Raw genomic sequence first — 111,539 nt, forward strand, 5'->3', positions numbered from 1 at the left:
CGCGGGAAGATGGCGAAGATCTCGTCCATGCGCGCGTGCTGGTCGCGCTTGCCCTTGCGCCACTGGTAGAAGCCGCCGAGCAGCAGGTTGTCTTCGACCGACATCTCGCCGAACAGCTCGCGCCGTTCGGGCACCAGCGCGACGCCGCGCGCCACCATGGTCTCGACGCTGGGGCGCGCGACGCGCTCGCCGTCCAGCATCAGCTGGCCGGTGGATTGCAGCAGGCCCATGGCCGCGCACAGCAGCGTGGTCTTGCCGGCGCCGTTGGGGCCGATCACGGTGACGATCTCGCCTTCGTTCACCTGCAGGCGCACGCTGTGCACCGCTTCCACGGTGCGGTAGGCGACGCAGAAGTCTTCCAGTTGAAGAATGGGATGGCTCATCGTGCGTCTTCCAGCAGTTCGTCGTCGGCGCCACCGAGGTACGCCTCGAGCACGCGCGGGTTGGCCTGCACTTCGGCGGGCGTACCGGTGGCGATGACGGTGCCGAACTCCAGCACCGTGATGCGGTCGGCGAGGTTCATCACGAATTCCATGTCGTGCTCCACCACAAGAATGCCGAGACCCTCGGCGCGCAACTGGGCCAGCAGCTCGGAAAGAGCGCGCTTTTCCAGGTGGCGCAGGCCGGCGGCGGGCTCGTCGAGCAGCAGCACCGACGGTTGCCCGGCGAGCGCGCGGGCGATTTCCACCACGCGCTGCTGGCCGAGCGAGAGCGACGCGGCGGGCGTATCGGCATGCGCGCCGAGGCCGCAGCGTTCGATCTGCTTGCGGGCTTCGGCCATGAGCGCGGCCTCCTCGGCGCGATCGAGACGCAGCATGGCTGCCAGCCAGCCGCGCTTTGCGCGCAGATGGGCGCCGAGCGCGACGTTCTCCACCACGCTGCGCTGCCCGAGCAGGCGCACGTGCTGGAAGGTGCGGCCAAGGCCCAGCGAGGCAAAGGCGCGCGATGGCTTGCCCGACATGGCCTGGCCCACCAGACGCACCTCGCCGGTGGTCGGGTCGTCCACGCCCGAGATCATGTTGAAGAAGGTGCTCTTGCCGGCGCCGTTGGGGCCGATCAGCGCATGCACCTCGCCGGCCTTCAGCGTCATCGAGATGTCGTTGTTGGCCACCAGGCCGCCGAAGCGCTTGCTCACGCCGTCGGCCTGAAGCAGCAGCGTGCCGGCGGTCGGCACCGCGCGCTGCGCGAGTTGCACCGTGGTCGATGCGGCGGGGCCGGCACCGGCGGCGCGCGGCACTTCGCGCACCCAGCGGCGAGCGAGCCGTGCGATCGTGGGCCACAGGCCGTCGGCAAAACGCTGCAGCACGAACAACATGAGCAGGCCAAACACCACCACCTCGAAGTTGCCGCTGGTGCCCAGCAGCGCGGGCAGCACGTCCTGCAGTTTTTCCTTGAGCAGCGTGATCAGCGTGGCGCCGAGCACTGCACCCCAGAGGTGGCCTGCGCCGCCGACCACCGCCATGAACAGCATCTCGATGCCGATGTTGAGGTTGAAGGGCGTGGGGTTCACGAAGCGCTGCATGTGCGCATAGAGCCAGCCCGAGATGGCCGCGAGCAGGGCCGCCAGTACGAAGAGCTTGATGCGGTGGCGCGCGGTGTCCACGCCCATCGATTCGGCCATCAGCCGGCCGCCCTTGAGCGCGCGGATGGCGCGGCCTTCGCGCGAGTCGAGCAGGTTGTGCATGGCCCACAGCGCGAGCAGCAGCACGGCCCAGATCACCACGCCCAGCATGCGCGGCGTGGCGAAGGAAACACCTGCGACAACCAGCGGCGGAATGCCGGTGATTCCGGTCTGCCCGCCGAGGAACTCCATGTTGCCCAGCAGGAAGTACAGGCTCAGGCCCCAGGCGATGGTGCACAGCGGCAGGTAGTGGCCCGAGAGCTTGAGCGTGACCGCGCCGAGCGCCCAGGCCAGCGCGAAGGTCAGCACCAACCCCAGCAGCAGGCCCAGCCAGGGCACCAGCGCCGAGCCCGCGAGGCCGCCCAGCCAGCCGGCGGCCGTGGGCGAAGTGCAGATCCAGGCGGTGGCGTAGGCGCCCATGCCGACGAAGGCGGCCTGGCCGAAGGAGGTCATGCCGCCCACGCCGGTCAGCAGCACCAGGCCGACGGCCACCAGCGCGTACAGGCCGATGTTGCTGAGCACGCTGACTGTGAATTCGGGCAGCCAGCCCCAGGCCAGCGCGAGCGCGACGATGAAGACGAGGGTGAGCACGCGCGGCGTGACGAGCGGGCGGCCCTCGGGTGCCGCGTTGGCGGCGGTGGAAGCAGTTGCGGGTGAAGACGTGCTCATTCCTCGTCCTCCACGTGATGGCTGTTCAGCGAGCGCCACAGCAGCACAGGAATGATCAGGGTGAAGACCAGCACTTCCTTGTACGCGCTGGCCCAGAAGGAGGAGAAGGCCTCGAGCAGGCCGACCAGCAGCGCGCCCGCGAGCGCCAGCGGATAGCTCGCGAGCCCGCCGACGATGGCGGCCACGAAGCCCTTCAGGCCGATCAGGAAGCCGGTGTCGTAATAGACCGTGGTGATGGGAGCGATCAGCAGGCCCGAGATGGCGCCGATCACGGCGGCCAGCGCGAAGCTCAGGTCGCCCGAGAGTTCGGTGGGAATGCCCGACAGCCGCGCACCGACGCGGTTGATGGCGGTCGCGCGCAGGGCCTTGCCGATCATCGAGCGGCCGAAGAACCAGAACATCGCGATCACCAGCACCAGCGTGACGCCGACCACCACCAGCGACTGGCCGTTGACGGGAATGCCGCCGAGATCGAGGCGCAGCTCGGAGAACGCGCTGGTGCGCGAGCCCTCGGCGCCGAAGAAGAAGAGACCCAGGCCGACCAGAACGCCGTGAAGCGCCACCGAGACGATCAGCAGCATCAGCACGCTGGCATCGGCCAGCGGACGGTAGGCGACGCGGTAGAGCAGCGGGCCCAGCGGCGCGATCAGCACCAGCGTGGTGAGCGACTGCATCGCCAGCGACGTGGGCTTGAAGCCGAGCACCAGCACCGCGGCGATGGCCGGGAAGGCCACGCACCAGGTCAGCGCCGAGCGCCAGTCGACGGTGGCGCCGCGCTTCCAGCGCCAGGCTTCCACCACCAGCACGATCACAGCCAGCGCCAGCAGCAGCCACAGCGTGGAGGGCGCGCGGCCGCCCTGCAGCGCTGCCATCGACAGCGCGCCGAAGGCGACGAACTCGCCCTGCGGGATGAAGATCACGCGAGTGACCGAAAACACCAGCACCAGCGCGAGCGCCATCAGCCCGTAGACCGCGCCGTTCACGATGCCGTCCTGCCCGAGGAGCAGGGCGATCTGCAAATCCATACGACCAACTTTCGTTCAGAAAACCCCGGGGCGCGCAAAGCCGTGCCCCTTTTGCAGGAACACCGCGGAACCGGTCGCGCCGGGCCGCGGTGTCCGTCGTTCAAGCCCGTCCGATCAGGGCTGGTATTTCCAGGTGCCGTTCTCGATCTTGACCATCACGCGTGCGCGCTGGTCGAGGCCCAGGTGGTCGGCGGCGGTCATGTTGAATACGCCATGCGCGCCGGAGACTTCCTTGGTCTGCTCCAGGGCGTCGCGCAGCGCGGCGCGGAACTCGGGCGTGCCCGGTTGCGCCTTCTTCAGCGCGGCCGGCACGGCCGAGCTCATCAGCAGGCCGGCGTCCCAGGCGTGGGCGCCGAAGGTCGAGACCGAGCCCTTGCCGTAGGCGGCTTCGTATGCGGCCACGTAGGCGAGGGCGGACTTCTTCACCGGGTTGCTGGCAGGCAGCTGGTCGGCCACGAGCACGGGGCCGGCGGGCAGGAAGGTGCCTTCCACGTCCTTGCCGCCCACGCGCAGGAAGTCGGCGTTGGCCACGCCGTGGGTCTGGTACATCTTGCCGGTGTAGCCGCGTTCCTTCAGCGTCTTCTGCGGCAGCGCGGCCGGCGTGCCGGAGCCGGCGACCAGCACCGCGTCGGGCTTGGCGGCCATGATCTTCAGGGCCTGGCCGGTCACCGAGGTGTCGGTGCGGGCATAGCGCTCGTTGGCCACGACCTTGATCTTCTTCAGGTCGGCGGCCTTGGCGAACTCCTGCGACCAGCCTTCGCCATAAGCGTCGGAGAAGCCGATGAAGGCGACGGTCTTCACGCCGTTGGCGGCCATGTGCTCGGCGATGGCGAGCGACATCATGATGTCGTTCTGCGGCGTCTTGAACACCCACTTCTTCTTGGCGTCCATCGGCTCGATGATGCGGGCCGAGGCGGCCACCGAGATCATCGGCGTCTGCGCTTCGCTGGCCACGTCGATCATGGCGAGCGAGGCCGGCGTGGTGGTCGAGCCCAGGATCACGTCGACCTTGTTCTCGGCGATGAGCTTGCGCGTGTTGTTGACGGCCGCGGTGGTGTCGGAGGCGTCGTCCAGCACGATGTAGTTGATCTTCTGCCCGCCGATCGTCTTGGGCATCAGCGAGATGGTGTTCTTCTCGGGGATGCCCAGCGAGGCTGCCGGGCCCGTGGCCGAGATGGTCACACCGACGTTGACGTCGGCCCAGGCCGCGAGGGCCGAGGCGCAGAGGGCGGCGGTCAGCAGGGGCTTGAAGAATTTCATGGTTGGCTTGTCTCCGGTTGAAATGAAAAGTTGAGGCCTGAAGTATCTCAGCGCTCGTCGAACGACAGCGTGACTCGTTCGGTAAGGGGGTGCGCCTGGCAGGTCAATACGAAACCCGCGGCCACTTCATTCTTGTCGAGCGCGAAGTTTCTTTCCATGCGGACTTCCCCGTCCACGCACTTCGCGCGGCAGGTTCCGCACACGCCCGAGGTACACGAGAACGGCACTTCGAGACCGGCCGCCGATGCCGCGTCGAGGATGCTGGGCTGCCCTTCGGTGAAGGTGATGTCGCGTTGCAGGCCGTCGCGCACGATGGTGATGCGCGACTGCTTCGCGTCGCCCGGCTGGGCCTCGTGCACCACCGCGCCCACCTGCGTGGCCGAGGGCAGCGCGACGCCGAAGCGCTCGATGTGGATGCGGTCTTCCGGCACGCCCGCCGCCAGCAGCGCGGCCTCGGCCTCGTCGTTCATCTGGAAGGGGCCGCACACGTACACGTGGTCGATGTCCGCGGCGGGCACCACGCTCGCGAGGAACTCGCCGATCTTCTCGCGGTTCATCACGCCGAAGCCCAGGGGCGAATCGGTGTGCTCGTCGGAGAACACGTGCTGCAGCACGAGGCGCGTCATGTAGCGGTTCTTCAGGTCCTCGATCTCTTCCTTGAACATCGTGGACTGCAGCTGCCGGTTGCCGTAGATCAGCGTGAAGCGGCTTTGCGGCTCGCGCGCCAGCACCGTCTTCATGATCGACAGGATGGGCGTGATGCCGCTGCCGCCCGCGATGCCGACGTGGTGGCGCGCAGATGCCGGCTCGATGGGCACGAAGAAGCGGCCCTGCGGCGCCATCACCTGCAGGGTGTCGCCAGGCTTCAGGCTGGCGTTGATCCAGTTGGAGAACACGCCGCCGCGCACCTTGCGCACGCCGACGCGCAGCTCGCCGTCGTCGAGGCCGGCGCAGATCGAATAGGAGCGGCGCAGGTCCTGGCCGTCGATGTCGTGGCGCAGCGTGAGGTACTGGCCCTGCGTGAAGCCGAAGACCTGCTGCAGGTCGGCCGGCACCTCGAAGGAGACGATGACGGCCTCGTGCGTGTCGGGCTCGATGGCCTTCACGCGCAAGGGGTGGAAGAGGGTGCTCATGCCGGGAACTCCGGATTGCCAAGCGTTTTCCCGGGGTTGCCGTGGAACCGGCTTTGCCGGGCCACTGGCAACGCCCCCTTGAGGGGGGAGGAGAAGCGACACGAAGTGCGCGAAGCCTGGGGGTGTTTCTTCATATGGGCTTGAAATGTTCGAAGGGCTCGCGGCAGGCCATGCAGCGGTACAGGGCCTTGCAGGCGGTGGAGCCGAATGCGGAGAGGCGCTCGGTGCGCTCGCTCGCGCAGCGCGGGCACGCGATGCGTTCGCCGGCGATGCGGCCGAAGAGCTTGATCGGCATCGGTGTGTTGGCCGCGACTTCCGGCGTGAGGTGCGCGGGCGGCGCGATGCCGTAGGCCTTGAGCTTGGCTCTGCCTTCGTCGCTGATCCAGTCGCTGGTCCACGCGGGCGCGCGGCGCAGCGTGGCGCGTGCGCGGCCCAGGCCGGCCTGCTCGACGGCGGCCAGCACGTCGTGTTCGATGGCCTCGGTGGCGGGGCAGCCCGAGTAGGTCGGTGTGAGCACGATCTCCAGTCCGTCGTCATGCTCGATCACGTCGCGCACGATGCCGAGGTCGCAGACCGACACGGCCGGCACCTCGGGGTCGGGCACCGTGTTCAGCACGGCCCATGCCGCATCGACGCGCGAGGCCAGTGCGTTCATCACCACACGCCTCCGGGATAGGAGCGCTGCAGGTGCTGCATCTCCGCGAGGATGTAGCCCATGTGCTCGCTGTGCACGCCGTGCTTGCCGGTGCTGCGGAAGGCGGCTTCCTTCGGCATGGCGAGGCCGGCCGCCTCCAGCACCTGCTGCATCTCGGCGAGCCAGGGTTCGCGCAGTTCGCTCCACGCCGGGCCGAGGCCGCTGGCGCTGGCTGCGGCATCTACCTCGTCGCTGAAGAACAGTTCGGGCATGTAGAGCCACAGCTGCTTCAGCGCCTTTTCGGTGCGGCGGCGCGACTCGTCGGTGCCGTCGCCCAGGCGCACCACCCAGTCGCCCGAGTGCTGCTGGTGGTAGCGCGCTTCCTTCAGCGCCTTGCCGGCGATGGCCGCCACTTCGCTGTCGTTCGACGCCGCGAGGCGCTGCCACAGCAGCTTCAGCAGCGTCGACACCATCGTGTTGCGCACGACGGCGAAGGCGAAGTCGCCGCGCGGCAGCTCGGCGATGGTGAGGTTGAAGTAGTCGCGCTCATCGCGCAGGTAGGCGAGCTGGTCCTCGTCGTGCTCGCGGCCTTCGCCTTCGAGCTTGCCGGCGTGGGTGAGCAGCGCGCGGGCCTGGCCGACGAGGTCGAGCGCGATGTTGGCCATCGCGATGTCTTCCTCCAGCACGGGCGCGTGGCCGCACCATTCGCCCAGGCGCTGCGCGAGCACCAAGCAGGTGTCGCCGATGCGCAGCAGGTACTGCACGGCCGGCGTGCGGTTCAGTTCGATCGATGCTTGCATGACGTTCCGTCCGCTCACATGTGGTCGACCGACTTGGGCAGCGCGTAGAAGGTCGGGTGGCGGTACACCTTGTCTTCGGCCGGGTCGAAGAACATGTCCTTCTCGCCCGGATCGCTGGCCACGATCTGGTCGGAGCGCACCACCCAGATGCTGCTGCCTTCCTGGCGGCGGGTGTAGACGTCGCGCGCCATCTGGATGGCCATCTTCGGGTCGGCCGCGTGCAGGCTGCCGCAATGCTTGTGGTCGAGGCCGGCCTTGCTGCGCACGAACACCTCCCACAGAGGCCATTCCTGTTTCGTTTCGGTGCTCATGCTGCTTCCTTGATTGGTTGTTGCTTGTTGGCGTGGGCGAGTGCGGCTTCGCGCACCCATGCGCCGTCTTCCCAGGCGTCGACGCGGGCCTGCAGGCGTTCGCGGTTGCAAGGGCCGTCGCCGCCGATCACGCGCCAGAACTCGCTCCAGTCGATGGCGCCGAAGTCGTGCGCCTGGCGCTCTTCGTTCCACTTGAGGTCGGGGTCGGGCAGGGTCACGCCGAGGATGCGGGCCTGCTCCACGGTGGCGTCGACGAACTTCTGGCGCAGCTCGTCGTTGCTGAAGCGCTTGATGCCCCAGCGCATCGACTGCGCGCTGTTGGGCGACTGGTCGTCCGGTGGGCCGAACATCATGATCGAGGGCCACCACCAGCGGTTGACCGCGTCCTGCACCATCGCCTTCTGCGCGTCGGTGCCATGGGTCATCATGGTCAGCAGCGATTCGTAGCCCTGGCGCTGGTGGAAGCTCTCCTCGCGGCAGATGCGGATCATGGCGCGCGCATACGGCGCGTACGAGCAGCGGCAGATCGGCACCTGGTTCATGATGGCCGCGCCGTCCACCAGCCAGCCGATGGTGCCCATGTCTGCCCAGGTCAGCGTGGGGTAGTTGAAGATCGAGCTGTACTTGGCCTTGCCGCTGTGCAGCGCGTCGAACATCTGGTCGCGCGAGGTGCCCAGTGTTTCGGCGGCTGCATAAAGGTAGAGGCCGTGGCCGCCTTCGTCCTGCACCTTGGCCAGCAGGATGGCCTTGCGCTTGAGCGTGGGCGCGCGGCTGATCCAGTTGCCCTCGGGCAGCATGCCGACGATTTCCGAGTGCGCGTGCTGGCTGATCTGGCGCACCAGCGTCTTGCGGTAGTGCTCGGGCATCCAGTCTTTCGCCTCGATGAAGTCGCCGGCGTCGATGTGGGCGTCGAAGCGCTCTTCGAGCTGCATCTCCTCGGCGGAGCGGACGACTTTCTGCTTGCCGTCGCCCGCGTCCTTGCCCATGGTGTCCATTGCCTGGGTGTACATGTGCGTGTCCTTTCGGTGGATGTTGGAAGTGGCCTGGTCAGCGCGGGCGCGTGTCGATCACGCGGCGTGCCTTGCCGGTCTGGGTGCGTTCCATCTCGTCGGGCCCGTGGACCACCACGCGCGTCGAGATGCCGATGAGCGTCTTCACGCGGTGCTGCAGCCAGTCGCCGATGGCGGCGCGGTCGGCCGATGCGACGTCGGCGGGCTTGAGCTCGCAGTGGATCTCGACCTGGTCGAGCTTGTCGGCGCGGCTCACGTGCACCTGGTAGAGGCCCGAGAGCGCCTGGTGCGCGAGCACGATCTCCTCCACCTGCGTGGGGAAGACGTTGACGCCGCGGATGATCATCATGTCGTCGCTGCGCCCGACGATCTTGCCCATGCGGCGGAACGAGCGCGAGGTGGGCGGCAAGAGGCGCGTGAGGTCGCGCGTGCGGTAGCGCACGATCGGCATGGCCTCCTTGCTCAGCGATGTGAAGACGAGCTCGCCTTCCTCGCCGTCGGCCTTCAGCTCGCCGGTCTCGGGGTCGATGATCTCCGGGTAGAAGTGGTCTTCCCAGATGACGGGGCCGTCCTTGCTCTCGACGCATTCGCTGGCCACGCCGGGACCCATCACTTCGCTCAGGCCGTAGATGTCCACGGCGTCGATGCCGGCCCTGGCCTCGATGTCGCGGCGCATGGCTTCGGTCCACGGCTCGGCGCCGAAGATGCCGACCTTGAGCGAGCTGTCTTTCGCGTCGAGGCCCTGGCGCTCGAACTGCTCGATGATCACCTGCATGTAGCTGGGCGTGACCATGATGATGTTCGGCTTGAAGTCCTGGATGAGCTGCACCTGTTTCTCGGTCTGGCCGCCCGACATCGGGATGACGGTGCAGCCAGCGCGTTCGGCGCCGTAGTGCGCGCCCAGGCCGCCGGTGAAGAGGCCGTAGCCGTACGACACATGCACCATGTCGCCGGGACGGCCGCCCGCCGCGCGGATGGAGCGGGCGACGAGGTCGGCCCAGGTGTCGATGTCCTGCAGCGTGTAGCCCACCACGGTCGGCTTGCCGGTGGTGCCCGAGGAAGCGTGGATGCGCGCCACCTTCTCGCGCGGCACGGCGAACATGCCGAAGGGGTAGTTGTTGCGCAGGTCGCTCTTCACCGTGAACGGGAACTTCGACAGGTCGGCCAGCGACTTCAGATCGTCGGGGTGCACGCCCTTGGCATCGAAAGCCTTGCGGTAGTGGGGCACGTTCTCGTAGGCGCGCTGCAGCGTGGTGCGCAGGCGGGCGAGTTGCAGGGCCGCGATCTCGTCGCGGCTGGCGGTTTCGATGGGTTCGAGTTCGCCGGGGGCGGGGCGTTTGACTGTCATGGTGTGTTGTCTCCTCAGGCGGCTGCGGCGTTCGGAACGGCCGGGCGGCCCTTGGCCGTGTAGGAGCGGCCGCGGAAGATCGCGATGCGCTCGCCGCGCTGGTTGGTGATTTCGGTGTCGTACACGCCGGTGCGCCCGGCCTTCGACACCTCGTGGCAGCGCGCGGTGAGCACGTCGCCCTCGCGCGCCGGCGCGATGAAGTCGATGGCGAAGCCCGAGGCCACGGTCAGCTCGTCGTAGGAGTTGCAGGCGAAGGCGAAAGTCGAGTCGGCCAGCGTGGCCATGAAGCCGCCGTGGCAGATGGCGTGGCCGTTGAGCATGTCGGTGCGCACGCGCATCTCGATGGTGGCCTGGCCGGGGCCGACCTCCACGATGCGCATGCCCAGGCCCTTGCTGGCGTTGTCGTTGGCGAACATGCCGTCGCGGACGTACTCGGCCGTCTGCTGGGGCGTGCGGGAAGAAGAAGCGGTGTCGGGCATGGCTCAGCGGTCCTTGAAAACGGGGGCGCGCTTGGCGCGGAATGCCTCGACGCCTTCGCGGTAGTCGGCTGCGTTGCCCATGTCGCGCTGGATGCGGGCTTCCTCGGCGAGGGCTGCGTCCAGGTCCATGTCCTGCGCGGCGGCCATGGCCTCGCGGGTGGCGACGAGGGCGCGCGTGGGCATGCCGGCGAGCTTCGAGGCGAGGGCTGCGGTGGTTTCGGCGAGCGCTGCGTCGTCCACGCACTGCCAGATCAGGCCGATGCGCGCGGCTTCCTCGGCGGGCAGCTTGTCGCCGAGCATCGCGATGCCCAGCGCGCGCGCCGAACCCACGAGGCGCGGCAGCAGCCAGGTGCCGCCGGTGTCGGGCACGAGGCCGATCTTGGTGAAGGCCTGGATGAAGCTCGCCGAGCGGGCGGCCACCACGAGGTCGCAGCACAGCGCGAGATTGGCGCCGGCGCCCGCGGCCACGCCGTTGACGGCGGCGATCACCGGCACCGGCATCGAGCGCAGGCGCGCGACCAGCGGGGCGTACCAGGTGGAGATGACGTGGCCCAGGTCCTTGGGCGCGGCGCCGGGTGTCGGGTCGGGCGCGACCGACGGGTCGGCCAGGTCCTGGCCGGCGCAGAAGGCGCGGCCGGCACCGGTGAGCACCACGCAGCGCACGCTCGCATCGGCTGCCGCGGCTTCCAGCTCGGCCATCAGCGCTTCGTGCAATTGGGTCGTGAAGCTGTTGAGGGCCGCCGGCCTGTTGAGGCTCAGCGTGCGGACGGCGCCGGCGTTGCTGGTGAGTACCAAAGGCTCAGTCATCGAGTGTCTCTTTCATCCTTTGTGGGTACGGGCCGGTGTGCAAACACTATTGACCGACCGTTCGGTTGATTTTAGGATCGACCCAGACAACGACACAAGCGGGGTTGATTCAGGGCAAACCCTGATGCCCGCGACAAGTCGGTCAAACAAGGAGACAGAGCGAATGCCCAGCTATTCCATCGACGGCGTGATCCCGGTCGTCGACCCGAGCGCCTACGTGCATCCCAGCGCGGTGCTGATCGGCGACGTGATCGTCGGCCCGAACTGCTATGTGGGCCCCTGCGCCAGCCTGCGCGGCGACTTCGGCCGCATCGTGCTGGAAGAGGGCTCCAACGTGCAGGACCACTGCTGCATCCACGGCTTTCCCGACAACGACACGGTGGTGGAGGTCAACGGCCACATCGGCCATGGCGCGATCCTGCACAGCTGCATCGTGCGGCGCGACGCGCTGGTGGGCATGAACGCGGTGGTGATGGACGAGGCCGAGATCGGCGAGAAGGCCATCGTCGCGGCCTGCGCCTTCGTGCCGGCCGGCATGAAGGTGCCGGCGCGCTCGCTGGTGGCGGGAATTCCGGCGAAGGTGAAGCGCGAGCTGAGCGATGACGAGATCGCCTGGAAGCTAGAAGGCACGCAGACCTACCAGACACTCACGGTGCGCAGCCTCGCGAGCCTTCGCGAGGTGGAGCCGCTTTCCAGCGTGGAGAAGAACCGCCCGAGCCTGCCGGCCACCGAGGTGCGTTCGCTCATCGCCACCAAGCGGGGCTGACGACCGCCTTCGCGCTTCGTGCAAGATCGCCCGTTTCGTTTCCTTCAACCGAACAACAACCGAGGAACAGCAACCGATGCCGCGTGGAAGATCCGCCACCTACGAGGACCAGCGTGAATTCATCCTCGCGCAGGCCGCCCAGCTGTTCGCGCGCAGCGGCTATCCCGCCACCTCGATGAACCAGGTGGCCGAGGCCTGCGGCCTCTCGAAGGCCACGCTGTACCACTACTACAAGGACAAGAGCAGCCTGCTCATCAGCATCGCGGAGACGCACGTCTCCAAGCTCGCCGCGCTGGTGGCCGAGGAAGAGGCCTCGACGCACACCGACGAGGAGCGCCTGCGCCGCTTCATCTACCGCATCGTCGAGGAATACGCCGGCGCGCAGGACGCGCACCGCGTGCTGACGGACGACGTGCGCTTTCTCGAAGAGGCCGATCGCGAGCGCGTGCTCGACAAGGAACGCGAGGTGGTCGCGGGCTTCGCGCGCGCGGTGTCGGCGCTGCGCCCCGGCGCACCCAGCGACGACCTCGCCAAGCCGCTGACCATGCTGCTCTTCGGCATGATCAACTGGATGTTCACCTGGATGAAGCCCGACGGCCGGCTCGACCACGCGGCCATCGCGCCGATCGTGGCCGACCTGTTCCTGGGCGGGATCGGCGCGGTGAGGTCGCCCGAGGCGCCGGCGGCCGCCCAGCGGGGCGCTAGAGAATCCGGTTGAACCAGAGCAGCGAGAGCCCGGCCGACAGCAGCGTCAGCACCGCGGCGCCCAGCGCGAAGAGCGCGGAGATCTCGGTTTCCTTCTTCTCCACAGTGAGCTTGGAGCTCAGCGTCTCGTAGACCTTCTTCAGGTCGTTGGCAGTGCCTGCGTAGAAGTATTCGGCGTTGGTCTTGTTGGCGATGGCCTTGAGCGTGTCTTCGTCGAGCCGCACACGCATCGACCAGCCCTCGAAGCCGATGGTCTCGCCGTCGACCGTGCCCACGCCCACCGTGTAGATGCGCACGCCGCGGTCGGCCGCAGCCTTGGCCGCGTCCAGCGGGTCGACGCCGGTGGTGCGCTGGCCGTCGGTCAGCATGATGATCGCGGCCGAGGTGAACGAGCCCGGCGCTACCGGCGTGAATTCCTTGAGCTTCTTCTCGTTCTGGTCGATGGCCGCGCCGCGTTGGCGGCTGGGCGAACTGAACTGCTCGACGTCGATGCCCGCGTCGGGGAAGAGCGTGGCCAGCGACACCACGATGGCGTTGCCGGTGGCGGTGGCGCGCTGCAGCTGGAAGCTGTCGATCGCGGTCACCAGGTCTTCATGATTGGTGGTGGGCAACTGCGCCACCTGCGCACTGCCCGCGAAGGCGACGATGCCCACCTTCACGCTGCGCGGCAGGTCCTTGATGAAGCTCTTGGCCGCCTCCTGCGCCGCCACCAGCCGGTTGGGCTGCACGTCGGCCGCGCGCATGCTGCCCGAGACATCCATCGCCAGGATGATGGTCTGCTGGTTCGACGGCAGCACCACCACCGCCATCGGTCGCGCCGCCGCCACCAGCATCGCGGCCATGGCCAGCAGGAAGAGCAGGGGCGGCAGGTGCCGTCGCACACTTTGCCCGGCGCCCATGGCCTCGCGCACGATCGACAGGCTGGCGTAGCGCACCGCCAGCTTCTTCTTGCGCCGCAGCAGCCACACATAAAGCAGGATCAGCAGCGGCAGCGCCGCCAGCAGCCAGAGGAATTGGGGCCAGAGAAAGTTCATGCTGCCACCGCCTTCAGGCCAGCCTGACCGATGCGCGCGCGGCGCTTGCGCATATCGGCGAAACGGACGATGGCTTCCACCAGGTCGTCATTGGTCGAGAGTTCGAGCGCATCGACGCCGGCCCGCGCCAGCGTCTCGCGCAATGTGGTTTCGCGCTCGGCCGCCAGCCGGGCGAAGCGCTTGCGAAAGCCTGCGTCATGGGTGTCGACCCACAGCTGCTCGCCGGTCTCGGCGTCGCGCAGCGGCACCAGGCCGAGGTCGGGCAGCTCGAGTTCGAGCGGATCGAAGAGGCGCACCGCCACCACCTCATGGCGCTGCACCAGTTGGCCCAGCGGGCGTTCCCAGCCGGGCTCGCTCAGGAAGTCGGACACCACGAACACCGTGGAGCGCCGGGGCATCAGCGTGGCGGCCGACTTGAGCAGGTCGGCCAGCCGCGTCATGCCTTTCTGCGATGGCTCCGCTTCGGCCTTGCCGGCGCGCTTTTCCATCGCATGCAGCAGATGCAGCACGTGGCGCCGCCCGCTGCGAGGCGGAATCACCGCCTCGAGATCACTGCCGTAGACCAGTGCGCCCACCCGGTTGCCGTGCCGCGTGAGCAGTCGCGCCAGCACGCCGACGAAGCCCGCCGAGATCTCGCGCTTGGCCTTCAGGCCCGAGCCGAAGTCGACCGAACGGCTCAGGTCGAGCACGAACCATGCGGCCATCTCGCGGTCTTCGGTGAACACGCGTACGTGCGGCGTCTGCAGCCGCGCGGTGACGTTCCAGTCGATGTGGCGCACGTCGTCGTGGTGCTGGTATTCGCGCAGGTCGGCCAGGTCGAGCCCGGCGCCGCGCATCAGCGTGCGGTAGTCGCCCTGCAGCAGGCCGTCGAGGCGGCGGATCACGGTCCACTCGAGCCGGCGCAGCGCGCGCTCTGCCCCGCCGGCTTCGATGGCGAGCCGGTCGTCGTTCGCGGCCGCGGGGGCCTTACGCCACCAGCTTTTCATGTTCCAGAGGCTTCGGAGGAGCGGGGACTGCACGCATGATCTTCTCGACCAGGCTGTCCGGCGTCAGGCCCTCGGACAAGCCTTCGTAGGAAAGCGTCACGCGATGGCGCAGCACGTCGGGCACCAGCGCGGTCATGTCTTCGGGCAGCGCGTAGCTGCGGCCGCGCAGCAAGGCGAGGGCGCGCGCGCCCTCGGTCAGGCTGATGCTGGCGCGCGGGCTGGCGCCGAAGGTGATGAAGCGGCGCAGGTCCTTCAGCCCGTGCTTCTCGGGCGTGCGCGTGGCCGACACCAGCTTCACCGCGTATTGGATCAGCGAAGGGTCGACGTACACGCGCCGCGCCTCGGCCTGCAGCGCGGCGAGCTGTTCGGTGGTGGCGACTGGCGTGGCGTTGACCGCCGGGCCGATCACGCGCTGGACGATGACGAACTCTTCCTCGTCGCTCGGGTAGTCGACCAGCACCTTCATCATGAAGCGGTCGACCTGCGCCTCGGGCAGCGGATAGGTGCCCTCGGTCTCGATGGGGTTCTGCGTGGCCATCACGAGGAAGGGGCGAGGCACCTTGTGCGTCTCGCCGGCAATGGTGACCTGGCGTTCCTGCATCACCTCGAGCAGTGCGCTCTGCACCTTGGCCGGCGCGCGGTTGATTTCGTCGGCCAGCAGCAGGTTGGCGAACACCGGGCCCAGCGAGGTGCTGAAGTCGCCCGTCTTCTGGTTGTAGATGCGCGTGCCCACCAGGTCGGCGGGCACCAGGTCGGGCGTGAACTGGATGCGCTTGAACTGGCCGCGCACGGTGTCGGCCAGCGTCTTCACGGTGAGCGTCTTCGCCAGCCCCGGCACGCCTTCGACCAGCAGGTGCCCGCCCGCGAGCATGGCGACCATCACGCGCTCCAGGAAGCGGTCCTGGCCCACGACCACGCGCTTCACCTCGTAGAGGATCTGCTCCATCAGTTCGGCGGTACCGGCTGGCGTGGGGTTGACGGTCTCTGTGCTCATGCGAAGGACTTTCGAAGAAGGATCGATCAGAACGGTGGCGAGCCCGCGGCGGACGCGGCGTTCTCGATGGGCACCGCGAAGCCGATGCCGATGAAGGTGCGCTGCTGCGTCGGGTTGAGGATGGCGGTGACGATGCCCAGCACCTCGCCGTCCATGTTGATCAGCGGTCCGCCCGAATTGCCGGGATTGGCGGCCGCGTCGAACTGAATGAGATTGCCCAGTTCCTGCTTGCCCTCGGGCGAGCGGAAGGAGCGCTTCAGGCCCGACACCACGCCGGCCGAAACCGAAGGCCCGATGCCGAACGGAAAGCCCACGGCTGCCACCTGGTCGCCGGGGCGCAGGTCGGCGGTGGAGCGCATGGTGGCGGGAATCAGGTCATCGGGAATCTTCTGCGCCTGCAGCACCGCGAGGTCGTTCTCGGGCTGCACGCCTGTGATGGTGGCCGGAGCTTCCAGGCCGTCGTAGAAGGTGACCTTGATCTTGTCGGCGCCGGCGACCACGTGCAGGTTGGTGAGGATCACGCCCTTGTCGACGATCACCACGCCCGTGCCCACGCCGCGCTCGAACTCGCCCGGGGCAGCGCCGTCGTTGGGCGCCTCGGGCGGCTTGCCCTTGGCCATGTTGCGGCCGCGCTTCTGGGTCTTGGCCTCGGGCGTGTTCTTCTCCTCGCCGTAGCTCACCACGCGCACGACCGAGGGCCGGATGATGTCGGCGGCCTTGGCCGCGGGCGAGGGGAGGGTGTTGGTCTGCAGCGTGCGAAGCACGGCCGCGTCGATGTCCTTCTGCGTGAGGGCCTTGGTGCCAGGGCGGGGCATCCAGAGCGCGGCGCCCGTGACCATCGCGGCCGACAGCAGGATGAGCAGCGCGAAGCTGCGGCGGCCGGGCTGCCAGCCCGTTTTTCTTGCGGGGACTGCCGGCGGCGCGATGTTCGCATCCGCGGCGTCGGGAGATGCCGTGGCATCCGCCCGCTCGGCCGCCTCGTCCGCGGCCGACGGCAGCGCGCGGGGCGAACGGCTGTAGAAAGCTGGCCTGCGCATCGGAGTACCTCCGGCTAAAAGATCGGAAATCGCGTGTACAGGAGTTCACAGTAGCACGCTTTCCGCGCCGGCGCATCCCATCGGGCATCATCGCGCGATGGCTACCTTCGTCGATACCCACTGTCATCTCGATGCGCCCGAATTCGGTGCGGAGATGCCGGTCCTGCGAGCCCGCGCCGCCGAGCGGGGGGTGGCGATGTGCGTGATCCCGGCGGTGGCCGCCTTCAACTTCGCCACCGTGCGCGAGCTGGCCCATGCGCAGGGCGATGCCTACGCGCTGGGAATCCATCCGCTGTGTACCGGCGAGGCGAAGGACGAGGACCTCGAGGCCCTCGACGCAGAGCTGGCCGCGCGGCGCGACGACCCGAGGCTGGTGGCGGTAGGCGAGATCGGCCTGGACTACTTCGTCGAGGGGCTCGACGGCGAAAAGCAGGAGCGTTTTTTTCACACTCAGTTGCAACTGGCACGCAAGCACGGGTTACCCGTGCTCATCCACGTGCGGCGTTCGGTGGACAAGGTGCTCAAGCATCTGCGGCAGACGGCGGGCGGCCGGCCATGGCATGGCATCGCCCATGCCTTCAACGGCAGCGAGCAGCAGGCCGGCGCATGCATCGAGCTCGGGCTCAAGCTCGGCTTCGGCGGGGCCGTGACCTTCGAGCGCGCCCTGCAGCTTCGGCGCCTGGCCTCCACGCTGCCGATGGAGTCGATCGTGATGGAGACCGACGCGCCCGACATCCAGCCGCACTGGATCTACCGCACGCAGGCCCAGCGCGATGCGGGCGAGCCGCAGGGGCGCAACGAGCCGGCCGAGCTGCCGCGCATCGCCGGAGTGGTGGCGCAGCTGCGGGGCATCGGCATCGATGTGCTGGCCGAAGCGACCACTCGCAATGCGGTTGCGGCGCTTCCGAAGCTCCAAAGTCTGCTGTCCGCGTCGGATGGACGGAAGCCCCTCGCGTAGGCCGATTTCCCGAGTTGCGTCCGGGCGTGCCATCGGGCCTTTTTTGCTGTCATCCTTGAAGTTCGAAGTGGCGTTGGTTGTGCAGTGGCACATCCGTCACTCCCATACTTCACTCAAAAAAGGAGTCTTTCCATGACCAAGTCCTTTGTTCGTACCGTTCCCGTCGTTGTCGCCTTGGCGCTGGCATCCATCGGCATGTCGGCCGTCGCGCAGACAGCGGCCACCACCGAGCCATCCACCACCGAGAAGGTGAAGGAAGCCGGCAAGGACGCCGTGAACGCCACCGAGCGTGGAGCGGAGAAGGCCTGGGACGCTACCAAGAGCACCACCAAGAAGGCCGCGAACGCGACCGAGCGTGGCACCAAGAAGGCCTGGAACGCGACCAAGCGCACCACCAAGAAGGCGACCAACGCCACCAAGAACGCAGCCGCGAAGACCGGCGACGCCGTAGAGAACGCCGGCCACAAGACGGCCGACGGCATGCGCAGCACCGGCAAGGCCATCGGCGAGAAGATCCCCGGCACCGCCGAGAACGAAGCCGCCAAGAAGTAAGAGCAAGCAGCCAATCGGCAGCCGGCCGGTCCGGCATCCCGAGAAAACGGAAAAACCCGCTTCGGCGGGTTTTTTCATGGGTGGCGAAAGCGTGGGCGCGACGGTGGCACGATGCCGGCCATGAAGCTTTCCCTCGCATCCGATGCAGCCGCCGGCTCCGTGCTCACCGGCCTGCCGCCCATCGTCTCGCCGAAGACCGTCGTGCTCGTCCTCGGCAGCTTCCCCGGGGTGAAGTCGCTCGAGCGGCAGCAGTACTATGCACACCCCCAAAACCAGTTCTGGAAGATCCTGCAAGCCGTGTGGCCCGACATTCCCCTTCCCTCGGGCGCCGACAGCTACGGGCCGCGCTGCCGCTGGCTGCTCGACCGCGGCCTGGGCGTGTGGGACGTGTATGCGTCCTGCGAGCGTGAGGGCAGCCTCGACTCGGCCATCCGCGCGCCGGTGGCGAACGACATCGCCGGCCTGCACCTGCCGAAGCTCGCGGCCATCGCGCACAACGGAGGCGAGAGCTTCAAGCACGCGCGCCACACTCGCACGCTGGGCGTGCCGGTCTACCAGCTGCCTTCCACCAGCCCCGCCAACGCGTCGTGGAGCTTCGAGCGCAAGCTCGCGGCCTGGCGCGAAGTGCTGGCCGCCCACAAACTAGTCGTCTGACGGCATCGATGGCATCGAGCAAAACTCCTATTTCCCTTCCCGAAGTCAATTTCTCCGACTGGGGCGACATCCGCTACCTGCACCTGGGCACCGAGTGGGTCCAGGGCTCCATGAAGCTCGATGCGCCCTTCGAGATCGAGCTCGAGTACGTGCAGCGCATGATGGCCTGGCTGCTGTTCGTCGACGGCAAGACCGTCGCCAGCCGTCACGCGATGCAACTCGGCCTGGGCGCGGCCACGCTCACCAAGTTCAGCCGCAAGATCCTGCGCATGCGCACCACCGCGATCGAGCTCAATCCGCAGGTGGTGTCTGCCTGCCGCGGCTGGTTCAAGCTGCCGCCGGACGATCCGAAGCTGCGCGTGGTGATCGCCGATGCCGCCGCCGAGATCCGCAAGCCCGAATGGCACGGCACGGTCGATGCGCTGCAGGTCGACCTGTACGACCACGAGGCCGCCGCGCCCGTGCTCGACAGCGAAGACTTCTATGCCGACTGCCACGCGCTGCTCACCGAAGACGGCTGCATGGCGGTCAATCTCTTCGGCCGCTCGTCGAGCTACGAGCGCAGCCTCGAGAAGATTTCGTCCGCGTTCGGCGCCGATGCCGTCTGGGCCTTCAAGCCGACGCGCGAAGGCAACACGGTGGTGCTTGCGCAGCGCACGCCGAGCCGCCCGAAGCGCGAGGCGCTTGCCGAGCGCGCCCAAACGATCCAGACTCGCTGGGGCTTGCCCGCGCCGAAGTGGCTGCGGGTCTTCAAGCCACAGAATCCGACACTCACCCGAATGACCAACGGCTCATGAGCGCTGTACCCGCTGCTTCCGCCCCCGCCCCGCTGGCCACGCGCCACGAAGGCCCGCTCGACCTGCGGCGCCTGATCGAATGGCTCGCCGCCGACGGCGTGATTTCCCCGGTCGAGGCCAAGCGCACCATCGCCCGCTGCGCGCAGGCCGAGAGCCGCCAGGCCCCGCTGGTGCGTCTGGCCAACGTCGCCATGACGCGCGAGAGCGACAACAAGCCGCTCGATCTCGAAACCCTCACGCAATGGCTCGCGGGCCGCGCGGGGCTCTCCTATCTGCGCATCGATCCGCTGAAGGTCGATGTGGGCAAGGTGGCCGACACCATGAGCGCGGCCTACGCCGAGCGCCACAAGGTGCTGCCGGTGCAGGTGCTGCCCAACGAGGTGGTGGTGGCCACGGCCGAACCGTTCCTCACCGACTGGATCGCCGAAGTGGAGCGGCAGGCGCGCCGCTCGGTGCGGCGCGTGGTCGCCAACCCGGCGGACATCCAGCGCTACACGGCCGAGTTCTTCGCGCTCGCGAAGTCGGTGCGCGCCGCGCAGAAGGCCGGCGGCAACACCGCCAGCGCGAGCTTCGAGCAGCTGGTCGAGCTGGGCAAGAGCAACAAGCAGCTCGACGCCAACGACCAGAGCGTGGTGCAGGTGGTCGACTGGCTTTGGCAGTACGCCTTCGACCAGCGCGCGAGCGACATCCACCTGGAGCCGCGCCGCGAGCAGGGCGTGATCCGCTTCCGCATCGACGGCATCCTGCATCCGGCCTACCAGATGCCCATGGGCGTGATGAACGCGATGGTCGCGCGCATCAAGCTGCTGGGCCGCATGGACGTGGTCGAGAAGCGCCGTCCGCTGGACGGCCGCATCAAGACCCGCAACATGCGCGGCGACGAAGTCGAAATGCGGCTGTCGACGCTGCCCACCGCCTTCGGCGAGAAGATGGTGATGCGCATCTTCGACCCCGACACCGCTGTGAAGGACCTCGACGCGCTGGGCTTCGCGCAGCACGACGCGCAGCGCTGGGAGCAACTCGTCACTCGTCCCAACGGCATCATCCTGGTGACCGGGCCCACGGGCTCGGGCAAGACCACCACGCTGTACTCCACGCTCAAGCGCGTGGCGACCGAAGAAGTGAACGTGAGCACGGTGGAGGACCCGATCGAAATGATCGAGACCTCCTTCAACCAGACGCAGGTGCAGCCGCAACTCGACTTCGGCTTCACCGAAGGCCTGCGCGCGCTGATGCGGCAGGACCCGGACATCATCATGGTCGGCGAAATCCGCGACCTCGCCACCGCCGAGATGGCGGTGCAGGCCGCACTCACCGGCCACCTGGTGTTCAGCACGCTGCACACCAACGATGCGCCGAGCGCCATCACGCGGCTGATGGAACTGGGCGTGCCCTCGTACCTCATCAACGCCGTGATGCTGGGCGTGCTCGCGCAGCGCCTCGTGCGCACGCTGTGCCCCAACTGCAAGCAGCCCGACGACACCGTCACCCGCGAGAAGCTCGAGGCCATCGTCAAGCCGTGGCAGATCACGGGCTCGGTGCGCGCGTACAAGCCGGTGGGCTGCGTCGACTGCCGCATGACCGGCTACATGGGCCGCATGGGGCTCTATGAACTGCTGAGCGTCAGCGAGCCGTTCAAGAGCCAGGTCACGAAGGAGCCCAACCTCGCAGGGCTGCGCCGCCAGGCCGTGATCGACGGCATGCGGCCGCTGCGGCTGGCCGGCGCGCTGCGCGTGGCCGAGGGCGTGACGACCATCGAAGAAGTGCTGAGCGCCACGCCTCCGCTGGAGTGACCGGCGCTGCGCTCCAGCCAGCCCGGGAGCGATGAATACTCCCGGGTTATCCCTAAGACTTTGGTTAGTGGAATCCACATCGGCCTGACCGGAAGCTGACTCGACAATCCCGCATCGAAATTTGTTCGAGGAGACTGTTCGTGAAGATCAAGAGTCAGAAAGACTTTTTCTCGGGTCTGATGTTCACGGTGGTGGGTGTGGCGTTCGCATGGGGCGCCACCACCTACACCGTGGGCACCGGCGCCCGGATGGGACCGGGTTACTTCCCGTTGATGCTCGGCATCCTGATGGCCCTCATCGGCCTCGGGATCATGTTCAGCGGGCTCACCGTCGAGACCACCGACGGCGAGAAGATCGGCAAGTGGGCCTGGAAACAGGTGGTGTTCATCCTTGGCGCCAACCTCGCGTTCGGCATCCTGCTCGGCGGCCTGCCGAGCATGGGCATTCCGGCCATGGGCATGATCATCGCCATCTACGCGCTGGTGATCATCTCCAGCCTCGCGGGCCACGAGTTCAAGCTGCCCAGCGTGCTGATCCTGGCCTCCGTGCTGGCCGTCGGCAGCTACGTCGCGTTCATCTGGGCGCTCAAGCTCCAGATCCAGGTCTGGCCGACCTTCATCACCGGTTGAGACGAAAGCCGATTCCACCATGGACCTGATCCACAACCTTTCCGTCGGTTTTGGCGTCGCCTTTACCTTCACCAATCTGCTGTACTGCCTGATCGGCTGCATTCTGGGCACGCTGATCGGCGTGCTGCCGGGCATCGGCCCGGTCGCGACCATCGCGATGCTGCTGCCGGCCACGTACGCGCTGCCGCCCGTGTCGGCGCTGATCATGCTGGCCGGCATCTATTACGGCGCCCAGTACGGCGGCTCCACCACCGCGATTCTTGTGAACCTGCCCGGTGAATCCTCATCGGTGGTGACAGTGATCGACGGCTACCAGATGGCGCGCAAGGGCCGCGCAGGCCCGGCGCTCGCCGCTGCCGGCCTGGGCTCGTTCTTCGCCGGTTGCGTGGGCACGCTGATCCTGGCCGCCTTCGCTCCGCCGCTGACCGAGCTGGCCTTCAAGTTCGGCCCCGCCGAATACTTCTCGCTGATGATCCTGGGCCTGATCGGCGCCGTGGTGCTGGCTTCGGGCTCGCTGCTCAAGGCCATCGCGATGATCGTGCTGGGCCTGCTGCTGGGTCTGGTCGGTACCGACGTGAACTCGGGCGTGGCGCGCTACAGCTTCGACATTCCGGAGCTCACCGACGGCATCGGCTTCGTGGCCATCGCCATGGGCGTGTTCGGCTACGGCGAAATCATCGCGAATCTCTCGCGCCCCGACGACGAACGTGAAGTGTTCACCGCCAAGGTCTCGGGCCTGTTCCCGACCAAGGAAGACTTCAAGCGCATGACGCCCGCGGTGCTTCGCGGCACGGCGCTGGGTTCCGCACTGGGCATCCTGCCCGGCGGCGGCGCGCTGCTGGCTGCTTTCGCTGCCTACACGATCGAGAAGAAGACCAAGCTGAAGCCGGGCGAAGTGCCCTTCGGCAAGGGCAACATCCGCGGTGTGGCGGCTCCCGAGTCGGCCAACAACGCCGGTGCGCAGACCTCCTTCATCCCGCTGCTGACGCTGGGCATTCCGCCCAACGCCGTGATGGCGCTGATGGTGGGCGCGATGACCATCCACAACATCCAGCCGGGTCCGCAGGTGATGACCAGCAACCCCGAGCTGTTCTGGGGCCTGATCGCCTCGATGTGGCTGGGCAACGCGATGCTGATCATCCTGAACCTGCCGCTGATCGGCATGTGGATCAAGCTGCTGTCGGTGCCCTACAAGTACCTGTTCCCGGCGATCGTTCTGTTCTGCGCGATCGGCGTGTACTCGACCAACAACAACACCTTCGACATCTGGATGGTGGGCATCTTCGGTCTGGTGGGCTACACCTTCTTCAAGCTGGGTTGCGAGCCTGCGCCGCTGCTGCTGGGCTTCATCCTGGGCCCGATGATGGAAGAGAACCTGCGCCGTTCGCTGCTGCTGTCGCGCGGCGACTGGAGCGTGTTCGTCACGCGTCCGATCTCGGCGAGCCTGCTGGCCGCTGCAGCCCTGCTGCTGATCATCGTGCTGCTGCCGGCTGTGAAGTCGAAGCGCGAAGAGGCTTTCGTCGAGGACTGACCACCGGTCCCGGTTCTGCCTCCTTCCTTGAAAACGGCGCCTTCGGGCGCCGTTTTCCTTTTCTAGCTCTTGCCGGCCCGCGGCGGCTTCATGTGCTGCCGGGCCATCGCCAGGAAGGCCATCGCCGCCGGGCTCAGCGGATGCTTGGCCAGCCGGATGGCGACCACCGGGTACTCCAGCACGGGCCGCGTCACGCCCACGGCGCGCAGGTTGGCCGGCATCAGCACTTCGACATAGCGCGGCGCCAGCGCCACGCCTGCGCCGGCCTGGATGAGGCCGAAGGCCGTCGACAGCATCGACACGTGGTGCACCACCTGCGGATACACGTTGGCCACGCTCGCCAGCTGGCGGCTCACGGCACGCCACACGTTGGCGTCGGGGTTGACGTGGATGAAGGGCAGGCCTTCGAGGTGCCTGGCCTCGACCGAATCGTGCTGCGCCAGCGGATGGTCGTCGCGCACGAAGAGGGCCATGCGCTCGGTGAAGAGCGGCTCGGTCGCCAGTTCGGAATGCTTCTGGCCGATGTCGGAGCCGAAGCCCAGGTCCGCCTCCTGCGAGAGCACGCGCGAGATCATCTGCTCGGCGGTGCTGTCGAGCAGCGTCGCCGCGAGCGTGGGGTGCTTCTGCGAGAAGCGGCCCAGCAGCGGCGGCAGCAGGGCGCCCGCGGTCAGGTGGCCCACCGCCAGCACGATGCGGCCCTCGCGCAGCTGCGACTGCGAGCGGCAGGCGCCGACCGAATCGTCGATCAGCCGCAGCGCGCGCACGGCGGTGTCGACCATCATCTGGCCCGCGTTGGTCGTGCGGATGCGGCGCCCGCGCACCACCAGCGGCTGCGCCAGCTCTTCCTCGAGTCGCTTGATCAGGTGGCTGATGGCGGGCTGGGTGAGCTGCAATGCCTCGGCCGCCAGCGTGAAGCTGCCCGTTTCGGCCACCGCCGCCAGCGCCCGCAGCTGCTGCAGCGAGATTTCTTCGGCGGGGGCTCTGGTCATAAACGGCGTTGATAGTTGAATAAGCCGAATTATCTGGCTTGATGCGCCAGCGGTGCATAGCATGCTTGTCCCGTCCACAGGCACAGAATTCCCGCAAATGAAACGCCTCCAGTTCCTCCAGGCGCTCGCCGTCGCATTCGGCATGGTCGCCTCGTCCGCCAGCCTGGCGCAGGGCTACCCGAACAAGCCGATCCGGCTGATCGTGCCGTTCCCGGCGGCAGGCGCCACCGATCTCTTCGCCCGCACGCTGGGCCAGAAGATGGGCGACAAGCTGGGCACCACGCTGGTGGTCGACAACAAGCCCGGCGCCGGCGGCGCCATCGGCTCCGACCAGGCCGCCAAGGCCGCGCCCGACGGCTACACCATCCTGCTGGCCACCACGAGCACGCACTCCATCGGTCCGGCGATCAGCAAGCTGCCCTACGACACGGTGCGTGACTTCACGCCCATCGCGCACGTGGGCGATGCCGCCAGCATCATGCTGGTGCCGGTCAATTCGCCCGCGAAGACGGTGCGCGAGTGGATCGACTACGCGAAGAAGAACCCCGGCAAGCTCAACTACGCATCGAGCGGCAACGGCACCATCGTGCAGCTCACGGCGGAGCTCTTCAAGGCGCAGGCCGGCGTGTTCGTCACGCACATTCCCTACAAGGGCACGGCGCTGGCCATTCCCGACCTGATCAGCGGCAAGGTCGACGTGCTGTTCGACTCGCTGCCCACCGGCATGCCGCACGTGCGCGACGGCCGCCTGCGTGCGCTGGGCGTCACCTCGCTCAAGCGCAGCCCGCTGGCGCCCGAGCTGCCGGCCATCGCCGACACGCTGCCGGGCTACGAGTCGAACACCTGGTTCGGCTTCTACGGTCCGAAGAACCTGCCGGCGGACATCGTCGCGAAGATCAACAAGGCTGCCAACGAGGCGCTGGCCGATCCCGAGGTGAAGGAAAAGCTCGCGCGGCTGGGCATCGAGCCTGCCACGCCCGGCACGCCGGACCAGTTCGCGAAGATGGTCGCGACCGACGCCGCCAAGTGGAAGAAGATCGTCGTCGACCGCAAGATCACCAACGAATAAGGAAGAGCACGCCGAAATGAACTTCGACTTCAGCAACCCCTATCTCTCCACGCGCATCCCGATCTTCGCGCGCAACGTGGTCTCGACCTCGCACCCGCTGGCCTCGCAGGCCGGGCTGCGCATCCTGCAGCAGGGCGGCAACGCGGTCGATGCGGCCATCGCCACGGCAGCGGTGATGACGCTGGTCGAGCCGGTGAGCAACGGCCTGGGCAGCGATGCCTTCTGCATCCTGTGGGACGGCAAGGAACTGCACGGCCTCAATGCCTCGGGCCCCGCGCCCAAGGCCTGGACGCCCGAATACTTCAAGGCCAAGTACGGTGCCGACGCGGCCAATCCGCCGATGCGCGGCATCGATTCGGTCACGGTGCCGGGCGCGGTGCGCGGCTGGGTGGCGCTGAGCGAGCGCTTCGGCAAGCTGCCGTTCGCCGACCTGCTTGCGCCGGCCATCGACATCGCCGAGCGCGGCTACCTCGTGCCGCCGGTGGTGCAGGGCAAGTGGGCCGCGGCCACGCCGCTGCTGAAGTCGCAGCCGGGCTTCGCCCAGACCTTCCTGCCGTGGGGCCGCGCGCCCGAGGTGGGCGACATGTTCCGCTTCACGGCCGCGGCGCGCGCGCTCAAGGCCATTGCCCGCACCAAGGGCGAGGCCTACTACAACGGCGAGATCGCCGAGGCGCTGGCGAAGTTCTCCGCCGAACAGGGCGGCGCACTCACCGTGGCCGACCTCGCGGCCTACCAGCCCGAGTGGGTCAAGCCCATATCGCGCGACTACCGCGGCCATACGCTGCACGAGATTCCGCCGAACGGCCAGGGCATCGCGGCGCTGATCGCGCTGGGCATCCTCGAGAAGTTCGACATCGCTTCGCTGCCGGTCGATTCGGTGCAATCGCAGCACCTGCAGATCGAAGCCATGAAGCTGGCCTTCGCCGACGTGTACCGCTACGTGTCGGAACGCAAGACGATGGAAGTGACGACCGAGCAGATGCTCGACGACGCCTACCTCGCCTCGCGCGCCCGCCTCATCGACGTGAAGAAGGCGCAGGACTTCAAGGCCGGCAACCCGGTGAAGGGCGGCACCATCTACCTCACGGCCGCCGACGAGAGCGGCATGATGGTCAGCTTCATCCAGAGCAACTACATGGGCTTCGGCTCCGGCTGCGTGGAGCCCGAGTACGGCATCAGCCTGCAGAACCGCGGCCACGGCTTCAGCCTGAAGGCCGAGAGCCCGAACGTGGTGGCGCCGGGCAAGCGGCCGTTCCACACCATCATCCCGGCCTTCCTCACCAAGGACGGCCAGCCGGTGATGAGCTTCGGCGTGATGGGCGGCAACATGCAGCCGCAGGGCCACATGCAGACGCTGGTGCGCATGCTCGACTACAGGCAGAACCCGCAGGCCGCCTGCGACGCGCCGCGCTGGCGCTTCAACGCGGGGCTCGAAATCAACGTCGAGGCCGCGATGAACCCGGCCACGGTGCAGGGCCTGCGCGAGCTGGGCCATCACCTGGAAGTGATCAACGACTCGTACCAGGACTTCGGCGCCGGCCAGTTCATCTGGCGCGCGGGCGAGCCCTCGGTGGAAGGCTACGTGGCCGCCAGCGATCCGCGCCGCGACGGCGCGGCAGCGGGGTACTGAGCAGGCGCCCGGGCAAGGGTTTGCGGTTGCCGCGATGATCGGGGGATGAACAAGACAGCCGCGACGGCCGGCGATTCCCTCCAGCCTGCCCCGCAACCCTCCCGCGATGCCGCCAGGAAAGGCATCGCCACCGGCCTCGTCCTCGCCACGCTGGGCGCCATCGCGTTCAGCGGCAAGGCCATCATCGTCAAGCTGGCGTACCGCTACGGCGTGGACGCGGTGACGCTCATCATGCTGCGCATGCTGTTCGCGCTGCCGCTCTTCGCGCTCATGGCGTGGTGGGCGGGGCGCGGCAAGCCCGCGCTCACCGGGCGCGACTGGATCGGCGTGATCGGCCTGGGCTTCTCGGGCTACTACCTCGCGAGCTTCCTCGACTTCGCTGGGCTGGCCTACATCTCGGCCAGCTTCGAGCGGCTGATCCTCTATCTCAACCCGACTCTGGTGCTGTTCTTCGGCTGGCTGCTCTACCGGCGTCACCCGACGCGACCGCAGGTGCTGGGCATGATCGTGAGCTACGCCGGCGTGCTGCTGGTGTTCGGCCACGAGCTGTGGACCGGTGGCGGCGGCAAGGGCGGCGGGGCTGCGGCGTGGGGCGCGTTCCTGGTGTTCCTGAGCGCGGTGAGCTACGCGGGCTACCTCGTCTACAGCGGCGAGTTCGTCAAGCGGCTGGGGTCGCTGCGGCTCGTGGGGCTGGCCACCACCGTGGCCTGCGTGCTGTGCATATTGCAGTTCGTGCTGACGCGGCCGATGAGCGTGGCCATGGATGTCGCGCCCGAGGTGATCTGGCTGTCGGTGCTCAACGCCACGCTGTGCACGGCGGTGCCCGTGCTCATGGTGATGATGGCCATCGAGCGCATCGGCCCTGCCATGGCGGCGCAGACCGGCATGATCGGGCCGCTGTCGACCATCCTCATGGGGGTGGTCATACTTGGCGAGCCGTTCACGCCGTGGATCGCGGCGGGCACCGTGCTCGTGATCGCGGGCATTTTCGTTTTCACGCGCAAGGGGCGCTGAGCCCCTTGCCGATTGTTTGACTGGAGCAGGAACATGGATCTGGGTATTGCAGGCAAGACCGCGCTGGTGTGCGGCGCGAGCAAGGGGCTGGGCTACGGCTGCGCCGAGGCGCTGGTGCGCGAGGGCGTCAACGTGGTGATCGTGGCGCGCGGCGCAGAGGCGCTGGAAGCCGCCGCGAAGAAGCTGACGGAGGCGGCCGGTGCATCGGGTCCGTTCGTGAAGCACGTGGCCGCCGACATCACCACCGAGGCCGGCCGCGCCGCGGTGTTCGCGCTGGGCCATGACTTCGACATCGTCGTCACCAACGCAGGCGGCCCGCCGCCCGGCGACTTCCGCAACTGGGACCGCGAGGCGTGGATCAAGGCGGTCGACGCCAACATGCTCACCCCCATCGAGCTCATCAAGGCCACGGTGGACGGCATGGCCAAGCGCGGCTACGGCCGCATCGTGAACATCACCTCGAGCTCGGTGAAGTCGCCCATCGACATCCTGGGCCTGTCGAACGGCGCGCGCAGCGGCCTCACCGGCTTCGTGGCCGGCGTTGCACGCACGGCAGTCGCGGCGCAGGGCGTGACCATCAACAACCTGCTGCCGGGCTCCTTCGACACCGACCGCCTCAAGGGCACGATGGCCGGTGCCGCGCAGAAGTCGGGCCAGGACTTCGACACCGTGTGGGAAGCCCGCAAGAAAAACATTCCGGCCAAGCGCTTCGGCACGCCGGCCGAGTTCGGCGCCATCTGCGCCTTCCTGTGCAGCATGCAGGCCGGCTACATGACCGGCCAGAACATCCTGGCCGACGGCGGCGCCTACCCGGGCACCTACTGAGCGCGGTTCACGAGAGCGACGGGAGGCGCATCGTGAGCAGGGAGTCATTCGAAAAGATAACGCTGGTCTCGGTCACGGGGCTGCCCGATGCGCGCGGCGCGGCGCTGGCCCTGCAGCACAGCCAGGCGCAGATGCCCGGCGCGCGAGCCCTGCTGTGCAGCCCGCAGGCGCCCGGCGAACTGGCACCCGGCCTCGAACATCTGCCGATCGCACCGCTGAACTACCACGAGTACAGCTGGTTCATGATGTTCGCGCTCTGGCGCGTGGTGCAGACCGAGTTCGCGCTGGTCGTCCAGGAAGACGGCTGGGTCGTCAACGCGGCCAACTGGAGCGACGAATTCCTGGGCTGCGACTACATCGGCGCACCCATCCATCTCGCGAAGATCGACGCCCCGCAGGGCACGTACTGGCGCAACAGCTTCGATTGGGCCGACGAACTGGGCAAGCCCGGCCACGTCGTCACGCCGATCCAGAACGGCGGCTTCAGCCTGCGCAGCAGGCGCTTCATGCGCGCGCTGGTCGACCATCCGCACATTCGCGTGGAGATTCCGCCGCCCGATGCAGTGGGCGGCGATCCTCTGCGGATGCACTGGGACCACAACGCGCTGCTCGAAGACGTGCAGCTCAGCGGCGTGCTGCGCCCCGCGCTGGAGGCCGTCGGCATGCGCTTCGCGCCGCTGGAGCTGGCGCGCAGCTTCGCCATCGAGCATGCGGGGCCGCAGCTGCATCATGGCTACGACGCGATGCTGCTGTTCGGCCATCACGCGAAGGTGCGGCGGCTGGAGAGCCTGTCGCCGCTCACGCTGCGCTCGCTGATTCCGCTGTCGCAGCTCGATGCCTGGTATGGCGAGCGCGACATCCTGCAGATGTTCGAGCGCAACGGCTACCGGATCGAGTTCGCGCCGGAGCCGGAAGCAAGGAGTGCCTTGCCGACGCGCAAGGTCTACGACTGCATCACCTACAACGGCGAGGCCGACATTCTCGCGACGCGCCTGCACGAGCTGTCCGACGTGGTCGATTGCTTCGTCGTCGTCGAGGCCGACCGCACCTTCAGCGGCGAGCCGAAGGCGCTCCGTTTCGATGCCGCCGACCCGCGTATCGCGCCGTTCCTGCCGCGCATCCGCTACGTCGCCGTGCACGACATGCCGGTGGTCGAGGAGGCGGCCGATGCCGCAGCGGTGGTGGGCGACTGGCACTCCGACACGCCGAAGTCCGGCTTCTGGATACGAGAGAAATTCCAGCGCAACCAGGTCATGCGCGGGCTGCACGATGCGGCGCCGCACGACCTCGTGATGATCTCAGACGCCGACGAGATCCCGCGCGCAGAGGTGGTCCGCGCGATGCGCGACGACCATCGCCACGAGGTCTGCGGCCTCTGCCTGGCCTTCTATTACTTCTACGCGAACTACCGCAATGTCGAGGGGCCCGAGGCGTCCTCGGTGTGGACGGTGGCCGCCACGCGGGCCCGGCTCGACGACCTCACGCCCGACCAGCTGCGCATGCGCGTGCGCAGCGGCGCGCAGCCCGCGCTGATCCTGGCCGATGCCGGCTGGCACTTCTCGTACCTCGCGATGGACGAGGGCGCGGTGCGCGCCAAGATCCGTGGCTTCGCGCACCAGGAATACAACTCGCAGGCCTTCCTCGACGCCATCGACATCCCCGCGCTGCTGGCTTCGGGGCGCGACCTGTACAGCCGCCCGGGCTACGTCTGGCGGCTGGTGGACAAGGCCGAGGCGCCGCGCTGGATGCGCGAGAGGCCCGAGCTGGCCAGGCTCTTCGCCTGAGAGACGTCAGCGCCTCGACGCCACCACGATCCCGCCCACGATCAGCAGGAACGCCGCGCCGTGGTACCAGTGCGGCGGCTCCCGCAGGAAGGCCGCCGACAGCACCGCCGCGAAGAGCGGCGTGAGGTTCATGAAGATGCTCGCCGCCTGCGGCCCCGCGCGCTGCACGCCGGTGCCCCAGCAGCGGTAGGCCGCCACGGCCGGGCCGATGCCGATGAACAGCATCGCCGCGATGAGCGGCCAGCCGAGGTCGATGCGGGCAGGCGTCAGCGTCCATTCGCCCGCAGCCAGCGCGCCCGACCATGCGATGCCGAACACCAGCTGCGCCATCAGGAACGAGGCCCAGTCCTGCCGCACCGCGCGGGGCTCGTGCGTGCGCGCCAGCAGCCAGCTGTAGAAGGCCCAGGCGATGGTGCCCGCGATCATGTACAGGTCGCCCGGCACCAGCCGCAGGCCGAGCAATTGCTGCCATTCGCCGCGGCTGAGCACCAGCAGCACGCCCACCATCGACAGCAGCGCGCCGCCGATCTCGCGGCCGCTGACGCGCGCGCCAAAGAAGAGGGCGCCCACCGCGAGCATCCAAAGCGGCAGGCTGGAGCCGACCAGCGTCACGTTGATGGGCGTGGAGGTCTGAAGCGCCAGGTACTGGAAGGCGTTGTACAGGCCGATGCCCAGCAGCCCGAGCACCGCGTAGCGCTTCCAGTGCGCCCACAGCGGGCTGCCGCGCCGCAGCACCGGGGCGGCCAGCGGCAGCAGGAGCGCGAAGGCGATGACCCAGCGCACGAAGTTCAGCGTGAGCGGCGAGACCAGCTCGCGCACCAGCCGGCCGACCACGGCGTTGCCGGCCCAGAGCAGCGGAGGAACGATGAGCAGGAAGACGGTGAGGGGAGCGAGGCGCTGCGGCTGTGTCTGCATGGCCGCCGACTCTACCGGGCAATGATTGCCGGCGCCGTCGCCGGAAGCTCAAACATGGCAGGATGCCTTCCCCTTCCTTTCCAGAGCGTGGAGACCGCACCGATGAAGAGCAAAGCCGTCCGTATCGACCGCCATGGCGGTCCCGAAGAACTGAAGATCGTCGAGGTGGAGGTCGGAGAGCCCGGCCCGGGCGAAATCCGCATCCGCCACAAGGCCGTGGGCCTGAACTTCATCGACACCTACCAGCGCAGCGGGCTCTATCCGTTCCAGATGCCGCTGCAGCTCGGCATGGAGGCCTCGGGCGTGGTCGAGGCGGTGGGCGAGGGTGTCACCCACCTGAAGGCCGGCGACCGCGCGGCCTATGCGAGCCAGCCGCCCGGCGCCTACAGCGAGCTGCGCGTGATGCCGGCCAAGAACGTGTGCAAGCTGCCCGACGACATCTCCTTCGAGACCGGCGCGGCCATGATGCTCAAGGGCCTGACCACGCAGTACCTGCTGAAGAAGACGCTGCCGGCCGAAGGCCTGCAGGCCGGCGACTTCATCCTGTTCCACGCGGCCGCCGGCGGCGTCGGCCTGATCGCCTGCCAGTGGGCCAAGGCGCTGGGCCTGCAGCTGATCGGCACGGCCGGCAGCGACGCCAAGTGCAAGCTCGCGCTGGAGCACGGCGCGGCGCACGCCATCAACTACAGCACCGAGAATTTCGCGGCCCGCGTGAAGGAGATCACCGGCGGCAAGGGCGTGAAGGTGGTGTACGACTCGGTGGGCAAGGACACCTTCGAGGGCTCCATCGACTGCCTGCGCCCGTTCGGCCTGCTGGCCATCTTCGGCAACGGCTCGGGCCCGGTGCCGCCGCTCAACCTCGGGCTGCTGGCCTCGAAGGGCTCGCTCTACGTCACCCGGCCCACGCTCTTCACCCACATGGCCACGCGCGAAAGCACGCAGGCGATGGCCGACGACCTGTTCGCGGTGGTGCGAAGCGGCGCGGTGAAGATCCCCATCGAGCAGCGCTATCCGCTGGCCGACGTGCAGCAGGCGCATCGCGACCTGGAAGCGCGCAAGACCACGGGCTGCACGATCCTCACGCTCTGAACGGGCCGGGCCGGTCTTGTCCTACCGGCGCAGGGGTGTCATGCCTTCGACTTGTGCCACGCGCACTTTGTAGCCTGTGGACACAACCAGAGGCAGACACCCCCAATGACCACCGTTCGCACCTTCATCGTCGAAGACAACCCCACCATCCGCCGCAACCTCGCGGGCACCCTGCGGGAGGTGGCGAGGGTCGAGCCTGTCGGCGAGGCGGAAACGGAGGCCGAAGGTTCGCGCTGGCTCTCGGGCAACCTGTCGCAGTGGGACCTGGCCATCGTCGACCTGTTCCTGAAGGATGGCACCGGCTTCCGCGTGCTGGAGGCCTGCCGCAACCGCAGCCCGTGGCAGAAGATCGTGGTGCTCAGCAACTACGCCACGCCCGACATGCGGCGCAAGTGCGTTCACCTGGGCGCCGACGCCGTGTTCGACAAGGCCACCGAGATCGACGACCTGATCGACTACTGCCTGCGCCACCGTCAGGCGCAGTTCAGTTCGACCGCGGCACACTGAAGCGCTGTGGTGGGGCATTTCCCGGCCGCCGGCAGCGATGCCGGAATTGGCCGAAAATCACCCCCTTGAAGGCGCGAGGAGCACGCGCCGGGCTCCGCAAAGTGGCGACCAGATTCATGCGCGGAAATCACATATTCCCCTGCTGAGTCGGCCTGCGCGCCTGCAACGCGCGTGGCGTTCGTCCCTTGTTGCAAATGTCCCGCCCCCGTTTTCTTCCCGACAACTTCACCCTCGCGCTTCTCTCGGTCGTGACCCTCGCCAGCCTGCTGCCGGCCAGCGGGCAGCTCGCGCATTTCTTCGAGGGGCTGACCACGGTCGCCATCGGGCTGCTGTTCTTCCTGCACGGGGCCAAGCTCTCGCGCGAGGCGATCGTGAACGGGCTCATGCACTGGCGGCTGCACCTGCTGGTGTTCGGCAGCACCTTCGTGCTGTTCCCGGTGCTCGGGCTGGTGCTCAAGCCCTTCCTGCTGCCGCTGGTGACGCCCGAGCTCTACACCGGCGTGCTGTACCTGTGCGTGCTGCCGGCCACGGTGCAGTCGGCCATCGCCTTCACCGCGATGGCCCGGGGCAACATGCCGGCGGCCATCTGCAGCGCCTCGGCCTCCACCCTGCTGGGCGTGTTCATCACGCCGGTGCTGGTCAACCTGGTGGTGCTGCCCAGCGGCGGCCATGCGGCTTCTTCGTCGCTGGACTCCATCGGCCGCATCCTGCTGCAGCTGATGGTGCCCTTCGCGGCGGGCCACCTGCTGCGGCCGCTGGTCGGCAAGTGGATCCAGCGCCGCGCGGCGGTGCTGAAGTTCGTGGACCAGGGCTCGATCCTGCTGGTGGTCTACACCGCCTTCAGCGCGGCCGTGATCGAGGGACTGTGGAAGCAGGTGCCCGCGCATGCGCTGGTCGGCCTGCTGGTTGTGTGCGCGGTGGTGCTGGGGCTGGCGCTGAGCCTCACGACCCTGTTGGCGCGCAAGCTGGGCTTCGATACCGAGGACGAGATCACCATCGTCTTCTGCGGCTCCAAGAAGAGCCTGGCCAGCGGCATCCCGATGGCCAAGGTGCTTTTTGCATCGCATGCGGTCGGTGCGATCGTGCTGCCGCTGATGCTGTTCCACCAGATGCAGCTCATGGTCTGCGCTGTGCTGGCCCAGCGCTATGCGCGGCGCGGGCGTGAAGCCTCGGTGCTGAAGACGGCCGAGCAGGCCAAGTAGCCGGCGGACCGTTTCGGAGGGCGCTCAGCCCTCGATCTTCCCCAGCCGCGATTCCCTCAGCCGGCTGGGCGCCAGCGCCCCGGCCGACTCCAGGATCGGATACGCGATCGAGCAGATGTGCGAGTTGATGCGCTTCAGGTCGCTGATCAGGTCGATGTGCAGCGAGCTGGTTTCGATGCTCAGCGTGGTGCGGTCCGACAGCCGGTCGAGGTGGGTGGTCGCGTAGGCCCGCTCCAGGTCGCGAAAGCGCGCCTTTTCCTCCAGCAGCTTCTGCGCGTCGCGCACGTTGCCGTTGAGGAACACGCTCATGCTCAGCCGCAGGTTGGCCACCAGCCGCCCGTGCAGCTCGACGATCTCGGCCATGCCGGCCTCGGAGAAGTTGCGCTGCGGTTTGATCTTCTTGTCTTCCACGTCGATGATCACGCGCTCGATGATGTCGCCGATCTGCTCCATGTTGATCGTGAAGCTGATGATGTCGGTCCAGCGGCGGCTTTCCTCCTCGCCCAGCGCCTCGCGCGAGATGCGCGTCATGTAGTACTTGATGGCCGAGTAGAGCTCGTCCACCGTGTCGTCGAGCTGCCGCAGCTCCTGCGCCAGCCGCAGGTCGTTGTTGCGGATCACGTCCAGCGTGCCGATCAGCATGGTTTCCACGATGTCGGCCTGGTGCAGCGCCTCGCGCGCGGCGTTCGAGATGGCAAGCGAGGGCGTCGACAGCGCCGAGGGGTCCAGGTGATGCGGCCGGGTGGTGCCGGCCGGCTGCTGCGGCTCTGGCAGCATGTGCGTCACCAGCCTTGCGACCAGCTGGGTGAGGCCGATGAAGCCCACGCTGATCACCACGTTGAATGCCAGGTGGAACAGCACCACGCCGTGCGTCTGGTTCGGCAGCTCGGGCTGAACGTAGCGGATCCACAGGCCGACGAAGGGCGCCACGATGGCCACGCCCAGCGCCTTGAAGAGCAGGTTGCCGATCGTCACCTGCCGCACCGCCACCGCCGACTTGGCCGTGGTCAGCACCGCCAGCAGGCCGCTGCCGAGGTTGGCGCCGAGCACGAGGCCGAGCGCCACGTCCAGCGGCACCACGTTCGAGGTGGCCATGGCCGCCACCAGCAGTACCACCGCCAGGCTCGAATAGGCCACGATGGCCAGCACCGAGCCGATGGTGATCTCCAGCAGCACGTCGCTGTTGATCGACGCCAGCAGCGCGCGGATGGCCGGCGAGGAGAACAGGGGCTCGGTCGCCTCCACCACCAGCTGCAGCGCCAGCAGCATGAGGCCGAGCCCGATCAGCACCCGGCCGACGCGCCCTGCCACGGTGGCCGAGCGCGTGATGAAGAGCACCACCCCCACGAAGATGAACATCGGCGAGAGCCAGGAGAGGTCCGCCGAGAACAGCACAGAGATCAGCGCCGTGCCGATGTCGGCGCCCCGCATCACCGCCAGCGCCGCCGGCAGCGTGACCAGGCCCTGCCCGACGAAGGACGAGGTCATGAGCGAGGTGGCGGTGCTCGATTGCACCAGCGCCGTCACGCCGATGCCCGAGAGGGCGGCCGTGAACCGGTTGCGCATGCTCTGCACGAGGATCTTGCGCAGGTTGGCGCCGAACACGCGCAGCACGCCGGTGCGGACAAGGTGCGTGCCCCACACCAGAAGGGCCACCGCCGCCAGCAGATTCAGGAGATGCTTCATGGAGGTCGGGTTCTATCCTTTCTTTTCGTTTTGGTTCGTTTCGACCCCATTTTCCACAAGTGAGCGCTCAGGGCTAGTCGATCAGCGCTCCGTTGTCATGGAATGGGTAGGGCCCCTCGAAGCTGCCCGATGCAGCCAGATGGGTGACGAGCCTGCGCCCGCGCGCGGACCAAGCGTGCACCCGGAACGAGGGCGGCTCCAGCGTCCAGGCCGAGTCGGCATCGGGTGAGAGGTCGAGGCAGACCTGATGGGCCTGCGCCGGCGAGGTCGAGGCGATGGTGCCGCCGAAGCGCACGTCGATGGCGCGGTGCAGGTGTCCGCAGATGATGCGCTCGACGTTCGGGTACCGTGAGACCAGCGCCTCCAGCGCGTCGGCGCCTTCCAGCAGGCCGATCTCGTCCATGTGGCCGATCAGCGTCTCGAAGGGCGGGTGGTGCATGGCGATGACGACGGGCTCGTCGCGGCAGGCGTCGAGCTGTGCCTCGAGCCAGGCCAGGCGTTTCTCGCACAGCGCGCCGTGGCTGGCGTGCGGCACGCAGGTATCGAGCGTGAGCAGCCGCAGGGCGCCGATGCGCACCGAATACTGGACGAAGCCGTCGGCGTTCGTGCCCAGGTAGGCGTGGCCGGGGAAGCTGCGGCGCAGCTGGTCGCGGTCGTCGTGGTTGCCGGGCATCAGGTAGACCGGCATGGTCAGCGGGGCCAGCAGGCGGGCGAGGTGCTCGTATTCGGCGGCGCGGCCGAAGTCGGTCAGGTCGCCGGTGACGACCACCGCGTCGGGCTGTTGGCGCAGGGCGAGCACCGACTGCACCGCGCGCTCCAGGTACGGAGCCGTGTCGATACGGCCATAGGCCAGCCGGCCCGGCTCGCGGATGTGCAGGTCGGTGAGCTGGACCAGGATGGTGTTGTGGGTTTGCGTTGTCGTCATGCGCTGGTTTCCTGCGACGTCATCAGGCGCTCCGGCTGGATGCGAAGCCCCACCGTGTCGCCCGGTCCGAAAGGATTGTCGCGCCCCACGTCGGCCACCAGCATGGGCTGGTCCTGGGCGCGCAGGTGAAGCTGCACGCGGTCGCCGAGGAAGGTGCGGCGCTCGACAACGGCGGCGCCCCAATCCAGTTGGGGCGTGCCGACCTCGATGTCTTCGGGCCGCACCAGCAGGGTCGCATGGCCCTGCCAGGCCTGCGGGCAGGGCATGGTCGTTCCTCCGAGTCGGACAACGCCCTGCGCGATGGCCTCCTGCCCGCGCTCCAGCCGGTTGACCCGGCCCAGGAACTCGGCCACGAAGGGATGCGAAGGCGCGCGGTAAAGGTCTTCACCGTGGCCCACCTGGACGATGCGGCCGGCGCGCATCACGGCGAGCCGGTCGGCGATGGCCAGTGCCTCCTGCTGGTCGTGCGTGACGTGGATGGCCGTGATGTGCAGCCGGCGCAGCAGTTCGGCCAGCTCGTCGCGCAGCGATTCCTTGAGCTTGGCGTCGAGCGCGGCCAGCGGCTCGTCGAGCAGCAGCACGCGCGGGCGCACCGCCACGGCGCGCGCCAGGGCCACGCGCTGGCGCTGGCCGCCGGAGAGCTCCGAGGGACGCTTGTTCTCCAGGCCGCCCAGGCGCACCAGGTCGACCAGCTCGCCGACGCTGCGTTTTTCTTCCTCGGGCGACACGCCGCGGATGCGCAGGCCGTAGCCGATGTTGGCCGCCACCGTCATCTGCGGAAAGAGCGCGTAGCTCTGGAACACCATGCCCACGCCGCGCTGTTCCACCGGGCGCTGCGTGACGTCCTGGTCGCCGAACACGATGCGGCTGCCCGCGTCGGGCGATTCCAGCCCGGCGATCAGCCGCAGCAGCGTGGTCTTGCCGCAGCCCGAGGGGCCCAGCAGCGCCAGCACCTCGCCGGCCTCCACGCGCAGGCTGGTGGGCTGCAGGCCGCGCGTGCCGTCGGCATAAGTCTTCGCGCAGTTCGAGATATCGACGGGGATGCGTTCAAGTTCCATGGCGCTTCTGAATCAGGTTGGCAAGGTACTGCAGGCCCCACAGCACCGGAAGGATGACGGCGAAGAAGACCAGCGTGTAGGCAGAGCCGATCTCGATGCGCATCGAGGCATAGCTGTCGGCCAGGCCCACGGGCAGCGTGCGCGTGAGCGGCGTGTGCAGCATCCAGGTGAGGTTGAACTCGCCCACCGAGAGCGTGAACACCATCAGGCTGCCCGCCACGATGGCCGGGAACACCGCGGGCACCAGGATGCCCATGAAGCGCTGGCGGAAGTTGGCGCCCAGCGAGCGGGCGGCCTCCTCGAGCGCGAGCAGTTCGTCGCGCTGGAAGGCCGAACTCACGGTGCGCACCATGAAGGGCAGCGTGAAGACGATGTGCCCCACGAGGATGAAGGCGAAGCTCTGGCGGAAGGCCGTGAGCTGGCCATAGGCGAGGATCAGCGCGAGCGCCGTGGCGAGGCCCGGCACCGCGACCGGCAGCGTCAGCAGCTCCTCGAAGATGCGCGCCGCGCGCGAGTGGCTGCGCGCCAGCGCATAGGCGCAGGGCACGCCCAACAGCACGGTGCCGGCGACGCAGGCCACGGCCAGCGCGAGCGACCAGCCCACGGTGCCGCCGTAGTTCTCCCACACCTCGCCGAGCCAGCGCAGCGTGAGGCCGCTCTTCAGGCCGGTGCTGTAGTTGTTGACGAGGCCCGCCATCACCGACAGCAGCATCGGCGCGATCATGAAGAGGCTCACGATCACCGTGACGGCGAGCAGGAAGGGGGCCTTGGCCTGTGTGTTCTTTCGCATGGTGTGTGCCTCAGCGCGCGACGGGGCTCGCGCCGAAGCGGCGCGCGACGAACAGCACCAGCCAGGTCACGACGCCCAGCGCGATCGACAGCGAAGCGGCCAACGCGAAGTTGGCGTAGTTGGTGAACTCGTTGTAGATGGTGATCGGGATCACCTCGAACTTGCTGGCCAGCGTGAAGGCGGTGCCGAAGGCGCCCATCGAAGTGGCGAACAGGATGGCGCCGCAGGCCAGCGTGGTGGGGGCCAGCTCGGGTAGCCACACATCGCGCGCCACGCGCAGCCGCGAAGCTCCGAGCGAACGCGCGGCTTCCTCGAGCTGCGTGTTCATCGACTCGGCTGCGGCGGCGTAGGTGGCGATGGCGCGCGGCAGCGAGAAATACAGGTACGCCAGGAACAGCCCGAGCAGGCCGTAGGCGAAGGTGATGCGCTCGCCGAACAGGCTGTCGCCGATGCTGGCCACAACGCCTTGCCGACCGCCGAGCAGGATCACGAAGAAGCCGATGATCACGCCCGGAAAGGACAGCGGCAGCGTGAGCAGCGACAGCAGCATGCGCTTGCCCATGAAGGAGTGGCGCGCGAGGTAGATGCCCACCGCCGCGCCCAGCACCAGCGTGGCCAGCGTCACCGCCACCGAGAGCGCGACGGTGTTGGCCATGCTCGTCAGGTAGCGCGAATCCGTCAGCACGGCGAAGTAGGTGGCCCAGCCCTTGTCCGCCGGCAGCGCGAGCAGTCGCACCACCGGCAGCAGCCAGAAGGCCGCGAAGAAGGCGGCCGCGGGCGCGACGCAGGCCAGCAGGCGCCAGCGCGGATTCCAGGCGCTGGCGGCGTTGGATGAATTGGCTTGCGTCATCGCGCGCGGCGTCCGCTCAGCGGACTTCCTTCAGGTACTCGTCGGAAAAGGCCTTCTGAGCGGCGGCCATGCGGCCATAGTCCACGCTCTTGGCGCGGGCGTATTCGCTGGCGGGCAGGAACTGCGCCTCGATCTCCTTGGGCATGGCGCTCGCGCGCACCGGGCGCAGGTAGGCCTTGGCCCAGATCGCCTGGCCCTCGTCGGACAGCGTGAAGTCGAGCACCTTCTTCGCGTCGGCCGCGTGCGGGGCCTTGGCGACCAGGCTCATCACGTAGGGCACCGCGAGCGTGCCTTCGCTCGGGATGACGAAGGCGACGTTGGCCTTGTCCTTGTACTTGGCGCGGTAGGCATTGAAGTCGTAGTCGAGCAGGATCGCGATTTCGCCCGAGAGCACGCGCGCGTACGAGGTCTGCTTCGGCACGATCGGCTCGTTCTTCTGCAGCGCTTTGAAGTAGTCGATGGCCGGCTTGAAGTTGTCGAGCGTGCCGCCGCGTGCTTCGTTCACGGCGACCGCGCCGACGTAGCCGACGAAGGCCGAGGCGGGGTCGAGGTAGCCGATCAGGCCCTTGTACTCGGGCTTGAGCAGGTCGGCCCACGACTTCGGAACCGGCTTGCCCTTGAGCGCGTCGACGTTGACCATGAAGCCGAGCGTGCCCGAGTGGATGGTGAACCAGTTGCCGGCAGGGTCCTTCAGGCCATCGGGAATGTCTTTCCACGCGGCGGGCTTGTAGGGCTCGACCAGGCCGTCCTTGGCGGCCTGCACCGCGAAGGTCACGCCGAGATAGGTGACGTCGGCCACGGGGCTGGCCTTCTCGGCCGCCATCTGCGCGAGAGACTGGCCCGAGTTCTTGTTGTCGGGCGGCACGGTGACGCCGGTCTTGGCCTTGATGGCCTTGAGCTGCGTGCCCCAGTCGGCCCATTCGGTCGGGCAGTTGTAGCAGATGGCGGTCTGGGCCATGGCGCTGCCGGCGACGAGCGTGGCGGCGATCAGCCCGAGGCGGGCCAGGCGGTGGAAGCGGAGAGACATGATGAGGAAGCTCCTTGGATGGAAGTAGGCAAAGAACAGGAAAAACTCAGGTGCGGGAAATCGCGGCGTTGTTGTCGTCTTCTTTGTGCGCCGAGGCGCACGACTCGCCGTCTCGGAAGGAATGCGGGAGCAGCAGGCTCGCGTCGGCCTGCAGCGTGGCGCCGCTGGCCATGGCCTGGATCAGCAGTTCGACGCTGTGGCGGCCGATGTCGCTGTTGGGCTGGGCGATGGTGGTGAGCGCGGGCGTGAGGTCTTCGCCGAGCGCGATGCCGTCGAAGCCGACCACGCTCAGGTCTTCGGGCACCGAGAGCCCGCTCAGGTGCGCGGCGCGGACGCTGCGGATGGCCAGCAGGTCGTTGGAGCAGATCAGCGCCGTGGGCCGGTTGCGCGCCTGCAGCTGGCGGGCCAGTGCATCGACGGCCGTTTCGACGAAAGGCACCTCGACGAGCGCGGGCGCCGACAGGCCGGCCTCTGCCATGCCCTTGCGGTAGCCGCGGTAGCGCTGCTGCGCGCGGTCGGACGCTGCGAGCGTGCCGCTGACCATCGCGATGCGGCGGTGGCCCAGCAGCACGAGCCGCGCCACCGCGTCGGCCACCGCGCCTTCGCTGTCGACCGATACGCAGGGATGTTCGGGATGCCGGTTGTAGGCCAGCACGTAGGGCACGCCGGCCGCCTGCAGGCGGGGCAGGGCGGCCGAGGTCGAGGGGTTCGACACCACGAGGATCAGGCCGTCGACGTTGCCCGCCAGCAGCAGGTGGACGGCGCGCTCTTCCTCGTCGAGCCGGTAGCCGGTGGTGACCGGGATGATCGCGTAGCCCCCCGCGATGGCCGCGCGGGCGATGCCTTGCAGGCACTCGGCGAAGGTCGGGTTCAGCAGCGTGGGCAGCACCACGCCGAGCACGCGGCTGCGCTGGGTGCGCAGGGTGCGGGCACTGGCGTTGGGCACGTAGTTGAGCTCCCGCGCCACGCGCTCCACCAGCTCGCGCGTGGCAGGCGTCACCTTGTCCGGGAAGTTGAAGGCGCGCGAGACGGTGGCCACCGAGACCCCGGCTTTGGCTGCAACGGCTTGGATGCTCATCGTGTGCTGTTCATGTAATCGATTACATTGAACCGCGGCAGTATGACTTTGTTATGACATCGGGAGAAAGCGGGAAAAACCCTCGGCTCCGGCGGGGAGCGAGGGCCAAAAGAAAAGGGGCCCGACGGGCCCCTTTTTCTGGATTGCTGGATTTCTGGGTTGCTGGATTGCGAGGGGCCTTACTTGCCCCGGCGAACCCGCCGGATCTCGTCGACGATCAGGCAGATCGCCCCGAGAGTGATGGCGCTGTCCGCCGCGTTGAAGGCCGGGAAGTACCAGTTGCCCGCGTGGAAGCTCAGGAAGTCCACCACATAGCCGTGCATCATCCGGTCGACCACGTTGCCGACGGCGCCGCCCAGGATGCAGGCCATGGAGAACGAGAAGAGCTTCTGCCCCGCGTGCGACTTCAGCATCCACACGATGAACACCGCCGCGCCCACGCCGATGGCGGTGAACAGCCAGCGCTGCCAGCCCGAGTGGTCCGCGAGGAACGAGAAGGCGGCGCCCGTGTTGTGGGCGCGCACGACGTTGAAGAAGCTCGTGACGTAGGTCGCGTCGCCGAGCTTGTAGTAGCCCAGGATCAGCGTCTTGGTGAACTGGTCGATGATCACGATGATCACCGCCAGTCCCAGCCACGGCCAGATGCTGCCGCCGCGCGAGCGCGAGGCCGACGAGATGGAGCGGGCGGCGGCCATCAGGCAACGCTCCGTGCTTCGCCGCTGCCGAACAGGTTGCTGGTGCAGCGTCCGCACAGCGTCGGGTGGGCCGCGTCATGGCCCACGTCGTCGCGGTAGTGCCAGCAGCGCTCGCACTTCTGTGCCGTGCTCGGCGTCACTACCGTCGAGAGCGCCTCGCCCGCGGCCAGTTCGATGGCCGAGGTGATGAAGACGAACTTCAGGTCGTCGCCCAGCGAGCCCAGCAACGCGAAGTCGTCGCCCGGCGCCGTCAGCTGCAGGTCGGCCTGCAGCGAGGAACCGACCTTGCCCTCGGCGCGCACGGCCTCGATGTCTTTGTTGACCACGTCGCGGATCTCGCGGATGCGGTTCCACTTGGCCAGCAGGGCTTCGTCGGGCGCGTCGAACTTGCTGTAGGTCTGCGTGAAGATCGAGTCGCCCGGCTTGCCGGTGCCCACGATCTTCCAGGCTTCCTCGGCGGTGAAGCTCAGGAACGGCGCCATCCAGCGCAGCATCGCCTGCGAGATGTGCCACAGCGCCGTCTGCGCGCTGCGGCGCGCGAGCGAACCCGGGGCCGTCGTGTACAGGCGGTCCTTCAGGATGTCGAGGTAGAAGCCGCCCAGGTCTTCCGAGCAGTAGATCTGCAGCTTGGCCACCACCGGGTGGAACTCGTACACCTTGTAGTGCGCGAGGATCTCGGCCTGGAACTGCGCGGCGCGCGACAGCGCGTAGCGGTCGATCTCGAACAGCTGGTCGAGCGGCACGCCGTCCTTCTCGATGTCGAAGTCGCTGGTGTTCGCCAGCAGGAAGCGCAGCGTGTTGCGGATGCGGCGGTAGGCGTCGACCACGCGGGCCAGAATCTTGTCGTCGCCCGCGATGTCGCCCGAGTAGTCGCTCGCGGCCACCCACAGGCGGATGATTTCGGAGCCCAGCTTGTTGCTGATTTCCTGCGGGTCGATGCCGTTCTTGAGCGACTTGCTCATCTTGATGCCCTTGGCATCGACCGTGAAGCCGTGCGTCAGCAGGCCGCGGTAGGGCGCGCGGTCTTCCAGCATGCAGGCGATCAGCAGCGACGAGTGGAACCAGCCGCGATGCTGGTCGTGGCCCTCGAGGTACAGGTCGGCCTCCGGCCCCGTGTCGTGGTGCACCGTGGGGTGCGTGCCGCGCAGCACGTGGGAGAAGGTCGAGCCCGAGTCGAACCACACCTCGAGGATGTCGGTGCTCTTCGTGTAGTGCGGCGCGTCCTCGGCGCCGAGGATTTCCTCGGCCGTCACGCGGCTCCAGGCCTCGATGCCGCCCTTCTCGACGATGTCGGCGGCCTGGTCGAGGATTTCCATGGTGCGCGGATGCAGCTCGCCCGAATCCTTGTGCAGGAAGAACGGGATCGGCACGCCCCAGCTGCGCTGGCGGCTGATGCACCAGTCGGGACGCCCGGCGATCATGTCGTGCAGGCGCGCGCGGCCGTTCTCGGGGTAGAAGCTGGTCTGGTCGATGGCGTCGAGCGCGGTCTGGCGCAGCGTCTTCGGCGCCTTGTCCTTGGTGAACACGCCTTCGCCCTCGTCCATGCGCACGAACCACTGCGCCGCGGCACGGTAGATCACCGGCGTCTTGTGGCGCCAGCAGTGCGGATAGCTGTGCGTGATGGTTTCGGTGGTCAGCAGGCGGTTGGCGTCGCGCAGCGCGGCGATGATTTCCGGCACGGCCTTCCAGATGTTCTGACCGCCGAAGAGCGGGAAGTCGGGCGCGTAGCTGCCGTTGCCCTGCACGGGGTTCAGGATGTCGTCGTACGCCACGCCGTGGGCGATGCAGGAGTTGAAGTCGTCCAGGCCGTAGGCAGGCGAGGAGTGCACCAGGCCCGTGCCGTCGGTGGCGGTGGCGTAGTCGGCGAGGTAGATCGGCGACAGGCGCCTGTAGCCGGCATCCACGTCGTACAGCGGATGCTCGAACTCGAGGCCGCCGAGCTTCTCGCCCTTGACCGTGGCCAGCACCTTGCCGTCGAGCGCATAGCGCGTCATGCACATCTCGACCAGCGAGTTGGCCACGATCAGCAGGCCGCGCTCGGTGTCGACCAGCGAGTATTCGAGATCGGGGTTGAGGTTGATCGCCTGGTTGGCGGGGATGGTCCAGGCGGTGGTGGTCCAGATCACGGCGAAGATGTCGCCGAGGATCGTGTGGTCGGTGCCGAAGGCCTTGAGCACCTTCTCGCGATCGTGCGCCTTAAAGGCGACGTCGATGGTCTGGCTCTTCTTGTCGGCGTACTCGATCTCGAACTCGGCCAGCGAGGAGCCGCAGTCGAAGCACCAGTACACGGGCTTGAGGCCACGGTAGACGAAGCCGCGCTCGATCACGCGCTTGAACGCGCGCAGCTCGCCGGCCTCGTTGGCGAAGTCCATCGTCTTGTAGGGATGGTCCCATTCGCCGAGCACGCCCAGGCGCTGGAAGTCGGCCATCTGCTGGGCGATCTGCCCGGTGGCGAAGGCGCGGCTCTTGGCCTGCATCTCGTCACGGCTCAGGTTGCGGCCGTACTGCTTTTCGATGGCGTTCTCGATCGGCAGGCCGTGGCAGTCCCAGCCGGGCACGTACAGCGCGTCGTAGCCCTCGAGCTGGCGCGCCTTGGTGATCATGTCCTTCAGGATCTTGTTCACCGCGTGGCCCATGTGGATCTGGCCGTTGGCGTACGGGGGGCCGTCGTGCAGGATGAACTTGGGCGCGCCGTGGCGGGCGTCGCGCAGGCGGTGGTAGCGGCCTTCGTCGTTCCATTCCTTCACCCAGCCCGGCTCGCGCTTGGGCAGGTCGCCGCGCATCGGGAAGGGGGTGTCGGGCAGGTTCAGCGTGGAACGGTAATCTTTGGGAGAAGCAGCGTCAGACATGTTGGATGCGAAACAGGGGGCTTGGACAGGCTCAGCCCGAACTGCATGAAGCGTGTCGGTGCGGAAGGTGAAGCCGTTCGCCCTGAGCTTGTCGAAGGGCGGCAGCACAGTGCGTGCAGGGCTAAATTCGGTCCCGCGTGGTCTGGCGGTGGGTTTCGGCGTGGGTCGATGCGAAGAACGCGCGAGCGTCGCGGCCATCCTTCGCGATGCCCGCGGTGAGGGCTTCGAGGCTGGTGTAGCGCAATTCGTCGTGCAGTTTGTGCAGGAGTTCCACGCGGACGATTTTACCGTAGGCCCCTTCGGCGCCCAGATGGGAGGGCCACTCCAGGCAATGGGTTTCGAGCAGCACCCGCCCGGCATTGACGTCGTTGGCGTCCAGCGAGGGGCGCACGCCGAGGTTGGCCACCCCCGGCAGCGGCTGCTCCGACAAGCCGTGCACCAGCACCGCGAAGATGCCGCTGGCGGCCGGTTTCCAGTGCTTGAAGCGCAGGTTGAGGGTGCGGAAACCGTCGTCCTTGCCCGGCGCCGAGGCGCCCAGCGCCCGACCCAGCTTGCGGCCGTGGACCACGTGGCCCGAAATTGTGTAAGGCCGGCCCAGCAGCGTGTGGGCGTCGGCCATGCGGCCTTCGGCCAGCGCCTCGCGCACGGCGGAGCTCGAAACCCGCAGGCCGTGCACCTCGTAGCTGTTCATGCGCGCCACGTCGAAGCCGTGGGCGTCGCCGGCCGCGTCGAGCATGGCGTAGTCGCCGGCCCGCTTCGCGCCGAAGCGGAAGTCGTCGCCCACCAACACGTAGCGGGCGCCCAGGCCGTCGATCAGCACGTTCTGGATGAATTCCTCCGGCGACTGCGAGGCCAGCCGGGCGTCGAAGGGCAGCACGATGGTCTGCGCCACGCCGCAGGCGGCCAGTTCGCTGAGCTTGTCGCGCAGCGTGCCGATGCGCGCCGGCGCCAGGTCGGGCTTCTTGGTGACGGCGGCGAAGTAGTCGCGCGGATGGGGCTCGAAGGTCAGCACGCAGCTCGGCAACCCGCGCTGGCGGGCCTCGGTCTGCAGCAGGGCGAGCATGGCCTGGTGGCCACGGTGCACGCCGTCGAAATTGCCAATGGTGAGGGCGCAGGCGGGGGCTACGCCAGGGTGCCGGAAGCCACGAAAAACCTGCATCGGTGAGTATCTTTTTGATAGCGCCTTGCGCCCGTCAATTGGGCGAATCAGGCCGATTTGTCACAAAGCCGGTATATTGTGACGCAGTGCGTTGATCGGCGTGGGTCTCCAACGCGCTCCGTGTCCCTGGTCTTTCCGTGTTCTCTCCCTTTTCGAGGAGGCGTGTGTGAAGGTCTTGAAGCTGTCGGCCCAAGGGCTGCCCCAGTCATGGATTTCGCTGGAACAGGCGGTGATCCACTACGCGGCGGACGAAGTCCGCTGGGAAGTGGGCGCGCAGGTGGCGGTGTTCCGTGGCGGCCACAACGCGATCACCGGCGAGCAGTCGCAGATCGCGATCAACAGCATCATCGGCACCAAGGGCGTGCCCCGCATCAACCCCTTCGCGCTGCGCCCCGGTCTCACCAACAGCAAGCTCTTCGCGCGCGACCGCAACGTCTGCGCCTATTGCGGCGGCCATTTCCACGAAGACGAACTCACCCGCGAGCACATCATTCCCTTCGCCCAGAAGGGCATCGACACCTGGATGAACGTTGTCACGGCCTGCAGGCCGTGCAACCACCGCAAGAGCAGCCGCACCCCCGAGCAGGCCGGCATGCCCCTGCTGTACGCGCCCTACGTGCCCAGCCTCTGGGAAGACTTCATCCTGCGAAACAGGCGCATCCTGGCGGACCAGATGGAGTTCCTGATGGCGCACCTGCCGCAGAGCTCGCGGCTGCACGACAGCTAGCTGGCTGCCTTCCCCGTCAGCGCTTCCAGGCCGGCGGGCGCTTCTCGATGAAGGCCTGCACGCCTTCCAGCGCGCTCTCGTCCATCATGTTGCAGGCCATGGTCTGGCTGGCGTCGGCCAGCGCGGCCTCGATGCCGGTTTCGAGTTGGCGGTAGAACAAGGCCTTGCCCAGCGCGAGCGCCGTGCGGGGCTTGGCGACGATGCTGGCGACCAGCGATTCGACCACCGCATCCAGCTCTTCCGGCTGCGCCACGCGGTTGACCAGCCCCTTCTCGCGCGCCTCCTGCGCGCTGATGAATTCACCCGTCACCAGCATTTCGAAGGCTTCCTTGCGCCCGAGGTTGCGCGAGAGCGTGACGCTCGGGGTGGCACAGAAGAGGCCCACGTTCACCCCGCTGACCGCGAAGCGTGCGTCGCTGGAGGCCACCGCCAGGTCGCAGACCGCGACCAGTTGGCAGCCGGCCGCCGTCGCGATGCCGTGCACCCGCGCGATCACCGGAACCGGCAGCTTCTGGATCGACAGCATCATCGCGCCGCAACGCTCGAACAGCTGCTCGTAGTAGTCGAGCGAGGGCGCGGCGCGCATTTCCTTCAGGTCGTGGCCGGCGCAGAAGGCCTTGCCCGCCCCGGCGATGACCACTGCGCGCGCGGTGCTGTCGGCGGCGACTTCGCCCAGCGCCTGCTCGAGCGCGCCGAGCATGCCTTCGGAGAGCGCGTTGAAAGCGGCCGGCCGGTTCAAGGTCAGCGTGACCACGCCGCGCGCGTCGCGCGACTGCAGGACGAAGGGGGAATCCGTGTCGGTCATGGCCTGGCCCGCCTTTGCTTCAATAGGTCAGCTCGAGCACCGTGACGTGCTCCTTCACCGCCGGCCAGGTCAGGCCGGTGATGCGCTCGCCGTTGAATTCGCCCGTCACCGCGCGCGGCTGCTCGGCCGTCGCCAGGCGCAGCCGCGAGCTCGACACGCCCGAGCCCTTGGGCGGAACGCCCGCCGGCGGGGTCTGGCCGTCGAAGCGCATGGTGTCGCGCTGGGCGTCGAAGTAGCCGCGGGGCCGAGTGAAGACGACGACCGCGTTGGCGCTGCCGTCGGCCGGCGTCACCCGCTCGGGCCGCAGGTTCACCACGGTGCTGCTGCGCGGGAAAGGGCTGCGGTAGATGTGGGTGGTGCCGTAGCTGGGCGTGGCCAGCACGAATTCGTAGGCCGCGTCGCCGCGCGCCTTGAAGGGACCCCAGCGGCCGTCGGCACCGACGGACTTCGTGAAGACCGCTTCGCCGAGCCGCGCGCCGGTGGCGGGGTTGACCGCGTAGACGGTCACCGTGGCGCCATTCAGCGGAAGGTTTTCGGCGCCGATCGCGCGGCCGTTGAGCACGACGTTCGCCTCCGGTGCAACCTCGGTGCTGCGCGGCGCCTGGCCGGTGAGGAACTGCCATGTCGCCGCGAAAGCCGCGGGCGAGAACGAGGTCTCGCGATGATCGACGCGCGGCAGCACGATGTTGGTCGCGCCCTTCAGTGCCGGTCCGTCGAAGCCGATGTTGGTCGGCTTGCCGGGAGCGCCGATCCACACGCCGTCGGGCTGTGCGTACTTGTCGTTGTTGTCGGAGCGCAGGGTCAGCCATTTCACGCCGGGCGTGACTTCCTCGCCATTCGGCCCCTTCGGCGCATTGAGCTGCTGCATGAAGCCCGAGAGCCCCGAGAACTCATTGTTCTCGCGGAAACCCTTCACCGCCCAGATGCCGTGCGCCGGGTTGCCGCCCAGCACAACGTGGCTCACGACCGCCGCGCCGCCGCCGTTCTGCACGTAGTTGCGGATGGTGTTGCCGCCGCGCGAATTGCCGATCAGCACCACCTTGCTCGCGCCGGTGGCCTTCAGCACCTTCTCGACCTCGGCCTTGAGGAAAACCGCCGAGTCGCCGGTCGAGCTGCGCCCGGGCTGGGCCACCGCGTCGTCGTCGCGCGCGACCGGGTTGGGCTGGTCGACCGCGAACAGCCGCTCGCGCGGCCAGCCGTTCGACTCGAAGCGCCAGATCGTCGTCTGCCAGAGCGCGGCCGAGTCGCCGTTGCCGTGCATGAACACGATGGGCGGGCGTTCGGTGTACGAAGGCGAAGGGGAGGTGGCGCAGGCGGTCAGCATGGCGGTGGTTCCTGTAGCGGCCATGGCGACGAGGAGGGTGCGGCGGGTCTGCATGTTTCGTTCCTGGGGTCCTGGAGTGAGGGGCCGAGCGAAAAAAACGCCCGCCGGCGCAAAGGCGGGCGGGCGTTGGATGCCAGGTGAAAACGGCGATCAGGCGAAGACGCCGGCCGTGTCCTGCATGCGGGCCGACACTTCGCCCAGGTGGTGCAGCGTGTCGCCGAAGGTCATTTCCATCTGCGTGAGCTTGCGGAAGTAGTGGCTGCCGATGTATTCGTCGGTCACGCCGATGCCGCCGTGCAGCTGCACCGAGTTCGCGGCGATGTAGCGCATCGACACGCCGAGCTGGTACTTGGCGCGGGCCAGCGCCTGGCGGCGTTCGTCGGCCGGGGCGTTGAGCTTGAGCGTCGCGTAGTAGCTCATCGAGCGGGCGAGCTCGAGCTGCATCTTCATGTCGGCGACGCGGTGGCGCAGCGCCTGGAAGCTGGAGATGACGACGCCGAACTGCTTGCGCTGGTTCAGGTATTCGACGGTGAGGTCCACGGTCTTGTCCAGCACGCCCACGCCTTCGGCGCAGGTGGCGGCGATGCCGACGTCCACTGCGTATTCAAGGGCTGCGAGGCCGTCGAGCGTCACCAGCGTGGCGTCGGCCTTGTCGAACACGACCTCGGCGGCGCGGGAGCCGTCCTGCGTGCCGTAGCCGCGCGCTTCCACGCCGCTGACGCTGCGCTCGACCAGGAAGAGGGCGATCTTGCCGTCGACCTTGGCCGGCACCAGGAAGGCATCGGCTTCGTTGCCCACCGGCACCAAGCTCTTGGCGCCGGTCAGCGACCAGCCACTGCCCGCCTTGGCGGCGTGGGCCTCGCACACGTCGAGGCGGTAACGCGCCTTGCGCTCCTGGTAGGCCAGCACCACGATGGCCTGGCCGCCGGCGATGCGCGGCAGCCAGCTTTCCTTGGTGTCGGCACCGGCGTAGCCGCTGAGCACGGCTCCGGCGATCAACGTCTGCGCGAAGGGCTCCAGCACGATGCCGCGGCCCAGTTCTTCCATGACGACCATGCCGGCCACCGGGCCCATGCCCAGGCCGCCGTCGTCTTCGCTGATGTAGAGGCCGCCCAGGCCGAGCTCGGCCAGTTCGTCCCAGGCCTCGCGCGAGAAGCCGCTCTTGGCCTCGATGCCGCGACGGCGCTCGAAGTCGTAGCCCTTGTCGACCCACTTGCGCACGGCGTCGCGCAGCTGTTCCTGGTCGTCGGTGAAATTGAAGTCCATGCTTTTTGTCTCCTCAGCCCAGAACCGTCTGCGCGACGATGTTGCGTTGCACTTCGTTCGAGCCACCGTAGATGGTGGTCTTGCGCATGTTGAAGAAGGTCGACGCCAGCGGCGCGAGCGCCGGGTTGCCGCCAGGGAAGTTGCCCTGCCAGCCGGCTTCCATCGCCTCGCGGATCAGCGGCAGCGAGTAGGCGCCGCCGGCCAGCATCATCAGTTCGCTGTAGCGCTGCTGGATCTCGCTGCCGCGGATCTTGAGCAGGCCAGCCACGTCCAGCGAGTTCTTGCCAGAGGTGGCGGCCGAGAGCACGCGCAGCACCATCATCTCGAGGGCGACGATGTCGACCTCGAGCTTGGCGATCTCGTCGCGGAAGCGCTGGTCTTCGTAGACGCCTTCGGCCTTGGCGATGCGCTTCAGGCGCTCGAGTTCGCGCTTGGCGCGGTTCACGTCGGCGATGTTGGTGCGCTCGTGCGAGAGCAGGTGCTTGGCGTAGGTCCAGCCCTTGTTCTCCTCGCCGATCAGGTTCTCGGCGGGTACTTCGACGTTGTCGAAGAACACCTCGTTCACTTCATGGCCGCCGTCGAGCAGCTTGATCGGGCGCACGGTGACGCCGGGCGACTTCATGTCGAGCAGCAGGAAGCTGATGCCGGTCTGGGGCTTGCCTTCGTTGCTGGTGCGCACGAGGTTGAACATCCAGTCGCCGTACTGGCCGAGGGTGGTCCAGGTCTTCTGGCCGTTGACGATGTATTTGTCGCCCTTGCGTTCGGCCTTGGTCTTGACCGAGGCGAGGTCGGAACCCGAGCCCGGTTCGCTGTAGCCCTGGCTCCACCAGACTTCGCCGCTGGCGATGCCGGGCAGGAAGCGCTTCTGCTGTTCGGCGTTGCCGAAGGCCATGATCACTGGCGCGACCATCACGGGGCCGAAAGGCACGATGCGCGGCGCGCCGGCCAGTGCGGTTTCTTCCTCGAAGAGGTGGCGTTGCACGGCGGTCCAGCCCGGGCCGCCGAATTCCTTCGGCCAGCCGTAGCCGAGCCAGCCCTTCTTGCCGAGGATCTTGGCCCAGCCTTGCAGATCGTCGCGCGTCAGTTCGAGCGCGTTGTGTACCTTGTGCGAAATCTCCTCGGGGAGGTTGTCCTTGACCCAGGCGCGAACCTCTTCGCGGAACTTCTGTTCTTCGGGTGTGAAGCTCAAATCCATGCGTGCCTCGCTGTGTTGATCGGTTCACCGCAGACGCGGTGTGTCTCCGGAACCGTGAGTTTTAGCACGGTCGTGCTGTGATCCGGTGTCCGCGCGGCGACAAGCGCGGCTGCCGCAGCCGCGGCGGGCGCAGGATGCCGGGCACGGATAATCCCGCCTCCCATGAAGAACATCGTGATCCTGATCTCCGGCGGCGGCTCCAACATGGAGGCCATCGTGCGCGCCGCCGGGCGCGACCGCTGGGCCGAGCGCTTCGGCGCGCGCATCGCCGCCGTCGTGAGCAACAAGGCGGAGGCCGGCGGGCTGGCAATTGCCAAGGCCCAGGGCATCGACACCGCGGTAGTCCCGCACAAGGACTTCGCCACCCGCGAGGCTTTCGACGAGGCGCTGGCGAGGGTGGTCGACGGCTACACGCCGGCGCTGGTGGTGCTGGCGGGATTCATGCGGATCCTGACGCCCGGCTTCGTCAACCGCTACGCCGGCCGGCTCGTGAACATCCATCCCTCGCTGCTGCCGGCGTTTCCGGGGCTGAACACGCACCAGCGCGCCATCGAGGCGGGTTGCAAGGTGGCCGGCGTGACGGTGCATCAGGTGACCACCGAACTCGACCACGGGCCGATCCTGGCGCAGGCCGTGGTGCCGGTGCTGCCGGACGACACGGCCGCCAGTCTGGCCGGCCGGGTGCTCGCGCAGGAGCATCTGTTGTATCCGCGTGCCATCGCGCTCTGGCTGTCGGATACATCGCGTCACAATGAGTAAAGTTGTTTATATTCGCGGGTTTTCGGGAGTCCAGAAAGTGAAGAACCAATCGTTGTTGCTGGCGCTTGCCGGCGCCGCCCTGGTGGCGGGCTGTGCCGCTCCGGCGCCCGCGCCTGCACCCGCCGCGCCTCCTGCGCCGCCGCCGGAGCCGGTGTATCAGTGCAATGCGGATGGCGCGCGCTTCGCCATCGGCCAGCCGGTGACGCCGCAGCTCGAAGCCGCGGCCCGCGTGCGCTCGGGCGCAGGTACGGTGCGCGTGCTGAAGCCGGGCGAAGTGACCACGATGGAACTCAATGGCGGGCGGCTCAATCTCGATGTCGATGCCCGCAATCGCGTGACGGACGTCCGCTGCGGCTGAGCCTCATTCGGGTTGCTGCGAAAAAAGTAGCAACCTGTCCAGGCAGGATGGGCTCGCACAGCCTGCCTGGCTAGATCGGTGTGAATCTTCTCCGGGCGATGCCGTCTATCTCTATGGTTTCGCCGAACATGGCGGCCGGCCGGACCCAGAGGCCGTGCGCGCCGTACAGGGCCCGGTACAGCGTCATCGGCTCCAGCGTCTCGCTGTGGCGCACGGTGCCGAGCACTTCGTATTCACCGCCCTTGTAGTGGCGGTAGCGGCCAAGGGGCGTTTCGATCAGGGGAGGGAGGTCTTCGTCGTTCAACGGGGGCTTGCCTTTCTTCAAAAAACTGGCGGGCTTGATTTGATTTGACTGGAGTCGGATGGATCGCGCTGATTTTGTTCACCTGGTTCGACTGAGCGAGCATGCCAGTGCGGACGACAGCGCGCGCTACCGACGCAGCGTCGCGGCCTTTGCCGCGCTCGGCTACCTGTGGGTGCTGGGCTGCCTCGGGCTGTCGGTGGGCATCATCGCCTGGGTGCTTTCCTCGATCGGGGAAGAGCGCTTCAACTTCACGCGCGGCTGGCTGCTGCTGTTCGCCCTGGGGCTCCTGTGGGCCACGGTGCGCGCCCTGTGGGTGCGCTTCGACGAGCCCGAGGGCATCGAGCTTCGCCGGGAAGACGCCCCGGCGCTCTTCGAGGCACTGGACCGTATCCGCTCCCGGATCAAGGGGCCGCCGGTTCATCACGTCTACCTCGACGACGATTTCAACGCCAGCATCCGGCAGGTGCCGCGCTTCGGGCTGTTCGGCGGCGCCGTCAATTCGCTGAGCATCGGGCTGCCGCTGCTGATGATGCTCGACCGGCGGCGGCTGCTGTCGGTGCTGGCCCACGAATACGGCCACCTGCGCGGCAACCACGGCCAGCTGAGCGCGTGGATCTACCGCACCCGGCTTTCCTGGCTCAAGCTGGACGCCAGCCTGCAGCGCAACGAGGGCGTGATGGCGCTGTTCTCGCAGGCCTTCTTCCGCTGGTACTTTCCGCGATTCGCGGCCAAGACCTTCGCGCTGGCTCGCCAGGACGAATACGAGGCCGACCGCATCTCGGGCCGGTTGCTGGGTACGTCCGTGGCAGCAGCGGCGCTGACCGAAATCGCGATCAAGGGCAACTGGTACGCCAACGAGTTCTGGCCCTGGCACTGGGCCCGCGCCGAGCATGAGCCGCAGCCGCCGGGCCCGTTCGAGGCGCTGCGCAAGCGCGTGCGCACGCCGCCCGACGACGATTTCGCGCGCCAGGCGCTGCGCGAGGCAATGCGCCGTGTGAGCGATCTCGAGGACACCCACCCGGTCCTGCGCGACCGGCTGGAGGCGCTGGAGCAGAAGGCGGTCATGCCCGAGTGGTCGATGCGCCCGGCGCTCGAAATGCTGGTCGACCGCAAGAAATGGATCGCGCATTTCGACAGCCAGTGGCGCCGCGCCCATGCCGCCGACTGGAAACAGCACCATGCGCACCGTTCGCGCATCCGCGAGCGCATCGCTGTATTGGCCGCGCGTGGCGAGCACAACACGCCGGACGAGATGGTCGAATGGGCCGACTCCGAGCGTCGGCTCGACCCGTCGGCCCCCGTGCGCGTGCGCTACGAGAGCGCACTGCGGATCGCCCCCGAGCACCCCGGCGCACTGCGCGGACTGGCCCAGATGCTGCCGGCGAGCGACCGCGGGGCCCGCCTCGCGGTGCTCGAGCGCCTGCATGGCTCGGGCGCGGCCAGCCGGTGGTGGGCGGCCAAGAGCGCCGTGGCCTCGCTCGAGGATCCGGACACGGGGCCTCATGACGAAGAAGCCCTGAAGCTGTGGCGCGGCCGCCTCAAGGAGGCGGAAGAGGCGGAGGAGCGAGCCTGGGAAGAGATCACCGGCACGCCGTTCTTCAGCCAGATCTCGAGGCACGATCTCAACGACTACGAACTGGGCGAACTGCGGGCCGACCTCGTGCGTTGCCTGCCCGCGTCCCGGGCCTGGCTGGTGCGCAAGAACCTGCGCGAATTCCCGTGGCGCCGCGCCTACATCGTGTTCGTCGAGCTGCCGGGGCTCGACGACGAGGACCGCTGGAACCTCTGCCGCCAGCTGGAGCAGACCCTCACGCTGCCGGGCGCCGCCCTGGTGCTGTGGGCCGGCCATTCGCCCAAGCTGGAGGACATCGAGCGCGAGGCTTTCGGAGCAGTCTGGATGCGCGACGCCTAGGCTTTCGGGCCGGATTCCCTGCGGCTGAGACAATCGGGGCATGCATCCCAAAGCCCTGTTGGAGGCCACCGCCGATCTGGTGGGCCTCGTCCTGAAGTTCGATCACCCTGCCGACCAGGTCGTGTCGCGGTTCTTCCGCGACCACCGCGAGTTCGGCCCGCGCGAGCGTGCGACGCTCGCCGAAACCGTCTACACCGTGCTTCGCAAGAAGCTGCTTTTCGATCACCTTTCGCCCTCGGGCAGCGGCTCGAAGGAGCGCCGGATGGCGATCCTGGGCTTTCACGGCCCGCGCGACTTCCTGAAAAGTGCGCTCAACGACACAGAGAAGCGCTGGCTCGACAACTGCGATGCCGTCAAGCCGGACGACCTGCTGGAGCGCCATCGCCACAACCTGCCCGAGTGGCTGGTGGCACCGCTGAAGGCGCAGCTCGGCGACGGCTTCTGGCCTCTGGTCGAGTCCTTGCAGCAGCCTGCGCCGCTCGATCTGCGCGTCAACGCCTTGACCGACAAGCGTGCAGATGTGAAGGCTGAGCTTGCGTTGGCTGCTATCAAATCGGAAGCGACGCCGTTCTCGCCCTGGGGCTTGCGCATCGAAGGCAAGCCGGCGCTGACCAAGCTGGATGCCTTTGCCCGGGGCGCCATCGAGGTGCAGGACGAGGGCTCGCAGTTGCTGGCATTGCTGCTGGATGCCAAGCGCGGCGAGATGGTGGTCGATTTCTGTGCCGGCGCCGGCGGCAAGACGCTGGCGATCGGCGCGACGATGCGCAACACCGGCCGGCTCTACGCCTTCGACACCTCGGCGCACCGTCTGGACGCGCTCAAGCCCCGGCTGGCGCGCAGCAAGCTGTCGAATGTGCACCCGGCGGCCATCGCCCACGAGCGCGATGACCGTATCAAGCGGCTGGCGGGCAAGATCGACCGGGTGCTGGTCGACGCGCCCTGCTCGGGGCTGGGCACGCTGCGGCGCAATCCGGACCTGAAATGGCGGCAGTCGGCCAAGTCGGTCGAGGAGTTGACGGTCAAGCAGACAGCCATCCTGCAGAGCGCCGCGCGGCTCGTGAAGTCGGGCGGGCGTCTGGTTTACGCCACCTGCAGCGTGCTGCCGGAGGAAAACGAGGCGATCGCCGAGGCTTTCAGCGCCGCCAACCCCGATTTCGTGCCCGTGGATGTGGCGGAATTGCTGCAGGGGCTCAAGGTCGAGGGCTACGAGGCACTGTGCTCCGGCGGGGAGGGCGCCAAGCGCTATCTGCGGCTGTGGCCGCACCTTCATTCGACGGACGGTTTCTTTGCCGCGGCCTGGAACCGCAAATAGAGGACAGACTCCAAACTAGGGTTAATCTGCGCCTTTCTTGAAGGTTTAAAGGGCTTGTTTTAAGCCCCGCCACCTTAAAATCGCGGGTTATCTGAAGGCCGCACCTTCGTGCGGCCATGATGGAGTACCTGATTCAATGTTGCTTCCTGACTCCGCCGTCCTGAATGCGGCCATCCAATGGCTCGGACACGGCCTGTGGGATCTCACCTGGTGGCAGGTCGTGCTTTACACGCTCGCCACCACGCACATCACTATTGCCGCGGTCACGATCTTTCTGCACCGCACGCAAACGCACCGGGCCATGGATCTGGGCCCGATCCCGTCGCATTTCTTCCGCTTCTGGCTCTGGATCGGCACCGGCATGGTGACGAAGGAGTGGGTTGCGATCCACCGCAAGCACCACGCCAAGTGCGAAACCCAGGACGACCCGCACAGCCCGCAGGTCAAGGGCATCGAAGAGGTGCTCTGGCGCGGCGCCGAGCTGTATCGCGCCGAGTCGAAGAACAAGGAAACGATGGAGCGCTACGGTCACGGCACGCCCGATGACTGGATCGAGCGCAACCTGTATTCGCGCTACAGCTGGCAGGGCGTCGGCCTGATGCTGGTTCTGAACCTGGCGCTGTTCGGCGCGCTCGGCATGGCCGTGTGGGCGGTGCAGATGCTCTGGATTCCGATCACCGCTGCCGGCGTCATCAACGGCATCGGCCACTACTGGGGCTACCGCAACTTCGAGGCGCCCGACGCCAGCCGCAACATCATGCCCTGGGGCCTGATCATCGGTGGCGAAGAACTGCACAACAACCACCACACGTATCCGACCTCGGCCAAGTTCTCAGTCAAGAAGTACGAATTCGACATCGGCTGGATCTACATCCAGGCGCTGCAGAAGCTGGGCTGGGCCAAGGTCAAGAAGGTGCCGCCGAAGATGCTGATGGGCGACATCCAGCCCGTGGCCAACGAGAAGACGCTAGAGGCCGTCATCGCCAATCGCTACGAAGTCATGGCTGGCTATGCGCGCGAAATGCGCCGTGCCACCAGCCAGGAACTCGAGGCGCTGAAGACCAAGGGGGCCGACCTGTCGGTGCTCAAGGCTGCCAAGCGCTGGCTGCATCGTGACGACGACAAGGTGCCTGCCTCGGCCCGTTCGCATGTGGTGCAAGCTCGTGCAGCACACCCGGTGCTCGACAAGATGGTCACGATGCGCGAAGAACTGCGCCAGCTGTGGCTCAACACCTCGCAGTCGCGCGAGCAACTGGCGGCAGATTTGGCGGCTTGGTGCCATCGGGCTGAAGCCAGCGGTATTGCCGGCTTGCGCGACTTCTCGACCCGTTTGCGCGCTGCCCGCGCCTGACACGAGCAAGTCCTTGGACTAAACAAAAAAGCCGGCCTTCGGGCCGGCTTTTTTGTGCTCGTCGATTTCGCGTCGGCGCCAGGCCAGTTATTCCTAGAAGGGCGGAACGAAATAAACGGGCAATAAAAAACCCGCTGCGTTCACAGCGGGTTCTTTATTTCGGGAAAACCGGAGCCGAATTACTTCAGCTTGATTTCCTTGTATTCGACGTGCTTGCGTGCCTTGGGGTCGAACTTCATGATCGACATCTTTTCAGGCATCGTCTTCTTGTTCTTGCTGGTCGTGTAGAAGTGGCCGGTACCCGCGGTGGATTCCAGCTTGATCTTTTCGCGTCCGCCTTTGCTCGTTGCCATGATTCAGCTCCTTAGGCTTGGCCGCGTGCGCGCAGGTCTGCGAGCACGGAATCGATACCGTTCTTGTCGATCAGGCGCAGCGCGGCGCTCGAAACACGCAGGCGAACCCAGCGGTTTTCAGTCTCGACCCAGAAACGGCGGTATTGCAGGTTCGGCAGGAACCGGCGCTTGGTTTTGTTGTTGGCGTGGGAAACGTTGTTTCCGACCATCGGGCCCTTGCCCGTTACGTCGCATACGCGTGCCATGAGGACACTCTTTCTTGAACAGCTGGCACCGGTGCGATCAGGGGGGCGATCGCAGGGTGTTTTGCAGCTTGACCTCGCCAGAAAACGGGTGGCGGTACCCCGGCTTTGCCGTAGCCATGAGAGAGCCAAGTTTCGGCAAAGCCTCGGATTATAGCCCTTTTGGGCGCGCCGTTGGTTACAGTGTGCCGTCCTGCTCCAGGAAGCGCTGCGCGTCGAGCGCGGCCATGCAGCCGGTGCCGGCGCTGGTGATGGCCTGGCGGTAGATGTTGTCCTGCACGTCGCCAGCGGCGAATACGCCCGGAATGCTTGTCATCGTGGCGAAGCCCTGGAGGCCGGAGCGCGTCAGGATGTAGTTGTCCTTCATCTCCAGCTGGCCCTGGAAGATGTCGGTATTCGGGTGGTGTCCGATCGCGATGAAGCAGCCCTTGAGGTCGATCTGCTCGGTGGCTCCGGTCTGCGTGTTCTTGATGCGGATGCCCGTCACGCCCGAGTCGTCGCCCAGCACCTGGTCGAGCTCGTTGTGCAGCTTCAGCACGATCTTGCCTTCGGCGACCTTCTCCTTGACCTTGTCGATCAGGATCGGCTCGGCGCGGAACTTGTCGCGGCGATGCACCAGCGTGACCTTGTTCGCGATGTTGGAGAGATAGAGCGCCTCCTCGACGGCCGTGTTGCCGCCGCCGATCACGCAGACCTCCTGCTCGCGGTAGAAGAAACCGTCGCAGGTTGCGCAGGCGGAGACGCCGCGGCCCATGAACTTCTGTTCGGAGTCGAGGCCCAGGTACTTCGCCGAAGCGCCCGTGGCGATGATCAGCGCGTCGCAGGTGTAGGTGCCGCTGTCGCCGGTGAGGGTGAAGGGGCGCTTGCTCAGGTCGACCTTGTTGATGTGGTCGAACACGATCTGCGTCTTGAAGCGCTCCGCATGTTCCAGGAAGCGCTGCATCAGGTCGGGGCCCTGCACGCCGTGGACGTCGGCAGGCCAGTTGTCGACCTCTGTGGTGGTCATCAGCTGTCCACCCTGGGCGATGCCGGTGATGAGCAGAGGCTGAAGATTTGCGCGTGCCGCATAGACGGCGGCTGTATAGCCGGCCGGGCCGGAGCCCAGAATCAAAACCTTGGCGTGTTGGGGAGCGGACATGAGTAGAAAACCTAGGATGGACGCTGCGTCAGCGTGTACATTTTCAGGGTGGTAGCGATATATATGGAGTATCACTGCCCGGTTCAACACCGGGTAAACGGTGTTTTCAATGCGCGCGATTGTAGTAATCCATCGGCTTGCTGCTTTCTGGATTGCTCCGCCCGCTGTCTCAGGGATTGATAAATGTCGATGCTGTCCAACCTCGAATTGCTTCGGCGCGTTCCATTGTTCGCGTCGTTGACGGCCACGCAGTCCGCTAGCATCGCGGACGCGATCATCAAGAAGCGCTTCAAGCGCGCGGAAGTCGTTGTGGAGCAGGGCAAGAAGTCCGATGCGCTCTACATCATCCTCACCGGGCGTGCGCGCGTCACCAGCGCTGACAGCCGCGGTCGCGAGGTCATCCTCGCCACGCTGCACCCCGGCGACTACCTGGGCGAGATGAGCCTGATCGACGACGAGCCCCACTCGGCCACCGTGCGCACCGAGATCCAGTGCGACGTGCTCATGCTGGGCCGCGACGCCTTCGCGCGTTGCCTGCCCGAGAACTCTTCCATGGCTTACAACATCATGCGCGGCCTCGTGCAGCGCCTGCGCCATGCCGACCGCAAGATCGAATCGCTGGCATTGATGGACGTCTACGGGCGCGTGGCCCGCTCGCTGCTCGAATTCGCCATCGAGGACGGCGCCGGCAATCTCAAGGTGCGCGACAAGATCTCCCGCCAGGACCTGGCCAAGATGGTCGGTGCCTCGCGCGAAATGGTGAGCCGCGTGATGAAGGATCTCGAAGAGCGCGGTTTCGTCCAGACGCAGGACGACGGATCGATGATCGTCAAGGAACGGCTCCTGTCTCTGGCCTGAGCCTCCGGGGCCGGGTCCGCCGTTGCCGGCGGTCCCGGCCTTTTGTTGTAGTGTTCGTGCATCCGGCCCCAGTTTTCCGAGGCCGGGCGCCGTGTTTTTCATGACCTATTCGCTGAATACGCTTCAATCTTCTTCTGCAGCCGAGGGGCAACCCGTGCGCGTGCGCGCCATGCGCTTCGCCCACGAGATCACGCTGATCGCCGGATTCGCAGCGCTGCTGTTCTGGCTGCTCTCCATGCTGAGCTTCACGCCCTCCGACGCCGCCTGGTCGACTTCGGGCACCGGGGGCGAAATCAAGAACTGGGGTGGCCGCATCGGCGCCTGGCTGGCCGATGGCAGCTACTACGCCGCGGGCTACTCCGTCTGGTGGTGCCTCTTCGCCGGACTGCGCGCCTGGCTGTCGTCGCTGGCCAACTGGCTGCGCGGCGGCGAGCCCTCCGCCGCCGAACAGGCAACGCCGCGCGGGCGCTTCAACCGCAGCCGCCTTGCCTTCTGGCTCGGCCTGATCCTGCTGCTTTGCGCCAGCACCATGCTCGAATGGTCGCGCCTTTACCGGCTCGAAGCCCACCTTCCGGGCTCCGGCGGCGGCGCGTTGGGCTTCCTCGTGGGGCCGGCCAGCGTGCGCTGGATGGGCTTCACCGGATCGGCGCTGGTAGCCATCGCCGGCGGCGTGATCGGCTCCGCGCTGGTGTTCCGCTTCTCCTGGAGCCTGATCGCCGAGCGCATCGGTGCCCGCTTCTACTCTCTGTTCGAATCGCGCCGCGAGAAGCGCGAGCTGGCCGCCGACATCGCCATGGGCAAGCAGGCCGCCCGCGAGCGCGCCGAGGCCGATGAGCCGGCCTTCACGCGCGGCGATGTTGATTCCGGCCGGTCCGAGCCCTCGATGGCTTCGTCACCCGGTGGCTTTGCCGGCGGCGACGACGACGAAATCCGCATCGATCCGCCCCCCAAGCGCCGTGCCCCTTCGCCGCCGGTCCAGATCGAGCCCGCGATGACCGAGGTGCCCCGCAGCGACCGCGTCGTCAAGGAGCGCCAGAAACCCCTCTTCAAGGAACTGCCCGACAGCAAGCTGCCGCAGGTCGACCTGCTCGACCCCGCGCAGGCGCGCCAGGAAACGGTGTCGGCCGACACGCTCGAGATGACCTCGCGCATGATCGAGAAGAAGCTCAAGGACTTCGGCGTCGAGGTGCGCGTGGTGCTGGCTTCGCCGGGCCCCGTCATCACGCGCTACGAGATCGAGCCCGCCACCGGCGTCAAGGGCTCGCAGATCGTCAACCTCGCGAAAGACCTGGCGCGCTCGCTCTCGCTGGTGTCGATCCGCGTGGTCGAGACCATCCCGGGCAAGAACTACATGGCGCTCGAGCTGCCGAACGCCAAGCGCCAGTCGATCAAGCTCAGCGAAATCCTGGGCTCGCAGGTCTACAACGAAGGCAAGTCGATGCTCACCATGGGCCTCGGCAAGGACATCATCGGCAACCCGGTGGTGGCCGACCTCGCGAAGATGCCGCACGTGCTGGTGGCCGGTACCACCGGCTCGGGCAAGTCGGTGGGCATCAACGCGATGATCCTGTCGCTGCTCTACAAGGCCGAGGCGCGCGACGTGCGCCTGCTCATGATCGACCCGAAGATGCTCGAAATGTCGGTCTACGAGGGCATCCCGCACCTGCTGGCGCCCGTGGTCACCGACATGCGCCAGGCCGCGCACGGCCTGAACTGGTGCGTGGCCGAGATGGAGCGCCGCTACAAGCTCATGAGCAAGCTCGGCGTGCGCAACCTGGCCGGCTACAACACCAAGATCGACGAGGCCAAGGCCCGCGAGGAGTTCATCTACAACCCCTTCAGCCTCACGCCCGACGACCCCGAGCCGCTCAAGCGCGAGCCGCACATCGTCGTGGTGATCGACGAGCTGGCCGACCTGATGATGGTGGTCGGCAAGAAGATCGAAGAACTCATCGCCCGTCTCGCGCAGAAGGCGCGCGCCGCCGGCATCCACCTGATCCTGGCCACGCAGCGGCCCAGCGTGGACGTGATCACCGGCCTCATCAAGGCCAACATTCCGACCCGCATCGCTTTCCAGGTGTCGAGCAAGATCGACAGCCGCACCATCCTCGACCAGATGGGCGCCGAGGCGCTGCTCGGCATGGGCGACATGCTCTACATGCCCAGCGGCACGGGCCTGCCGATCCGCGTGCACGGCGCCTTCGTCAGCGACGACGAGGTGCATCGCGTGGTGGCCTACCTCAAGAGCCAGGGCGAGCCCGACTACATCGAAGGCGTGCTCGAAGGCGGCACGGTCGATGGCGACGGTGACGGTGACCTGCTCGGCGGCGGTGGCGACGGCGAGAAAGATCCCATGTACGACCAGGCGGTCGAAGTGGTGCTCAAGAACCGCAAGGCCAGCATCTCGCTGGTGCAGCGCCACCTGAAGATCGGCTACAACCGCGCCGCGCGCCTCGTCGAGGACATGGAAAAGGCCGGCCTGGTCAGCGCCATGAGCGGCAGCGGCCAGCGCGAGATCCTGGTGCCCGCGCGCGCAGCCGAATGACCGGCGGCGAGGTCAGGCCCATTCGCGTTACGTGCTGAAAGGCAATTTGCAAAAACGCCTCGCGGCATTGCAAATCTTCATCAAGGCCTACACCTGCTGCAATTCGCGGCGGGTAGGGTCAAAAGCCTGATGCACAGCCATTCAGAGGAATCCAAATTGAAATTGCGTCACTGGCTACTGATCGGCCTCCTGAGTTCCGCCAATGCCTGGGCGGGCGGGCTCGAGAGCCTCGAAACCTTCGTGAAGACGGTGAAGTCCGGCCGCGCCGACTTCACCCAGACCGTCACAGCCCCCGCGCGCGAAGGGCAGCCGGGCCGCACCAAGACTTCGGCCGGCACCTTCGAATTCCAGCGCCCCGGCAAGTTCAAGTTCGACTACCAGAAGCCCTTTGCGCAGAGCATCGTGGCCGACGGCAAGACGCTGTGGCTCTACGACGCCGACCTGAACCAGGTCACGCAGCGCGCGCAGGCACAGGCGCTGGGCTCCACGCCCGCGGCGCTGATCGCCGCCGCGCCCGACCTGAAGGCCCTGCAGGCCGACTTCACCCTCGAAGCCGCACCGGAGCGCGACGGCCTGCAGTGGGTCAAGGCCACGCCGAAGAACAAGGACGGCCAACTGCAGAGCGTGCAGGTCGGCTTCCAGGGTGATGCGCTGGCCTCGCTCGAAATTCTCGACAGCTTCGGCCAGCGCTCGGTGCTCAAGTTCAGCAAGGTCGAGGTGAATCCCTCGCTGCCCGCCAGCGTGTTCGACTTCAAGCCGCCGGCCGGCGCGGACGTCGTCAAGCAATAAGTAACCGCGCAAGCAAGCTCACCCGATTGGCCACCACCGCTCATCAACCTCTCGCCGAACGCCTGCGTCCCAAGACGCTGGGCGAGGTGATCGGCCAGCAGCACCTGCTCGGCCCGGGCATGCCGCTGCGCATCGCCTTCGAATCGGGGCAGCCGCATTCCTGCATCCTGTGGGGGCCGCCGGGCACCGGCAAGACCACCATCGCGCGCCTGATGGCCGATGCCTTCGACGCGCAATTCCTCAGCATCAGCGCGGTGCTCGGTGGCGTGAAAGACATCCGCGAAGCGGTGGAGCGCGCCACCGCCGCGCGCGACGGGCTCACGCAGCAGCGCACCATCGTCTTCGTCGACGAGGTGCACCGCTTCAACAAGAGCCAGCAGGACGCCTTCCTGCCGCACGTGGAGTCGGGCCTCTTCACCTTCATCGGCGCGACCACCGAGAACCCTTCGTTCGAAGTCAACTCGGCTTTGCTGTCGCGCGCCGCCGTCTACGTGCTGCAGTCGCTTGACGAGGGCAATCTCAAGCAGATCGTGGCGCGCGCGCAGGCCATACAGGCCGTGCCCGCCATCGACGACACCGCGGTCGATCGCCTCGTGGCCTATGCCGACGGCGATGCCCGCCGGCTGCTCAACACGCTCGAGACGCTCGCGGTCGCGGCCCGCGCAGAGAAGCTCGACCACATCACCGACGAATGGCTGCTGCGCGTGCTCGGCGAGCGCATGCGCCGCTACGACAAGGGCGGCGAGCAGTTCTACGACACGATCAGCGCGCTGCACAAGTCGGTGCGCGGCAGCGACCCCGACGCTGCGCTCTACTGGTTCGTGCGCATGCTCGATGGCGGCGCCGATCCGCGCTACATGGCGCGCCGGCTGGTGCGCATGGCCAGCGAGGACATCGGCTTGGCCGATCCGCGTGCGCTGCGGCTCGCGCTCGATGCCGCCGAGGTCTACGAACGGCTGGGTACCCCGGAGGGCGAGCTGGCGCTCGCCGAATGCGTGGTCTACCTGGCGATCGCGCCCAAGTCGAACGCGGTCTACAAGGCCTACAACGCGGTGCGCGCACTCGTGAAGACCGACAGCACGCGCCCGGTGCCCATGCACCTGCGCAATGCGCCGACCCGGCTCATGAAGGAGCTCGACTACGGCAAGGGCTATCGCTACGCGCACGACGAGGAGGGTGGTTTCGCCGCCGGCGAGCGCTACCTTCCCGACGGCCTGGAGGGCCAGGTCTTCTACGAACCGGTAGAGCGTGGACTCGAAATCCGCATCGCGGAAAAGCTTCGCGACCTGCGCCGGCGCAACGACGAAGCCAAGGGCTGATACAGCTGTCTATACCCTGTTGCAGCATGCGCGCAAAGCGTGCATGACCCCACGCGCATACAGCATGACGTGAGCGGGTAAACCCCGGTCCGCGCGCACCAAATCAGCGCTGGTGCGTGACTACAATCCCGCCCACAAATCCGCCGGCGACACATGTTGGCTGGTTTTTTGCTTGTCAAGCCAGGGGCGCCAAACCGGTGACCCGGTGGGTGAATGGCACCCCAACGGTGCAACACATAGGAAATCGCGTTATGGACATTTTGCTGCAGCAGATCATCAACGGTCTGGTTCTCGGCAGCATGTACGCCTTGATAGCCCTGGGCTACACAATGGTGTACGGCATCATCAATCTGATCAACTTTGCGCACGGTGAAGTGCTGATGGTGGGGGCGCTCACGAGCTGGACCATCATCGGGCTCATGAAGGACGGCATGCCCAACACACCGGGCTGGCTCATCCTCCTCATCGCGCTGATCATCGCCTGCGTCGTCGCGGCAACCCTCAACTTCGTGATCGAGAAAGTGGCCTACCGGCCGCTGCGCAACAGCCCCAAGCTCGCGCCGCTCATCACCGCCATCGGCATGTCGATCCTGCTGCAGACGCTGGCAATGATCATCTGGAAGCCGACCAACAAGGCGTATCCCACCCTCCTGCCTTCCGACCCCATCCACCTCGGCGGTGCGGTCATCTCTCCGACCCAGGTCATGATCCTCAGCGTCACGGCGTTCTCGCTCGTGGTGCTCATGTGGCTGGTCAACTACACCAAGCTCGGCCGCGCGATGCGCGCCACCGCCGAGAACCCGCGCGTCGCGGCGCTCATGGGCATCCGCCCCGACATGGTCATCTCGGCCACCTTCATCATCGGCGCGGTGCTCGCGGCCATCGCCGGCGTGATGTACGCCTCCAACTACGGCATCGCGCAGCACGCGATGGGCTTCCTGCCCGGCCTCAAGGCCTTCACCGCGGCCGTGTTCGGCGGCATCGGCAACCTGGCCGGCGCGGTGGTCGGCGGCATCCTGCTGGGGCTCATCGAGGCCATCGGCTCGGGCTACATCGGAACGCTGACGGGCGGCGTGCTCGGCAGCAACTACAGCGACATCTTCGCGTTCATCGTGCTGATCGTCATGCTCACCCTGCGTCCGTCCGGCCTGCTCGGCGAACGCGTGGCGGACCGTGCGTAAGGAGCGAGACATGAAGAACAGCAAGAACCTCGCCCTCTGGGTGATCGGCGCCATCGCAGTGCTCGCGCTGCCGCTGCTGCTGCAGATGCAGGGCAACGCCTGGGTGCGCATCGCCGACATCGCACTGCTCTACGTGCTGCTGGCCCTGGGCCTGAACATCGTGGTCGGCTACGCCGGCCTGCTCGACCTGGGCTACGTCGCCTTCTTCGCGGTGGGGGCCTACCTCTTCGCGCTGATGGGCTCGTCGCACCTGTCCGAAACCTTCGAGTGGTTCAAGATCACCTTCCCGAACGGCATGCACACGTCGCTGCTGATCGTGATACCGCTGGCCTTCGCATTGGCCGCGGTGCTCGGCGTGCTGCTGGGCGCGCCCACGCTCAAGCTGCGCGGCGACTACCTCGCCATCGTCACGCTCGGCTTCGGCGAAATCATCCGCGTGTTCCTGAACAACCTCGACCAGCCGGTGAACATCACCAACGGTCCGAAGGGCATCACCTCGATCGACTCGATCAAGTTCTGGGGGCTCGACCTGGGCAAGGCGCTGAAGTTCGACGGCTTCACCATCTCCTCGGTCACGCTCTACTACTACCTGTTCCTGGCGCTGGTGCTGGTCACCATCCTCATCTCGCACCGCCTGCAGCTCTCGCGCATCGGCCGCGCATGGATGGCCATCCGCGAAGACGAGATCGCCGCCAAGGCCATGGGCATCAACACCCGCAACATGAAGCTGCTGGCCTTCGGCATGGGCGCGAGCTTCGGCGGCGTCTCGGGCGCGATGTTCGCGGCCTTCCAGGGCTTCGTGTCGCCCGAGTCCTTCAGCCTGATGGAGTCGGTGATGATCGTGGCCATGGTCGTGCTCGGCGGCATCGGCCACCTGCCCGGCGTGATCCTGGGCGCCATCCTGCTGGCCGCGCTGCCCGAAGTGCTGCGCTATGTGGCCGGTCCGCTGCAGTCGCTGACCGACGGCCGCCTCGACGCTTCCATCCTGCGCCAGCTGTTCATCGCGCTGGCCATGATCGTCATCATGCTGGTGCGCCCGCGCGGCCTGTGGCCCTCGCCGGAGCACGGCAAGTCGCTGACCAGGAAAGGCGGCGTGCCCGTCGACCCGGCCCACGCGGCCGTGGCTCCCGGATCGCTGCAGACCCACGCGCCGGGCATCGATACGCCCGCAGACGAACTGCCGGGCGCGGCGTCCCGTCCCATGTCGATCAATCCCTGAGAGCCCGAGGAAAGAATCAACATGACGACAGACACCATCCTCGACGTTCGCGGCATCTCCAAGCGCTTCGGCGGGCTGCAGGCCCTCTCCGACGTTGGCATCACCATCAAGCGCGGCCAGGTCTACGGACTGATCGGCCCCAACGGCGCCGGCAAGACCACGTTCTTCAACGTGATCACCGGCCTCTACACGCCCGACAGCGGCACCTTCGAGCTCGCGGGCAAGCCCTACCAGCCGACGGCCGTGCACGAAGTGGCCAAGGCCGGCATCGCGCGCACCTTCCAGAACATCCGCCTCTTCGCCGAAATGACGGCGATCGAGAACGTGATGGTCGGGCGCCACATCCGCACCCGTTCGGGCGTGCTCGGCGCGATGTTCCGCACCGGCGGCTTCAAGGCCGAGGAACGGGCCATTGCCGAGCGCGCGCACGAGCTGCTCGACTACGTGGGCATCGGCAAGTTCGCGGACTACAAGGCGCGCACGCTGTCGTACGGCGACCAGCGTCGTCTCGAGATCGCACGCGCGCTGGCCACCGACCCGCAACTCATCGCGCTCGACGAGCCCGCCGCCGGCATGAACTCCACCGAGAAGGTGGCGCTGCGCGAGCTGATCGACCGCATCCGCCGCGACAACCGCACCATCCTGATCATCGAACACGACGTCAAGCTCATCATGGGCCTGTGCGACCGCGTCACCGTGCTGGACTACGGCAAGCAGATCGCCGAGGGCACGCCGATGGAAGTGCAGAAGAACGAGAAGGTGATCGAGGCCTACCTCGGCACCGGAGGACACTGAGATGACGACAGCAACGATGAGCGAACAAGACACCGCGGCCGGCACGGCACAAGCCAGGACGGCAGGCAAGACGCTGCTGAAAGTCAGCGGACTGAAGGTCGGCTACGGCGGCATCCAGGCCGTCAAGGGCGTGGACTTCGAGGTGCGCGAGGGCGAGCTGGTCTCGCTGATCGGCTCCAACGGCGCCGGCAAGACCACCACCATGAAGGCCATCACCGGCACGCTGCCGGCCGGCGCCGGCAACATCGAGTTCCTGGGCCGCAGCATCAAGGGCCGCGGCGCGTGGAACCTGGTCGAAGAGGGCCTCGTGATGGTGCCGGAAGGCCGTGGCGTGTTCACGCGCATGACCATCACCGAGAACCTGCAGATCGGCGCCTACATCCGCAAGGACAAGGCCGGCATCGCGAGCGACATGGAGCGCGTGTTCGTCACCTTCCCGCGCCTGCGCGAACGCAAGGACCAGCTGGCCGGCACCATGTCGGGCGGCGAGCAGCAGATGCTGGCCATGGGCCGCGCGCTGATGGCGCGCCCCAAGGTGCTGCTGCTGGACGAACCCACCATGGGCCTGTCGCCGATCATGTGCGACAAGATCTTCGAGGTGGTGCAGACCGTGGCCGCGCAGGGCGTGACCATCCTGCTGGTGGAGCAGAACGCCAACCGCGCGCTGCAGCTGGCCGACCGCGGCTATGTGATGGAGTCCGGGCTCATCACCATGGGCGGCGACGCCAAGGAACTGCTGCGCGACCCGCGCGTGCGGGCTGCCTACCTCGGCGAATAAGCGGCGAACGCGCGGGCGCCTCGCCCGCCACAGGTCGCTCGCTACAGGCGGTGCGTGCCGCGCGGATTGCGCGGCGAGGCGCACCGCCTTTCTTTTTGGCTTTCCTTCACCCCATCGCCGCAGCCGCGGCCTTGATCGCCTCGCGGATGCGGCCGTAGGTGCCGCAGCGGCACACGTTCTCGATGGCGTCGATGTCGGCGTCCGTCGGGTTGCGCGTGCGGCGCAGCAGGTCCACCGCCGCCATGATCTGCCCCGGCTGGCAGAAGCCGCACTGCGGCACGTCGAGGTTCAGCCAGGCCTGCTGCACCGGATGCAGCGTGTTGCCGTTGGCCAGCCCCTCGATGGTCGTCACCTGGCGGCCGCGCACGTCGGACACCCGCGTCGAGCAGGTGGTGACCGCCTTGCCATCCACGTGGCATGTGCAGGCCTTGCAGACGTTGATGCCGCAGCCGTACTTCGGCCCGGTGATGCCTAGCTTGTCGCGCAGCACCCAGAGCAGGGCCATGTCGTCGGGCGCCTCGACGTCGACGTTCTGGCCGTTCACCTTGAAAGATTGCACGGGCATGGGAGGCCTCCTCAGGTCGGGATCGGAACGTTGACGGGCGTGGGCAGCTTGCCCGGCGGGATCGGCGTGAAGTCGACCGGGAAGTTCAGCGGGAAGCTGCGCGGCTTCGTCCCGGTGGCCCGTGCGTATGCGTTGGCGATGGCGCCGGAGCTTGCCGACAGTCCGACCTCGCCCAGGCCGCCGATGGCCTCATTGCTGGCCGGCATGATGATGACCTTCACGTCCTTCGGGTAGTTCTTCATGCGCGAGAAGTGGTACTGCGAATAGCTGCCCTCCAGCGGCAGCCCGTTCTGGATGTGCAGGCCCGCGCTGAGCACCAGCGCGATCGATTCGCACAGGCCGCCCTGCAGCTGAGCCTCGATGCCGGACGGGTTGATCGGCGTGCCGACGTCGATCGCGATGGTCGCGCGCACCACCTTCGCGGCCGAGGGCACCCGAGCGTCGATCTCCACGATGCAGGCCGTGAACGACTTCGACTCCTGGTGCACGCCCACGCCCTGCGCGAAGCCCGCGGGCATCGCCTTGCCCCATTGCGCCGCCTCGGCCACCGCCTTGAGCACCGCGCGGGCGCGCGGCAGGCGCAGGTACTCGAGCCGGAAGGCGACAGGGTCCTTGCCCGCCGCCTTAGCCATCTCGTCGACCAGGATCTCCTCGACCAGCCGCGAAGGCTGGATATGCACCGAGCGGTACGAGCAGGTGTTCATGTCCATCGCCACCGGCGTCAGCAGCTTGGTCGTGACGCCGAAGTTGTAGGGCGAGGTGACCATGGTCTTGAACATGATCTGCTCGATCGCGAAGTTGCCCACCGTCTGCGGAAAGCCGTTGGGAAGCGCGATGGCCGCGGCTTCCAGCATGTTGCCGAAGCCATGGCGCGTGTCGAGCCGCACGCCGGCGATGCGCTGCTCGAAGGCGATCACCTGGCCCAGCAGCATCGTGGCTCGCGCCTTGTGGAACATCGGCGGGCGCATGCGCGTGTGGCGCATGTCGTCGGTGCGGTGGTACATCAGGCGGCAGGGGCGTCCCAGCGCCTTCGACACCTGGATCGCCTGCAGCACCGGGTCCCAGAAGAGGCGCCGGCCGAAGGAACCGCCCGAGGGCACCGCATGCACGATCACCTTGCTAAGCGGAAGACCGAGTTCGGCCGCCACGGCTTGCTGCGTGACGATGGGGCTCTGCAGCCCGGCCCAGATCTCGGCGCGGTCGGGGCGCACGTCGGCGATCGCGCATTCCACTTCCATCGGGCAGTGCGCGGCGGGTGCGAACTCGAACTCGCCCTCGACCGTCAGTGCGCCCAGCGGCGGCAGCGCGAAGGGCAGCAGCGCCGATTTCAGCTTGCGCATGATGGTCGCGTTCGATTCGCCGTCGATCGGGCCCGCTGCCCAGGTCACGTCGAGCGCGTTCACCGCGGCCCATGCCTGACCGAAGGTCTCGGCCATCACGGCCACGCCGGGCGGCGTCGGCGTGATGCCGTTGGTCGAGGGAATGGGCACCACGCCGATCACGCCCGGCATGGCCATCACCGTGTTCATGTTGTTGATGCTCACGAACTTGCCGTTGATGGTCGGCGGGCGCCGCACCATCGTCGGCATTGCGCCGGGCACCGACTGGTCGAGCGTGAACTTCTTGCGCCCGGTGACGATGTCGAGCGCATCGAGCCGCGTGACGCGCTGCCCGACCACCGAGGGCGGGGAGCCCGAGAGCAGGCCGCCCAGGCCTCCCAGCAAAGGCATGCCGGCGTGCAGCGAGCGCACGCTCGACGAGCCGCCGGTGAGCTGGTTCCAGATCAGCTCGGGGCTGGCGTCGGCCGAGGTCACTTCGATCGCGCTCAGCGGCAGGCGCAGCTTGTCGGCCAGCATCATCGCGGTGGCCGTGGCGATGCCCTGGCCCACTTCCAGGCGTGGCAGTGCGAGCCGCACGCGTCCGTTCTCGCCGTTCGTCACCTTCACCACGGGCATGGTCGGCAGCGAGGTCACCGTCACGGCGTCGCCGATGTCGATCAGGTCGGTGGTGTCGGGCGGGGTCATCGGCAGCAGCGCCGCGGCTGCCTGCGAAGGCACCGCGAGGCCGGCCAGCCCGGCGACTCCGGCGGTCGCCGACACCAGCGGCGCGGTCGTCGCGTAGCCCAGCACCTCGCGCCGGCGCAGGCCCGGCGCATCACCATCGTCCGATCCGCGCGGGGGGCGCGGACCCTCGTTCGAGCGCTTCATCGTTGTCTCCTTGTTGTGGTGGCGAACGCGGGTGACTGTGGCATCATGGCCGCGCCGAGGATGTCGTTGGAACGACATTTCTTACGGCCCCCGATGGCCGACCCGCAACGGGCCGGCAGGTGTCTTGGGAGGAGACCGCAGGAGGAGGCCCGACGATGTCGACGAGCGCGCTGGAGAACATGCTCCGCGAGAGCCTGTGGGCACGAGCCCTCACGAGCGATGAGCTCGATCGCGTCGTGCAGGAATCCCACGAGCGCGCCGTTCCCGCAGGAGGCTTCGTCGTGCGACGCGGCGAGCCTGCCGATCATTGGGTCGGCGTGATGGATGGCCTGCTGAAGATGTCCGTGTCGCTGCCCGACGGGCGCGTTTCCACGTTCACAGGCGTCACGGCCGGAGGCTGGAGCGGCGAGGGCTCTCTGCTCACCCCCGGATGCTGGCGCTACGACGGCGTGGCACTGCGGCCCACGCGCGTCGCGTGCATCCCGAAGCACAGCTTCGAGCGGCTCCTGGCCTCGAACATCGAATTCAATCGGTTTCTGTTGTTACACATCAACGCGCGTCTGAGCCTGTTCATCGGGCTCATGGAATTCGATCGCCTGCTGGGGCCGGACGCGCGCGTGGCGCGCTGCCTCGCCAGCCTGTTCGATCCGATCCTGTATCCGCGTGCCGACCGTTTCGTGCGGCTCAGCCAGGACGAGATCGGCCTGCTGTCGGCGGTGTCGCGCCAGCGCGCCAACCGGGCGCTGCATGCCTTGCAGCGCGACGGCTTGCTGCGCGTGGAGCATGGCGGTGTCGAGGTACTCGACCTCGCGGGGCTGCGCAACTATTCGGGGGAGGCAGCGACAGCGCACCGCACGGATGCTCCCCTGGAGGACCTGGTCAGTCCACCTTCGCCCCGGTGGCCTTGACCACCTTCTCGTACTTGGAGAGTTCGCTCTTCATGAAGGCCCCGAACTGCTCGGGCGAGCTGCCGACCGGCTCGGCCAGCAGCGATGCGAAGCGGGTCTTCGTTTCGGGCGCGTTCAGCGCCGCCACGAAGGCCTGGTTGAGCTTCACCACCACGTCGTGCGGCGTGCCGGCCGGCGCGACCAGGCCCCACCAGGTGTCGATCGAGAAGCCCTTGAGCGTGTCGGCCACGGGCGGCACCTCGGGCAGCGAGCTGCTGCGCTGGAGCGTCGTCACCGCGAGCGCCTTGAGCTTGCCCGAGCGGATGTTCGGCGCGGCGGTGGCGAGGTTGTCGAAGTTGAAGTCGACCTGCCCCGAGATCAGCGCCAGCTGCGCCGGGTTGCCGCCGTTGTACGGAATGTGCAGCGCGAAGATGCCCGCTTCCTTCTTGAACAGCTCGCCCGCGAGGTGCCCCGCGCTGCCGTTGCCGCCGCTGCCGTAGTTGAGCTTGGCGGGGTTGGCCTTGGCGTAGCGGATCAGGTCGGCCACGCTGTTGATGTTCAGGCGCTTCGCGGTGTCGGCGTTCATCACCAGCACGTTGGGCACGCGAACCATCTGCGTGATCGGCGCGAAGTCGGTCGCGGCGTTGAACGGCATCTTGCTGTAGAGCCACGGGTTCACCGCGTTGGTGGCGGTGGCCGCGATGCCGATCGTCAGGCCGTCGGCCGGCGCCTTCGCCACCGCGTCGGCGCCGATGTTGCCGCCCGCGCCGGGCTTGTTGTCGATGATGACCGTGCCCAGCGAGTCCTTCACGCGCTCGGCCAGGATGCGCGCGGTGTTGTCGATCGGACCGCCCGCCGCGTAGGGCACGACGAGGCGGATGGGGCGCTGCGATTGCTGCGCCATGGCCTGGCCCGTGCCCAGCACGGTGGTGGCACTTGCGATGAGGGTGAGGAGGAAGTGTCTCGTCTTCATTTTGTTCTTGGGTCTGTTCTCAGGGATCGTCGAGGAGTCGGGGAAATCTCAGGGAAGGGCCTTGTCCGCCTCCGTGGTGAATGCGTCGGCGAAGAATTCTTCTTCCGGCAGGCCCGCCAGCGCCACGTAGTCGCGCTTGGCCGAGTCGACCACGATGGGCGCGCCGCAGGCATACACCTGATGGCCCGAGAGGTCGGCGAAGTCTTCGAGCACGGCCTTGTGGACGAAGCCGGTGCGGCCGGTCCAGTTGTCCTCGGGCGTGGCGTTGGAGACCACTGGCACGTAGCGCAGGTTCGGCATCTGCGCCATCTGCTCGCGCAGCCAGCCGTCCATGTACAGGTCTTCGGGGCGGCGACCGCCCCAGTACAGCGTGGCGGGGCGGTCGATGCCCTTGAACTGCATGTGCTCCAGCAGCGCCTTGATCGGCGCGAAGCCGGTGCCGGAGGCCAGCAGGATCATCGGCTTGTCGGAGTCCTCGCGCAGGAAGAAGCTGCCGAAGGGGCCTTCGATGCGCAGGATTTCCTTTTCCTTCATCGCGCCGAACACGTGGTCGGTGAACTTGCCGCCGGGCAGGTGCCGCAGGTGCAGCTCGATTCCCGTGCCGGGCTGGCCCACGGTGTGCGGCGCATTGGCCATCGAGTAGCTGCGCCGCGCGCCGTCGCGCAGGATGAACTCGACGTACTGGCCCGCGTAGAACTGCAGCGGCTCGCCGGCCGGCAGCTGCAGGCGCACCAGCATCACGTCGTGCGACTGGCGCGTGAGGGCCATCACCCGCACCGGCATCTTGCGGATCGGCAGCGCGCCGGCCTCGGTGACCTGGCGCGATTCGAGCACCACGTCGCTCGTTGGGTGGGCGCAGCAGGTCAGGACGTAGCCGGCGAGCTGCTCCTCGGCGCTCAGGGCCTTGCTCTGGTGCGGGCCGAGGGTGACCTCGCCCGAGAGCTTCTTGCACTTGCACGAGCCGCAGGCGCCGTCCTTGCAGCCGTAGGGCAGGCCGATGCCCTGGCGGATGCCGGCCGCAAGGATGGTTTCGTCGCCCTGGACCACGAAATGGCGCCCGCTGGGTTCGACGGTGATGGAAAAGCCCGCTTCGTGCGGCGCCGTGACAGTCATCGGTATTCTTCGAGGGGTAACGCTCCTTCCGGGCCGCCTGCGGCCAGGGGAGCTGGAACTGAATTGGGAAGACGGGAACAGGATTTTGCCTTCAATCAATAGCCCCTCCGGCGCGCTGCCAGCGCGGTTCCGGCGAGAACGCCTGCTGATCGTCGGTTGCGGCGACGTAGGCCAGCGCGTGGTGCGCGACCTGCGCGGCCGCATGCAGCTGGTGGCGCTCACTTCATCGGCCGAGCGCGTGGGAGCCTTGCGTACGGCCGGAATACGCCCGCTGGTGGGCAATCTGGACGACCCGGCCACCCTGCGCCGGCTCGCGGGCATCGCCACGCGGGTGCTGCACCTCGCGCCGCCTGCCCGCGACGGCGGCGCCGTCTGGTGGCGCGACCAGCGCACCACGGTACTGGCGCGGGCCCTACGGCTGCGGTCCTTGCCCTCGGCCTTCGTCTACGGCTCGACCAGCGGCGTCTACGGCGACTGCGGCGGCGCCCGCATCGACGAAACCCGCACCGTGCGCCCCGACACGCCGCGCTCCCATCGCCGCGTGGACGCCGAACGGGCAGTGCGCTGGCTGGGTCGCAGCGCGGGCGTGCGCGCCAGCATCCTGCGCATCCCGGGCATCTACGCCCCCGACCGCGAGAACGGCACCCCCCGCGCCCGCCTGCAGCGCGGCACGCCCGTCCTGCGGCAGGAGGACGACGTCTACACCAGCCACATCCACGCCGACGACCTCGCACGCGCCTGCATCGCCGCGCTGTTCCGAGGCAAGCCCCAGCGCGTCGTGCACGCCTCGGACGACACCGAGCTGCGCATGGGCGACTACATCGACCTGGCCGCCGACCTCTACGGCATGCCCCGCCCGCCGCGCGTGGCCCGCGGCGAGGCCGAGCGGCAGCTTCCGCTGCAGCTGCTGAGCTTCATGGGGGAGTCGCGCCGGCTGGACAACACGCGGCTGAAGCGCGAGCTGCGGGTGCGGCTGGCGCACCCGACGGTACACACCGGCCTGCAAGAACAGACCGGGTCAAGATAAGGCAGGGGAGGGGCCCATTCCAGGGACACCGTGGATCCGGCTGCGCCGGTCTACCGGTGTCGCCCCCGGAAGGGGGTTGGCGCAGCGACACGAAGTGCGCGAAGCCTGGGGGAGAGCCAGCTTGTGGTGCCCGGGGCCGGAATCGAACCGGCACGCCTTGCGGCGGGGGATTTTGAGTCCCCTGCGTCTACCAATTTCACCACCCGGGCAGGGTTCTGAACGAAGCCCAAAATTATGGCACAGTGGCTGGCATGAACTATCCGACGATCGAAGACGCCATCGGCAAGACCCCTCTGGTCGCGCTGCAACGCATCAATGCAGCAGAAAACGCCAGGCGCGGCAACGTGATTCTCGGCAAGCTCGAAGGCAACAATCCCGCCGGTTCGGTGAAGGACCGGCCGGCCCTCTCGATGATCCGGCGCGCCGAGGAGCGCGGCGAAATCAAGCCCGGCGACACCCTGATCGAAGCCACCTCCGGCAACACCGGCATCGCGCTCGCGATGGCCGCGGCCATCAAGGGCTACCGCATGGTGCTCATCATGCCGGAGGACCTCTCCGTGGAGCGCGCGCAGACCATGAAGGCATTCGGCGCCGAGCTCGTGCTCACGCCCAAGAGCGGCGGCATGGAGTACGCGCGAGATCTCGCCGAACAGATGGTGACCCAGGGCAAGGGCCGCGTGCTCGACCAGTTCGCCAACCCCGACAACCCGCGCATCCACTACGAGACCACCGGCCCCGAGATCTGGGCCGACACCAAGGGCAAGGTCACGCACTTCGTGAGCGCGATGGGCACCACCGGCACCATCACCGGCGTCTCGCGCTTCCTGAAGGAAAAGAACCCCGCCATCCGCATCATCGGTGCTCAGCCGGCCGAGGGCTCGCGCATTCCGGGCATCCGCAAGTGGCCTGCCGAGTACCTGCCGAAGATCTTCGATCCGAGCCGCGTCGACGAAGAAATCAGCGTGAGCCAGAGCGATGCGGAGGAAATGTGCCGTCGCCTCGCGCGCGAGGAAGGCATCTTCGGCGGCATCTCGGCGGCCGGTGCGTTGTGGGCCGCGCTCGAGGTGTCGAAGACGGTCGAGAACGCGACCATCGTGTTCGTGGTCTGCGACCGCGGCGACCGCTACCTGTCGACCGGGGTCTTCCCCGCATAGGCATCGGCCCGAATGCCTGGCTGCCCGCCGGGCCGCGACAAGACAAGAAAGAAAAGAGACCCCATGCCCCATCCCAAGTTCTGCCAGGTCTGTGCCACGCCGCTCGAGTGGATCGCGCTGATGGAAGACGGCGGCCCCAAGGAGCGCCTGCGCTGCCCCAACTGCGGCCACACGCACTGGAACAACCCGACGCCGGTGCTCGCCGCCATCGTCGAGTACCGCGGCCAGGTCCTGCTGGCGCGCAATGCAGCGTGGCCGGGCAAGATGTTCGCGCTCATCACCGGCTTCATGGAGGCCGGCGAGACACCCGAGGAAGGCATCGCGCGCGAGGTGAAGGAAGAAACCAACCTCGACGTGAGCGCCACGAAGATCGTCGGCGCCTACGACTTCCAGCGCATGAACCAGGTCATCATCGCCTACCACGTGGTGGCCGACGGCGAGGTGAAGCTCTCGCCCGAACTGGTCGACTACCGCCTCTACGACCTGCCCGACCTCAAGTGCTGGCCCGCCGGCACGGGCTACGCTCTGGCCGACTGGTTGCGCACGCGCGGCCATGAGCCGGTGTTCTTCACCGCCGCGGAAAACGAGGAGCGCCGCCGCGGCCTGAACCTGCCGCCGGAGCCAGGCAATGCAAGTTGATCGCGAGCTCGACACGCGCGGGCTGAACTGCCCGCTGCCCATCCTCAAGGCGAAGAAATCGCTCAACGAGATGACGAGCGGCCAGCTGCTGAAGGTGGTGTCGACCGACCCGGGCTCGATCCGCGACTTCCAGGCCTTCGCGCGCCAGACCGGCAACGAGCTGATGGAGCAGGAAACCGTCGGCACCGACTTCATCCACGTGCTGAAGCGCCGCTGAGAACAACGGCGACGAGAAAGAAAAAGGGCCGCTGTTGCGGCCCTTTCTGCGTGTGCTCGAAGCGGCGGTTACAGCTTCAGGCTCTTGAGGTACTCGCGGAAATCCGCGCCCACTTCCGGGTGCGCCAGGGCCAGTTCCACCGATGCCTGCAGGAAGCCTTCCTTGCTGCCGCAGTCGTAGCGGATGCCCTTGTACGAGTACGCGTAGACCGATTCCTTCTTCATCAGCGCCGCGATGCCGTCGGTGAGCTGGATCTCGCCGCCCGCGCCCTTGGGCTGGTTGCGGATCTCGTCGAACACGCCCGGCGTGAGGATGTAGCGGCCGGCCACGCCCAGGCGCGAAGGCGCCTCTTCGGGCTTCGGCTTCTCGACCATGCGGCTGACCTTCACCAGGCCTTCCTCGATCGCGTCGCCGGCCACGATGCCGTAGCGCTTGACGTGCGCGAGCGGCACTTCCTGCACCGCCAGCAGCGAGCCGCCGAGACGGCCGAAGGCTTCGGTCATCTGCGCCAGCACGGGCTGGCCGCCTTCGGGGCCGACCATCAGGTCGTCCGCCAGCAGCACGGCGAAGGGTTCGTTGCCGACCAGGTGCTCGGCGCACAGCACCGCATGGCCCAGGCCCAGCATGCGCGGCTGGCGCACATACGAGCAGGTCATGTCGTCGGGCATGACCGAGCGCGCGATGTTCAGCAGCGCGGTCTTGCCGCTGGCCTCGAGCTGGCTCTCTAGTTCGTAGGCGGTGTCGTAGTGGTCTTCGATGGCGCGCTTGTTGCGGCCGGTCACGAAGATCATGTCGCGGATACCGGCTGCGTACGCCTCTTCGACGGCGTACTGGATCAGCGGCTTGTCGACCACCGGCAGCATTTCCTTGGGTTGCGCCTTGGTGGCCGGCAGGAAGCGGGTGCCGAAGCCTGCAACGGGAAATACGGCCTTGCGGATGCGGGTCGCGGATGTGGACATGGGCGGTTCAGCGTCTTTCGTCAAAGAGGGGGATGGCAGGATGCGGAACGGCGCGTAGCCGCTCCGAGCATCCTAAACGCCTTCGAAACCCCGAGTCTGTCAGCCGAGGCGTACAAGCTGGTCGCGCAAACGTTCCAGAGTGGCCGTGAAGTCAGCCAGACGTTTACGTTCCTGCTCGATCACGGCCGGAGGGGCCTTCGCGACAAACGCTTCGTTACCCAGCTTCGAGTGCACCTTGGCGATTTCGCCTTCGACGCGTGCGACTTCCTTGCCGATGCGAACTTTCTCCGCAGCCTTGTCGATCTCCATGTGCAGGCACAGGCGCGCGGCGCCCACCACGGCGACAGGCGCGGCTTCGGCAGCAGCCGACCACGAGGCTTCGTCGTCGAAGACCTTCACTTCCTTGAGCTTGGCAAGTGCCTGCAGCACCGGCGCCGATTCGCGCACGAAGGCCGCGCCTTCGGCATCGTCGGCCACCGCGTAGAGCGGCAGGCGCGTGGCTGGCGAAACGTTCATCTCGCCACGCAGCGTACGGCACGCATCCACCAGTGCCTTCAGCCGCGCCACGTACGCCTCGGCCGCCTCGTCGATCTTCTCGGGCTGGCTCTTCGGATAGGCGGCGATCATGATCGACTCGCCCTCACGTCCTGCAACCTTCGACACCTTCTGCCACAGCTCTTCCGTGATGAACGGAATGACGGGGTGCGCCAGGCGCAGCAGCGTCTCGAGCACGCGGATGAGCGTGCGGCGCGTGGCGCGTTTCTGCGCGTCGTCGCCGGTCTGGATCTGCACCTTGGCAATTTCGAGGTACCAGTCGCAGAACTCGTCCCAGGCGAACTGGTAGATCGCGGTGGCCACGTTGTCGAGGCGGTATTCCTCGAAGCCCTGGGCCACCTCGGCCTCCACGCGCTGCAGCTTCGACACGATCCAGTAGTCGGCGCGGCTGAACTTCAGGTAGCCGTGCGCCGGTCCGCCGACCTTGCACTCTTCCTTCGTGTGCTCCAGCAGGCCGCAGTCTTGACCTTCGCAGTTCATCAGCACGAAGCGCGTGGCGTTCCACAGCTTGTTGCAGAAGTTGCGATAGCCCTCGCAGCGCTTCGAGTCGAAGTTGATGCTGCGGCCCAGCGAGGCGAGCGAGGCAAAAGTGAAACGAAGCGCGTCGGCGCCGAAGGCCGGGATGCCGTCCGGAAACTCCTTTTGCGTGTTCTTGCGCACCGCAGGCGCCGTCTCGGGCTTGCGCAGGCCCTGCGTGCGCTTGTCGAGCAGCGCGGGCAGCTCGATGCCGTCGATCAGGTCCACCGGGTCGAGCACGTTGCCTTCCGACTTGCTCATCTTCTTGCCCTGCGCGTCGCGCACCAGGCCGTGGATGTACACGTGCTTGAACGGCACCTTGCCGATGAAGTGCTTGGTCATCATGATCATCCGGGCGACCCAGAAGAAGATGATGTCGTAGCCGGTCACCAGCACGGTCGAGGGCAGATACAGGTCGAGGTCCTGCGTCTTTTCGGGCCAGCCCAGCGAAGAGAAGGGCACCAGCGCCGACGAGTACCAGGTGTCGAGCACGTCCTCGTCGCGCGTCAGCTTCTTGCCGGGCGCCTTGGCCTGGGCGGCGGCTTCGTCTTCCGCCACGTACACGTTGCCTTCCTCGTCGTACCAGGCCGGAATCTGGTGGCCCCACCAGAGCTGGCGCGAGATGGTCCAGTCCTGGATGTTCTCCATCCAGTGGTTGTAGGTGTTGACCCAGTTCTCGGGCACGAAGCGCACCTCGCCCGACTTCACCACGTCGATGGCCTTCTGCGCGATCGACTGGCCGTCGGCGCCGGGGCGCGTCATGGCCACGTACCACTGGTCGGTGAGCATGGGCTCGACGATGGCGCCCGAGCGCGCGCAGCGCGGCACCATCAGCTTGTGCTTCTTCACCTCGACCAGCAGACCCAGCGCGTCGAGGTCGGCCACGATGGCCTTGCGCGCCACGAAGCGGTCGAGTCCGCGGTACTTTTCGGGCGCGTTGCCGTTGATGGTCGCGTCAAGCGTCAGCACGCCGATCATCTCGAGCTTGTGGCGCTGGCCGACTGCGTAGTCGTTGTAGTCGTGCGCGGGCGTGACCTTCACCACGCCGGTGCCGAACTCCTTGTCGACGTAGTCGTCGGCAATGATCGGGATCAGCCGGTCCACCAGCGGCAGCTTCACGCGCTTGCCGATGAGGTGCCTGTAGCGCTCGTCCTCGGGGTGGACCATCACGGCCGTGTCGCCGAGCATGGTCTCGGGCCGGGTGGTGGCCACGGTCAGCGTGCCGCTGCCGTCTTCGAGCGGGTAGGCGATGTGCCAGAGCGAGCCGTCTTCTTCTTCGCTCTCGACCTCGAGGTCGCTCACCGAGGTCTTGAGCACCGGGTCCCAGTTGCCCAGGCGCTTGCCGCGGTAGATCAGGCCCTCTTCATACAGTTTCACGAAGGTGTGCGTCACGACCTTGGAGAGGTCGTCGTCCATCGTGAAGTACTCGCGGCTCCAGTCCACCGTGTCGCCCATACGGCGCATCTGCTGGGTGATGGTGTTGCCCGATTTTTCCTTCCACTCCCACACGCGCGCCACGAAGTTCTTGCGGCCCAGGTCGTGGCGGCCGATCTTCTGCTCCTGCAGCTGGCGCTCCACCACGATCTGCGTCGCGATGCCGGCGTGGTCGGTGCCGGGCACCCACAGCGTGTTGTCGCCCTTCATGCGGTGGTACCGCGCGAGGCTGTCCATGATCGTCTGGTTGAACGCATGGCCCATGTGCAGCGTGCCCGTCACGTTGGGCGGCGGCAGCTGGATCGCGAACGATTCGGCGCCTTCCTTGGGTTGCTGCGTGCCTCTGAAGCCGGCCTTGGCGTAGCCGCGCTTCTCCCATTCGGGGCCCCAGTGCGCCTCGATGGCGGCGGGCTCGAACGATTTGGAAAGGCTGTCCAGTCCAGGCTGGGCGGGAGGGGTGGTGGGTTCGCTCATGGGAAATGCAGGAACGGCCCTTCGGGGAGCCGTTGGGGGACACAGGGAGGTAGCCGGCGATTTTACCGGGGCGGCCCCCTGTCATGGCCGCCACTGATAATTCCGGCATGCTGTTCCTGCTTTCCCCTGCGAAGTCGCTCGACTACGAAACCCCCGTCCCCTCCGAAATCCCCGCCACCCAGCCCCATTTCGAATCGCCCCGCGGCCCCTCGGTCGAACTCATCAAGCTGCTGCGCGAGAAGTCGCCCCAGCAGATTTCCGAGCTCATGAGCCTGTCGGACAAGCTCTCGGCCCTGAACGTGGCCCGCTACGAGGCCTGGTCCGGCAAGAGCACCCCGAAGAACGCCCGCCAGGCCGCCTTCGCCTTCGACGGCGACGTCTACGGCGGCCTCGACGCCCGCACCCTCACCAAGGCCCAATTGGCCTGGGCGCAGGACCACGTCTGCATCCTCAGCGGCCTCTACGGCCTGCTGCGCCCGCTCGACCTGCTGCAGCCCTACCGCCTCGAGATGGGCACCCAGCTCGCCAACCGCCACGGCAAGGACCTGTACGCCTTCTGGGGCTCGCGCATCTCGGAGCACCTGAACGAGCGTCTCGCGGCCGACCGCACGCCGGTGGTCATCAACGTGGCGTCCAACGAGTACTTCAAGTCGGTGGACCGGAAGGCGCTCAAGGCCCGTGTGGTCGAATGCGTCTTCGAGGAGTGGAAGGGCGACAGGTACAAGATCGTGAGCTTCTTCGCCAAGCGCGCCCGCGGCCTGATGGCGCGCTGGGCCGTGCAGCACAAGGCGGCCACGCCCAAGGCACTGGAAAAGTTCGACCTCGAGGGTTATGGTTTCGACGCAGATGTCTCGAAACCCGACAGGCTGGTATTCAGGAGAAGGCTGGGCTGACCCCCAGCCTTCGCGCACTTCGTGTCGCTTCGCCAACCCCCTTGCAGGGGGCAACACCGGCGGCCCGGCAAAGCCGGTTCCGCGGTGTTCCTGGAATGGGGCGTGGCTGTTTTTTCATGCGTTGCGGGGCTTGCCGCAGCGTGGAGGAGTAATTGATATGTCGCAAGCGATCAGTCCGGAACTGCGCGAGTGGCTGGTTGCCCAGCTCGCCGCCGGGCATTCGGTGCCGGCGCTGCGCGCTTCCATGCGCGCGGCGGGCTGGCATGACGCCGCCGCCGATGTGGCGCTGGCCCAGCTCGAAGCCGGCTTCCCCAACGTGGAAGTCGAGCTGCCTGCCGTGCAGGCGAAGATGCCCGGGCCCGATCTCGACGGCGCGCCGCTTTACATCGACGTCGGCGACCGCCGCGTGCAGGTGCTGCAGACCATGCGGCATCCGCGCGTGGTGGTCTTCGGTAACCTGCTGTCGGCGCAGGAGTGCGAAGGCCTGATCGCCGCGGCGCGCGTGCGGCTCGCGCGCTCGCTCACCGTCGAGACGCGCACCGGCGGCGAGGTGCTCAACGTCGACCGAACCAGCGACGGCATGTTCTTCGAGCGCGGCGAGAACGAGATCGTCGCGCGCCTCGAGCAGCGCATCGCCACGCTGCTGCGCTGGCCGCTCGAATTCGGCGAGGGCCTGCAGATCCTGCGCTACGCCCCCGGCGCGCAATACCGCCCACACTACGACTACTTCGACCCGAACGAGCCCGGCACGCCCACCATCCTGAAGCGCGGCGGCCAGCGCGTCGCCACGCTGGTGATGTACCTGCAGGAGCCCGAGGGCGGCGGCGCCACCACCTTCCCCGACGTGGGCCTCGAAGTGGCCCCGGCGCGCGGCTGCGGCGTGTTCTTCAGCTACGACCGGCCCGACCCCGTCACCCGCACCCTGCACGGCGGTGCGCCGGTGCTGGCGGGCGAGAAGTGGGTCGCCACCAAGTGGCTGCGCGAGCGCGAATTCAAGTAGCGGAAGAACAAGCAAGGACCCGATGAAAGTCACCGCCAACGGGCTGCAGATCGAAGTCGACGACACCGGAGGCGAAGGGCGCCCCGTCATCCTGCTCATCATGGGCCTGGGCATGCAGCTCGTCGCGTGGCCGACGGCCTTCGTGCAGCAGCTGGCGGACGCGGGCTTTCGCGTGGTGCGCCACGACAACCGCGACATCGGCCTGAGCCAGGGCTTCGACCACGCCGGCACCGGCAACATCGTGTGGGAAACCATCCGCCACCGCCTCGGCCTGAAGGTGCGCTCGGCCTACACCCTGCAGGACATGGCCCTCGATTCGCTCGGCGTGCTCGACGCGCTGGGCATAGCCAAGGCCCACATCGTCGGCGCCTCCATGGGCGGCATGATCGCGCAGCGCATCGCGGCCTTCGCGCCGCAGCGTACGACCAGCCTCGTGAGCATCATGAGCTCCAGCGGCGCGCGCGGACTGCCCGGTCCGCGCCGCGAGGTCACCTCCATGCTCATGCGCCGGCCGGCGGGCCGCGACGAGGCCGCGCTGGTCGCGCACAGCATCCGGCTGCTGCGGCTCATCCAGAGCCCGGCCTATCCGCAGACCGACGAGGAGCTGGTCGAGCGCCTCACCTTCGGCCTGCGTCGCGCGTACCACCCGGCCGGACTGCTGCGGCAGATGCTGGCCATCGGCGCCGACGACGAGCGCCCCGGCATACTGCCGCGCATCCAGTCGCCCACGCTGGTGCTGCACGGTGACGCCGATGCGCTCGTGCCCATCGCCTGCGGCGAAGACACGGCCCGGCGCATCCCGGGCTCGCAATTCGTTTCCATCCCCGGCATGGGCCACGACCTGCCGCCCGAGGTGTGCAACATCCTCGCCCGCCACATCGCACCGTTCGCGCAAGCGGCCGATGCCAGAGACACAGCAAGACCATGAGCCACGATCCGCACAACCCCAACACGCCCGAGCAGTCGCAACTCGGCCGCGCCTCGGCCTACGCCGACCGCTACGACCCGACGCTGCTCTTTCCCATCGCGCGCGCCACGCAGCGCGAGGCCATGGGCATCAAGACCGGCGCGCTGCCGTTCTTCGGCGCCGACCTCTGGACCGCCTTCGAGGTGAGCTGGCTCAACCTGCGCGGCAAGCCGCAGCTGGCCATCGCGCACTTCACCATTCCGTGCGAGACGCCCAACATCATCGAGAGCAAGAGCTTCAAGCTCTATCTCAACAGCTTCAACAACAGCCAGTTCGCCAGCGTCGACGCCGTGCGCGAGCGCCTGCGCGCCGACCTGTCGGAAGCCGCATGGCGCGGCAGCGACCAGCAGGCCACCATCGGCGTGAGCCTGCTCGCGCCCGACATGTTCGACCGCGAGCCGGTGCACGAACTCGACGGCCTCGACCTCGACCGCCTCGACATCGAGTGCAGCCACTACCAGCCCACGCCAGAGCTGCTGAGCAGCGACGCCACGCAGGCGCCCGTCAACGAAGCGCTCACCAGCCGCCTGCTGAAGAGCAACTGCCTCGTCACCGGCCAGCCCGACTGGGGCAGCGTGCAGATCCGCTACAGCGGCCCGCCCATCGACCAGGCCGGCCTGCTCGCGTACATCATCAGCTTCCGCAACCACAACGAGTTCCACGAGCCCTGCGCCGAGCGCATGTTCACGGACATCTGGACCCGCTGCAAGCCGAACAAGCTCGCGGTGTACGCGCGCTACACGCGGCGCGGCGGGCTGGACATCAACCCGTTCCGCACGAGCTGGCCGCAGGCGCTGCCGCCGAACATCCGGACGGCGCGGCAGTAAGTCGTTGTCCTGGGGGCCCCTCGCGGAGAAAGAAGAAAAAATGCGTTCAGTGCTTTCATGCGCAGCCGCCAGCGCATTGCTCTTCGTGGCAACGGCGTATCCCGCAATCGCGGGCGAAGAAGTGGCCGTCAGGCAACTTGGCAATGCAGCGTATGAGTTGACACTCAGGATGGGTGAGCCGCTCGAAATCGCTGCCGGGCAAGCCCAACTGAAACCCACGGCACAGAAGCTGTGCGGCGAAAACCTGGTCGCATTCGGGCAATACAGCTTTGCGCGCCGGGAGCCCGTCGATCAGGCGTCTTCAAAGGCCTCCGGCGAACTGCTGCTTCGACAGGAAATCCGATGCGGATCTACCGCACCCGAGAAGACTGCCTCCGCAAAGGAGCGGCCATCGACGCCTGAAGAAGACCAGAAGCAGGTCGAGGCACTGACATACCAATACCTGAAGGCCAGGGATTCCGGCGACTTTGCGAAGGCCTATGGCTTTTTTGCCGATTCGATGAAGGCTACGGTCTCGCAAGAAAACTGGAGCAGCGACGCGAAAAAATTCAACGCCGTTGCTGGGCCGGTCACAAGCCGCAGCATCCGCAAGATCACGCGCTACGACAATCCACCGTCTGCGCCGCGGCCCGGTATCTACATCGCGGCCGATCTGGTGAGCCAGTTCCAGAACATGGATGTCCATTGCGGCTATGTCGTCTGGTATGGACAGTCCGATGGTTCGTTCCAGGTCATCCGCGAAGAGGCGAACTACATCAGCAAGGCCACGCAGCAGCGAATGACGCCAGAGCAACTGACGGCTTTCAAGGCTGGCGCCCGCTGCTGAGCGCGTGCGCCGCCGAAGCCCCTCTTCGGAAACCCGAAACCCGCTCCACCCCTCCCTGTGGCATTCTGGATTTCGCCCGCAACCCCGCGGGCGAACGAACATCTGGAGCGCAGACAAGCATGGTTGAAGGAAAAGTGGTCGTCGTCACCGGCGCGGGCGGCGGCATCGGGCGCGACATCGCACTGGCGATGGCGGCGCATGGCGCGAAAGTGGTGGTCAACGACATCGGCGCGGCGCTCGACGGAGGAGGGGGCAGCGCAGGCCCCGCGCAGCAGGTGGTCGACGAGATCCGCTCGGCCGGCGGGCAGGCCGTGCCCAACACCGACAGCGTGGCCGACGCCGCGAGCGCGGCGCGCATCATCGAATGCGCGGTCGAGAGCTTCGGGCGCATCGACGCGGTGGTCAACAACGCCGGCATCCTGCGCGACCGCTTCTTCCACAAGATGTCGGTGGACGAGTGGGACTCGGTGCTCAAGGTGCACCTGTACGGCGCGTACCACGTGAGCCGCGCCGCCGCCACGCACTTCAAGGAGCAGGAGTCGGGCGCGCTGGTGCACATGACCTCGACCTCGGGCCTCATCGGCAACTTCGGCCAGGCCAACTACGCGGCGGCCAAGCTGGGCATCGTGGCGCTGTCGAAGTCGATCGCGCTGGACATGCAGAAATTCAACGTGCGCTCCAACTGCATCGCGCCCTTCGCCTGGAGCCGCATGATCGGCGCGATTCCCACCGACACCGACGAGCAGCGCGCCCGCGTCGACAAGATCAAGCAGATGACGCCGGCCAAGGTCGCTCCGCTGGCCGTGTACCTCGCGAGCGATGCCGCCGCGGCGGTCAACGGGCAGATCTTCTCGGTGCGCAACAACGAGATCTCGCTCATCAGCCAGCCGCGGCCGGTGCGTTCCATCCATCGCTCGGAAGGCTGGACGCCGCAGAGCATCGCCGAGCACGCCATGCCCGCGATGCGCGCCAGCTTCTTCGAACTCGACCGCTCGGCGGACGTGTTCAGCTGGGACCCGGTCTGAGGACAAACCCGCAGAGGGCGGCGAGCGGCCTCATTCGCCGGACAATGCGCGTTCCGTTCTCTCCCTGATACCGGCGCCCGGTGAACCTGCACTTCGACCTGTTCGACCTGAAACTGTTCGTCTACGTGGCGGACGCGCACAGCCTCACGCGCGGCGCGGAGAAGGCCTGCATCTCGCTGGCCGCCGCCTCCACCCGCATCAAGCAGATGGAGGAGGCCGTGGGCGGCAAGCTGCTGCACCGCAGCGCGCAGGGCGTGAGCCTCACTGCGGCGGGGCAGGCTGTGCTTTATCACGCCAAACGCGTGATGCAGCAGATGGAGCACCTGCGCTGCGACATGCAGGACTTCGGCAAGGGCATCAAGGGCCATGTGCGGGTGTTCGCCAACACCACATCGATCACCGAATACCTGCCGCAGAAGCTGGCGGGCTTTCTCACGCAGCACCCGGCCGTGCAGGTCGACTTGCGCGAATACCTCAGCGAGGAGATCGTGCGCGCGGTGGCCGACGGCGAGGCCGACATCGGCATCCTCGCGGGCGACGTGCACACGGGCGACTTCGACGCGCGGCCCTTCGGCAGCAACCAACTCGTGCTGGTGGTGCCCACCACGCATCGCCTTGCCGGAGCGCCATCGGTGGCCTTCGCCGACACGCTCGACGAGCAGCACGTGGGCCTGCACCACGGCAGCGCCATCCATCGCTTCCTGCAGCGCCGCGCCGAGCTTGCGGGGCGCGGCTTCAATCCGCGCATCCAGGTCAGCAGCTTCGAGGCCATCTGCCTGATGATCGAGGCGGGCGTGGGCATCGGCGTGCTGCCGATGTCGTCGGCGCAGCGGTTGTCGATGGCGATGCGCATCTCGACCGTGGCGCTCAGCGACACCTGGGCCGAGCGCGAGCTGAAGCTGATCGCGCGCAGCCGCGAGCAGCTGCCCGCCCTGGCGCGCGAGTTGTTCGACCACCTCGCGGCGCGTTGAGGAGGCCGCAGCCATGTCGGCCGACCTGAAGTCGCTGCGCCTGTTCGTGGCCGTTGCCGACAACGGCAGCATCAGCGAGGGCGCCAAGCGCTGCCACATCGCGCTGGCGGCTGCCAGCAAGCGCATCTCCGACCTGGAGGCCCGTGCGCGGCTGCCGCTGCTGGTGCGCCATGCGCGCGGCGTCACGCTCACCTCGGCGGGGCACGGGCTGCTGCTGCATGCGCGCGCCGTGCTCTCGGCCATGGATCGCCTCGGCGCCGAGCTCGACGACTTCCAGAACGGCGTGGCCGGCGTGGTCAGCATCACGGCCAATGCATCGACTATCGCGCAGTTTCTTCCGGCGCAGATCGGCTCCTTCCTGCGCCTGCATCCGGTGCTGAAGATCGACCTGCAGGAGCGCGCCAGCACCGAGGTGGTGAAGGCTGTGCAGGCGGGCCTCGCCGACATCGGCGTGATCGAGGGCAACACGCCCGCCGAGGGCCTCGAATGCCTGCCGTATCGCACCGACGAACTGGCCGTGGTGGTGGCGCGCGACCATCCGCTGGCGCGGCGCAGGCGCATCGGCGTCGAGGAGGTGCTGAGCCATGACCACATCGTGGTGCGCGAAGGCACGGCGCTGCACCGCGTGCTGCTGGCCGCGGCGCTGGAGGCGCGGGTGCCGCTGAAGGTGCGCATGCAGGTGGGCAGCTTCGACATGGTCTGCCGCATGGTGGAGCAGGGTGCGGGCATCGGCGTGCTGCCCTACGCGGCCATCCTGCCGCAGCTGCAGATACTGAAGCTGCGCTGCCTGAAGCTCGACGCACCCTGGGCCAACAGGCGCCACCTGCTGTGCGTGCGCAGGCAGCAGGAGCTGACGGTGGCCGCGCGCTCGGTGCTGGAGCACCTGGGCCTGCCCGACTGAGCGTGCTTTCGCGCCAGCCTTCGCGCCGCGCGAAGGCTCGAACTCGCCAAAAACGAATTGTTCTCCCGCGGTTCGCACGCAAAGATGCGCGCACCAACAAAGGAGACAGACTTGAAGATCGTTCGCGTCAGCGCCACGCCGCTGAACATTCCCGTCACCATCGACGTGGTCGGCATGAACAAGCAGACCTCGCTGTCGCTGTGCCTCACCGAGATCGAGACCGACACCGGCCTTGTCGGCCACGGCATGACGGCCATCACCGAGGAGGAAATCATCGCCGCCGCCGTGCGCGAGGTGGCCGGCCCGGCGCTGATCGGTGAAGACCCGATGGCCACCGAGCGCCTCTGGGAAAAGCTCTACTGGCTCCTCTCGCCGCGAGGCCAGACCGGCTACGCCAGCCACACGATTGCCGCGCTCGACATCGCGCTGTGGGACATCAAGGCCAAGGCACTGGGCCAGCCGCTGTGGCGCCTGCTCGGCGGCGCGCGCGCGAAGGTGCCGGTGTACGCCACCTTCGGCTTCGGCTTCTTCGAGCGCGACCAGCTCGCGGCCGCGGCGAAGCTGTGGGTATCGCAGGGCTTCCAGCGGCTGAAGATGACGGTGGGCAACCATGCGCTCGCGCGCCGCGACGAGCCGCGGCCGCTCGATGAAGTCATCGCCGAGGACGCGCGCCGCGTCGCCGCCGTGCGCGAGGCAGTGGGCCCCGACGTCAAGCTTTACGTCGACGCCAACTGCGGCCTCGACCTGTTCCACGCCACCGAGCTGGCGCACCGCATCGAGCCCTACGGCATCAGCTTCTTCGAGGAGCCGCTCACGCAGAACGACGTGCGGCAGATGGCCCAGCTGCGCGCGCGCACCCGCATCCCGCTGGCCTGCGGCCAGAACGAGGGCCTGGCCTTCCGCTTCCGTGACCTGCTGGTGAACCAGGCGGCCGACGTGCTGCAGCCCAACGTGACCATCTCGGGCGGCTACTCGCAGGTGCTGAAGATCGCCGGCATGGCGCAGGCCTTCAACGTGCCCATCGACAACGGCGGCGCCTGGCCCTTCCACAACATGCACCTGCATGCGGGCGTGTCGAACGGCGGGCTGGTCGAGTACCACTACGTCGCGGTGCAGATGCTCAAGCAGATCTTCGACGGCCTGCCGGTGCCCGAGCAGGGCTGGCTCACGCTGCCCGAGACGCCCGGCCTGGGCTTCGCGCCCAACGCCGAGCGCGTGCGCGAGCTGGCGAAGCTGCCGACCTCGCACGGCAAGGGCAAGGCCTGAGCGGCCCGCGTCGCCGCAGGGGCGACACTTTCTTCCTTCACGACCGGGCCGCGACAGACGGCCGGCGTCCGACCAAGACAACGGAGACATGATGAAAGCCAGACAAGCGATTCGACCACCCGCGCGCCGCCATGCATTGCGCGCGATGGCTGCCCTGGGCCTCGCGGCCGCCTTCGCGGCGCCAGCGGCCTGGGCCCAGAAATACCCCGACAAGCCCATCCGCCTCATCGTCGGCTACTCGGCCGGCGGCGGCGTCGATGCGGTGGCGCGCCTGCTCGGCACGCGCCTGTCGAACGTGCTGGGCCAGCAGGTGCTGGTGGAGAACCGCACCGGCGCAACGGGGCTCATCGCGGCCGACTTCGTCGCCAAGGCGCCGCCCGACGGCTACACGTTGATGATGGGCGACAGCGCCTTGCTCGCCGCCAAGCTGCTGCAGCCGAAGATCGCCATCGACCCGCTCACCAGCTTCAGGCCGGTGGCGGGGGCCTTCATCTCGCCGCTGATGATCGTGGCCAGCAACGACTTTCCGGCGAAGACGCCGGCGGAGCTGGTGAAGGAGCTCAAGGCCAACGCCTCGCGCTACTCGTACGCCACCTCGGGCGTGGGCACCGTGCAGCACCTGGGCTTCGAGATGCTCAAGCAGGCCACCGGCAGCCCGGTGGTGCACGTGCCCTACAGGGGCGCGGCGCAGATCGTGCCCGACGTGATCGGCGGCCAGATTCCCCTGGGCGTGGTGAGCGCCACGGCCGGCATGGCGCAGGCCAAGGCGGGCAAGCTGCGCGCGCTGGCGATGATGAACACGGCCAAGCTCGAAGGCGCGGAGAACGTGCCGCCGCTGGCCGACGCCTTGCCCGGCTTCGACGTGGCGCCGCGCATCTTCGTGCTGGCGCCGGCCGGCACGCCGAACGACATCGTCGACAAGCTCTCGGCCGCGGTGAAGTCGGTGCTCGACACGCCGGAGGCCGGCACCGCCGCCGCGGCGCAAGGCACGCTGCGCGCCTATTCCACGCCGGCCCAGCTCGGCAAGGACATGGCTGCGGAGACCTCGCGGTGGAAGAAGATCATCGCGGACCAGCGCATCGTCGCCGAGGGGAGCTGAGCATGGCGCAGCCTCACCTGGGACTGATCGTGCCGCCCGCCGCGGGCGCGGTGCCGGTGGACGGGCCGCTGCTGTACGGCGAGCGCATCCGCTTCAGCGCGCGCGGGCTGGGCCTGGGAGAAATTTCCACGCGCGGCTACCTCGACGTTATCGACTCGGTGGTCGCGAAGGCGGTCGAGCTGAAGAAGGAAGAGGGCGTTTCCGCGATCTCGCTCATGGGCACCTCCCTGAGCTTCTTCCGCGGCGCGGCCTTCAACCGCCAGCTCGAGATCGAGATGGCGCGCGCCACCGGCCTGCTGTGCACCACCATGAGCAATGCCATCGTCAACGGGCTGCGCCACCTGAAGGTGCGGCGCGTGGCGGTGGCCACGGCCTACATCGACGAGGTCAATGCGCAGCTGCGCGGCTACCTGGAGCAGAGCGACTTCGAGCCCCTGGCGCTCGAAGGCCTTTCGATCTCCGACGTGCAGGCCGTGGGCCAGGTGCCGACCAGGGCGCTGGTGGACCTGTGCGTGAAGGTGTTCGAGGCGCAGCCGGGAGCCGACGGCATCCTGATCTCGTGCGGCGGGCTGGTCACGCTCGATGCGGTGCGCGAGGTGGAAGAGCGCCTGCAGGTGCCGGTGGTGTCCAGCTCGCCCGCCGGCTTCTGGGACCTTGCGCGCACCGCAGGGCTCGATGCGCGCTCGCCGGGCTGCGGGCGGCTCTTCGCCTGGACCGCGCCGGCCTGAACACCCTCCCAAGCGCCCTCCCGAGCGCCCTCAGGCCAGCCAGCGCCCCACGCGCGGCGTGTCGGCCAGCTGCCAGACGCGCTCGCACAGCGCCTTCGCCTCGTCGGCCGTAGCGCCTTCGCCGTAGTGCGCGAGGCGCTGCATCTTGTCCTCGATCTCCGCGCGGCTCAGGCTGTTGCCGGGGTCGCCCTTGGGCTCGTCCACACGGCCCTGCAGCGTGCGGCCGTCGGCGGTCTGCACGCTGACCTTGCCTATCCAGCGCGCGGGGTAGGCCGTGTCGACCTCCTCGTCGAGCTGCATCGTCACCTTCTCGCGGAAGGCCGAGACCTCGGGCGCGAGGAAGTCGCGGTCGAACTCACCCAGGCCCGCGCGGCCGTGCACGGCGATGAGGCCCAGCACCGTACCCATCGAGAACTTGCCCTGGTGAACGGTGGCCGGCACCGTCACGCGGCCCAGCACGTCGATGGCGCCCTGGTGCACGTGCGTGGTCACGCGCGATACGTCGGCGGGCTTCAGCCTGTTCTGCGTCATCACCTGCAGCAGCGCGTCGGCGGCGGGGTGCGTGTGTCGGCAGGAGGCGTGGTACTTGAAGGAGGTCTCGGCCAGCGTCCAGCGCGTGCCCAGGCCGTCGGTGAGCTTGGCCGGGTCGGCGTCGCTCGACATGCCCGCGCCCAGGCCCTGCGCGCCTTCGAGGATCTTCGCGGCGCCCGTGAAGCCGTCCTGCGCGAGGTAGGCCGACATCAGCCCGCTGGCCGCGGCGTGCGCGCAGTGCAGCTGCTTGGAATCCGCCGCGTCGCGCAAGAACTCCCACATGCCGGCCGATTGCGTGCCTGCGGAGCCGAAGGCATGCAGCATCTGCTGCGGCGTGAGTTCAAGCAGTCGACCCACCGCCGCGGCCGCCGCGAGCGTGCCCGCCGTCGCTGTCGTGTGGAACGTCTTGTAGTGCGAGCGGCCGAGAAACTCGCCGACGCGGATGCCGACCTCGTAGCCGGCGACCACGGCCGTGAGGAGTTGCGCGCCGCTCGCGCCGATGCTCTGCGCCACCGCGAGCGCGGGCGCGATGACGACCGCGGCCGGGTGGAACACCGAGCCGTTGTGCACGTCGTCCTGCTCCACGAAATGCGAGGCCGCCGCGTTGACCAGCGCGGCGAACACCGGCGACGTGGTGCGCCGCGAGGTCAGCAGCTCGCTGGGCCCTTCGGCGGGGCCCATCATCTGCGCGAAGCGCTCGATGCTGCGCACGGGCCGCGCCGTACGGGCCGCGAGCACCGAGCCCAGCCAGTCGAGCATCAGGTCTTCTGTGCGGCGCAGCACGGGGGCGGGGATGTCGGCGAACTTCAGGTCGGCCGCGAAAGTCGCGAGCACCTTGCTCGGATGGTCGATGGAGTTCATGGGAAGTCCTTCAGAACGAACGAGGGAGGCCGAGCATGTGCTCCGCCACGTAGCTCAGGATCAGGTTCGTCGAGATCGGCGCCACCTGGTACAGCCGCGTCTCCCTGAACTTGCGCTCGATGTCGTATTCGCAGGCGAAGCCGAAGCCGCCGTGGAACTGCAGGCAGGCATTGGCCGCCTCCCAGCTCGCCTTGGCCGCGAGGTACTTCGCCATGTTGGCCTGCGCGCCGCAGGGCTGGTGCGCATCGAACAGGCGGCAGGCCTCGTAGCGCATGAGGTTCGCGGCTTCCACCTCGATGAACGATTCGGCGATCGGGAACTGCACGCCCTGGTTCTGGCCGATGGGGCGGCCGAACACCACGCGCTCCTTCGTGTACTTCGTGACCCGGTCGATGAACCAGTAGCCGTCGCCGATGCACTCGGCCGCGATCAGCGTGCGCTCCGCGTTGAGCCCGTCGAGGATGTACTTGAAGCCCTGGCCTTCCTCGCCGATCAGGTTCTCGGCCGGGATTTCCAGGTTCTCGAAGAACAGCTCGTTGGTCTCGTGGTTCACCATGTTCAGGATGGGTCGAACCTCCAGCCCCTTGCCGATGGCCTCGCGCAGGTCGACGATGAAGATCGACATGCCCTCGGACTTCTTCTTCACCTCCGAAAGCGGCGTGGTGCGCGCCAGCAGGATCATCAGGTCGGAGTGCTGGATGCGCGAGATCCACACCTTCTGGCCGTTGACGACGTAGCGGTCGCCCTTCTTCACGGCGGTGGTCTTGATCTTGGTGGTGTCGGTGCCGGTGGTGGGCTCGGTCACGCCCATGGACTGCAGGCGCAGCTCGCCGTTGGCGATCTTGGGCAGGTAGGCGCGCTTCTGCGCCTCGCTGCCGTGGCGCAGCAGCGTGCCCATGTTGTACATCTGGCCATGGCAGGCGCCGGAGTTGCCGCCGCAGCGGTTGATCTCCTCCATGATGACCGAGGCCTCGGTCAGGCCCAGGCCCGAGCCGCCGTACTCCTGCGGGATCAGCGCGGCCATCCAGCCGGCCTTGGTGAGCGCGTCGACGAAGTCGGCGGGGTAGCCGCGCTCCTCGTCGATCTTGCGGAAGTAGGCGTCGGGAAACTGCGCGCACAGGTCGCGCACGGCGTCGCGGATGTCGGGAAAGTTCTTGTCGTTGGCGTTGTTCATCGGTCTTGGCTCAATCCTGGCGGGGGCCGCCGGCTTCTTTCTCCACGCGCTGCCAGATCTCGATGGCCATCGGGTCGTCGATCTCCTCCAGGATGTGGCCCACCAGGCCGATGGCACGCGCCATCACGCCGAAGCCGCGGATGATCTTCCAGGGAAAGCCGAACTCGGCCGCGATGGCGCCGATGGCCCCGGTCGCGTTGATCGGCAGCGACTTGCCCGACACGCGCTCGGCCTCTTCCTGCACCGCCTGCATCAGCGCGACGTAGTGCGTGGAAAGCCCGTTCTCCGCCGCGATCTGGAAGAGCCGCGGCGTGCGCGGATCGATGGGCTTGTGCAGTGGATGGCCCAGCCCCGGCACGATCAGCTTGCGCGCGCGGTGGTCGGCCACGATGTCCTTGGCCATGTCCGCCAGCGGGCGGGAGGGCTTCTCGCCGAAGGGAATCGCCTCGTAGAGCATCTTCGCGGCGCCCTCGGTGCTGCCGACGAACACCGTGCCCAGCCCGCACAGGCCGGCCGCCACGGCTGCCTGCAGCGCCTCGGGTGCGCCGGCATAGGTGAGGCGCGCGGCCAGCGCGCTGGGCGTGACGCCGTGTTCCACCAGCGTGACGACGATGGCGTTGAAGGTCACCGACTCCTGCGGCGTCGGGATGCGCCCGGTCAGCTCCAGGAAGGCCATGTCGCCTAGGTTGAGGTGGCCGAGGATCTCCGAGGGCAGGTCGCGCCCGCGCACGGTGATCCTGTCGGGCGTGCTGTGGCCCAGCTCGGTGTGCAGGGATTTCTTGATCTTGGTGGTCATGGGCCGAATCTAGCCCGCACGCGCGCGCAGCGGCTCTCTGATTGCGAAACCCTCCCTTCGGCAAATGCAAATGCCGCCCGGCGGGGTCTTCGGGCACGCTGCGGCGATGGACCTCGAATCACTTTCGGCGGTGCGCGAATCGGCGCTCGACTACTTCACCCGCAGCCGTGCGCTCCAGCGGCGGCGCACGCGAATGGAGCACCCGGGCGGCGACGAAGCCGAGGGCTGGCAGGACATCGCCGGGCTCGGTTGGACCGGCATGCTGGCGCCCGAGTCCGCGGAAGGGCTGGCACTGGGCCTCGACGGCGCGGCCGAGATCTTCCGCGCGGCGGGCGAGCATGCCGCGCCCGAACCGCTGCTGGCCGTGGCCGGCCTCGGCGCGCTGCTGCTGGCGCGGCTGGGCACGCCCGGTGCGAACGCGCTGCTCGCCGAACTGGTCGCGGGCCGCAGCCTGCCCGCGCTGGCCTGGCAGGAAAGCGCCGGCGACCTGAGCGCCGTGCCGCTTGCCTGCGGCTGCGAGGCATGGCCCGGGCACCGGGGCGGCGTGCTGCTGCAGGGCGAAAAGCTCATGGTTCTGCCCGGCGCAGCGGCCAGCGGCTGGCTGGTGTCGGCGCGCGGCGACGACGATGCAGTGCTGCTGTGGGTGCCGCGCGGCACCGAAGGCGTGATCGAAACGCCGGTGCCGCTGGTCGACGGCAGCCAGGCCTCGAACCTGCGCTTCGAGCAGGTGGCGTTGCCGGCCGATGCGGTGCTGGCCGAAGGCCCGGCCGCGCAGGAGGCCCTGCGCCATGCGCTCGCGGCCGGCCAGCTCCTGCAGTCGGCCGAGCTGCTGGGCGCGGGGCAGGCCATGCTGGCGCAGACGCTGGCCTACCTGCGCACGCGCTCGCAGTTCGGCAAGCCCATCGGCAGCTTCCAGGCGCTGCAGCACCGCTGCGTCGACATGTTCATCCACCTCGAAGTGGCGAAGGCCGCGCTGGACGAGGTGCTGGCGCTGGCGGCGCAGGGCCTGCCGGCGCAGCGGCTCGAGGCCGAGGCGAGCCGTGTCAACGCGCGCTGCACCGCCGCCGCGCTGCAGGCCTCGCGCGCTTCCGTGCAACTGCATGGCGCCATCGGCTACACGCAGGAGTGCGACCTGAGCCTGTTCTACAAGCGCGTGCTGTGCCTTTCGGCGTGGCTGGGCAACGTGAGCGCGCATCAGCGCAGGCATGCGGCGCTGAGTGGCGATGCGGACACGGTGGCGGTCTCCGCCGCATGGGAAGGCGAATTCCCGCGCGCCGCCGATTGGTCCTCGATGTCCGAGGCCGACTTCCGCCGCATGGTGCGCGCCTTCCTGCAGCAGCGCTATCCGCAGCAACTGCGATACCTCTCTCATCGCGCGCGCTGGAGCGAGATGCGCGAGTGGTATCTCACGCTCTCGGCGCAGGGCTGGATCGCGCCCGCGTGGCCACAAGCGCACGGCGGCATGGGCTTGCCAGCCGACAAGCTCATCGCGTGGATCGAGGAACTGGAGCAGTACGGCGTGGCGCGTGCGCCCGACCAGGGCATCGTGATGATCGGGCCGCTGCTGATCCAGCACGGCACGCCACAGCAGCAGCAACGCTTTCTGCCGCGCATCCTCAGCGGCGAACATGTGTGGTGCCAGGGCTACTCGGAACCCAACGCCGGCTCCGACCTCGCGGGCCTGCGCACCGAGGCCATGCCGGCGCGCGACGCGCAGGGCGAGCATTTCGTCGTCAACGGCCAGAAGATCTGGACCACGCTCGCGCAGGACGCCAACCACATCTTCATGCTGGTGCGCACCGACAAGGACGCGCGCAAGCAGGAGGGCATCAGCTTCCTGCTGTGCGACCTGCGCACGCCGGGCATCACCATCCGGCCCATTCACACGCTGGCGGGAGAGCCCGAGTTCTGCGAGGTGTTCTTCGACAACGTGCGCGTGCCGGCCGAAAACCTCGTGGGCAGGTTGCACGGTGGCTGGAGCATCGCGAAGGCGCTGCTGGGCTTCGAGCGCATCTTCCTGGGCAGCCCCAAGCAGTCGCAGTACGCGCTGGGCCAGCTCGCGCGGCTGGCGCAGGCCCGGCGGCTCTTCGCCGACCCGGTGTTCGCGCAGCGCTTCGCGGCGCTGCGGCTCGACGTGCTCGACCTCTGCGCCGCCTACACCGGCTTCGCGAACATCGTGCGCGCGGGCAAGCCGCTGCCGGCTTCGGTGTCGCTGCTGAAGATCTGGGCGAGCGAGACCTATCACCGCATCGGCGCGCTGCTGGTCGAGGCCGGCGAGGAGCAGGGCGCGGTGGCCGGCGACCAGGTGCTCGACGGGCAGAGCTTCAACGTGCTGTCGCCGCTCATCGGCTCCACGGCCGCAATGATCTATGGCGGCACCAACGAGATACAGCGCAACATCCTCGCGCGGCAGGTGCTCGACCTGCCCGCGTGAGCGAGGGGCGTCGAAGAGATTCAAAACAGGAGACAACGCTCATGACATCGATTCACTTCTCGCGCCGCCAACTCATGGCCGCGCTGGCCGGCGGCGCGGCACTTGGCGCACTGCCGCATCGTGCATTCGCGCAGCAGCCATTGCCGCCGCTCATCAAGCTGGTGGTGGGCTATTCGGCCGGCGGCCCGGTGGATGGGGCGGCGCGCCTGCTGGCCCCGGCACTGAGCCAGGAACTGGGCACGCAGGTGATCGTGGACAACCGCCCCGGCGCCAGCGGCTCGCTGGGCGGCGACGCGGTGGCCAAGGCCGCGCCCGACGGCGCCACGCTCTTCTTCGGCGCGAGCCCGACCATCACCATCAACCCCAACGTGCAGCGCCACATGGCCTTCGACCCGATGAAGGACCTGGTGCCCATCGCGCCGCTGGTGGACTACACCAACGTGCTGGTCGTCAACAACGATGTGCCGGTGCGCAGCGTGTCCGAGCTGCTGGCCTACGCGAAGGCGCGGCCCGGCAAGGTGTTCTACGGATCGGCCGGCGTGGGTGCTTCCAACCACCTGAGCGGCGCGCTGCTGGAGAAGATGACCGGCGTGCAGCTCACGCACGTGCCGTACAAGGGCAGCGCACCGGCGCTGGCCGACGTGATGGCCGGCACCGTGACCATGATGTTCGACATCATCGCCACCTCCAAGCCCTTCATCCAGACGGGCAAGGTGCGCGCGCTGGCCGTCACCTCGCGCCAGCGCAACCGCATGCTGCCGGAGGTGCCGACCATGGTCGAGTCGGGCGTGCCCGGCTACGACGTGGGCGGCTGGTTCGGCCTCTACGGCCCGGCGCGCATGGACCCCGCGGTGGTCGCGCGCATGAACGCCGCCGCGCGCAGGATGCTGGCGCGCGAGGACATCGCGAACCGCCTACGCGAGCAGGGCTACGACGTGTGGTCGGGCGCGCCCGAGGTGCTGGCGACCAAGGGCAAGGCCGACCGCCAGCTGTGGGCGACGGCCTCCAAGGGCATCGAGGCGGAATAGGCGATGCAGCGGATCCATCAATTGCTGGAGGAACGCGCGGAGCGAACGCCGGATGCGGTCTTTCTCTTCGAGCCCGCAAACACCACGACCTACGCGCAGCTTCAGGCCATGGTCGACGTCGCCGCGCAGGACCTGCTCGCGGCCGGCGTGCGGCCCACCGACCGCGTGCTGCTGGTGGCCGAGAACTGCGCCGCGCACATCGCGCTGCTCATGGCCTGCAGCCGCGTGGGTGCGTGGTCGTGCGGCGTGAATGCGCGCATGTCGCCGGGCGAGATCGCTGCCATCGCCGAGCGCGCGGATGCGCGGCTTTGCTGCTTCACCGGAGCGTCGGAGGCTGCTGCAAGGCACGCGCAGAGGGCAGGTGCTGAGCCGTCTTCGCTTGCAGGCGTGATGCGCTCGGCCGCCCGCGAGGACGCGCGCACGGAGCTCGACCCGGCGCTGGCCGACACGGCCGCCATCATCTTCACCTCCGGCACCTCGGGCACGCCCAAGGGCGTGATGGTGTCGCACCGCGGCCTGCTGCATTTCGGGCGCGTGTCGGCGCGGGTGCGGGCGCTGGGCGAGCACGACCGCGTCTATGCCTTCCTGCCGATGACGCACATCTTCGGCATCGGCACGGTGCTGATGGCAGCGCTCACCGGCGGCGCGGCGCTGGTGCTGCGCGGAAGCTTCTCGCCCGCCGACGTGCTGCAGGCGCTGGCGAACGAGCAGGTGTCGAACCTGCTCGGCCCGCCGACGATGTATGCGCGCCTGCTGGCCCACATCGAGGCCGAAGGCGCCGCGCCGCGCTTTCCGCAGCTGCGCTATGTCTACACCGGCTCGGCGCCGCTCGATCCGGCGCTCAAGCAGCGCGTGGAGGGGCTCTTCGGCCAGCCGCTGCACTATGGCTACGGGCTGTCGGAGTACGCGGGCTCGGTGTTTCTCACGCGAACCGAGTCGCCACGCGCCGACACCTCGGCGGGCCACGCGGTGGAGGGCGGCGAGGCCCGCATCGTGGGCACCGACGGCAACGACGTGGCGCCGGGCGACACCGGCGAGATCTGGCTGCGCGGCCCCGGACTCATGCTCGGCTACTTCCGCGACGCCGCGGCCACCGCGCAGGTGATGCGGCCCGGCGGGTGGTACGCCTCCGGCGACCTCGGGCGCTTCGGCGACGACGGCGCGCTCTTCGTGGTGGGCCGGCTCAAGGAAATGATCATCCGCTCGGGCTTCAACGTGTACCCGGCGGAGATCGAAGCGGTCATCGGCCGCTTCGAGGGAGTGCACCTGTGCGCGGTGATCGGCGTGCCCGAGGCCGACGGCAATGAGCAGGTGGTCGCCTTCATCGAGCTGAAGGCGGGCGCGGTGCTCGACGAGACGGCGCTGCGCGCGCATCTGGCCGAGAACCTGTCGCCCTACAAGCGCCCGGCGCGCATCGAGCTGATCGACGCGATGCCCACCACGGCCAACGGCAAGCTGCTCAAGCGGGAGCTGAAGGCGCGCTGCGTCGCGGCTGTGGGCTGAGCGAACGGGTTCAGCCGAAGATGGCTGCGTGGCCCTTGCGCGTGTCCATGTACTCGCGCACGCGGGCGATGCGGCCTTCGCGCAGCTCGAAGACGAGGCAGTACTCGTTGTCGTAGTGCCTTCCGCTGGAGAGCGTCGCTTGCATGCGCTCTTCCAGGATCACGGTGTCGCCGTCGCAGTGCAGGTGCGAGAAGCTCACCGAGACGTCGGCGACGAAGAGCCGCGGAAAGTCATCGACCAGGAAGCGCGCGATGGCGGCCGGGCCGATCATGTGGTCGGGCACTTCGAGCGCCACGGCCGTGGCGTTGCCTCGCGGCGCGAGCCATTCGGCGTCGGCGGTGAAGGCGGCCTCGATGCGCTGCCGGTCGCGGCTTGCGAAGGCTTTCCAGGCATTGGTGACGGCTTGCTTGTTCTGTTCCGGGGTCATCTGGTGCGGGGCGGCAGTTGGTTGGCGTGAACCGAAGGTAGGGGCGGGCAGGACCGGCGGCGCGCCGCTTCCGGACATCTCCAACCCCGCACGGCGCCGTGGACAGACTTCTCCTGCAAGCGGGCGCGCCGAAGTCCTCCAGCCCGGGCAGGACGGGCGCCGCATGGTGAAGCCCTGTGCAAATGTAAACAGCAAGGAAATCACACCATGGCCGATGACCTGAACAAGCGCGGGCCGCAGGATGCCGCCCGCATCAACGTGAACGAGGCGCACGAGATGCGCTACTGGACCCAGACGCTGGGCGTGACCGAGGCGAAGCTTCGCTCGGCGATTGCCGCGGCGGGCGTCGAAGTGAAGGACGTGCGCGCCTACCTCGGCAAGCCCTGAGCGGGCCGGCCGCGGCCGGGCGGAAGGGCGGAGGGGGCGGCTGGTAGGGGCGTCACGGTAGGCACCCTCCTACACCTAGGGGCGGGCGGGATACTTCATACTTGTTACCAGAACGTTTCTGGAGACAAGCTGCTCTTGATCCTGCCGATGATGAACCCGAAGCCCGTGGCCGCCTGCCGATGAAATCCTCCCCCAGCGCGCGCAGTTGGATCGCCGCCGGCGTGCGCCATGAACTTCTCACCCGCGCATTGCCCGCCCTGCGCCACGACATGGCGGCCCCGGTCTCGGTGATCCGCATGGCGCTGCTGATGCTCAAGCGGCAGATCGGCGCAGCCACTGTCGACACCGCGGCCTGCGAGGAGCGGGTGGGGCTGATCGACAGCCAGGTCTCCGAACTGGTGGAGGCCATCCGCTCGCTGCGCGACTGGGAGCTCGCCACTGTCGACGACGGCATCACCCGCAGTGCGCTGGTGGCCCAATGCGTGACACTGATGCGCGCCGCCTTCGACCTGCACGGCGTGGTGCTCGAAACCGACGCCTCGCTGACGCCGTCCGACGACGAACACCGCTGGCCCGCTGCCGCGGCCCTGCGCTACCTGTTCCTGGGCGCGATGGGTTATCTGCACGACGGCGCGGACGAGGCCGGGACCATCCGCATCGAGGCCGACGGCGCGAACGCGCTGCGCCTTACGGCACTGCCGCGCGAGCCGGGAGCCACCGAGGCCGTGCTCGACGCGCACCGCGCGCCGCGCGCGCTGGCCATCGACGCCGTGGCGCTGCAGAACCTCGCGGAAGACCTGGGCTACGCGGTGGCGCTCGACGCCGCCAGCGTGCGCCTGGTGCTCGCCACGCGGACCTGAGTCTTTCCCTTTCTGCCGGCGGCCGTGGCGGTGCGTCGCTGCTCGCGCCGGTGCGCCTTCAGGAATGACAGCAGCCGGCGTTCCGCCGCATACAGCCCGCGCGAGGGCCTCGCGGTGCGGCTGCCGCCGATCTTCTCGAACAGCGCGGCGGTGGCCTCGTCGCCGTCCGACAGCGCGCTGCCCAGCGCCAGCACGGCCGGGTGCACGTAGGCCTTCCTGCAGACCGCCGGCGTGTTGCCCAGCTGCTTCGCCACGGCGCCCAGGATGTCCTTGGCGCTGTAGCGGCTGCCGTCGGCGGCGGTGCGGCCGGGTTCGCAGGCCAGCCGGGTGAGTTCCAGCGCCTGTACTGTGCCGTGCCAGGTCCGGAAGTCCTTTGCGGTGAAGTGCTCGCCGCCGGCGGCTTCGGCCAGGTAGTCGTTCACGTCGGTGGACGAGACGCCGCGCAGTTCGCTTTTTTCATCGTTGCTTTCGTCGCCGGCATCGACGTACTGGAAGAGCGCCTGCCCCGGCAGCTGCTGGCATTGCCGCACCACCTTCGCCACGCGCGGATCGTCGAGCTGCGCTTCGTGCATCACGCCGCTCTTGCCGCGGAAGCGCAGCCTGAGCGCCTGGCCCTTCACGGCCGCGTGCCGGTTGCGCAGCGTGGTGAGGCCGAAGGAGCCGTTGCTGCTCGCGTATTCCTCGTTGCCCACGCGCAGCAGCGTGGTGTCGAGCAGCCGCACCAGCGCCGCGAGCACCTGGGCACGGCCCGGCGCCTTGCTGCCCGGAGGCAGTTGCAGGTCGCGCGCCACGCGGGCGCGGATGCCCGGCAGCGCGAGCGCGAAGGCCTCGAGGCGTTCGAACTTGGTCTCGTCCTGCATCGAGCGCCAGTCGGCGTGGTAGCGGTACTGCTTGCGCCCGCGCGCGTCGATGCCGGTGGCCTGCAGGTGGCCGTTGGGCAGCGGGCAGATCCACACCTGCGTGTAGGCCGGCGGAATGGCCAGCATGCGGATGCGCGAGAGCTCGTCCGTGTCGCGCACCCACCTGCCGCGGGCATCGCGGTAGCGGAAGCGCTCGCCGTGCTTCAGGCGGCGGATGCCGGGCATGTCGGGGTTCACGTAGACCAGGCCGTTGGAGATGGGCGTCGGCCTGGATGGAGGCTTGGCGGGTGAGGGCGAAGAGGAAGGAGGGGAAGAGGCCGGCATGGGGCTTGCGTGGTGGTACACCGCGCTTTTGCCAGCACCGACAATCGCCGGTTGTAGGACGCCGCAGGCGCCGGCGGTGCGCCGGGCGCGCTTGTGCCGCCGGCCCTGCCGTTTTTTTCTTTCTCACCGGGTTCCAGAATGAGTTCTTTCAAGCCTTCCCTTCTCGCCGTCCGCTGGCTGGCCGTGCCCGCCGCGGCGCTGCTCTTCACGGCCTGCGCCTCCACGTCCACCACGACTGCCTCGACGCAGGCCCCGGCCGCGCCGGTGAAGGTCAAGGTCTTCGTCGCAGCCATGTTCGAGATCGGCAAGAACACCGGCGACCGCGCCGGCGAGTTCCAGCACTGGTACGAGCGCTACTGGAAGGACGCCAAGCCCATCGCCGTGCCGGGCGCGCTGCAGCCCGTGTACTGCAACGCCGACGGCGTGTGCGGCTCGGTGCTCGGCATGGGCAAGGTGAACTCGTCGTCGTCGATGCAGGCCATCCTGCTGAACCCGCAGTTCGACTTCTCGCAGAGCTATTACGTCATCTCGGGCGTGGCCGGCACGCCGCCTTCGCGCGGCACCATCGGCGAGGTGAGCTGGGCCACCTGGCTGGTCGACTACGACCTCGGCCACCGCTGGGCGCCCGAGGAAAACAAGCCCGGCGAGCCCACCTTCATGCCGCGCAAGGGCTACGAGGAATACCGCCGCTTCAAGCTCAACCCCGACCTCGTGGGCTGGGCCATGAAGCTCTCGGCCGACACGCCGCTGAAGGACTCCGACTCGGCCCGCAAGTACCGCCTGCGCTACCCCGACGCCGCGGCGCGCCGCGCCCCCTTCGTCGGCACCGGCACGCACATGACCGGCGACACCTTCTTCCACGGCCCCGGCATGTCGAAGCAGGCGCAGTACATCGCCAAGCTCTACGGCGCCGACGACTACGTCATCACCGAGATGGAGGCCGCCGCCATCACCCTGGTCATCAAGCGCACCCACGGCACCGACCGCGTGATGAGCCTGCGCGGCGCAGTCAACTTCGACCAGGGCAACCCGAAGGAAACCACGCTGCAGCACCTCGACCCCGCGCCGGGCGAGACGGCAGGCGGCTTCGCCGAGACAGTGGAGAACATCGAGCTGGTGGGCTCGCGCGTGGTGGATCACATCGTCGCGAACTGGTCGAAGTGGTCGGGCGGCGTGCCCAAGCCCTGAGCGACCGGGACGACTCCGTCATGTGGCTGGCCGTGCAGAGCATCCGCTGCCTCTGGACGAAGGCCGGACGCGAGGCGGAACAAGGCAGGCTGCGCAACCAGGCAGCGATGCGCCACCCCCTCACGGGGCTCGAGGCTTGCCTGCAACAACCTTCCGTCGCGGGCGGTGTGTTGTGGCAGGAGATCGTGCTGCGTCCTGACGGCGAGGCCATCGTGAACCGGGCTGCTGCCGCGCCTGCCTGGAAGTCATGGAATGCGCAGCAGCTGCGCGAGCAGGGTTATGAATGGCACGCGCAGCCGGGCGGCATGGCCATCGACTGGTGGCACGGCGGCGCGGTGCGGCATACAGGCCAGCCGCAACCGCTGGGCGTTCTGCGACCCGGCCAGTGGTTGCGTGTGGTGACGCATCGGCGCGCCAACGGCTGGGATTACTGGGCTTGGGAACGGCGCGTGACCAACCTGATGTGCGTGGACCGCACGCATGCGCTCGATATCTTCGCGAGCGCACCGCCGGTGCGTGTGCTCAGCGAGGAGCCGCACCTCTACTGACTTCTACCGGATCACGCCGGGCCGCGCCGGCTTCAGGTGCCACGTCACCGTGAAGTCGAAGGGCGTCCAGCGGCTCATGGTGACGCCTGCGCGCCGCAGGCCTCGGCCGGTCCAGGTGTTGCAGGTCTCGAAGAGGTTGTAGCCGCCTTCGGCTTCGTAGAAGGCGTCCTGGCTGTCGTAGTGAGCGCCAGCGATGGCAGTTGCCCGGCCGGCGGGCAGCGCGGCGCGCACGTAGTCCGCGAGCTGCGCGTACTGCGCCTGCGTGAGCGGCAGCGCGAATGCGCCTTGGCCGAGCTGGTTGCGGCGCAGGTAGCTCACATGCAGCAGCGCGCGGTTGCCACCGGCCAGGGCTCCGAAGGCGCGCGATGCCGTCAGGTCGGCCCAGGTGGGGGTGTTCAGGTAGAACTCGCGGTCGCCCCAGCCGATGGCGACGAACTCCGCGTCGGGTGGCGGCGCCCTGAAGTCCTTCAGCGGAAAGAGCTGCAGCCAGTCGATGGTGGCCGAACGTATCGGGAACACGTAGTCGGTATGCACGCCGTTGCTCAGGACCCAGGCCTGCACCTCGGCCCTGGCGCTTTGCTGTGGCTCGGGATTGGCGGGCCAGAACACGAGCGCGCAGGCCGTCGCCACGTACAGGCCCACCAGCGCGACGAAGCCCAGCAGCGTGAAGGCGATGCGGCGCAGCCAGCGTCGGACCATCGCGTGCTCAGAAGAGCGAAGCGGTGGTGGCCACCGGTTCGGCCGCCGCACGGTGCGTGCCGGAGCCGGCGGGCGCCAGCGCCTCGGGGCTGCCGGCCTTGGCCAGCGCGCCCACGCGCACGCCCAGGAGGCGCAGCGGGCGTTCCAGCGGCACGCGCTTCAGGCACAGGCCGCCGGTGTGGCGGATGGTCTTCGCGTCGTCGGTGAAGCGGTCGATGGTCTGGTCGCGCGTGGCGATCTTGAAGTCGTCGTAGCGCAGCTTGATGCCGATGGTCTTGCCCACGTAGCCCTTGCGCTGCAGGTCGGCGGCCAGCTGCTCGCACAGCTTGGTGAAGATCGCGCCGAGCTCGGCGCGGTCGCGCACCGCGTGCAGGTCGCGGTCGAAGGTGGTCTCGCGGCTCATCGACACGGGCTCGCTCTCGGTGACCACCGGCCGGCTGTCGCGGCCCCACGAGACCTCGTGCATCCATGCGCCGGTGGCCTTGCCGAAGTTGGCGACGAGCCAGTCTCGGTCGCGCGCCGCGAGCTGGCCCACGGTCTCGATGCCGAAGCGCTTGAGCTTCTCGTCGGCCTTGGGGCCTATGCCGTTCACCTTGCGACAGGGCAGGGGCCAGATGAGCTTTTCCAGGTCGTCCTCGTAGACGACCGAGATGCCGTTAGGCTTGTTGAACTCGCTCGCCATCTTGGCGATGAGCTTGTTGGGCGCCACGCCGATCGAGCAGGTCAGGCCGGTGGCGTCGAGGATGGCCTTCTGCAGCAGCCGAGCCAGCGAGCGCCCGCCGTCGCGCTGCCCGCCGGGCACGTCGGTGAAGTCGATGTACACCTCGTCCACGCCCCGGTCTTCCATGAGCGGCGCGACCTCCAGGATGATCTTCTTGAAGGTGCGCGAGTAGCGCCGGTACTCGTCGAAGTCCACCGGCAGGATGATGGCCTGCGGGCACAGCTTGGCCGCCTTCATGAGCCCCATCGCCGAACCCACGCCGAACTGTCGCGCGGGGTAGGTGGCGGTGGTGATCACGCCGCGGCCGGTGTAGTCCTTCAGCAGCGGGAACGAATCGACCGGAATGTCGGCCAGCGTGCCGCCCTCGGGCAGGTTGCGGATGGCCTCGTCCACGCGCCGCCGTCCGCCGCCGATCACCACCGGCAAGCCCTTGAGCTGCGGATAGCGAAGCAGCTCGACGGATGCGTAGAAGGCGTCCATGTCGAGGTGCGCGATGCGGCGGATCGGCTGTGCCGGTGGGGTCTGGGAGCTCACGGAAACAATTGTCTCGCGGCTGGGCGCCACGTGTGCGCCGGGGGCGATTCGATCAGCGCGTGTCCACCGTCACCAAAAGGGGCGATTCGAACATCGCCACGGGGGAAATCACCGGCTCGTCCATCGGGACCTTGTCGCCGTAGCGCTCGCGCATCTTCGCGCGCACGGCCGGGTCGGTGAGGTTGAACTCGCGGATCTTCTGCAGCTCGCCGATGCGCACGCCCAGCGCGCGCTGGTAGAGCTTCCACACGAGCTCGGAGCAGTAGATGCGCTTGTCCGACCACTCGAAGGTCAGGTCGTAGGGCCGGCCCTCGAAGTCGGATGTGCCGGCGCGCAGCTTCGCGATCGCGCCCGGCGTGAGCAGGGTGTCGGCGTTGCGCAGCCGCTTCACCACGTAATGCCCACCGTTGCCGCGCGCCGTCCATTGCGCGAGCGGCGTGTAGCGCACCGTGAACACGGCCTCGAACACATGGGGCTTGCCGTTGCGCATCAGCACGATGCCCATGTGGCTGTAGCGCGAGCCGGTCGCGCGCTGCACCGCGATGCTCTGCGCCGAGCGCGAGGTGTGGAAGATGATGTCTCCGTCCTTCAGTTCCGTCGAGGCATGGGCGGTGCTCGTCAGGAGAACAGGCAGTGCAAGCGCGATGGCCGCAGGTAGCTTGAAGGTCATGAACGCGGATTGTGGGGCACGCTGCGCGGCCAGCCATCTCTCCTCTGGAGGCAAGGCACTGTCACTCGTGCCGGGTGGCTCCATCTCGCGCATCGGGCATTCCGCCGCCTCGTGGTTCATCGGTTCGGCGGGCGCGGGCGGGTCGTACGCTTCCAAGGAGTTCACAGGGGGAGGGATGTCTGCCGGAGGCGTCATGCGGGGAAATCGTCTCCCCCGAACCCGACTGGCACCTGCGGGACGGCGGGTCATTGCTTGCGCGCCGCAGCATGCCGGTGCCATCATGCGCGCCATGCAAACGGTCGCCTCCATCCTCTGGCGCAGGCTCGATGTTCCGGGCCACGATGCCTGCCGCCTCGAACGCAATGCCTCGGCCTGGCAACTCGACGGAGCCGCCGTGTTCCGCCTGGAAGACGGCCGCACCGGCCAGCTGCACTACCGCGTGCGCTGCGACCTGCTGTGGCACACCCAGTGGGGCACGGTGCGCGGCTGGCTCGGCGACTCGGCGGTCGACCTGTCGATAGCCCGCGACGCGCGCGGCCACTGGAAGCTCAACGACGAGCCCGTGCCCGACCTGTCTCACTGCATCGACCTCGACCTGGGCTTCACGCCCGCCACCAACCTGCTGCAGCTGCGTCGCCTCAGCCTGGCCAAGGGCGAGGGCGCCGACGCGCCGGCCGCATGGGTCGACATCGATGGCGGCGGCGTGCTCAGCGAGCTGATGCAGCGCTACGAACGGCGCAGCGACACCGAATACGCCTACGAGGCCAAGCGCTTCGACTATGCGGAGACGCTGCGCGTGACGGAAGACAGCTTCGTGCTCGACTACCCGCGGCTCTGGGTCGCCGAGAAGTAGCCGTTCAGTCGAACTGCGAGCGGTCGCCCGCGACCAGTTCCCGGTTGCGCCGCCTGTCCAGCGCGATCTCGTGCGCGAAGGCCTCGGTGCCGCCGCCTGCCGGCAGGTTATAGGCCGCACGCAGTCGCGAGCGCACCGCATCGCTTTCCAGCACCCGGTTGATCTCCGCGTTGAGCATCTGCACCACGGCACCCGGCGTGCGTGCCGGCGCGAAGATGCCGAAGAGCGAGTCGCGGTTCGCCGTCTCGAAACCCAGCTCCGCCAGCGTGGGCACTGCGGGCAGTGCCTCGATGCGCGCGGGCGCGCCCACCGCCAGCGCCTGGAAGCGGCCGCCCTCGATGTACTGCAGCTGCTGCGCGGCGACGTTGGTGGAGAGCACCTCGAACTGGCCGCTCAGCGCATCGTTGAGCTGTGGGCCGCCGCCCTGGTAGGGGATGTGCGTGATGTCGGTGCCGCTTTGCACGCGCACCTGCGCCAGCACAAGGTGGCCGATGGTGGCCACGCCCGATGTCGCCCAGCGCACCGCGCCCGGCTGCCTGCGCGCCTGCGCGATCAGCTCGCCGAATCCGCGTCCCGCGAAAGCCGGCGTGCCTACCACCAGCACCGGCGTGCGCATCACGCTGGCCACGGGCACGAAGGCGCGCATCGGGTCGTAAGGAACGCGCGCCAGCAGCGGGTGAAGCGTGAGCGGGCTGATGGCCGAGAAGGCCAGCGTGCTGCCGTCGGGCGTGGAGCGCGCGAGCGCGTCCATGCCGAGGCTGCCGCCCGCGCCGGGGCGGTTCTCGATGAGCACCGGCACGCCGAGCGAACGTGCGAGCGGCTCGGCCAGCACGCGCGCCATGCCGTCGCTGACACCGCCGGGCGGGTAGACCACGATCAGGCGCACCGGCTTGTTCGGCCATTGCAGCGGCGCGGCATGCAGCACGCGTGGCAGCGCACAGGCGGCCGCGAGCAGCGTGCCCGTGCCCTGCAGCAGTCGGCGGCGAAGCCGGTTCATGAGCCCGGGTTCTCCAGCGCCAGCCGGCGCAGCATCGCGGCGAAGTTCAGCGCGGGCAGGTTGTCTTCCTCGGCGCGCGACACCAGCGTGAGCGGCGCGTCGAGCTGGCCGCCGTCGGCCAGTCGCGCGTAGGCGATGGCGTGTGCGTGTACGCCGTGCATCGAGGCCGGCACCACCGAGAGGCCGACACCTGCGGCCACGAGATTCAGGTTGGTCATCATTCGATCGACTTCGGCCACCACGCGCGGGCGCAGTCCCTTGGCGTGGCACAGCGCGAGCAGGTCCGCATAGAGGCCGGGCGCGCCCGGGCGCCGCACGAGGATGATGCCTTCCTCGCAGAGCTTGGCGAGCGGCAGCGGGCGCGAGTCCTTGTCGCGGCCGAGGGCAAGGCGGTGGTCGCTGGGCATGGCGACCAGCACCGGTTCGCGCAGCAGCGTCTCGAACAGCAGCCCCTCGGGCCGCGCCACCGGCACGCGCAGCAGGCCGCAGTGCAGGCGGCCCGCGGCCAGCGCCTCGGTGAGCTCGGCCGCGTTGTCCTCGCGCAGCTGCAGCTCCACTTCAGGGTATTCGCGGCGGAACTCGCGCAGCGCCTCGGGCATGAATCGGTGCGCCGCGGCCGAACTGGTGAAGCCCACCGCGAGCGTGCCGGACTGCCCCTTGGCCACGCGCGTCATGCGCTGCTTCATGGCCTCCATGTCCTGCAGCATGCGCAGCGCCTCGGCCTGGAACAGCCGGCCCGCGTCGGTGAGCGCCACGCCGCGCGGATGGCGGCGGAACAGCAGCACGCCCAGCTCGCGTTCGAGCGCCTTGATTTGCAGGCTCAGCGGCGGCTGCTGGATGCCCAGTTGCTCGGCCGCGCGCGTCATGTGGCCGGTCTCCGCAACGGCGGCGAAGTAGCGCAGTGCCCGTATGTCCATATGTTTTTTGTATGAAAAGTGCCTTGTTATTTTATTTGACCCTAAGTCACACCGAATCTATCTTCCGGCCGCCCATTCAAGAACAAGCGGCCCAACGAGGCCGCATGCCGGAGACAAACCCATGCGCACAACGCGCCCTGCCTCGACGCTTCGTGCCGTCCGCCACGCGGTCGGCCTTTCGCTGGTCTCGCTGATCCTTGCTGCCTGCGGTGGCGGCGGAGGTGGAGGTGGAGGAGGCGGCTTCAGCTTCCTGCCGACCACCCCGCCCGCCAGCGGCGGCAACAATCCGCCCGCCACCAACCCGCCCGCGGACGATCCGCCGGACAACCCGCCGCCTCCGCCCGTGCAGCCGGCCGTGTCCTGCGCCGACCTCAACGGCAAGAGCCTGCCCGCCTCGCTGATCAGCCTGCCCACGCAGGGCGCCACCGTCACCAGCGCCACGCCCGTTGCCGCGAGCGACGCCGGCAATACGCTCGGCGACTACTGCCGCGTGCGCGGCACCATCCAGCCGGTCGATGCCAGTTCGCAGTCCATCAACTTCGCGGTCAACCTGCCGGAGAAGTGGAACCAGAAGACCATCCACTTCGGCGGCGGCGGCTTCGACGGCGTGCTGATCGACGGCACCGAGGTCATCCGCTTCGGCCCCGCCGGCAAGCCCGCGCCGCTCGCGCTGGGCTACGCCACCTACGGCGACGACTCGGGTCACCAGTCGGGCAGCATCACCGACGGCAAGTTCGCGGCCAACGACGAGCAGCTCGCCAACTACGGCGGCAACTCGCTCAAGAAGACGCGCGACGTGG

General features: G+C 67.9%; 108 protein-coding genes and 1 tRNA gene (2 of these 109 running past the window's edge). 56 read left to right on the forward strand and 53 right to left on the reverse strand.

Annotation, left to right across the window (positions count from 1 at the left end; all coding sequences use genetic code 11):
* From SFB74_RS07600 to SFB74_RS07655, 12 genes are all read right to left on the reverse strand, one after another.
* Nucleotides 1-383, reverse strand: the 5' portion of a protein-coding gene (locus SFB74_RS07600; protein WP_432730164.1) for an ABC transporter ATP-binding protein. Its footprint begins 349 nt before the window's first position; only the first 383 of its 732 coding nucleotides appear in the window; the start codon lies at nt 381-383; its stop codon lies beyond the left edge, outside the window.
* Nucleotides 380-2,290 (reverse strand): branched-chain amino acid ABC transporter ATP-binding protein/permease, encoded by a 1,911-nt coding sequence (locus SFB74_RS07605; RefSeq protein ID WP_432730165.1) that lies wholly within the window; start codon nt 2,288-2,290, stop codon nt 380-382. The genes SFB74_RS07600 and SFB74_RS07605 overlap by 4 nt, the downstream gene beginning before the upstream one ends.
* Nucleotides 2,287-3,315 (reverse strand): branched-chain amino acid ABC transporter permease, encoded by a 1,029-nt coding sequence (locus SFB74_RS07610; protein ID WP_432730167.1) that lies wholly within the window; start codon nt 3,313-3,315, stop codon nt 2,287-2,289. Before SFB74_RS07610 ends, SFB74_RS07605 begins: the two co-directional genes overlap by 4 nt.
* 114 nt (nt 3,316-3,429) lie before the next feature.
* Nucleotides 3,430-4,575, reverse strand: coding sequence for an ABC transporter substrate-binding protein (locus tag SFB74_RS07615; RefSeq protein WP_432730168.1), 1,146 nt, complete (start codon nt 4,573-4,575; stop codon nt 3,430-3,432).
* A 47-nt stretch (nt 4,576-4,622) separates the two neighbouring features.
* Nucleotides 4,623-5,708: a 1,2-phenylacetyl-CoA epoxidase subunit PaaE gene (gene paaE / locus SFB74_RS07620; RefSeq protein ID WP_432730169.1), complete on the reverse strand. Its 1,086-nt coding sequence runs from the start codon at nt 5,706-5,708 to the stop codon at nt 4,623-4,625.
* 130 nt (nt 5,709-5,838) lie between these two features.
* On the reverse strand, nt 5,839-6,363 hold the full coding sequence (paaD, locus tag SFB74_RS07625) for a 1,2-phenylacetyl-CoA epoxidase subunit PaaD (protein ID WP_093196216.1): 525 nt from the start codon (nt 6,361-6,363) through the stop codon (nt 5,839-5,841).
* Nucleotides 6,363-7,142 (reverse strand): 1,2-phenylacetyl-CoA epoxidase subunit PaaC, encoded by a 780-nt coding sequence (gene paaC / locus SFB74_RS07630; RefSeq protein WP_432730170.1) that lies wholly within the window; start codon nt 7,140-7,142, stop codon nt 6,363-6,365. The genes paaD and paaC overlap by 1 nt, the downstream gene beginning before the upstream one ends.
* A gap of 14 nt (nt 7,143-7,156) precedes the next feature.
* Nucleotides 7,157-7,453, reverse strand: coding sequence for a 1,2-phenylacetyl-CoA epoxidase subunit PaaB (gene paaB, locus SFB74_RS07635; RefSeq protein ID WP_093196214.1), 297 nt, complete (start codon nt 7,451-7,453; stop codon nt 7,157-7,159).
* Complete coding sequence (paaA, locus tag SFB74_RS07640; RefSeq protein WP_432730172.1) at nt 7,450-8,463, reverse strand: 1,2-phenylacetyl-CoA epoxidase subunit PaaA; 1,014 nt, start codon at nt 8,461-8,463, stop codon at nt 7,450-7,452. Before paaA ends, paaB begins: the two co-directional genes overlap by 4 nt.
* Nucleotides 8,464-8,500: 37 nt before the next feature.
* A complete protein-coding gene (gene paaK, locus SFB74_RS07645) occupies nt 8,501-9,811 on the reverse strand; it encodes a phenylacetate--CoA ligase PaaK (RefSeq protein WP_432730173.1) in 1,311 nt (436 codons plus the stop codon).
* A 14-nt stretch (nt 9,812-9,825) separates the two neighbouring features.
* On the reverse strand, nt 9,826-10,290 hold the full coding sequence (paaI, locus tag SFB74_RS07650) for a hydroxyphenylacetyl-CoA thioesterase PaaI (protein WP_432730174.1): 465 nt from the start codon (nt 10,288-10,290) through the stop codon (nt 9,826-9,828).
* Nucleotides 10,291-10,293: 3 nt separating this feature from the next.
* Nucleotides 10,294-11,097, reverse strand: coding sequence for an enoyl-CoA hydratase-related protein (locus SFB74_RS07655; RefSeq protein ID WP_432730175.1), 804 nt, complete (start codon nt 11,095-11,097; stop codon nt 10,294-10,296).
* A 163-nt stretch (nt 11,098-11,260) separates the two neighbouring features.
* Between SFB74_RS07655 and SFB74_RS07660 the strand changes: the two genes are divergently transcribed.
* On the forward strand, nt 11,261-11,863 hold the full coding sequence (locus SFB74_RS07660) for a phenylacetic acid degradation protein PaaY (protein WP_432730176.1): 603 nt from the start codon (nt 11,261-11,263) through the stop codon (nt 11,861-11,863).
* Nucleotides 11,864-11,939: 76 nt separating this feature from the next.
* The gene (locus SFB74_RS07665) at nt 11,940-12,581 is read left to right on the forward strand and encodes a TetR/AcrR family transcriptional regulator (RefSeq protein WP_432730177.1); all 642 of its coding nucleotides are present in this window, start codon (nt 11,940-11,942) and stop codon (nt 12,579-12,581) included.
* Here SFB74_RS07665 and SFB74_RS07670 read toward each other — a convergent pair.
* From SFB74_RS07670 to SFB74_RS07685, 4 genes are read right to left on the reverse strand one after another with little or no spacing between them, the layout of a single operon-like run.
* Entirely contained in the window at nt 12,565-13,602 is a 1,038-nt protein-coding gene (locus SFB74_RS07670; RefSeq protein WP_432730179.1) for a VWA domain-containing protein, read from the reverse strand. The genes SFB74_RS07665 and SFB74_RS07670 overlap by 17 nt on opposite strands.
* Nucleotides 13,599-14,588 (reverse strand): DUF58 domain-containing protein, encoded by a 990-nt coding sequence (locus SFB74_RS07675; protein ID WP_432730180.1) that lies wholly within the window; start codon nt 14,586-14,588, stop codon nt 13,599-13,601. Before SFB74_RS07675 ends, SFB74_RS07670 begins: the two co-directional genes overlap by 4 nt.
* Complete coding sequence (locus SFB74_RS07680) at nt 14,569-15,582, reverse strand: AAA family ATPase (RefSeq protein ID WP_432730181.1); 1,014 nt, start codon at nt 15,580-15,582, stop codon at nt 14,569-14,571. The genes SFB74_RS07675 and SFB74_RS07680 overlap by 20 nt, the downstream gene beginning before the upstream one ends.
* A gap of 26 nt (nt 15,583-15,608) precedes the next feature.
* Complete coding sequence (locus tag SFB74_RS07685) at nt 15,609-16,619, reverse strand: S1C family serine protease (RefSeq protein WP_432730182.1); 1,011 nt, start codon at nt 16,617-16,619, stop codon at nt 15,609-15,611.
* Nucleotides 16,620-16,716: 97 nt separating this feature from the next.
* Between SFB74_RS07685 and SFB74_RS07690 the strand changes: the two genes are divergently transcribed.
* The 7 genes from SFB74_RS07690 (at nt 16,717) to SFB74_RS07720 (ending at nt 23,533) form a co-directional block, all read left to right on the forward strand.
* Entirely contained in the window at nt 16,717-17,577 is an 861-nt protein-coding gene (locus tag SFB74_RS07690) for a TatD family hydrolase (protein ID WP_432730183.1), read from the forward strand.
* A gap of 132 nt (nt 17,578-17,709) precedes the next feature.
* Nucleotides 17,710-18,129, forward strand: a complete 420-nt coding sequence (locus SFB74_RS07695) for a hypothetical protein (protein ID WP_432730184.1) — start codon at nt 17,710-17,712, stop codon at nt 18,127-18,129.
* Between the two features lie 120 nt (nt 18,130-18,249).
* On the forward strand, nt 18,250-18,783 hold the full coding sequence (locus SFB74_RS07700) for a DNA-deoxyinosine glycosylase (protein ID WP_432730185.1): 534 nt from the start codon (nt 18,250-18,252) through the stop codon (nt 18,781-18,783).
* A gap of 8 nt (nt 18,784-18,791) precedes the next feature.
* Nucleotides 18,792-19,580, forward strand: a complete 789-nt coding sequence (locus SFB74_RS07705) for a spermidine synthase (protein ID WP_432730186.1) — start codon at nt 18,792-18,794, stop codon at nt 19,578-19,580.
* Nucleotides 19,577-21,373, forward strand: coding sequence for a GspE/PulE family protein (locus tag SFB74_RS07710; protein WP_432730187.1), 1,797 nt, complete (start codon nt 19,577-19,579; stop codon nt 21,371-21,373). The genes SFB74_RS07705 and SFB74_RS07710 overlap by 4 nt, the downstream gene beginning before the upstream one ends.
* Nucleotides 21,374-21,513: 140 nt before the next feature.
* Nucleotides 21,514-22,002, forward strand: coding sequence for a tripartite tricarboxylate transporter TctB family protein (locus SFB74_RS07715; protein ID WP_432730188.1), 489 nt, complete (start codon nt 21,514-21,516; stop codon nt 22,000-22,002).
* A 19-nt stretch (nt 22,003-22,021) separates the two neighbouring features.
* A complete protein-coding gene (locus SFB74_RS07720; protein WP_432730189.1) occupies nt 22,022-23,533 on the forward strand; it encodes a tripartite tricarboxylate transporter permease in 1,512 nt (503 codons plus the stop codon).
* Nucleotides 23,534-23,595: 62 nt separating this feature from the next.
* On the opposite strand, the gene SFB74_RS07725 is transcribed toward SFB74_RS07720, so the two are convergent.
* Nucleotides 23,596-24,522, reverse strand: coding sequence for a LysR family transcriptional regulator (locus SFB74_RS07725; protein WP_432730190.1), 927 nt, complete (start codon nt 24,520-24,522; stop codon nt 23,596-23,598).
* Between the two features lie 97 nt (nt 24,523-24,619).
* Here SFB74_RS07725 and SFB74_RS07730 point away from each other — a divergent pair, with 97 nt between their 5' ends.
* Genes SFB74_RS07730 through SFB74_RS07750 form a run of 5 tightly spaced genes read left to right on the forward strand, consistent with a single transcriptional unit; the run spans nt 24,620 to nt 30,844 of the window.
* Nucleotides 24,620-25,591 carry a Bug family tripartite tricarboxylate transporter substrate binding protein gene (locus tag SFB74_RS07730; protein WP_432730191.1) on the forward strand — a complete coding sequence of 324 codons (972 nt, stop codon included), beginning with the start codon at nt 24,620-24,622 and terminating at the stop codon, nt 25,589-25,591.
* 16 nt (nt 25,592-25,607) lie between these two features.
* Nucleotides 25,608-27,221, forward strand: a complete 1,614-nt coding sequence (locus SFB74_RS07735) for a gamma-glutamyltransferase family protein (RefSeq protein WP_432730192.1) — start codon at nt 25,608-25,610, stop codon at nt 27,219-27,221.
* A gap of 45 nt (nt 27,222-27,266) precedes the next feature.
* Nucleotides 27,267-28,235: a DMT family transporter gene (locus tag SFB74_RS07740; RefSeq protein WP_240652120.1), complete on the forward strand. Its 969-nt coding sequence runs from the start codon at nt 27,267-27,269 to the stop codon at nt 28,233-28,235.
* A gap of 33 nt (nt 28,236-28,268) precedes the next feature.
* Entirely contained in the window at nt 28,269-29,060 is a 792-nt protein-coding gene (locus SFB74_RS07745) for an SDR family oxidoreductase (protein ID WP_126470232.1), read from the forward strand.
* A 32-nt stretch (nt 29,061-29,092) separates the two neighbouring features.
* Nucleotides 29,093-30,844: a DUF5672 family protein gene (locus SFB74_RS07750; protein WP_432730194.1), complete on the forward strand. Its 1,752-nt coding sequence runs from the start codon at nt 29,093-29,095 to the stop codon at nt 30,842-30,844.
* 6 nt (nt 30,845-30,850) lie between these two features.
* Here the strand turns inward: SFB74_RS07750 and SFB74_RS07755 are convergent, their stop codons facing one another.
* Nucleotides 30,851-31,759: a DMT family transporter gene (locus SFB74_RS07755; RefSeq protein WP_432730195.1), complete on the reverse strand. Its 909-nt coding sequence runs from the start codon at nt 31,757-31,759 to the stop codon at nt 30,851-30,853.
* Between the two features lie 102 nt (nt 31,760-31,861).
* Here SFB74_RS07755 and SFB74_RS07760 point away from each other — a divergent pair, with 102 nt between their 5' ends.
* From SFB74_RS07760 to SFB74_RS07770, 3 genes are all read left to right on the forward strand, one after another.
* Entirely contained in the window at nt 31,862-32,848 is a 987-nt protein-coding gene (locus tag SFB74_RS07760) for a quinone oxidoreductase family protein (protein WP_432730196.1), read from the forward strand.
* 105 nt (nt 32,849-32,953) lie between these two features.
* Entirely contained in the window at nt 32,954-33,355 is a 402-nt protein-coding gene (locus tag SFB74_RS07765) for a response regulator (RefSeq protein ID WP_432730197.1), read from the forward strand.
* Nucleotides 33,356-33,549: 194 nt separating this feature from the next.
* Nucleotides 33,550-34,557 (forward strand): bile acid:sodium symporter family protein, encoded by a 1,008-nt coding sequence (locus SFB74_RS07770; protein WP_432730198.1) that lies wholly within the window; start codon nt 33,550-33,552, stop codon nt 34,555-34,557.
* A gap of 24 nt (nt 34,558-34,581) precedes the next feature.
* Here SFB74_RS07770 and SFB74_RS07775 read toward each other — a convergent pair whose 3' ends face one another.
* The 10 genes from SFB74_RS07775 to SFB74_RS07820 all read right to left on the reverse strand — a co-directional run bounded on the left by SFB74_RS07775 (nt 34,582) and on the right by SFB74_RS07820 (nt 46,674).
* Nucleotides 34,582-36,243 carry a Na/Pi cotransporter family protein gene (locus SFB74_RS07775; RefSeq protein WP_432730199.1) on the reverse strand — a complete coding sequence of 554 codons (1,662 nt, stop codon included), beginning with the start codon at nt 36,241-36,243 and terminating at the stop codon, nt 34,582-34,584.
* Nucleotides 36,244-36,316: 73 nt separating this feature from the next.
* Nucleotides 36,317-37,168, reverse strand: a complete 852-nt coding sequence (locus tag SFB74_RS07780; RefSeq protein ID WP_432730200.1) for a phosphodiesterase — start codon at nt 37,166-37,168, stop codon at nt 36,317-36,319.
* The gene (locus tag SFB74_RS07785) at nt 37,165-38,226 is read right to left on the reverse strand and encodes an ABC transporter ATP-binding protein (RefSeq protein ID WP_432730201.1); all 1,062 of its coding nucleotides are present in this window, start codon (nt 38,224-38,226) and stop codon (nt 37,165-37,167) included. The genes SFB74_RS07780 and SFB74_RS07785 overlap by 4 nt, the downstream gene beginning before the upstream one ends.
* Complete coding sequence (locus SFB74_RS07790; RefSeq protein WP_432730202.1) at nt 38,216-39,016, reverse strand: ABC transporter permease; 801 nt, start codon at nt 39,014-39,016, stop codon at nt 38,216-38,218. The genes SFB74_RS07785 and SFB74_RS07790 overlap by 11 nt, the downstream gene beginning before the upstream one ends.
* Nucleotides 39,017-39,026: 10 nt before the next feature.
* A complete protein-coding gene (locus tag SFB74_RS07795) occupies nt 39,027-39,866 on the reverse strand; it encodes an ABC transporter permease (protein WP_432730204.1) in 840 nt (279 codons plus the stop codon).
* A 16-nt stretch (nt 39,867-39,882) separates the two neighbouring features.
* A complete protein-coding gene (locus SFB74_RS07800) occupies nt 39,883-40,893 on the reverse strand; it encodes an ABC transporter substrate-binding protein (RefSeq protein WP_432730206.1) in 1,011 nt (336 codons plus the stop codon).
* 46 nt (nt 40,894-40,939) lie between these two features.
* Nucleotides 40,940-41,971 (reverse strand): LacI family DNA-binding transcriptional regulator, encoded by a 1,032-nt coding sequence (locus tag SFB74_RS07805; RefSeq protein ID WP_432730207.1) that lies wholly within the window; start codon nt 41,969-41,971, stop codon nt 40,940-40,942.
* A 179-nt stretch (nt 41,972-42,150) separates the two neighbouring features.
* Nucleotides 42,151-42,666 carry a signal peptidase II gene (gene lspA, locus SFB74_RS07810; RefSeq protein ID WP_432730208.1) on the reverse strand — a complete coding sequence of 172 codons (516 nt, stop codon included), beginning with the start codon at nt 42,664-42,666 and terminating at the stop codon, nt 42,151-42,153.
* Nucleotides 42,666-45,515 (reverse strand): isoleucine--tRNA ligase, encoded by a 2,850-nt coding sequence (gene ileS, locus SFB74_RS07815; RefSeq protein WP_432730209.1) that lies wholly within the window; start codon nt 45,513-45,515, stop codon nt 42,666-42,668. Before ileS ends, lspA begins: the two co-directional genes overlap by 1 nt.
* Nucleotides 45,516-45,636: 121 nt before the next feature.
* Nucleotides 45,637-46,674, reverse strand: a complete 1,038-nt coding sequence (locus tag SFB74_RS07820) for a bifunctional riboflavin kinase/FAD synthetase (RefSeq protein ID WP_126470244.1) — start codon at nt 46,672-46,674, stop codon at nt 45,637-45,639.
* 166 nt (nt 46,675-46,840) lie between these two features.
* On the opposite strand from SFB74_RS07820, the gene SFB74_RS07825 reads away from it, so the two are divergent.
* A complete protein-coding gene (locus SFB74_RS07825) occupies nt 46,841-47,401 on the forward strand; it encodes an HNH endonuclease (protein WP_126023119.1) in 561 nt (186 codons plus the stop codon).
* A gap of 16 nt (nt 47,402-47,417) precedes the next feature.
* On the opposite strand, the gene SFB74_RS07830 is transcribed toward SFB74_RS07825, so the two are convergent.
* The 4 genes from SFB74_RS07830 to SFB74_RS07845 all read right to left on the reverse strand — a co-directional run bounded on the left by SFB74_RS07830 (nt 47,418) and on the right by SFB74_RS07845 (nt 51,991).
* Complete coding sequence (locus SFB74_RS07830; protein ID WP_432730210.1) at nt 47,418-48,206, reverse strand: enoyl-CoA hydratase; 789 nt, start codon at nt 48,204-48,206, stop codon at nt 47,418-47,420.
* 19 nt (nt 48,207-48,225) lie between these two features.
* Nucleotides 48,226-49,584 (reverse strand): alpha/beta fold hydrolase, encoded by a 1,359-nt coding sequence (locus SFB74_RS07835; RefSeq protein ID WP_432730211.1) that lies wholly within the window; start codon nt 49,582-49,584, stop codon nt 48,226-48,228.
* Nucleotides 49,585-49,680: 96 nt separating this feature from the next.
* On the reverse strand, nt 49,681-50,796 hold the full coding sequence (locus SFB74_RS07840; protein ID WP_432730212.1) for an acyl-CoA dehydrogenase family protein: 1,116 nt from the start codon (nt 50,794-50,796) through the stop codon (nt 49,681-49,683).
* A gap of 13 nt (nt 50,797-50,809) precedes the next feature.
* On the reverse strand, nt 50,810-51,991 hold the full coding sequence (locus SFB74_RS07845; protein WP_432730213.1) for an acyl-CoA dehydrogenase family protein: 1,182 nt from the start codon (nt 51,989-51,991) through the stop codon (nt 50,810-50,812).
* 162 nt (nt 51,992-52,153) lie between these two features.
* Here SFB74_RS07845 and purN point away from each other — a divergent pair, with 162 nt between their 5' ends.
* Together purN and SFB74_RS07855 are read left to right on the forward strand one after the other, a co-directional pair.
* The gene (gene purN / locus SFB74_RS07850; protein WP_432730215.1) at nt 52,154-52,750 is read left to right on the forward strand and encodes a phosphoribosylglycinamide formyltransferase; all 597 of its coding nucleotides are present in this window, start codon (nt 52,154-52,156) and stop codon (nt 52,748-52,750) included.
* Nucleotides 52,751-52,787: 37 nt separating this feature from the next.
* On the forward strand, nt 52,788-53,108 hold the full coding sequence (locus SFB74_RS07855; protein WP_432730216.1) for an I78 family peptidase inhibitor: 321 nt from the start codon (nt 52,788-52,790) through the stop codon (nt 53,106-53,108).
* A 70-nt stretch (nt 53,109-53,178) separates the two neighbouring features.
* Here SFB74_RS07855 and SFB74_RS07860 read toward each other — a convergent pair whose 3' ends face one another.
* Nucleotides 53,179-53,412, reverse strand: a complete 234-nt coding sequence (locus SFB74_RS07860; RefSeq protein WP_432730218.1) for a DUF1653 domain-containing protein — start codon at nt 53,410-53,412, stop codon at nt 53,179-53,181.
* Between the two features lie 58 nt (nt 53,413-53,470).
* Here SFB74_RS07860 and SFB74_RS07865 point away from each other — a divergent pair, with 58 nt between their 5' ends.
* The 3 genes from SFB74_RS07865 (at nt 53,471) to SFB74_RS07875 (ending at nt 57,987) form a co-directional block, all read left to right on the forward strand.
* On the forward strand, nt 53,471-55,324 hold the full coding sequence (locus tag SFB74_RS07865) for a M48 family metalloprotease (RefSeq protein WP_432730219.1): 1,854 nt from the start codon (nt 53,471-53,473) through the stop codon (nt 55,322-55,324).
* 40 nt (nt 55,325-55,364) lie between these two features.
* Nucleotides 55,365-56,636 (forward strand): RsmB/NOP family class I SAM-dependent RNA methyltransferase, encoded by a 1,272-nt coding sequence (locus SFB74_RS07870; protein WP_432730220.1) that lies wholly within the window; start codon nt 55,365-55,367, stop codon nt 56,634-56,636.
* Between the two features lie 136 nt (nt 56,637-56,772).
* Nucleotides 56,773-57,987 carry a DesA family fatty acid desaturase gene (locus tag SFB74_RS07875; RefSeq protein ID WP_432730221.1) on the forward strand — a complete coding sequence of 405 codons (1,215 nt, stop codon included), beginning with the start codon at nt 56,773-56,775 and terminating at the stop codon, nt 57,985-57,987.
* 179 nt (nt 57,988-58,166) lie between these two features.
* On the opposite strand, the gene rpmG is transcribed toward SFB74_RS07875, so the two are convergent.
* From rpmG to trxB, 3 genes are all read right to left on the reverse strand, one after another.
* Complete coding sequence (rpmG, locus tag SFB74_RS07880) at nt 58,167-58,340, reverse strand: 50S ribosomal protein L33 (protein ID WP_007830291.1); 174 nt, start codon at nt 58,338-58,340, stop codon at nt 58,167-58,169.
* Between the two features lie 11 nt (nt 58,341-58,351).
* Complete coding sequence (gene rpmB / locus SFB74_RS07885) at nt 58,352-58,585, reverse strand: 50S ribosomal protein L28 (protein WP_081265743.1); 234 nt, start codon at nt 58,583-58,585, stop codon at nt 58,352-58,354.
* A 175-nt stretch (nt 58,586-58,760) separates the two neighbouring features.
* Nucleotides 58,761-59,720 (reverse strand): thioredoxin-disulfide reductase, encoded by a 960-nt coding sequence (gene trxB, locus SFB74_RS07890; RefSeq protein WP_093205428.1) that lies wholly within the window; start codon nt 59,718-59,720, stop codon nt 58,761-58,763.
* A 183-nt stretch (nt 59,721-59,903) separates the two neighbouring features.
* Here trxB and SFB74_RS07895 point away from each other — a divergent pair, with 183 nt between their 5' ends.
* From SFB74_RS07895 to SFB74_RS07930, 8 genes are all read left to right on the forward strand, one after another.
* Nucleotides 59,904-60,578: a Crp/Fnr family transcriptional regulator gene (locus SFB74_RS07895; RefSeq protein WP_126023131.1), complete on the forward strand. Its 675-nt coding sequence runs from the start codon at nt 59,904-59,906 to the stop codon at nt 60,576-60,578.
* Nucleotides 60,579-60,678: 100 nt separating this feature from the next.
* On the forward strand, nt 60,679-63,123 hold the full coding sequence (locus tag SFB74_RS07900) for a DNA translocase FtsK (protein WP_432730224.1): 2,445 nt from the start codon (nt 60,679-60,681) through the stop codon (nt 63,121-63,123).
* Between the two features lie 156 nt (nt 63,124-63,279).
* Entirely contained in the window at nt 63,280-63,912 is a 633-nt protein-coding gene (gene lolA, locus SFB74_RS07905) for an outer membrane lipoprotein chaperone LolA (protein WP_432730225.1), read from the forward strand.
* 26 nt (nt 63,913-63,938) lie between these two features.
* On the forward strand, nt 63,939-65,231 hold the full coding sequence (locus tag SFB74_RS07910; protein WP_432730227.1) for a replication-associated recombination protein A: 1,293 nt from the start codon (nt 63,939-63,941) through the stop codon (nt 65,229-65,231).
* 251 nt (nt 65,232-65,482) lie between these two features.
* Complete coding sequence (locus tag SFB74_RS07915) at nt 65,483-66,412, forward strand: branched-chain amino acid ABC transporter permease (RefSeq protein WP_432730228.1); 930 nt, start codon at nt 65,483-65,485, stop codon at nt 66,410-66,412.
* A gap of 10 nt (nt 66,413-66,422) precedes the next feature.
* Nucleotides 66,423-67,631 carry an ABC transporter permease subunit gene (locus SFB74_RS07920; RefSeq protein ID WP_432730231.1) on the forward strand — a complete coding sequence of 403 codons (1,209 nt, stop codon included), beginning with the start codon at nt 66,423-66,425 and terminating at the stop codon, nt 67,629-67,631.
* 21 nt (nt 67,632-67,652) lie between these two features.
* Nucleotides 67,653-68,426 (forward strand): ABC transporter ATP-binding protein, encoded by a 774-nt coding sequence (locus SFB74_RS07925; RefSeq protein WP_432730234.1) that lies wholly within the window; start codon nt 67,653-67,655, stop codon nt 68,424-68,426.
* 16 nt (nt 68,427-68,442) lie between these two features.
* Nucleotides 68,443-69,204: an ABC transporter ATP-binding protein gene (locus SFB74_RS07930; protein WP_432731896.1), complete on the forward strand. Its 762-nt coding sequence runs from the start codon at nt 68,443-68,445 to the stop codon at nt 69,202-69,204.
* A 106-nt stretch (nt 69,205-69,310) separates the two neighbouring features.
* On the opposite strand, the gene SFB74_RS07935 is transcribed toward SFB74_RS07930, so the two are convergent.
* Together SFB74_RS07935 and SFB74_RS07940 are read right to left on the reverse strand one after the other, a co-directional pair.
* Nucleotides 69,311-69,769: a (2Fe-2S)-binding protein gene (locus tag SFB74_RS07935; protein WP_184635311.1), complete on the reverse strand. Its 459-nt coding sequence runs from the start codon at nt 69,767-69,769 to the stop codon at nt 69,311-69,313.
* 11 nt (nt 69,770-69,780) lie between these two features.
* Nucleotides 69,781-71,976 (reverse strand): molybdopterin cofactor-binding domain-containing protein, encoded by a 2,196-nt coding sequence (locus SFB74_RS07940; RefSeq protein ID WP_432730237.1) that lies wholly within the window; start codon nt 71,974-71,976, stop codon nt 69,781-69,783.
* A 155-nt stretch (nt 71,977-72,131) separates the two neighbouring features.
* Here SFB74_RS07940 and SFB74_RS07945 point away from each other — a divergent pair, with 155 nt between their 5' ends.
* Entirely contained in the window at nt 72,132-72,884 is a 753-nt protein-coding gene (locus tag SFB74_RS07945; RefSeq protein ID WP_432730239.1) for a Crp/Fnr family transcriptional regulator, read from the forward strand.
* Here the strand turns inward: SFB74_RS07945 and SFB74_RS07950 are convergent.
* Complete coding sequence (locus tag SFB74_RS07950; RefSeq protein ID WP_432730241.1) at nt 72,856-73,836, reverse strand: Bug family tripartite tricarboxylate transporter substrate binding protein; 981 nt, start codon at nt 73,834-73,836, stop codon at nt 72,856-72,858. The two genes, SFB74_RS07945 and SFB74_RS07950, sit on opposite strands and share 29 nt — an antisense overlap.
* Before the next feature lie 48 nt (nt 73,837-73,884).
* The gene (locus SFB74_RS07955) at nt 73,885-74,949 is read right to left on the reverse strand and encodes a CDP-6-deoxy-delta-3,4-glucoseen reductase (protein WP_432730243.1); all 1,065 of its coding nucleotides are present in this window, start codon (nt 74,947-74,949) and stop codon (nt 73,885-73,887) included.
* 85 nt (nt 74,950-75,034) lie between these two features.
* Here SFB74_RS07955 and SFB74_RS07960 point away from each other — a divergent pair, with 85 nt between their 5' ends.
* A complete protein-coding gene (locus SFB74_RS07960) occupies nt 75,035-75,976 on the forward strand; it encodes an SDR family oxidoreductase (protein ID WP_432730245.1) in 942 nt (313 codons plus the stop codon).
* A gap of 124 nt (nt 75,977-76,100) precedes the next feature.
* Here SFB74_RS07960 and SFB74_RS07965 read toward each other — a convergent pair.
* Nucleotides 76,101-76,185, reverse strand: a tRNA-Leu gene (locus tag SFB74_RS07965).
* A gap of 42 nt (nt 76,186-76,227) precedes the next feature.
* Here SFB74_RS07965 and cysM point away from each other — a divergent pair.
* The 3 genes from cysM to SFB74_RS07980 all read left to right on the forward strand — a co-directional run bounded on the left by cysM (nt 76,228) and on the right by SFB74_RS07980 (nt 77,986).
* Nucleotides 76,228-77,130, forward strand: a complete 903-nt coding sequence (gene cysM / locus SFB74_RS07970; RefSeq protein ID WP_432730246.1) for a cysteine synthase CysM — start codon at nt 76,228-76,230, stop codon at nt 77,128-77,130.
* A gap of 63 nt (nt 77,131-77,193) precedes the next feature.
* Nucleotides 77,194-77,769, forward strand: coding sequence for an NUDIX domain-containing protein (locus tag SFB74_RS07975; RefSeq protein ID WP_019654253.1), 576 nt, complete (start codon nt 77,194-77,196; stop codon nt 77,767-77,769).
* On the forward strand, nt 77,759-77,986 hold the full coding sequence (locus tag SFB74_RS07980; RefSeq protein ID WP_081265854.1) for a sulfurtransferase TusA family protein: 228 nt from the start codon (nt 77,759-77,761) through the stop codon (nt 77,984-77,986). Before SFB74_RS07975 ends, SFB74_RS07980 begins: the two co-directional genes overlap by 11 nt.
* 68 nt (nt 77,987-78,054) lie before the next feature.
* Here the strand turns inward: SFB74_RS07980 and galU are convergent, their stop codons facing one another.
* Complete coding sequence (gene galU / locus SFB74_RS07985; RefSeq protein ID WP_432730247.1) at nt 78,055-78,945, reverse strand: UTP--glucose-1-phosphate uridylyltransferase GalU; 891 nt, start codon at nt 78,943-78,945, stop codon at nt 78,055-78,057.
* A 99-nt stretch (nt 78,946-79,044) separates the two neighbouring features.
* Nucleotides 79,045-81,924 (reverse strand): valine--tRNA ligase, encoded by a 2,880-nt coding sequence (locus SFB74_RS07990; RefSeq protein WP_432730249.1) that lies wholly within the window; start codon nt 81,922-81,924, stop codon nt 79,045-79,047.
* A gap of 107 nt (nt 81,925-82,031) precedes the next feature.
* Between SFB74_RS07990 and yaaA the strand changes: the two genes are divergently transcribed.
* The 11 genes from yaaA to SFB74_RS08045 all read left to right on the forward strand — a co-directional run bounded on the left by yaaA (nt 82,032) and on the right by SFB74_RS08045 (nt 92,427).
* Nucleotides 82,032-82,817, forward strand: a complete 786-nt coding sequence (yaaA, locus tag SFB74_RS07995) for a peroxide stress protein YaaA (protein WP_432731898.1) — start codon at nt 82,032-82,034, stop codon at nt 82,815-82,817.
* Nucleotides 82,818-82,974: 157 nt separating this feature from the next.
* Nucleotides 82,975-83,817, forward strand: coding sequence for a 2OG-Fe(II) oxygenase (locus SFB74_RS08000; protein ID WP_432730250.1), 843 nt, complete (start codon nt 82,975-82,977; stop codon nt 83,815-83,817).
* 22 nt (nt 83,818-83,839) lie between these two features.
* A complete protein-coding gene (locus SFB74_RS08005) occupies nt 83,840-84,745 on the forward strand; it encodes an alpha/beta fold hydrolase (protein WP_432730251.1) in 906 nt (301 codons plus the stop codon).
* Entirely contained in the window at nt 84,742-85,611 is an 870-nt protein-coding gene (gene queF / locus SFB74_RS08010) for an NADPH-dependent 7-cyano-7-deazaguanine reductase QueF (protein ID WP_432730252.1), read from the forward strand. The genes SFB74_RS08005 and queF overlap by 4 nt, the downstream gene beginning before the upstream one ends.
* Nucleotides 85,612-85,651: 40 nt before the next feature.
* A complete protein-coding gene (locus SFB74_RS08015; RefSeq protein ID WP_432730253.1) occupies nt 85,652-86,437 on the forward strand; it encodes a DUF4019 domain-containing protein in 786 nt (261 codons plus the stop codon).
* A gap of 119 nt (nt 86,438-86,556) precedes the next feature.
* Nucleotides 86,557-87,462: an SDR family NAD(P)-dependent oxidoreductase gene (locus SFB74_RS08020; protein WP_432730254.1), complete on the forward strand. Its 906-nt coding sequence runs from the start codon at nt 86,557-86,559 to the stop codon at nt 87,460-87,462.
* 80 nt (nt 87,463-87,542) lie between these two features.
* Nucleotides 87,543-88,433, forward strand: coding sequence for a LysR substrate-binding domain-containing protein (locus SFB74_RS08025; RefSeq protein ID WP_093205376.1), 891 nt, complete (start codon nt 87,543-87,545; stop codon nt 88,431-88,433).
* A 13-nt stretch (nt 88,434-88,446) separates the two neighbouring features.
* Entirely contained in the window at nt 88,447-89,334 is an 888-nt protein-coding gene (locus SFB74_RS08030) for a LysR family transcriptional regulator (protein ID WP_432730255.1), read from the forward strand.
* Nucleotides 89,335-89,445: 111 nt separating this feature from the next.
* On the forward strand, nt 89,446-90,600 hold the full coding sequence (locus SFB74_RS08035) for a mandelate racemase/muconate lactonizing enzyme family protein (protein WP_432730257.1): 1,155 nt from the start codon (nt 89,446-89,448) through the stop codon (nt 90,598-90,600).
* Between the two features lie 91 nt (nt 90,601-90,691).
* Nucleotides 90,692-91,699 (forward strand): Bug family tripartite tricarboxylate transporter substrate binding protein, encoded by a 1,008-nt coding sequence (locus SFB74_RS08040; protein ID WP_432730258.1) that lies wholly within the window; start codon nt 90,692-90,694, stop codon nt 91,697-91,699.
* Between the two features lie 2 nt (nt 91,700-91,701).
* Complete coding sequence (locus SFB74_RS08045) at nt 91,702-92,427, forward strand: arylmalonate decarboxylase (protein WP_432730259.1); 726 nt, start codon at nt 91,702-91,704, stop codon at nt 92,425-92,427.
* A 30-nt stretch (nt 92,428-92,457) separates the two neighbouring features.
* Here SFB74_RS08045 and SFB74_RS08050 read toward each other — a convergent pair whose 3' ends face one another.
* Genes SFB74_RS08050 through SFB74_RS08060 form a run of 3 tightly spaced genes read right to left on the reverse strand, consistent with a single transcriptional unit; the run spans nt 92,458 to nt 95,789 of the window.
* The gene (locus tag SFB74_RS08050; RefSeq protein WP_432730260.1) at nt 92,458-93,819 is read right to left on the reverse strand and encodes an MmgE/PrpD family protein; all 1,362 of its coding nucleotides are present in this window, start codon (nt 93,817-93,819) and stop codon (nt 92,458-92,460) included.
* A gap of 10 nt (nt 93,820-93,829) precedes the next feature.
* A complete protein-coding gene (locus tag SFB74_RS08055; RefSeq protein ID WP_093205363.1) occupies nt 93,830-94,993 on the reverse strand; it encodes an acyl-CoA dehydrogenase family protein in 1,164 nt (387 codons plus the stop codon).
* Nucleotides 94,994-95,003: 10 nt separating this feature from the next.
* A complete protein-coding gene (locus SFB74_RS08060) occupies nt 95,004-95,789 on the reverse strand; it encodes a citryl-CoA lyase (RefSeq protein WP_093205361.1) in 786 nt (261 codons plus the stop codon).
* A gap of 106 nt (nt 95,790-95,895) precedes the next feature.
* Here SFB74_RS08060 and SFB74_RS08065 point away from each other — a divergent pair, with 106 nt between their 5' ends.
* Genes SFB74_RS08065 through SFB74_RS08075 form a run of 3 tightly spaced genes read left to right on the forward strand, consistent with a single transcriptional unit; the run spans nt 95,896 to nt 100,754 of the window.
* Nucleotides 95,896-98,223, forward strand: coding sequence for an acyl-CoA dehydrogenase (locus tag SFB74_RS08065; RefSeq protein ID WP_432731899.1), 2,328 nt, complete (start codon nt 95,896-95,898; stop codon nt 98,221-98,223).
* Nucleotides 98,224-98,264: 41 nt separating this feature from the next.
* Nucleotides 98,265-99,251, forward strand: coding sequence for a Bug family tripartite tricarboxylate transporter substrate binding protein (locus tag SFB74_RS08070; RefSeq protein ID WP_432730262.1), 987 nt, complete (start codon nt 98,265-98,267; stop codon nt 99,249-99,251).
* Nucleotides 99,252-99,254: 3 nt separating this feature from the next.
* On the forward strand, nt 99,255-100,754 hold the full coding sequence (locus SFB74_RS08075) for a class I adenylate-forming enzyme family protein (RefSeq protein WP_432730263.1): 1,500 nt from the start codon (nt 99,255-99,257) through the stop codon (nt 100,752-100,754).
* 10 nt (nt 100,755-100,764) lie between these two features.
* Here the strand turns inward: SFB74_RS08075 and SFB74_RS08080 are convergent, their stop codons facing one another.
* Nucleotides 100,765-101,181 carry a nuclear transport factor 2 family protein gene (locus SFB74_RS08080; protein WP_432730264.1) on the reverse strand — a complete coding sequence of 139 codons (417 nt, stop codon included), beginning with the start codon at nt 101,179-101,181 and terminating at the stop codon, nt 100,765-100,767.
* Nucleotides 101,182-101,388: 207 nt separating this feature from the next.
* On the opposite strand from SFB74_RS08080, the gene SFB74_RS08085 reads away from it, so the two are divergent.
* Nucleotides 101,389-101,568, forward strand: a complete 180-nt coding sequence (locus SFB74_RS08085; RefSeq protein WP_432730265.1) for a DUF3606 domain-containing protein — start codon at nt 101,389-101,391, stop codon at nt 101,566-101,568.
* 179 nt (nt 101,569-101,747) lie between these two features.
* The gene (locus SFB74_RS08090) at nt 101,748-102,428 is read left to right on the forward strand and encodes a hypothetical protein (protein ID WP_432730266.1); all 681 of its coding nucleotides are present in this window, start codon (nt 101,748-101,750) and stop codon (nt 102,426-102,428) included.
* Here SFB74_RS08090 and SFB74_RS08095 read toward each other — a convergent pair.
* The gene (locus tag SFB74_RS08095; protein WP_432730267.1) at nt 102,371-103,612 is read right to left on the reverse strand and encodes a DNA topoisomerase IB; all 1,242 of its coding nucleotides are present in this window, start codon (nt 103,610-103,612) and stop codon (nt 102,371-102,373) included. The genes SFB74_RS08090 and SFB74_RS08095 overlap by 58 nt on opposite strands.
* A gap of 138 nt (nt 103,613-103,750) precedes the next feature.
* On the opposite strand from SFB74_RS08095, the gene SFB74_RS08100 reads away from it, so the two are divergent.
* Both SFB74_RS08100 and SFB74_RS08105 read left to right on the forward strand, forming a co-directional pair.
* The gene (locus tag SFB74_RS08100) at nt 103,751-104,800 is read left to right on the forward strand and encodes a purine-nucleoside phosphorylase (protein ID WP_432730268.1); all 1,050 of its coding nucleotides are present in this window, start codon (nt 103,751-103,753) and stop codon (nt 104,798-104,800) included.
* A 20-nt stretch (nt 104,801-104,820) separates the two neighbouring features.
* The gene (locus tag SFB74_RS08105) at nt 104,821-105,348 is read left to right on the forward strand and encodes a hypothetical protein (RefSeq protein ID WP_432730269.1); all 528 of its coding nucleotides are present in this window, start codon (nt 104,821-104,823) and stop codon (nt 105,346-105,348) included.
* 3 nt (nt 105,349-105,351) lie between these two features.
* Here SFB74_RS08105 and SFB74_RS08110 read toward each other — a convergent pair whose 3' ends face one another.
* The 3 genes from SFB74_RS08110 to SFB74_RS08120 are packed head-to-tail and all read right to left on the reverse strand — an operon-like array spanning nt 105,352 to nt 107,972.
* Nucleotides 105,352-106,047 carry a TIGR02117 family protein gene (locus SFB74_RS08110; RefSeq protein WP_432730270.1) on the reverse strand — a complete coding sequence of 232 codons (696 nt, stop codon included), beginning with the start codon at nt 106,045-106,047 and terminating at the stop codon, nt 105,352-105,354.
* A 7-nt stretch (nt 106,048-106,054) separates the two neighbouring features.
* Complete coding sequence (gene dinB / locus SFB74_RS08115; RefSeq protein ID WP_432730271.1) at nt 106,055-107,302, reverse strand: DNA polymerase IV; 1,248 nt, start codon at nt 107,300-107,302, stop codon at nt 106,055-106,057.
* A 52-nt stretch (nt 107,303-107,354) separates the two neighbouring features.
* Nucleotides 107,355-107,972: a YiiX family permuted papain-like enzyme gene (locus SFB74_RS08120; RefSeq protein WP_432730272.1), complete on the reverse strand. Its 618-nt coding sequence runs from the start codon at nt 107,970-107,972 to the stop codon at nt 107,355-107,357.
* Between the two features lie 280 nt (nt 107,973-108,252).
* Between SFB74_RS08120 and SFB74_RS08125 the strand changes: the two genes are divergently transcribed.
* Nucleotides 108,253-108,825, forward strand: coding sequence for a putative glycolipid-binding domain-containing protein (locus SFB74_RS08125; RefSeq protein ID WP_432730273.1), 573 nt, complete (start codon nt 108,253-108,255; stop codon nt 108,823-108,825).
* A gap of 4 nt (nt 108,826-108,829) precedes the next feature.
* Here the strand turns inward: SFB74_RS08125 and SFB74_RS08130 are convergent, their stop codons facing one another.
* Both SFB74_RS08130 and SFB74_RS08135 read right to left on the reverse strand, forming a co-directional pair.
* Nucleotides 108,830-109,822 (reverse strand): Bug family tripartite tricarboxylate transporter substrate binding protein, encoded by a 993-nt coding sequence (locus tag SFB74_RS08130; protein ID WP_432730274.1) that lies wholly within the window; start codon nt 109,820-109,822, stop codon nt 108,830-108,832.
* Nucleotides 109,819-110,739, reverse strand: coding sequence for a LysR substrate-binding domain-containing protein (locus tag SFB74_RS08135; protein WP_093205326.1), 921 nt, complete (start codon nt 110,737-110,739; stop codon nt 109,819-109,821). Before SFB74_RS08135 ends, SFB74_RS08130 begins: the two co-directional genes overlap by 4 nt.
* A gap of 121 nt (nt 110,740-110,860) precedes the next feature.
* Between SFB74_RS08135 and SFB74_RS08140 the strand changes: the two genes are divergently transcribed.
* On the forward strand, nt 110,861-111,539 hold the 5' portion of the coding sequence (locus tag SFB74_RS08140; RefSeq protein ID WP_432730276.1) for a tannase/feruloyl esterase family alpha/beta hydrolase. 2,078 nt of this gene lie beyond the right edge of the window; the window shows 679 of its 2,757 coding nt (coding positions 1-679); its start codon is at nt 110,861-110,863; its stop codon lies beyond the right edge, outside the window.

The organism is Variovorax xiamenensis, from assembly GCF_050916385.1.
GTDB lineage: Bacteria > Pseudomonadota > Gammaproteobacteria > Burkholderiales > Burkholderiaceae_C > Variovorax.

Coding starts and splice junctions, on each gene's coding strand:
- SFB74_RS07605 (WP_432730165.1), bottom strand. CDS start 2,290: ATGAGCACGTCTTCACCCGCAACTGCTTCCACCGCCGCCAACGCGGCA.
- SFB74_RS07610 (WP_432730167.1), bottom strand. CDS start 3,315: ATGGATTTGCAGATCGCCCTGCTCCTCGGGCAGGACGGCATCGTGAAC.
- SFB74_RS07615 (WP_432730168.1), bottom strand. CDS start 4,575: ATGAAATTCTTCAAGCCCCTGCTGACCGCCGCCCTCTGCGCCTCGGCC.
- paaE (WP_432730169.1), bottom strand. CDS start 5,708: ATGAGCACCCTCTTCCACCCCTTGCGCGTGAAGGCCATCGAGCCCGAC.
- paaD (WP_093196216.1), bottom strand. CDS start 6,363: ATGAACGCACTGGCCTCGCGCGTCGATGCGGCATGGGCCGTGCTGAAC.
- paaC (WP_432730170.1), bottom strand. CDS start 7,142: ATGCAAGCATCGATCGAACTGAACCGCACGCCGGCCGTGCAGTACCTG.
- paaB (WP_093196214.1), bottom strand. CDS start 7,453: ATGAGCACCGAAACGAAACAGGAATGGCCTCTGTGGGAGGTGTTCGTG.
- paaA (WP_432730172.1), bottom strand. CDS start 8,463: ATGTACACCCAGGCAATGGACACCATGGGCAAGGACGCGGGCGACGGC.
- paaK (WP_432730173.1), bottom strand. CDS start 9,811: ATGACAGTCAAACGCCCCGCCCCCGGCGAACTCGAACCCATCGAAACC.
- paaI (WP_432730174.1), bottom strand. CDS start 10,290: ATGCCCGACACCGCTTCTTCTTCCCGCACGCCCCAGCAGACGGCCGAG.
- SFB74_RS07655 (WP_432730175.1), bottom strand. CDS start 11,097: ATGACTGAGCCTTTGGTACTCACCAGCAACGCCGGCGCCGTCCGCACG.
- SFB74_RS07660 (WP_432730176.1), top strand. CDS start 11,261: ATGCCCAGCTATTCCATCGACGGCGTGATCCCGGTCGTCGACCCGAGC.
- SFB74_RS07665 (WP_432730177.1), top strand. CDS start 11,940: ATGCCGCGTGGAAGATCCGCCACCTACGAGGACCAGCGTGAATTCATC.
- SFB74_RS07670 (WP_432730179.1), bottom strand. CDS start 13,602: ATGAACTTTCTCTGGCCCCAATTCCTCTGGCTGCTGGCGGCGCTGCCG.
- SFB74_RS07675 (WP_432730180.1), bottom strand. CDS start 14,588: ATGAAAAGCTGGTGGCGTAAGGCCCCCGCGGCCGCGAACGACGACCGG.
- SFB74_RS07680 (WP_432730181.1), bottom strand. CDS start 15,582: ATGAGCACAGAGACCGTCAACCCCACGCCAGCCGGTACCGCCGAACTG.
- SFB74_RS07685 (WP_432730182.1), bottom strand. CDS start 16,619: ATGCGCAGGCCAGCTTTCTACAGCCGTTCGCCCCGCGCGCTGCCGTCG.
- SFB74_RS07690 (WP_432730183.1), top strand. CDS start 16,717: ATGGCTACCTTCGTCGATACCCACTGTCATCTCGATGCGCCCGAATTC.
- SFB74_RS07695 (WP_432730184.1), top strand. CDS start 17,710: ATGACCAAGTCCTTTGTTCGTACCGTTCCCGTCGTTGTCGCCTTGGCG.
- SFB74_RS07700 (WP_432730185.1), top strand. CDS start 18,250: ATGAAGCTTTCCCTCGCATCCGATGCAGCCGCCGGCTCCGTGCTCACC.
- SFB74_RS07705 (WP_432730186.1), top strand. CDS start 18,792: ATGGCATCGAGCAAAACTCCTATTTCCCTTCCCGAAGTCAATTTCTCC.
- SFB74_RS07710 (WP_432730187.1), top strand. CDS start 19,577: ATGAGCGCTGTACCCGCTGCTTCCGCCCCCGCCCCGCTGGCCACGCGC.
- SFB74_RS07720 (WP_432730189.1), top strand. CDS start 22,022: ATGGACCTGATCCACAACCTTTCCGTCGGTTTTGGCGTCGCCTTTACC.
- SFB74_RS07725 (WP_432730190.1), bottom strand. CDS start 24,522: ATGACCAGAGCCCCCGCCGAAGAAATCTCGCTGCAGCAGCTGCGGGCG.
- SFB74_RS07730 (WP_432730191.1), top strand. CDS start 24,620: ATGAAACGCCTCCAGTTCCTCCAGGCGCTCGCCGTCGCATTCGGCATG.
- SFB74_RS07735 (WP_432730192.1), top strand. CDS start 25,608: ATGAACTTCGACTTCAGCAACCCCTATCTCTCCACGCGCATCCCGATC.
- SFB74_RS07740 (WP_240652120.1), top strand. CDS start 27,267: ATGAACAAGACAGCCGCGACGGCCGGCGATTCCCTCCAGCCTGCCCCG.
- SFB74_RS07745 (WP_126470232.1), top strand. CDS start 28,269: ATGGATCTGGGTATTGCAGGCAAGACCGCGCTGGTGTGCGGCGCGAGC.
- SFB74_RS07755 (WP_432730195.1), bottom strand. CDS start 31,759: ATGCAGACACAGCCGCAGCGCCTCGCTCCCCTCACCGTCTTCCTGCTC.
- SFB74_RS07760 (WP_432730196.1), top strand. CDS start 31,862: ATGAAGAGCAAAGCCGTCCGTATCGACCGCCATGGCGGTCCCGAAGAA.
- SFB74_RS07765 (WP_432730197.1), top strand. CDS start 32,954: ATGACCACCGTTCGCACCTTCATCGTCGAAGACAACCCCACCATCCGC.
- SFB74_RS07770 (WP_432730198.1), top strand. CDS start 33,550: ATGTCCCGCCCCCGTTTTCTTCCCGACAACTTCACCCTCGCGCTTCTC.
- SFB74_RS07775 (WP_432730199.1), bottom strand. CDS start 36,243: ATGAAGCATCTCCTGAATCTGCTGGCGGCGGTGGCCCTTCTGGTGTGG.
- SFB74_RS07780 (WP_432730200.1), bottom strand. CDS start 37,168: ATGACGACAACGCAAACCCACAACACCATCCTGGTCCAGCTCACCGAC.
- SFB74_RS07785 (WP_432730201.1), bottom strand. CDS start 38,226: ATGGAACTTGAACGCATCCCCGTCGATATCTCGAACTGCGCGAAGACT.
- SFB74_RS07790 (WP_432730202.1), bottom strand. CDS start 39,016: ATGCGAAAGAACACACAGGCCAAGGCCCCCTTCCTGCTCGCCGTCACG.
- SFB74_RS07795 (WP_432730204.1), bottom strand. CDS start 39,866: ATGACGCAAGCCAATTCATCCAACGCCGCCAGCGCCTGGAATCCGCGC.
- SFB74_RS07800 (WP_432730206.1), bottom strand. CDS start 40,893: ATGTCTCTCCGCTTCCACCGCCTGGCCCGCCTCGGGCTGATCGCCGCC.
- SFB74_RS07805 (WP_432730207.1), bottom strand. CDS start 41,971: ATGAGCATCCAAGCCGTTGCAGCCAAAGCCGGGGTCTCGGTGGCCACC.
- lspA (WP_432730208.1), bottom strand. CDS start 42,666: ATGGCCGCCGCCCGCTCCATCTCGTCGGCCTCGCGCTCGCGCGGCGGC.
- ileS (WP_432730209.1), bottom strand. CDS start 45,515: ATGTCTGACGCTGCTTCTCCCAAAGATTACCGTTCCACGCTGAACCTG.
- SFB74_RS07820 (WP_126470244.1), bottom strand. CDS start 46,674: ATGCAGGTTTTTCGTGGCTTCCGGCACCCTGGCGTAGCCCCCGCCTGC.
- SFB74_RS07830 (WP_432730210.1), bottom strand. CDS start 48,206: ATGACCGACACGGATTCCCCCTTCGTCCTGCAGTCGCGCGACGCGCGC.
- SFB74_RS07835 (WP_432730211.1), bottom strand. CDS start 49,584: ATGCAGACCCGCCGCACCCTCCTCGTCGCCATGGCCGCTACAGGAACC.
- SFB74_RS07840 (WP_432730212.1), bottom strand. CDS start 50,796: ATGGACTTCAATTTCACCGACGACCAGGAACAGCTGCGCGACGCCGTG.
- SFB74_RS07845 (WP_432730213.1), bottom strand. CDS start 51,991: ATGGATTTGAGCTTCACACCCGAAGAACAGAAGTTCCGCGAAGAGGTT.
- purN (WP_432730215.1), top strand. CDS start 52,154: ATGAAGAACATCGTGATCCTGATCTCCGGCGGCGGCTCCAACATGGAG.
- SFB74_RS07865 (WP_432730219.1), top strand. CDS start 53,471: ATGGATCGCGCTGATTTTGTTCACCTGGTTCGACTGAGCGAGCATGCC.
- SFB74_RS07870 (WP_432730220.1), top strand. CDS start 55,365: ATGCATCCCAAAGCCCTGTTGGAGGCCACCGCCGATCTGGTGGGCCTC.
- SFB74_RS07875 (WP_432730221.1), top strand. CDS start 56,773: ATGTTGCTTCCTGACTCCGCCGTCCTGAATGCGGCCATCCAATGGCTC.
- rpmG (WP_007830291.1), bottom strand. CDS start 58,340: ATGGCAACGAGCAAAGGCGGACGCGAAAAGATCAAGCTGGAATCCACC.
- rpmB (WP_081265743.1), bottom strand. CDS start 58,585: ATGGCACGCGTATGCGACGTAACGGGCAAGGGCCCGATGGTCGGAAAC.
- trxB (WP_093205428.1), bottom strand. CDS start 59,720: ATGTCCGCTCCCCAACACGCCAAGGTTTTGATTCTGGGCTCCGGCCCG.
- SFB74_RS07895 (WP_126023131.1), top strand. CDS start 59,904: ATGTCGATGCTGTCCAACCTCGAATTGCTTCGGCGCGTTCCATTGTTC.
- SFB74_RS07900 (WP_432730224.1), top strand. CDS start 60,679: ATGACCTATTCGCTGAATACGCTTCAATCTTCTTCTGCAGCCGAGGGG.
- SFB74_RS07915 (WP_432730228.1), top strand. CDS start 65,483: ATGGACATTTTGCTGCAGCAGATCATCAACGGTCTGGTTCTCGGCAGC.
- SFB74_RS07920 (WP_432730231.1), top strand. CDS start 66,423: ATGAAGAACAGCAAGAACCTCGCCCTCTGGGTGATCGGCGCCATCGCA.
- SFB74_RS07925 (WP_432730234.1), top strand. CDS start 67,653: ATGACGACAGACACCATCCTCGACGTTCGCGGCATCTCCAAGCGCTTC.
- SFB74_RS07930 (WP_432731896.1), top strand. CDS start 68,443: ATGAGCGAACAAGACACCGCGGCCGGCACGGCACAAGCCAGGACGGCA.
- SFB74_RS07935 (WP_184635311.1), bottom strand. CDS start 69,769: ATGCCCGTGCAATCTTTCAAGGTGAACGGCCAGAACGTCGACGTCGAG.
- SFB74_RS07940 (WP_432730237.1), bottom strand. CDS start 71,976: ATGAAGCGCTCGAACGAGGGTCCGCGCCCCCCGCGCGGATCGGACGAT.
- SFB74_RS07945 (WP_432730239.1), top strand. CDS start 72,132: ATGTCGACGAGCGCGCTGGAGAACATGCTCCGCGAGAGCCTGTGGGCA.
- SFB74_RS07950 (WP_432730241.1), bottom strand. CDS start 73,836: ATGAAGACGAGACACTTCCTCCTCACCCTCATCGCAAGTGCCACCACC.
- SFB74_RS07955 (WP_432730243.1), bottom strand. CDS start 74,949: ATGACTGTCACGGCGCCGCACGAAGCGGGCTTTTCCATCACCGTCGAA.
- cysM (WP_432730246.1), top strand. CDS start 76,228: ATGAACTATCCGACGATCGAAGACGCCATCGGCAAGACCCCTCTGGTC.
- SFB74_RS07975 (WP_019654253.1), top strand. CDS start 77,194: ATGCCCCATCCCAAGTTCTGCCAGGTCTGTGCCACGCCGCTCGAGTGG.
- SFB74_RS07980 (WP_081265854.1), top strand. CDS start 77,759: ATGCAAGTTGATCGCGAGCTCGACACGCGCGGGCTGAACTGCCCGCTG.
- galU (WP_432730247.1), bottom strand. CDS start 78,945: ATGTCCACATCCGCGACCCGCATCCGCAAGGCCGTATTTCCCGTTGCA.
- SFB74_RS07990 (WP_432730249.1), bottom strand. CDS start 81,924: ATGAGCGAACCCACCACCCCTCCCGCCCAGCCTGGACTGGACAGCCTT.
- yaaA (WP_432731898.1), top strand. CDS start 82,032: ATGCTGTTCCTGCTTTCCCCTGCGAAGTCGCTCGACTACGAAACCCCC.
- SFB74_RS08000 (WP_432730250.1), top strand. CDS start 82,975: ATGTCGCAAGCGATCAGTCCGGAACTGCGCGAGTGGCTGGTTGCCCAG.
- SFB74_RS08005 (WP_432730251.1), top strand. CDS start 83,840: ATGAAAGTCACCGCCAACGGGCTGCAGATCGAAGTCGACGACACCGGA.
- queF (WP_432730252.1), top strand. CDS start 84,742: ATGAGCCACGATCCGCACAACCCCAACACGCCCGAGCAGTCGCAACTC.
- SFB74_RS08015 (WP_432730253.1), top strand. CDS start 85,652: ATGCGTTCAGTGCTTTCATGCGCAGCCGCCAGCGCATTGCTCTTCGTG.
- SFB74_RS08020 (WP_432730254.1), top strand. CDS start 86,557: ATGGTTGAAGGAAAAGTGGTCGTCGTCACCGGCGCGGGCGGCGGCATC.
- SFB74_RS08030 (WP_432730255.1), top strand. CDS start 88,447: ATGTCGGCCGACCTGAAGTCGCTGCGCCTGTTCGTGGCCGTTGCCGAC.
- SFB74_RS08040 (WP_432730258.1), top strand. CDS start 90,692: ATGAAAGCCAGACAAGCGATTCGACCACCCGCGCGCCGCCATGCATTG.
- SFB74_RS08045 (WP_432730259.1), top strand. CDS start 91,702: ATGGCGCAGCCTCACCTGGGACTGATCGTGCCGCCCGCCGCGGGCGCG.
- SFB74_RS08050 (WP_432730260.1), bottom strand. CDS start 93,819: ATGAACTCCATCGACCATCCGAGCAAGGTGCTCGCGACTTTCGCGGCC.
- SFB74_RS08055 (WP_093205363.1), bottom strand. CDS start 94,993: ATGAACAACGCCAACGACAAGAACTTTCCCGACATCCGCGACGCCGTG.
- SFB74_RS08060 (WP_093205361.1), bottom strand. CDS start 95,789: ATGACCACCAAGATCAAGAAATCCCTGCACACCGAGCTGGGCCACAGC.
- SFB74_RS08065 (WP_432731899.1), top strand. CDS start 95,896: ATGGACCTCGAATCACTTTCGGCGGTGCGCGAATCGGCGCTCGACTAC.
- SFB74_RS08070 (WP_432730262.1), top strand. CDS start 98,265: ATGACATCGATTCACTTCTCGCGCCGCCAACTCATGGCCGCGCTGGCC.
- SFB74_RS08075 (WP_432730263.1), top strand. CDS start 99,255: ATGCAGCGGATCCATCAATTGCTGGAGGAACGCGCGGAGCGAACGCCG.
- SFB74_RS08080 (WP_432730264.1), bottom strand. CDS start 101,181: ATGACCCCGGAACAGAACAAGCAAGCCGTCACCAATGCCTGGAAAGCC.
- SFB74_RS08085 (WP_432730265.1), top strand. CDS start 101,389: ATGGCCGATGACCTGAACAAGCGCGGGCCGCAGGATGCCGCCCGCATC.
- SFB74_RS08090 (WP_432730266.1), top strand. CDS start 101,748: ATGAAATCCTCCCCCAGCGCGCGCAGTTGGATCGCCGCCGGCGTGCGC.
- SFB74_RS08095 (WP_432730267.1), bottom strand. CDS start 103,612: ATGCCGGCCTCTTCCCCTCCTTCCTCTTCGCCCTCACCCGCCAAGCCT.
- SFB74_RS08100 (WP_432730268.1), top strand. CDS start 103,751: ATGAGTTCTTTCAAGCCTTCCCTTCTCGCCGTCCGCTGGCTGGCCGTG.
- SFB74_RS08105 (WP_432730269.1), top strand. CDS start 104,821: ATGTGGCTGGCCGTGCAGAGCATCCGCTGCCTCTGGACGAAGGCCGGA.
- SFB74_RS08110 (WP_432730270.1), bottom strand. CDS start 106,047: ATGGTCCGACGCTGGCTGCGCCGCATCGCCTTCACGCTGCTGGGCTTC.
- SFB74_RS08120 (WP_432730272.1), bottom strand. CDS start 107,972: ATGACCTTCAAGCTACCTGCGGCCATCGCGCTTGCACTGCCTGTTCTC.
- SFB74_RS08125 (WP_432730273.1), top strand. CDS start 108,253: ATGCGCGCCATGCAAACGGTCGCCTCCATCCTCTGGCGCAGGCTCGAT.
- SFB74_RS08130 (WP_432730274.1), bottom strand. CDS start 109,822: ATGAACCGGCTTCGCCGCCGACTGCTGCAGGGCACGGGCACGCTGCTC.
- SFB74_RS08135 (WP_093205326.1), bottom strand. CDS start 110,739: ATGGACATACGGGCACTGCGCTACTTCGCCGCCGTTGCGGAGACCGGC.